Annotated in this window: 103 protein-coding genes, 1 tRNA gene and 1 pseudogene; 43 read left to right on the top strand and 62 right to left on the bottom strand. The window is 67.9% G+C overall.

Annotated features, from left to right (window positions below):
- The coding region (locus tag QQK83_RS03775; RefSeq protein WP_284261841.1) for an AsmA family protein at positions 1-737 on the bottom strand (737 nt) is incomplete at its 3' end.
- Between the two features lie 92 nt (positions 738-829).
- Between QQK83_RS03775 and rimO the strand changes: the two genes are divergently transcribed.
- Both rimO and cutA read left to right on the top strand, forming a co-directional pair.
- Positions 830-2,197, top strand: coding sequence for a 30S ribosomal protein S12 methylthiotransferase RimO (rimO, locus tag QQK83_RS03770; RefSeq protein ID WP_284261840.1), 1,368 nt, complete (start codon positions 830-832; stop codon positions 2,195-2,197).
- Positions 2,198-2,230: 33 nt separating this feature from the next.
- Entirely contained in the window at positions 2,231-2,536 is a 306-nt protein-coding gene (gene cutA, locus QQK83_RS03765) for a divalent-cation tolerance protein CutA (protein WP_284261839.1), read from the top strand.
- A 9-nt stretch (positions 2,537-2,545) separates the two neighbouring features.
- Here cutA and QQK83_RS03760 read toward each other — a convergent pair whose 3' ends face one another.
- The 3 genes from QQK83_RS03760 to QQK83_RS03750 all read right to left on the bottom strand — a co-directional run bounded on the left by QQK83_RS03760 (position 2,546) and on the right by QQK83_RS03750 (position 3,933).
- Positions 2,546-2,830 carry a DUF6455 family protein gene (locus tag QQK83_RS03760; protein ID WP_284261838.1) on the bottom strand — a complete coding sequence of 95 codons (285 nt, stop codon included), beginning with the start codon at positions 2,828-2,830 and terminating at the stop codon, positions 2,546-2,548.
- Positions 2,831-2,853: 23 nt separating this feature from the next.
- A complete protein-coding gene (locus tag QQK83_RS03755; RefSeq protein ID WP_284261837.1) occupies positions 2,854-3,108 on the bottom strand; it encodes a DUF6455 family protein in 255 nt (84 codons plus the stop codon).
- Positions 3,109-3,192: 84 nt separating this feature from the next.
- Positions 3,193-3,933, bottom strand: coding sequence for a M48 family metallopeptidase (locus QQK83_RS03750; RefSeq protein ID WP_284261836.1), 741 nt, complete (start codon positions 3,931-3,933; stop codon positions 3,193-3,195).
- A gap of 105 nt (positions 3,934-4,038) precedes the next feature.
- On the opposite strand from QQK83_RS03750, the gene QQK83_RS03745 reads away from it, so the two are divergent.
- From QQK83_RS03745 to QQK83_RS03710, 8 genes are all read left to right on the top strand, one after another.
- Positions 4,039-4,431, top strand: a complete 393-nt coding sequence (locus QQK83_RS03745; RefSeq protein ID WP_284261835.1) for a thiol-disulfide oxidoreductase DCC family protein — start codon at positions 4,039-4,041, stop codon at positions 4,429-4,431.
- A 9-nt stretch (positions 4,432-4,440) separates the two neighbouring features.
- Positions 4,441-4,683, top strand: coding sequence for a hypothetical protein (locus QQK83_RS03740; RefSeq protein WP_284261834.1), 243 nt, complete (start codon positions 4,441-4,443; stop codon positions 4,681-4,683).
- A gap of 164 nt (positions 4,684-4,847) precedes the next feature.
- Complete coding sequence (locus QQK83_RS03735; protein ID WP_284261832.1) at positions 4,848-5,954, top strand: class II histone deacetylase; 1,107 nt, start codon at positions 4,848-4,850, stop codon at positions 5,952-5,954.
- Positions 5,955-6,030: 76 nt separating this feature from the next.
- Positions 6,031-6,732: a CoA transferase subunit A gene (locus tag QQK83_RS03730; RefSeq protein ID WP_284261830.1), complete on the top strand. Its 702-nt coding sequence runs from the start codon at positions 6,031-6,033 to the stop codon at positions 6,730-6,732.
- Between the two features lie 9 nt (positions 6,733-6,741).
- Complete coding sequence (locus QQK83_RS03725) at positions 6,742-7,785, top strand: GSCFA domain-containing protein (RefSeq protein WP_284261828.1); 1,044 nt, start codon at positions 6,742-6,744, stop codon at positions 7,783-7,785.
- Positions 7,782-8,591 (top strand): hypothetical protein, encoded by an 810-nt coding sequence (locus tag QQK83_RS03720; protein ID WP_284261826.1) that lies wholly within the window; start codon positions 7,782-7,784, stop codon positions 8,589-8,591. The genes QQK83_RS03725 and QQK83_RS03720 overlap by 4 nt, the downstream gene beginning before the upstream one ends.
- 5 nt (positions 8,592-8,596) lie before the next feature.
- Entirely contained in the window at positions 8,597-9,220 is a 624-nt protein-coding gene (locus tag QQK83_RS03715) for a CoA transferase subunit B (RefSeq protein ID WP_284261824.1), read from the top strand.
- On the top strand, positions 9,213-9,602 hold the full coding sequence (locus tag QQK83_RS03710; RefSeq protein WP_284261822.1) for an acyl-CoA thioesterase: 390 nt from the start codon (positions 9,213-9,215) through the stop codon (positions 9,600-9,602). Before QQK83_RS03715 ends, QQK83_RS03710 begins: the two co-directional genes overlap by 8 nt.
- A gap of 48 nt (positions 9,603-9,650) precedes the next feature.
- On the opposite strand, the gene QQK83_RS03705 is transcribed toward QQK83_RS03710, so the two are convergent.
- Positions 9,651-10,511, bottom strand: a complete 861-nt coding sequence (locus tag QQK83_RS03705) for a lytic transglycosylase domain-containing protein (RefSeq protein ID WP_284261820.1) — start codon at positions 10,509-10,511, stop codon at positions 9,651-9,653.
- Positions 10,512-10,754: 243 nt separating this feature from the next.
- Between QQK83_RS03705 and QQK83_RS03700 the strand changes: the two genes are divergently transcribed.
- The 17 genes from QQK83_RS03700 to QQK83_RS03620 all read left to right on the top strand — a co-directional run bounded on the left by QQK83_RS03700 (position 10,755) and on the right by QQK83_RS03620 (position 27,569).
- Complete coding sequence (locus QQK83_RS03700) at positions 10,755-11,000, top strand: hypothetical protein (RefSeq protein WP_284261818.1); 246 nt, start codon at positions 10,755-10,757, stop codon at positions 10,998-11,000.
- Between the two features lie 269 nt (positions 11,001-11,269).
- Positions 11,270-11,515: a hypothetical protein gene (locus tag QQK83_RS03695; RefSeq protein ID WP_284261816.1), complete on the top strand. Its 246-nt coding sequence runs from the start codon at positions 11,270-11,272 to the stop codon at positions 11,513-11,515.
- Between the two features lie 223 nt (positions 11,516-11,738).
- The gene (locus QQK83_RS03690; RefSeq protein WP_284261814.1) at positions 11,739-12,014 is read left to right on the top strand and encodes a hypothetical protein; all 276 of its coding nucleotides are present in this window, start codon (positions 11,739-11,741) and stop codon (positions 12,012-12,014) included.
- A 170-nt stretch (positions 12,015-12,184) separates the two neighbouring features.
- The gene (gene cpaB, locus QQK83_RS03685; protein ID WP_284261812.1) at positions 12,185-13,015 is read left to right on the top strand and encodes a Flp pilus assembly protein CpaB; all 831 of its coding nucleotides are present in this window, start codon (positions 12,185-12,187) and stop codon (positions 13,013-13,015) included.
- Between the two features lie 246 nt (positions 13,016-13,261).
- Complete coding sequence (locus QQK83_RS03680) at positions 13,262-14,635, top strand: type II and III secretion system protein family protein (RefSeq protein ID WP_284261811.1); 1,374 nt, start codon at positions 13,262-13,264, stop codon at positions 14,633-14,635.
- Positions 14,636-14,672: 37 nt separating this feature from the next.
- Complete coding sequence (locus QQK83_RS03675) at positions 14,673-15,272, top strand: OmpA family protein (RefSeq protein ID WP_284261810.1); 600 nt, start codon at positions 14,673-14,675, stop codon at positions 15,270-15,272.
- Between the two features lie 248 nt (positions 15,273-15,520).
- Positions 15,521-16,837, top strand: a complete 1,317-nt coding sequence (locus QQK83_RS03670) for an AAA family ATPase (protein WP_284261808.1) — start codon at positions 15,521-15,523, stop codon at positions 16,835-16,837.
- A gap of 20 nt (positions 16,838-16,857) precedes the next feature.
- The gene (locus tag QQK83_RS03665) at positions 16,858-18,333 is read left to right on the top strand and encodes a CpaF family protein (RefSeq protein ID WP_284261805.1); all 1,476 of its coding nucleotides are present in this window, start codon (positions 16,858-16,860) and stop codon (positions 18,331-18,333) included.
- A gap of 6 nt (positions 18,334-18,339) precedes the next feature.
- Positions 18,340-19,308 carry a type II secretion system F family protein gene (locus tag QQK83_RS03660; RefSeq protein ID WP_284261803.1) on the top strand — a complete coding sequence of 323 codons (969 nt, stop codon included), beginning with the start codon at positions 18,340-18,342 and terminating at the stop codon, positions 19,306-19,308.
- Positions 19,309-19,323: 15 nt separating this feature from the next.
- Positions 19,324-20,310, top strand: coding sequence for a type II secretion system F family protein (locus tag QQK83_RS03655; protein ID WP_284261801.1), 987 nt, complete (start codon positions 19,324-19,326; stop codon positions 20,308-20,310).
- Between the two features lie 38 nt (positions 20,311-20,348).
- Positions 20,349-20,936: a tetratricopeptide repeat protein gene (locus QQK83_RS03650; RefSeq protein ID WP_284261799.1), complete on the top strand. Its 588-nt coding sequence runs from the start codon at positions 20,349-20,351 to the stop codon at positions 20,934-20,936.
- 41 nt (positions 20,937-20,977) lie between these two features.
- A complete protein-coding gene (locus QQK83_RS03645) occupies positions 20,978-21,838 on the top strand; it encodes a tetratricopeptide repeat protein (RefSeq protein WP_284261797.1) in 861 nt (286 codons plus the stop codon).
- On the top strand, positions 21,838-22,365 hold the full coding sequence (locus QQK83_RS03640) for a prepilin peptidase (RefSeq protein WP_284261794.1): 528 nt from the start codon (positions 21,838-21,840) through the stop codon (positions 22,363-22,365). Before QQK83_RS03645 ends, QQK83_RS03640 begins: the two co-directional genes overlap by 1 nt.
- 90 nt (positions 22,366-22,455) lie before the next feature.
- The gene (locus tag QQK83_RS03635) at positions 22,456-23,778 is read left to right on the top strand and encodes an ATPase (protein ID WP_284261792.1); all 1,323 of its coding nucleotides are present in this window, start codon (positions 22,456-22,458) and stop codon (positions 23,776-23,778) included.
- 115 nt (positions 23,779-23,893) lie between these two features.
- Positions 23,894-26,317, top strand: coding sequence for a ligase-associated DNA damage response DEXH box helicase (locus QQK83_RS03630; protein ID WP_284261790.1), 2,424 nt, complete (start codon positions 23,894-23,896; stop codon positions 26,315-26,317).
- A 76-nt stretch (positions 26,318-26,393) separates the two neighbouring features.
- Positions 26,394-27,065 (top strand): ligase-associated DNA damage response endonuclease PdeM, encoded by a 672-nt coding sequence (gene pdeM / locus QQK83_RS03625; RefSeq protein WP_284261788.1) that lies wholly within the window; start codon positions 26,394-26,396, stop codon positions 27,063-27,065.
- Positions 27,066-27,140: 75 nt separating this feature from the next.
- Positions 27,141-27,569 carry a PaaI family thioesterase gene (locus tag QQK83_RS03620; RefSeq protein WP_284261786.1) on the top strand — a complete coding sequence of 143 codons (429 nt, stop codon included), beginning with the start codon at positions 27,141-27,143 and terminating at the stop codon, positions 27,567-27,569.
- 24 nt (positions 27,570-27,593) lie between these two features.
- Here QQK83_RS03620 and folD read toward each other — a convergent pair whose 3' ends face one another.
- Positions 27,594-28,493 (bottom strand): bifunctional methylenetetrahydrofolate dehydrogenase/methenyltetrahydrofolate cyclohydrolase FolD, encoded by a 900-nt coding sequence (gene folD, locus QQK83_RS03615; RefSeq protein ID WP_284261784.1) that lies wholly within the window; start codon positions 28,491-28,493, stop codon positions 27,594-27,596.
- 142 nt (positions 28,494-28,635) lie between these two features.
- Complete coding sequence (locus QQK83_RS03610) at positions 28,636-30,312, bottom strand: formate--tetrahydrofolate ligase (RefSeq protein ID WP_284261783.1); 1,677 nt, start codon at positions 30,310-30,312, stop codon at positions 28,636-28,638.
- A 217-nt stretch (positions 30,313-30,529) separates the two neighbouring features.
- Here QQK83_RS03610 and QQK83_RS03605 point away from each other — a divergent pair, with 217 nt between their 5' ends.
- Both QQK83_RS03605 and QQK83_RS03600 read left to right on the top strand, forming a co-directional pair.
- Complete coding sequence (locus tag QQK83_RS03605) at positions 30,530-30,823, top strand: sll1863 family stress response protein (RefSeq protein WP_284261782.1); 294 nt, start codon at positions 30,530-30,532, stop codon at positions 30,821-30,823.
- Between the two features lie 126 nt (positions 30,824-30,949).
- On the top strand, positions 30,950-31,243 hold the full coding sequence (locus QQK83_RS03600; RefSeq protein WP_284261781.1) for a sll1863 family stress response protein: 294 nt from the start codon (positions 30,950-30,952) through the stop codon (positions 31,241-31,243).
- Between the two features lie 75 nt (positions 31,244-31,318).
- On the opposite strand, the gene ftsH is transcribed toward QQK83_RS03600, so the two are convergent.
- The 14 genes from ftsH to ruvC form a co-directional block, all read right to left on the bottom strand.
- Positions 31,319-33,241 carry an ATP-dependent zinc metalloprotease FtsH gene (gene ftsH, locus QQK83_RS03595; RefSeq protein ID WP_284261779.1) on the bottom strand — a complete coding sequence of 641 codons (1,923 nt, stop codon included), beginning with the start codon at positions 33,239-33,241 and terminating at the stop codon, positions 31,319-31,321.
- 88 nt (positions 33,242-33,329) lie between these two features.
- On the bottom strand, positions 33,330-34,598 hold the full coding sequence (gene tilS / locus QQK83_RS03590) for a tRNA lysidine(34) synthetase TilS (RefSeq protein ID WP_284261777.1): 1,269 nt from the start codon (positions 34,596-34,598) through the stop codon (positions 33,330-33,332).
- Positions 34,599-34,602: 4 nt separating this feature from the next.
- A complete protein-coding gene (ybgF, locus tag QQK83_RS03585) occupies positions 34,603-35,433 on the bottom strand; it encodes a tol-pal system protein YbgF (RefSeq protein WP_284261775.1) in 831 nt (276 codons plus the stop codon).
- A gap of 4 nt (positions 35,434-35,437) precedes the next feature.
- Positions 35,438-35,944: a peptidoglycan-associated lipoprotein Pal gene (gene pal, locus QQK83_RS03580; RefSeq protein ID WP_284261774.1), complete on the bottom strand. Its 507-nt coding sequence runs from the start codon at positions 35,942-35,944 to the stop codon at positions 35,438-35,440.
- Positions 35,945-36,017: 73 nt separating this feature from the next.
- The gene (gene tolB, locus QQK83_RS03575) at positions 36,018-37,358 is read right to left on the bottom strand and encodes a Tol-Pal system beta propeller repeat protein TolB (protein ID WP_284261772.1); all 1,341 of its coding nucleotides are present in this window, start codon (positions 37,356-37,358) and stop codon (positions 36,018-36,020) included.
- A gap of 64 nt (positions 37,359-37,422) precedes the next feature.
- On the bottom strand, positions 37,423-37,794 hold the full coding sequence (locus tag QQK83_RS03570; protein ID WP_284261771.1) for a hypothetical protein: 372 nt from the start codon (positions 37,792-37,794) through the stop codon (positions 37,423-37,425).
- Between the two features lie 26 nt (positions 37,795-37,820).
- Positions 37,821-38,927 (bottom strand): cell envelope biogenesis protein TolA, encoded by a 1,107-nt coding sequence (locus tag QQK83_RS03565; RefSeq protein WP_284261770.1) that lies wholly within the window; start codon positions 38,925-38,927, stop codon positions 37,821-37,823.
- A gap of 13 nt (positions 38,928-38,940) precedes the next feature.
- Positions 38,941-39,414: an ExbD/TolR family protein gene (locus QQK83_RS03560; protein WP_284261769.1), complete on the bottom strand. Its 474-nt coding sequence runs from the start codon at positions 39,412-39,414 to the stop codon at positions 38,941-38,943.
- Entirely contained in the window at positions 39,414-40,106 is a 693-nt protein-coding gene (gene tolQ, locus QQK83_RS03555; protein ID WP_284261768.1) for a protein TolQ, read from the bottom strand. Before tolQ ends, QQK83_RS03560 begins: the two co-directional genes overlap by 1 nt.
- Before the next feature lie 109 nt (positions 40,107-40,215).
- A complete protein-coding gene (ybgC, locus tag QQK83_RS03550) occupies positions 40,216-40,626 on the bottom strand; it encodes a tol-pal system-associated acyl-CoA thioesterase (protein WP_284261766.1) in 411 nt (136 codons plus the stop codon).
- Positions 40,623-41,276 (bottom strand): hypothetical protein, encoded by a 654-nt coding sequence (locus QQK83_RS03545; RefSeq protein ID WP_284261764.1) that lies wholly within the window; start codon positions 41,274-41,276, stop codon positions 40,623-40,625. Before QQK83_RS03545 ends, ybgC begins: the two co-directional genes overlap by 4 nt.
- A 49-nt stretch (positions 41,277-41,325) precedes the next feature.
- A complete protein-coding gene (gene ruvB / locus QQK83_RS03540) occupies positions 41,326-42,348 on the bottom strand; it encodes a Holliday junction branch migration DNA helicase RuvB (RefSeq protein ID WP_284261762.1) in 1,023 nt (340 codons plus the stop codon).
- A 62-nt stretch (positions 42,349-42,410) separates the two neighbouring features.
- Complete coding sequence (gene ruvA / locus QQK83_RS03535) at positions 42,411-43,088, bottom strand: Holliday junction branch migration protein RuvA (RefSeq protein ID WP_284261760.1); 678 nt, start codon at positions 43,086-43,088, stop codon at positions 42,411-42,413.
- Positions 43,085-43,588 carry a crossover junction endodeoxyribonuclease RuvC gene (ruvC, locus tag QQK83_RS03530; RefSeq protein WP_284261843.1) on the bottom strand — a complete coding sequence of 168 codons (504 nt, stop codon included), beginning with the start codon at positions 43,586-43,588 and terminating at the stop codon, positions 43,085-43,087. The genes ruvA and ruvC overlap by 4 nt, the downstream gene beginning before the upstream one ends.
- Positions 43,589-43,963: 375 nt before the next feature.
- On the opposite strand from ruvC, the gene QQK83_RS03525 reads away from it, so the two are divergent.
- A complete protein-coding gene (locus QQK83_RS03525) occupies positions 43,964-44,167 on the top strand; it encodes a DUF1127 domain-containing protein (RefSeq protein WP_284261759.1) in 204 nt (67 codons plus the stop codon).
- A gap of 92 nt (positions 44,168-44,259) precedes the next feature.
- Here QQK83_RS03525 and QQK83_RS03520 read toward each other — a convergent pair whose 3' ends face one another.
- The 16 genes from QQK83_RS03520 to QQK83_RS03445 form a co-directional block, all read right to left on the bottom strand.
- Positions 44,260-45,126, bottom strand: a complete 867-nt coding sequence (locus tag QQK83_RS03520) for a 50S ribosomal protein L11 methyltransferase (protein ID WP_284261757.1) — start codon at positions 45,124-45,126, stop codon at positions 44,260-44,262.
- Positions 45,127-45,191: 65 nt separating this feature from the next.
- Positions 45,192-46,439 carry an MFS transporter gene (locus QQK83_RS03515; protein ID WP_284261755.1) on the bottom strand — a complete coding sequence of 416 codons (1,248 nt, stop codon included), beginning with the start codon at positions 46,437-46,439 and terminating at the stop codon, positions 45,192-45,194.
- Between the two features lie 233 nt (positions 46,440-46,672).
- Entirely contained in the window at positions 46,673-48,094 is a 1,422-nt protein-coding gene (locus QQK83_RS03510; RefSeq protein WP_284261753.1) for a homospermidine synthase, read from the bottom strand.
- An 81-nt stretch (positions 48,095-48,175) separates the two neighbouring features.
- Positions 48,176-48,796 (bottom strand): 30S ribosomal protein S4, encoded by a 621-nt coding sequence (gene rpsD, locus QQK83_RS03505; RefSeq protein WP_284261751.1) that lies wholly within the window; start codon positions 48,794-48,796, stop codon positions 48,176-48,178.
- 210 nt (positions 48,797-49,006) lie between these two features.
- A complete protein-coding gene (locus QQK83_RS03500; RefSeq protein ID WP_284261749.1) occupies positions 49,007-49,990 on the bottom strand; it encodes a Hint domain-containing protein in 984 nt (327 codons plus the stop codon).
- A gap of 212 nt (positions 49,991-50,202) precedes the next feature.
- A complete protein-coding gene (locus tag QQK83_RS03495; protein WP_284261748.1) occupies positions 50,203-51,123 on the bottom strand; it encodes a lipid A-modifier LpxR family protein in 921 nt (306 codons plus the stop codon).
- A gap of 273 nt (positions 51,124-51,396) precedes the next feature.
- The gene (locus QQK83_RS03490) at positions 51,397-52,872 is read right to left on the bottom strand and encodes a sulfatase-like hydrolase/transferase (protein ID WP_284261746.1); all 1,476 of its coding nucleotides are present in this window, start codon (positions 52,870-52,872) and stop codon (positions 51,397-51,399) included.
- On the bottom strand, positions 52,869-53,648 hold the full coding sequence (gene phnX / locus QQK83_RS03485; RefSeq protein WP_284261744.1) for a phosphonoacetaldehyde hydrolase: 780 nt from the start codon (positions 53,646-53,648) through the stop codon (positions 52,869-52,871). The genes QQK83_RS03490 and phnX overlap by 4 nt, the downstream gene beginning before the upstream one ends.
- Positions 53,645-54,775, bottom strand: coding sequence for a TIGR03364 family FAD-dependent oxidoreductase (locus tag QQK83_RS03480; protein WP_284261742.1), 1,131 nt, complete (start codon positions 54,773-54,775; stop codon positions 53,645-53,647). Before QQK83_RS03480 ends, phnX begins: the two co-directional genes overlap by 4 nt.
- Positions 54,772-55,401, bottom strand: coding sequence for a class I SAM-dependent DNA methyltransferase (locus QQK83_RS03475; protein WP_284261740.1), 630 nt, complete (start codon positions 55,399-55,401; stop codon positions 54,772-54,774). The genes QQK83_RS03480 and QQK83_RS03475 overlap by 4 nt, the downstream gene beginning before the upstream one ends.
- Complete coding sequence (locus QQK83_RS03470) at positions 55,398-55,883, bottom strand: GNAT family N-acetyltransferase (protein WP_284261737.1); 486 nt, start codon at positions 55,881-55,883, stop codon at positions 55,398-55,400. Before QQK83_RS03470 ends, QQK83_RS03475 begins: the two co-directional genes overlap by 4 nt.
- Entirely contained in the window at positions 55,880-56,914 is a 1,035-nt protein-coding gene (locus QQK83_RS03465; RefSeq protein ID WP_284261735.1) for an ABC transporter ATP-binding protein, read from the bottom strand. Before QQK83_RS03465 ends, QQK83_RS03470 begins: the two co-directional genes overlap by 4 nt.
- On the bottom strand, positions 56,911-57,903 hold the full coding sequence (locus QQK83_RS03460) for an ABC transporter ATP-binding protein (RefSeq protein ID WP_284261732.1): 993 nt from the start codon (positions 57,901-57,903) through the stop codon (positions 56,911-56,913). Before QQK83_RS03460 ends, QQK83_RS03465 begins: the two co-directional genes overlap by 4 nt.
- A 1-nt stretch (position 57,904) precedes the next feature.
- A complete protein-coding gene (locus QQK83_RS03455; protein ID WP_284261730.1) occupies positions 57,905-59,053 on the bottom strand; it encodes an ABC transporter permease in 1,149 nt (382 codons plus the stop codon).
- On the bottom strand, positions 59,050-60,057 hold the full coding sequence (locus tag QQK83_RS03450; protein ID WP_284261727.1) for an ABC transporter permease: 1,008 nt from the start codon (positions 60,055-60,057) through the stop codon (positions 59,050-59,052). Before QQK83_RS03450 ends, QQK83_RS03455 begins: the two co-directional genes overlap by 4 nt.
- Positions 60,058-60,124: 67 nt before the next feature.
- Complete coding sequence (locus QQK83_RS03445) at positions 60,125-62,158, bottom strand: ABC transporter substrate-binding protein (RefSeq protein WP_284261725.1); 2,034 nt, start codon at positions 62,156-62,158, stop codon at positions 60,125-60,127.
- Positions 62,159-62,289: 131 nt separating this feature from the next.
- Here QQK83_RS03445 and QQK83_RS03440 point away from each other — a divergent pair, with 131 nt between their 5' ends.
- Positions 62,290-63,186 (top strand): LysR family transcriptional regulator, encoded by an 897-nt coding sequence (locus QQK83_RS03440; protein ID WP_284261723.1) that lies wholly within the window; start codon positions 62,290-62,292, stop codon positions 63,184-63,186.
- Positions 63,187-63,243: 57 nt separating this feature from the next.
- Here the strand turns inward: QQK83_RS03440 and QQK83_RS03435 are convergent.
- The 6 genes and pseudogenes from QQK83_RS03435 to urtA all read right to left on the bottom strand — a co-directional run.
- A pseudogene (locus QQK83_RS03435) lies at positions 63,244-63,504 on the bottom strand (flotillin family protein); the annotation flags it as partial.
- 248 nt (positions 63,505-63,752) lie between these two features.
- Positions 63,753-64,454 (bottom strand): urea ABC transporter ATP-binding subunit UrtE, encoded by a 702-nt coding sequence (gene urtE / locus QQK83_RS03430; protein WP_284261721.1) that lies wholly within the window; start codon positions 64,452-64,454, stop codon positions 63,753-63,755.
- A 1-nt stretch (position 64,455) separates the two neighbouring features.
- Positions 64,456-65,196: an urea ABC transporter ATP-binding protein UrtD gene (urtD, locus tag QQK83_RS03425; protein WP_284261719.1), complete on the bottom strand. Its 741-nt coding sequence runs from the start codon at positions 65,194-65,196 to the stop codon at positions 64,456-64,458.
- On the bottom strand, positions 65,193-66,362 hold the full coding sequence (gene urtC, locus QQK83_RS03420) for an urea ABC transporter permease subunit UrtC (RefSeq protein ID WP_284261717.1): 1,170 nt from the start codon (positions 66,360-66,362) through the stop codon (positions 65,193-65,195). Before urtC ends, urtD begins: the two co-directional genes overlap by 4 nt.
- 3 nt (positions 66,363-66,365) lie before the next feature.
- Positions 66,366-68,339 (bottom strand): urea ABC transporter permease subunit UrtB, encoded by a 1,974-nt coding sequence (urtB, locus tag QQK83_RS03415; RefSeq protein ID WP_284261715.1) that lies wholly within the window; start codon positions 68,337-68,339, stop codon positions 66,366-66,368.
- Positions 68,340-68,405: 66 nt separating this feature from the next.
- A complete protein-coding gene (gene urtA / locus QQK83_RS03410) occupies positions 68,406-69,671 on the bottom strand; it encodes an urea ABC transporter substrate-binding protein (protein WP_417750329.1) in 1,266 nt (421 codons plus the stop codon).
- A gap of 128 nt (positions 69,672-69,799) precedes the next feature.
- Here urtA and QQK83_RS03405 point away from each other — a divergent pair, with 128 nt between their 5' ends.
- Entirely contained in the window at positions 69,800-70,747 is a 948-nt protein-coding gene (locus QQK83_RS03405; protein WP_284261713.1) for a LysR family transcriptional regulator, read from the top strand.
- Positions 70,748-70,769: 22 nt separating this feature from the next.
- Here QQK83_RS03405 and QQK83_RS03400 read toward each other — a convergent pair whose 3' ends face one another.
- Entirely contained in the window at positions 70,770-72,545 is a 1,776-nt protein-coding gene (locus tag QQK83_RS03400; protein ID WP_284261711.1) for an ABC transporter ATP-binding protein, read from the bottom strand.
- A 259-nt stretch (positions 72,546-72,804) separates the two neighbouring features.
- On the opposite strand from QQK83_RS03400, the gene QQK83_RS03395 reads away from it, so the two are divergent.
- Positions 72,805-73,758 (top strand): glycosyltransferase family 2 protein, encoded by a 954-nt coding sequence (locus QQK83_RS03395; RefSeq protein WP_284261709.1) that lies wholly within the window; start codon positions 72,805-72,807, stop codon positions 73,756-73,758.
- On the top strand, positions 73,755-74,543 hold the full coding sequence (locus tag QQK83_RS03390; RefSeq protein WP_284261708.1) for a glycosyltransferase family 25 protein: 789 nt from the start codon (positions 73,755-73,757) through the stop codon (positions 74,541-74,543). The genes QQK83_RS03395 and QQK83_RS03390 overlap by 4 nt, the downstream gene beginning before the upstream one ends.
- Positions 74,544-74,878: 335 nt before the next feature.
- Here the strand turns inward: QQK83_RS03390 and fcl are convergent, their stop codons facing one another.
- The gene (gene fcl, locus QQK83_RS03385) at positions 74,879-75,835 is read right to left on the bottom strand and encodes a GDP-L-fucose synthase (RefSeq protein ID WP_284261706.1); all 957 of its coding nucleotides are present in this window, start codon (positions 75,833-75,835) and stop codon (positions 74,879-74,881) included.
- An 8-nt stretch (positions 75,836-75,843) separates the two neighbouring features.
- On the bottom strand, positions 75,844-76,965 hold the full coding sequence (gene gmd, locus QQK83_RS03380) for a GDP-mannose 4,6-dehydratase (protein ID WP_284261704.1): 1,122 nt from the start codon (positions 76,963-76,965) through the stop codon (positions 75,844-75,846).
- A gap of 276 nt (positions 76,966-77,241) precedes the next feature.
- Here gmd and QQK83_RS03375 point away from each other — a divergent pair, with 276 nt between their 5' ends.
- Positions 77,242-78,120: a glycosyltransferase family 10 domain-containing protein gene (locus QQK83_RS03375; RefSeq protein WP_284261701.1), complete on the top strand. Its 879-nt coding sequence runs from the start codon at positions 77,242-77,244 to the stop codon at positions 78,118-78,120.
- Here the strand turns inward: QQK83_RS03375 and QQK83_RS03370 are convergent.
- The 4 genes from QQK83_RS03370 to QQK83_RS03355 all read right to left on the bottom strand — a co-directional run bounded on the left by QQK83_RS03370 (position 78,117) and on the right by QQK83_RS03355 (position 81,400).
- Entirely contained in the window at positions 78,117-78,986 is an 870-nt protein-coding gene (locus QQK83_RS03370) for an alpha-1,2-fucosyltransferase (protein ID WP_284261698.1), read from the bottom strand. The two genes, QQK83_RS03375 and QQK83_RS03370, sit on opposite strands and share 4 nt — an antisense overlap.
- Before the next feature lie 180 nt (positions 78,987-79,166).
- Entirely contained in the window at positions 79,167-80,114 is a 948-nt protein-coding gene (locus QQK83_RS03365; RefSeq protein ID WP_284261696.1) for a DMT family transporter, read from the bottom strand.
- A gap of 195 nt (positions 80,115-80,309) precedes the next feature.
- Complete coding sequence (locus QQK83_RS03360) at positions 80,310-80,981, bottom strand: hypothetical protein (protein WP_284261694.1); 672 nt, start codon at positions 80,979-80,981, stop codon at positions 80,310-80,312.
- A 182-nt stretch (positions 80,982-81,163) separates the two neighbouring features.
- The gene (locus QQK83_RS03355; protein ID WP_284261693.1) at positions 81,164-81,400 is read right to left on the bottom strand and encodes a hypothetical protein; all 237 of its coding nucleotides are present in this window, start codon (positions 81,398-81,400) and stop codon (positions 81,164-81,166) included.
- Positions 81,401-81,566: 166 nt separating this feature from the next.
- On the opposite strand from QQK83_RS03355, the gene QQK83_RS03350 reads away from it, so the two are divergent.
- On the top strand, positions 81,567-81,695 hold the full coding sequence (locus QQK83_RS03350; protein ID WP_284261691.1) for a hypothetical protein: 129 nt from the start codon (positions 81,567-81,569) through the stop codon (positions 81,693-81,695).
- Positions 81,696-81,934: 239 nt separating this feature from the next.
- Here the strand turns inward: QQK83_RS03350 and QQK83_RS03340 are convergent, their stop codons facing one another.
- The 7 genes from QQK83_RS03340 to QQK83_RS03310 all read right to left on the bottom strand — a co-directional run bounded on the left by QQK83_RS03340 (position 81,935) and on the right by QQK83_RS03310 (position 89,173).
- The gene (locus tag QQK83_RS03340) at positions 81,935-83,557 is read right to left on the bottom strand and encodes a dihydroxyacetone kinase subunit DhaK (protein WP_284261689.1); all 1,623 of its coding nucleotides are present in this window, start codon (positions 83,555-83,557) and stop codon (positions 81,935-81,937) included.
- Positions 83,558-83,568: 11 nt separating this feature from the next.
- The gene (locus QQK83_RS03335; RefSeq protein ID WP_284261687.1) at positions 83,569-84,564 is read right to left on the bottom strand and encodes an ABC transporter ATP-binding protein; all 996 of its coding nucleotides are present in this window, start codon (positions 84,562-84,564) and stop codon (positions 83,569-83,571) included.
- Complete coding sequence (locus tag QQK83_RS03330; RefSeq protein ID WP_284261685.1) at positions 84,557-85,654, bottom strand: ABC transporter ATP-binding protein; 1,098 nt, start codon at positions 85,652-85,654, stop codon at positions 84,557-84,559. The genes QQK83_RS03335 and QQK83_RS03330 overlap by 8 nt, the downstream gene beginning before the upstream one ends.
- 3 nt (positions 85,655-85,657) lie before the next feature.
- Entirely contained in the window at positions 85,658-85,846 is a 189-nt protein-coding gene (locus QQK83_RS03325; protein ID WP_284261682.1) for a hypothetical protein, read from the bottom strand.
- On the bottom strand, positions 85,843-86,778 hold the full coding sequence (locus tag QQK83_RS03320; RefSeq protein WP_284261680.1) for a carbohydrate ABC transporter permease: 936 nt from the start codon (positions 86,776-86,778) through the stop codon (positions 85,843-85,845). Before QQK83_RS03320 ends, QQK83_RS03325 begins: the two co-directional genes overlap by 4 nt.
- A gap of 1 nt (position 86,779) precedes the next feature.
- The gene (locus QQK83_RS03315) at positions 86,780-87,727 is read right to left on the bottom strand and encodes a carbohydrate ABC transporter permease (RefSeq protein WP_284261678.1); all 948 of its coding nucleotides are present in this window, start codon (positions 87,725-87,727) and stop codon (positions 86,780-86,782) included.
- 123 nt (positions 87,728-87,850) lie between these two features.
- Positions 87,851-89,173, bottom strand: coding sequence for an ABC transporter substrate-binding protein (locus QQK83_RS03310; protein ID WP_284261676.1), 1,323 nt, complete (start codon positions 89,171-89,173; stop codon positions 87,851-87,853).
- 185 nt (positions 89,174-89,358) lie between these two features.
- Here QQK83_RS03310 and QQK83_RS03305 point away from each other — a divergent pair, with 185 nt between their 5' ends.
- Positions 89,359-90,372 carry a LacI family DNA-binding transcriptional regulator gene (locus QQK83_RS03305; RefSeq protein WP_284261674.1) on the top strand — a complete coding sequence of 338 codons (1,014 nt, stop codon included), beginning with the start codon at positions 89,359-89,361 and terminating at the stop codon, positions 90,370-90,372.
- Between the two features lie 117 nt (positions 90,373-90,489).
- Here the strand turns inward: QQK83_RS03305 and QQK83_RS03300 are convergent.
- From QQK83_RS03300 to QQK83_RS03285, 4 genes are all read right to left on the bottom strand, one after another.
- Positions 90,490-90,566 (bottom strand) — tRNA-Arg (locus tag QQK83_RS03300).
- Positions 90,567-90,622: 56 nt separating this feature from the next.
- Complete coding sequence (locus tag QQK83_RS03295) at positions 90,623-92,008, bottom strand: sensor histidine kinase (protein ID WP_284261672.1); 1,386 nt, start codon at positions 92,006-92,008, stop codon at positions 90,623-90,625.
- 22 nt (positions 92,009-92,030) lie between these two features.
- Positions 92,031-93,443 (bottom strand): dihydrolipoyl dehydrogenase family protein, encoded by a 1,413-nt coding sequence (locus QQK83_RS03290; protein WP_284261670.1) that lies wholly within the window; start codon positions 93,441-93,443, stop codon positions 92,031-92,033.
- Positions 93,443-94,177, bottom strand: a complete 735-nt coding sequence (locus tag QQK83_RS03285) for a TVP38/TMEM64 family protein (protein WP_284261669.1) — start codon at positions 94,175-94,177, stop codon at positions 93,443-93,445. The genes QQK83_RS03290 and QQK83_RS03285 overlap by 1 nt, the downstream gene beginning before the upstream one ends.
- Positions 94,178-94,346: 169 nt before the next feature.
- Between QQK83_RS03285 and QQK83_RS03280 the strand changes: the two genes are divergently transcribed.
- From QQK83_RS03280 to yidD, 4 genes are all read left to right on the top strand, one after another.
- On the top strand, positions 94,347-94,850 hold the full coding sequence (locus QQK83_RS03280) for a 2-thiouracil desulfurase family protein (protein WP_284261667.1): 504 nt from the start codon (positions 94,347-94,349) through the stop codon (positions 94,848-94,850).
- A gap of 121 nt (positions 94,851-94,971) precedes the next feature.
- Positions 94,972-95,109, top strand: a complete 138-nt coding sequence (rpmH, locus tag QQK83_RS03275; RefSeq protein WP_284261665.1) for a 50S ribosomal protein L34 — start codon at positions 94,972-94,974, stop codon at positions 95,107-95,109.
- A 14-nt stretch (positions 95,110-95,123) separates the two neighbouring features.
- The gene (gene rnpA / locus QQK83_RS03270; RefSeq protein ID WP_284261663.1) at positions 95,124-95,507 is read left to right on the top strand and encodes a ribonuclease P protein component; all 384 of its coding nucleotides are present in this window, start codon (positions 95,124-95,126) and stop codon (positions 95,505-95,507) included.
- Positions 95,504-95,734, top strand: coding sequence for a membrane protein insertion efficiency factor YidD (gene yidD, locus QQK83_RS03265; RefSeq protein ID WP_284261661.1), 231 nt, complete (start codon positions 95,504-95,506; stop codon positions 95,732-95,734). Before rnpA ends, yidD begins: the two co-directional genes overlap by 4 nt.
- Here yidD and QQK83_RS03260 read toward each other — a convergent pair.
- Positions 95,731-96,684 carry an alpha/beta hydrolase gene (locus tag QQK83_RS03260; RefSeq protein ID WP_284261659.1) on the bottom strand — a complete coding sequence of 318 codons (954 nt, stop codon included), beginning with the start codon at positions 96,682-96,684 and terminating at the stop codon, positions 95,731-95,733. The two genes, yidD and QQK83_RS03260, sit on opposite strands and share 4 nt — an antisense overlap.
- 146 nt (positions 96,685-96,830) lie before the next feature.
- Here QQK83_RS03260 and ttcA point away from each other — a divergent pair, with 146 nt between their 5' ends.
- Positions 96,831-97,727 (top strand): tRNA 2-thiocytidine(32) synthetase TtcA, encoded by an 897-nt coding sequence (gene ttcA / locus QQK83_RS03255; protein ID WP_284261657.1) that lies wholly within the window; start codon positions 96,831-96,833, stop codon positions 97,725-97,727.
- A gap of 99 nt (positions 97,728-97,826) precedes the next feature.
- Positions 97,827-99,223, top strand: a 1,397-nt coding sequence (locus tag QQK83_RS03250) for an EAL domain-containing protein (protein WP_284261654.1), incomplete at its 3' end; no start/stop codon positions are given.

Genomic DNA, 99,223 nt, shown 5'->3' with positions numbered 1-99,223 from the left:
CCCGACAGCGCGCCCTCGAGCGCCGGGGCCAGCGCGCCGCGACCGGCAAAGCGCAACTCGCCGCCGGACCAGTCCAGCGCAAGCTCCAGGTCGCTCAATCCGCCCTCCAGCAGCGCGGGCAGCCGCGCGGCCGTGGCGTCGAGCGTCACCTGCGTGCCGTTCACATTGGCCGCGCCCGCCACGCGGGCCGTGCCGTCGGCGGGCAAGGCCAGCCGGGCCTCCAGCCCGGTGATGCGCACATCCTGCCCGGCGGCTTCATCCCGCCAGGTCAGCGCGCCATCGCTGATTTCGGCCGCCGTGATGGTGAGCGGGCGGGCCGGGCCCGCCGAGTTCGTGCCGCTCGGCTCCGCGGCGTCGGAGAAGGCCCAGCTGACGCGGCCATCGGCGGCGCGGACCAGCGTGATCTCGGGGGCGACCAGCGTGATCTCGTCGATCTGCACCTCTCCGGCGAGGATCGCCGACCACGGCACCCGGACCGACAGCGCCTCGGCCGCGATCAGGGGCGCGTCTCCGGCCCAGTCGGGGTTGCCCACACGCAGACCCGCGGCGCGCACGCCCAGATGCGGCCAGAGGGTCGGGCGCACCTCGCCCGACAGCGTCACCTCGCGGCCGAGCGACTGGCCGAGCCGGTCGGCGGCGACCGCGGCGATCCGGTCCGTCGGGACGGCGAACACCACCCCCAACGCGAGAACGGCGACCAGCGCGACCGCGCCCAGCAAACGAATGATCCAGCGCATCGCACACCCCTTGCCTGTTTTGGGCAGAGTCTAGCGCGAAGCGGGGCGGCCTGTCTTCCCCTTCGCCGCGCAACGGGCTATCTGGCTCGGTCATGAGCCAGAACCCACCCGACCTGCGCCCGGACCTCGCGCGCGCCCGCTTTTCCGACGACGCCCGCCCCGGCCAGCCCCGGATCGGGATGGTCTCACTTGGGTGTCCCAAGGCGCTGGTCGACAGCGAACGCATCCTGACGCGGCTCCGGGCCGAGGGCTACGCCATCTCGCCCGATTACGCGGGGGCCGAGGCGGTGATCGTGAACACCTGCGGGTTCCTCGACAGCGCCAAGGCCGAAAGCCTGGATGCCATCGGCGAGGCGCTGCGCGAGAACGGGCGGGTGATCGTGACCGGCTGCCTGGGCGCCGAGCCCGAGTATATCACCGGCGCGCATCCCAAGGTTCTGGCGGTGACCGGCCCGCATCAATACGAACAGGTGCTCGACGCGGTCCATGCCGCGGTGCCGCCCAGCCCCGATCCCTTCGTCGACCTGCTGCCGCCCGCGGGCGTGAAGCTGACGCCGCGCCATTACAGCTATCTCAAGATCGCCGAGGGCTGCGACCACAAGTGCCGCTTCTGCATCATCCCCGACATGCGCGGGCGGCTGGTGTCGCGCCCCGCCAAGGCGGTGATGCGCGAGGCCGAGAAGCTGGTCGAGGCGGGGGTGAAGGAAATCCTCGTGATCTCGCAGGACACGTCGGCCTATGGCACCGACTGGAAAGGGCGCGAGGTCAAGTTTCCGATCCTCGATCTATCCAGAGACTTGTCCACACTCGGAGCCTGGGTTCGCTTGCACTATGTCTACCCCTACCCGCATGTGCGCGAGCTGATCCCGCTGATGGCGGATGCGTCGAACGGGCTGTTGCCCTATCTCGACATCCCGTTCCAGCATGCCCATCCCGACACGCTGAAGCGCATGGCGCGGCCCGCCGCGGCCTCGCGCACGCTGGACGAGATCGCGGCGTGGCGGCGCGACTGCCCCGAGATCACGCTGCGCTCGACTTTCATCGTGGGCTACCCCGGCGAGACCGAGGCGGAGTTCCAGACCCTGCTCGACTGGCTGGACGAGGCGCAGCTCGACCGGGTCGGCTGCTTCCAGTACGAGAACGTGGACGGCGCGCGGTCCAACGCCCTGCCCGACCATGTGCCCGCCGAGGTCAAACAGGAGCGGTGGGACCGCTTCATGGAAAAGGCGCAGGCGATTTCCGAGGCGAAACTCGCCGCCAAGGTCGGGCAGCGGATGACCGTTCTGGTCGACGCCGTGGACGACGAGGGCGCGACCTGCCGGACCATGTCGGATGCGCCCGAGATCGACGGCAACCTGTTCATCGACGAGGGGTTCGACGGGCTGGCCCCCGGCGACTTCGTCGAGGTCGAGGTGGACGAGGCCAGCGATTACGACCTCTGGGGCAGCCGCCTGACTTGAGCCGCGCGGCCCGTTGGCGCTACACTGCGGGCCATGATCCATGTCACCACCACCTGCCCCGACCGCGACAGCGCCGAGCGGCTGGCCCGCGCGGCGCTGGCCGAGCATGTCACCGCCTGCGCCAACATCCTCGAGGGGGTGCGCAGCCTCTATCACTGGCAGGGCGAGATTGCCGAGGACACCGAGGTGATGGTGATCTTCAAGACCTCTGACGCCGCGCGCGCGGCGCTGGTGGCCTTTCTCGAGGCCGAACACCCCTATGACGTGCCGGTGATCACGTGGGAAAGGCTGGAGACGACGCAAGACGCCGCTGACTGGCTGGCGCGCGAAACGCATTGAGGGGCGGGCTCAGGCCGGGTCGGGCGCCGCGACCGCGCGGGTGAAGAGCTGGGCGTTGGGACAGGCCGCGGGGACGGCGGCCTTGCCCGTCTCCTGCGCGGCCATCCAGCAGGCGCAGCCTTCGGCCCAGCCGCACCCGCGGCACCGCTGAACCGCCTGCGCCCAGTCGGCATGGGTGATCACCCCCGTCTCCAACGCGCGCTGAAGCTCTGCCCCGGTGGCCTGCGCCATGCCGAGCGCCAGCCAGTAATGGCGCTTCGCATCGCCCAACGGGCGGGGATTGGCCTGTCCCATCGGTGCCCCCCGGTCAGACCGTGTCACTCGGCGGCAAGCCGGGCCAGAAGATCGCCGTTGCGGCAATACCCCGGCGCGGCCTCGGCACGATCATGGGTGGCCAGCCAGTGCCCGCAAGCCGTCGGGTCGGAGCAGCCGGTGCAGGCCTGCAGCATGTCCTTGCGCATTTCGGGCGGCAACGCGCCGCGCAGTTCCGCGGCATCGAGATCCGCCCCGAGGGTTTCGGCCATGCGGGTCATAAGACCCTCGTGGCGGTCGCGTGTCAGTTTGCCCGGCATGGCATCACCCCTTTTCACGTGGCGCATGGGCCCGTTCCGATGGGCAAAGCCTATCGACGCGGGGCCGCGCCGCCTTGACGCAGATCAAGAGGGGCCGAGGGCAGCAAGCGTCCGCCGCACCACGCCGATGCGCGCGGCGTTGGTGGGATGGGTCGACAGGAAGGCGCGGGCGGGGTCGGGGAACCGCGTGAAGAAGGCGGCCCCCCTGAGCGGGTCATAGCCCGCACGGGCGGCGATGATCGTGCCGATGGCATCGGCCTCGAGTTCGGCCTGCTGGCCGAATTCGCGGCTGGCCACAAGCGCGCCGAGCTGCGCAGCCTCGTCGATCTGCGCGGCTCCGGCGCCGCGCGCCTGGGCGATGCGGGCGAAGGCCTCGGCCCCTTCGACGGCGCGGCGTTGCCCCAGCGGCAGGTGCCGCGCGATGTGATGGGCGGCCTCGTGACCCATGATGAAGGCCAGCTCGTCGGTGTTCCGGGCCTCGGCAATCAGGCCAAGGGTGAAGATGATCGCGGGCTGCCCCTGCGGGTCGAGCGTGTGGAAGGCGTTGACGCCGCTGTCGGGTGCCCGGTCGACATAGATCACGAAATCGCAAGGCTGGTCCGGCGTTTCCTCTCGGCAGACCTGTTCGGCCACGGGTTCGACGCGGGTCACGACCTCGTCGAAGTTCAGCACGGCCTGCCGGGCGCGGGCGGCAAGCTCGGCCTCGGTTTCGGCTGCGGCTGCGGCTTCGACCCCGCCGGGCGGCGGAGCGGTCGGCGCAACGCCCGACACACAGCCCGCCAGCGCAAGCACGGCGGCAAGGACCGGAAGGAGGGGGCGCAACATCGGCATGGTGGTCGAAAGCCTAGCCGCCCCGCCCGCACCGTCCAGAGGCATCACGGCCTTGTGCCCCCGCTTGACCCCTGGACGCGCTGCGATAGGTCCGAGGGCATGAGCCAGACGCGCATTCTCTACAACGACCGCTGCCCGATCTGCCGGGCCGAGATCGCCCATTACCGCAAGCGGGCCGAGACCGCGGGCGCGCCGCTGGTCTTCGAAGACCTGAACCGCGCCGATCTGGGTGGCTGGCAACTGACGCCGGACCAGGCGAAGCGGCGGATGCACGCGGCCCTTCCCGACGGGCGCATCGTCAGCGGGGTGCCCGCCTTCGCCGCGATCTGGGAAGCGCTGCCCGGCATGGGGTGGATGGCAAGGCTGGCGATGATGCCGGGGCTGCGGCAGTTGGCCGATCTGCTCTACAACCGGATGGCCGCCCCGTGGCTCTACCGCAAGCAGATGCGGCGCGAAGCGCGCGGGCTTGCGGGGCCGGACGGGCGGGCCTAGGCTGGGGCCATGTTCACCATCGAGCACGATTTCGACGCCACCGTGATCACCCTTGTCGATGACGGCGAGGCGGGGGTCCGCTTGCAGGAAGACGTCATCATCTCGGCCTTCGACGAATGCGTGACCGTGGTGCAATACGATCCACGGACCGACCGCGAACAGACGGTGACCCTGTCCATGACGCAGCTGCGCGACCTCGCCGCGGCGCTGGACCTGCCGGAAGGGGCCTACAAGCTCGAACCGGGGCGCTGACGGCTTTTCGCAATTCTGCATTCCGGGCCCGGTTTCCCGCTTTGACGGGCCGCGACCATGCCGTTTCGCATCCTCCTCACAGGGTCATCCACAGCCCCCGCATCGCGGTTTACACCCCCCGCGCACGGCCACATACTGCGCCCGAACGGAAGGGGACGGGCACCATGTCGACAGGATTTTTCGTCAACGAACGCTGTTTCTGGCATTCGGGCGGCAACTACAGTTTCCTCGTTCCGGTGGGCGGGCTGATGCAACCCCCGACGGCGGGCGGACTGCCGGAAAACCCCGAGACGAAGCGCCGCTTCAAGAACCTTGTCGAGGTCACGGGCCTGATGGCCGAGCTGGCCACCCCCTCGGCCCAACCCGCGACCGAGGAGGACCTGCTGCGCATCCATCCGCGCGACTACGTCGAGACCTTCCGCCGCAAGTCGGCCGAAGGCGGCGGCGAGCTGGGCCTGCGCACGCCCTTCGGGCCGGATGGCTATGACATCGCCTGCCTCTCGGCGGGGCTGACCAAGGCTGCGCTCTTCGACGTGCTGCAGGGGCGGCTCGACAACGCCTATGCGCTCTCGCGCCCGCCGGGGCACCATTGCCTGCCGGATTTCCCCAACGGCTTTTGCCTGCTGAACAACATCGCCATCGCCTGCGAGGCGGCGCGGGCCGCGGGGCTTGCCGAGCGGATCGCGGTGATCGACTGGGACGTCCACCACGGCAACGGGACGGAAGCGATCTATTACGAGCGGGCGGACACGCTGGCCGTTTCGATCCACCAGGAGCGGAACTATCCCCGCGACTCGGGCGATTTCGAGGATCGCGGCGCGGGTGCCGGTGCGGGGCTGAACCTCAACGTGCCCCTGCCGCCGGGCGGCGGGCATGCCACCTATCTCGAGGCGATGGAACGGCTGGTGATCCCGCAACTGCACGCCTTCCGGCCGGACGTGATCGTCGTGGCCTGCGGCTTCGACGCCTCGGGCGTGGACCCGCTGGGCCGGATGATGGCCGGCTCGGACACGTTCCGCGCGCTGACCGAGATGGTGATGGAGGCGGCGAGCGAGTTGTGCGAGGGCAAGCTCGTCCTCACCCACGAGGGCGGCTATTCCGAGGCGCATGTCCCCTTCTGCGGCCATGCGGTGCTCGAGGCGTTGTCGGGCAGCGACATCACCGCGCCCGACCCCTTGGCCGAGCGCATCACCTCGCAACAGCCGGGGCCACGGTTCGAGGCCTATTGCTCGACCTTGCTGGCCGAGATGGAGGCCGCGCTGGAGGCTTGAGCGCCCGCCCACGTTGACTTCGCCGCGGCGCGGCGGCAGGGTGCGCGGCGACCACCAGATCAGGGGAAGACAGGCGATGAAAAAGGTCTATGGCTCGGCGGCTGAGGCGCTGGACGGGGTTCTCTTCGACGGCATGCTGATCGCATCGGGGGGCTTCGGCCTGTGTGGTATCCCCGAGCTTCTGATCGACGGCATCGTCGAGGCGGGCGTGAAGGACCTGACCGTCGCGTCGAACAACGCAGGGATCGACGATTTCGGCCTCGGCAAGCTCTTGGCGACCCGGCAGGTGAAGAAGATGATGTCCTCCTACGTCGGCGAGAACGCCGAGTTCATGCGCCAGTATCTGAGCGGCGAGCTGGAGCTGGAGTTCAACCCTCAAGGAACCCTCGCCGAGCGGATGCGGGCGGGCGGCGCGGGCATTCCGGGCTTCTACACCAAGACCGGCGTCGGCACCGTGATCGCCGAAGGCAAGGAAGTGAAGGTCTTCGACGGGCAGGAGTATATCCTCGAGCGCGGCATCTTCGCGGACCTTTCCATCGTCAAGGCGTGGAAGGCGGACGAGACGGGCAATGCGATCTTCCGCAAGACCGCCCGCAACTTCAATCCGCCCGCCGCCATTTGCGGGAAGGTCTGCATCATGGAGGTGGAGGAGATCGTGCCGACAGGCAGCCTCGACCCAGACGCGATCCACCTGCCGGGCATCTACGTCCACCGCCTGATCCAGGGGCAGCACGAGAAGCGGATCGAGCAGCGCACCACGCGGCCGCGCGCGGCCTGAGGGACGCGCATGGCGCGCTCCCCCTACAGCGGCAAGCCGCAACGCGCCTTCTGGCGTGGCGGCGTCGCGGGGGTGGGGGCGCTGGAGCTGGTCGACCTCTATCGCCCGCGCTTTCCCCTGACGCCCGAGACGCGGGTCTTCACCGCCGGGTCCTGCTTTGCGCAGCATGTGGGCGCGGCGATGACGCGCGCGGGCCTGTCGGTGATCGACGCGGAACCGGCCCTGCGCGGCATGCCGCCCGAGACCGCGCGGCGCTTCGGCTACGGCACTTATTCGGCGCGGACCGGCAACATCTACACCGTTCGCCAGTTCCGGCAGCTGGTCGAGGAGATGCTGGGCCTCTTCACCCCCGCCCTGCCCGCATGGGAGAAGGATGGCCGCTACTGGGACGCGCTGCGCCCCGGCGTGGAGCCGGAGGGGCTGACCAGCCCCGCACAGGTGGCCGAGATGCGGGCGCAGCACCTCGTGGCGCTTGGCCGCGCGCTGGAAGGGGCGGACCTCCTGGTCTTCACCCTGGGCCTGACCGAGGGGTGGGAGCACCGCGAGACCGGCACCGTCTACCCCACCGCGCCCGGCACCATCGCCGGGGACCATGACGCCGACATCTTCGTCTTCCGCAACTACGGCGTGGCCGAGATCCTCGAGGATTTCACCGCGCTCGAGGAGATGCTGGCCGAGCTGAACCCCGGTCTGCGCTGGCTTCTGACGGTCTCGCCCGTGCCGCTGGCGGCGACCGCGAGCGGGGATCACGTGCTTACGGCGACGATGCGCTCCAAGGCGGTGTTGCGCGTGGTCTGCGACATGGCCTGCGACAGCTCGGACCGGATCGACTATTTCCCCTCCTACGAGCTGGTGATGTCGCCCGCCCATGCGGGGGGTGCCTTTGGCCCCGACCTGCGCAGCGTGAGGCCCGAGGTGGTCGAGGGCGTCATGGCGCTGTTCCTCGCGTCGCACGGGCTGGCCCCCGCCCCCGAGGGCGTGGCGGAGGATGTCGGCGACATGTCCGACGACGCCCTGTGCGAAGAGGCGCTGCTGGACGCCTTCCGCCCATGACGCGGGCGGTCGCGGTCGTGGGAACCTCCAACATCGGCGCGGTGAAATATGCCGAGGCCGAGATCGCGGCCGAGCATCCGGACCTGTCCGTCACGTTCTACGGCCTGCCCGGCGGCAAGTTCGCAGAGGCCGGTGTCGACGCGGCGGGCCTGTTCCAGCCCGCGGAGGGCGACGCGGGGGCGCGCAAGCTGGCCGAGCGGGTGAACGGCACGGCGGCGCTGGACCTGACCCGCTTCGACGCGGTTCTCGCCATCGGTGACACGCTGGGAATGCCGCAAACGCTGTTCATGGCGGCGCAATACGACGTGGCCGACTGGCCCACACGCCGCGACAGGCCGCTGATCTCGACGCCCGCTTTCCTTTCGGCGATGGAGGAGGCGATCGCGGGGCGCGCCGACCACCTCGCCCGGCAGTTCCGGGGTATCGCGCCGGTCTTCGCGGCACTCGCCCCCTACCCCACCATCGCCGTCACCCGGCGCGGCCCCCACCGGCAGGAACCCTATGCCTCGGTCGCCGATCACCCCGAATTGCCGCGCCTCCATGCGCTCTACCGCGACGCGCTGGCCCGCGCGCTGGCGGCCCGCGGCATGACCTTCGTGCCGCAACCGGCCGAGACGATGGCAGGCCCGTTCCTGACCAAGCCCGCCTACGCCATGGGCGCGATGGATTTCCGCACCGAGGGAAAGGTGCTGAACGATCATCGCCACATGAACGCGGCGTTTGGCGCTTCGCTTTTCCGCGCCTTTGCGCTAGCCCTTGGCGCGACCTCCGCCGGGGCAGACCCGACAGCACAGATCAAGGAGTGACCGATATGTGGGACCGCAACCAGATGGCCGCGCGCGCAGCACGGGAGCTGCAGGACGGGATGTACGTGAACCTCGGGATCGGCATCCCGACGCTGGTGTCGAACCACATCCCCGAGGGGATGACCGTGACGCTGCAATCCGAGAACGGGATGCTCGGGATGGGACCGTTCCCGGTCGAGGGCGAGGAAGACCCCGACCTGATCAACGCCGGCAAGCAGACCATCACCGAGCTGCCCCACACCGCCTATTTCGACAGCGCGCAAAGCTTCGGCATGATCCGCGGCGGCAAGATCGCCATGGCGATCCTCGGCGCGATGGAGGTGGCCGAGAACGGCGATCTGGCCAACTGGATGATCCCCGGCAAGCTGGTCAAGGGCATGGGCGGCGCAATGGACCTGGTGGCGGGCGTGGGCCGGGTGATCGTGGTCATGGACCACACCAACAAGCACGGTGAATCGAAGGTGCTGAAGGAATGCACCCTGCCGCTGACGGGCAAGGGCGTGGTGGACCTGATCATCACCAACCTCGGCGTGATGGAGGTCGTCCCCGGCGGGCTGAAGCTGCTCGAGCTGGCCGATGGCGTCACCGAAGAGGACTTCCGCGCGGCGACCGAGGCGACGCTTGTCTGACGCGCGCGAACCCGAGGGCGCGCTGACGCTGCAGACCGTGCCGATGCCGGGCGACACGAACTCAGGCGGCGATGTGTTTGGCGGCTGGGTCGTGAGCCAGATGGACATCGCCGCGGGGATCACCGCGATCGACCGTGCGCAGGGGCGCTGCGCCACCGTGGCGATCGAGGCGCTGAGGTTCCACGCGCCGGTTCTGGTGGGTGACCTGTTCTCGGTCTTTACCGCGATCACGCGAACCGGGCGCACCTCGATCACCATGCATGTCGAGGCCTGGGTTCGCCGCCAGCGCACCGGCGAGCGGATGCTGGTGACCGAGGGGGATTTCACCTTTGTCGCCATCGCGGAATCGGGCGTGACGCGCCCCTTGCCGGATGCGGTCTGACTTGGTCTGACTTGGTCTGACTCTGCCTGACGCGCCCGGCCGGACGGCTCAGTTCACCGCGATGGGCAGGAAGACGCAGCCGTCCGAGACCAGCTCGGGCGGGGTGCGGCAGAGGCTGCGCGCCATCATCCAGGTCGCCAGCACCTTGGGCACGTAATCGCGGGTTTCCGCGAAGGGGGGCACGCCGCCGTTGCGCCGCACGGCCCCCTCGCCCGCGTTGTAGCCTGCAAGCGCCAGAAGCGGATCGCCCTCGAACTCGGCCAGCAGCCAGTCGAGATAGGCCACACCGCCCGCGATGTTCTGCTCCGGGGCGAAGGGATCGGCCACGCCGAACCGCTCGGCGGTCGCGGGGATCAGCTGCATCAGCCCCTGCGCGCCCGCGGCACTGACGGCATCGGGCCGACCGGCGGATTCCACGGCAATCACGGCCAGCACCATGGCGGGCGACACGCCGGTGCCGACGCTGGCCATGAGGATATCGGTGCCATGCGCCGTGATGATCGCGTGCAGGGTCGCAAGCCGCGGCAGGCTGAGGTCGGCGGCCTCGGGGGCGGCGGCGATATGCTCCTGCGCGCTGAAGAAGCGCGCGGGATCGGCAGGCAGGCCCGGCGGCACGCCGGCCCAGAACCAGGCGGCAGCCTCGGCCTGCGGGGCCGCCGGATCGGCCGGGACCGGGGCGGCCTCGACCGGGCGCGTGATGGCGAGATCCTCTGGGCGGGTGGTGTTGCGCGCGTGTTCCTCGGCGGTGATCCGGATCGTGATGCGCGGCCCGCTGTGCCCCGGAGGGGGCGCGGCCACACGCCGGATGCTGCCTTGCTCTGGCGGGGGCGCGATGTCCTGCGCCGCCACGAGGCCGGGGATCACCCCGGCAAGGAGAACCGCGCCGAAGCGCAGGAATAACTGTCGCATGCTCTGCCCGCCGCTCGATCCTGCCGGGCCCCGCAAGGTCAGGGGGCCGGTCTCGTTTTGCGCGAGCATAGCACGGGCGGCCCCGGCGATCTGCCCTGAAAGAACCCGACAGAGAGCGAAAAATCATCTCGGGAGTGTCCAATTCCCGCCGCGATCCGGGGGCACAACACCCTCAACCGAGCCGGACAGGACCAAGAGACCCCGGCGCGGTGAATGCAGAAAGCAAACCTGGAGAGCTGAACAATGACCAACCTCATCAAGAATTTCGCCCAGTCCGAATCCGGTGCCGTGACCGTCGACTGGGTCGTTCTGACCGCCGCCCTCGTGGGCCTTGGCCTTGCCGTGATGGCCGTCGTCTCGGGCGGTATCCAGGATCTCTCGGGCGAGATCCAGGCCAGCCTGCTGGAAGCCGACCCGTCGAACGCGACCTTCGGCGCCTTCACCGCAGGCAACGCCGCGGCAGGCGACGCGATCGAGAACGCCGAATAATCCCCGCCGCGGCGCTACGCGCCGCACAGGGCAGACCCGATGGCGGGCCGCGTGACACACACGCGGCCCACAATTCTTTTGCCGGGCAAGTTCCCGGATGCGCCGCCCGCACGCGGGGCAGGCGACCCGGAACATACCGTAGAAATGCCCTGACAACTTCCCGCGATGGCCCGATTTCCGCCCGGTTCCGCGGTCAAACCACACTCATCCCACCGAGACACACCCACGGGATGCCTCGATCACCTCGTTCCCACTCTGGAGACTACACAATGACCAACCTCATCAAGAACTTCGCCCAGTCCGAATCCGGTGCCGTGACCGTCGACTGGGTCGTCCTGACCGCCGCCCTCGTGGGCCTTGGCCTTGCCGTGATGGCCGTCGTCTCGGGCGGCATCCAGGATCTCTCGGGCGAGATCCAGGCCAGCCTGCTGGAAGCCGACCCGTCGAACGCGACCTTCGGCGCCTTCGTGGCCGGCAACGCCGCAGCAGGCGACGCGATCGAGAACGCCGAATAATACCCGCCGCGGCGCCGCGCGCCGCACAGGGCAGACCCGATGGCGGGCCGCGTGACACACACGCGGCCCGTTGTCGTTCATGTCCCCCGGGCGCGCCCGGAAAACCTGCCGGTTGCGACCCCCAAATTCCCGCGAACGGCCCTTTTCCGGCCATGATCCGCGGTCAGGCTCGCCCCCAGCCGCCGGATTTCACCGCAGCGGCCCCTCATAGGGAACCATTGACATGCTGGAATTGATCAGAAATTTCGCGGCCGCCGAAGACGGCATCGTCACGGTGGACTGGGTCTGGATGACCGCCGCCTGTGTCGCGCTCGGCCTTTCGGCCACGCTTGTCCTGTCGGGCGGGATGAACGACCTGTCGGGCGAATTGCAGGGGTCGCTCCTGGCCTCGAACCCGGACACCGAAGGCTTCGCCACCTTCGTCGGCCGCACCCCCGACACGCCCGATACACCCGAAACACCTGCAGAGCCGGAAACGCCCGAAACACCCGAGGGGTGACCGTGCCGGGCCCACGAGGACGCGCCAAGACGGCAGGGGCGTGAAGGCACAGGTTTTTCCGCAACCGGACCACGGAAAAGCCAAAGTCTTCCCCCAGCCTATCCGGTGAGCAGTCACCTGCCGACGTGCGGCGCGCCGCGCCCGGCAGCAACAAGAGAAAGGGATGAACCTTGAGACTCGTTTTCGGATTGGTGCTGATCCTCGGCATCGGCATTGCCGGCTTCGCCGTCAAGATCGCCATGGAACGCTTCGAGCAGTACCAGACTGCGCTGGCCCGCCAGGAACAGGCGATTTTGCCGACCACCACGGTCTTCGTCGTCAGCCGCCCGATGCGCTACGGCGAGACGATCTCGCTCCGGGACGTGCAGGCGGTGCGTTGGCCCGCGGAATTCGTGCCCTTCGGCGCGTTCAGCACGCTCGAGGCCATCTTTCCCGCCGGCGATGAAGAGCCGCGGATGGTGCTGCGCGCGATGGAACGCCACGAGCCGCTTCTTTCCACCAAGGTGACCGCGCCGGGCGAAGACGCCGGCGTCGCGTCGCGGCTGGGCCAGGGCATGCGGGCCTTCTCGATGAGCATCGACCTGGTGGGCGGGGTCTCGGGCTTTCTGCGGCCGGGCGACCGGGTGGATGTCTACTGGACGGGATCGGGCCGCAACGGCGAAAGCATCACGCGCCTGATCCGTTCGAACGTGCAGATCATCGCCATCGACCAGATCGCCGACACCGACCGCAACAACCCGATCATCGCCCGCACGATCACCATCGAGGCCCCGCCGCAGGAAATCGCCGCGTTGACGCAGGCGCAATCCACCGGCCGCCTGACCCTCGCGCTGGTCGGCATCAACGACGAAAGCGAGACGGAGACCGTCGAGTTTTCGCGCGATGCCCTTTTCGGGGAACGCGAAGAGGTGGCCGAAGGCCCGGTCGGCCCGCGGATCTGCACCGTGCGCAACCGTCGCGGCGCCGAGGTCGTGATCACGCCGGTGCCCTGCACCGACTGACCGCTGACCTTGACGGGCCCACCCTACGGTTCCGACGGCGAACGGCCGTCGGGACGCCCCCGTTCGGGATCGCGGCACCCCACCTGCATCTCCGGGGCCGATTTCGCGCAGCGTGCCGGAAAAACAACATTCACGGCGCGACGCAATCTATTGATTCTTGCTCCATTTCTCTTTTTCCGGCAAGGTGCCGCAAAAGTTGGTGCAAAAGACACCACGACGAGCAGTAGAGATAGAGGCAGGAACACCATGCAGATGTCGGGCTTTTTGCGCGCAGCCCTGATCGGTTGCGCGGTCGTGTTCGGTGCAACCACCGACACGACGGCCCAGTCGCTCAGGGTCGTGGAAGGGCAGACAACCGCGACCCTTTCGGTTGCCCTGAACCGGGCCGTGGTGGTGGAAAGCGACACTCTGTTCGCCGAGATCAGCATCGCCAACCCGGCCATTGCCGACATTGCCACCCTGTCCGAACGCACGATCTACGTACTTGGCCGCTTGCCGGGGCGCACCACGATGACGCTTTTGGGGGCGGATGGCAGCCTGATCGCCAATATCGACGTTCAGGTCGCCCCCGACGTGGCCGAGCTGCGCGAACGCCTGCGCGAGATCCTGCGCGGCGAGCATATCGAGGTGCGCACCGCGAATGACGGGATCGTGCTGTCGGGCACCGTCAGTTCGGGTCGCGTCGTCGACCGCGCGATGGAACTGGCGGAACGCTATGCGCCGGGCCGGGTGTCGAACCTGATGCTCGTGGGCGGCAGCCAGCAGGTCATGCTGCAGGTCCGCTTCGCCGAGATGAGCCGCACCGTTCGGCAGGAACTGGGTCTCAGCCTGACCGGAGCGGGCGGCAGCAACGGCAACCTGTTCGGGGCGAACTCGGGCGAGTTCGTGGATTTCCCCGTTCCCGTGAACGCGCCAGGCGGGGTCATCGGCCTTGGCCTGAACGGGGCGGGCTTCGAATTCAACATCCTTCTCGAGGCCCTCGAGACCGAGGGGCTGGTGCGCACGCTGGCCGAGCCGAACCTGACGGCCCTGTCCGGGCAGACCGCCGATTTCCTTGCGGGTGGCGAATTTCCCGTGCCGGTCAGCGACGAGAACGGCAATGTCTCGGTGCAGTTCCAGCCCTTCGGCATCGAGCTGTCCTTCACACCCACGGTGGTTGCGGATGACGTGATCAACCTCGACCTGTCGACGACCGTCAGCGCCATCGACTCGGGTATCGCGGGGGCAGACGGCACGCCGGGCCTGCGGACGCGAGAGGCCTCGACCGTGGTCGAGATGCGCGACGGCGAGAGCTTCGCCATCGCGGGGCTGTTGCAGGACGACTTCCGCGACCAGATCGGCAAGGTTCCATGGCTGGGCGATCTGCCGATCCTCGGTGCGCTGTTCCGTTCGACCAGCTACCAGCGCGAGCAGTCCGAGCTGATGATCATCGTCACGGCCCACCTGGTGACACCCGTCCGCGGCGAGGCGCTGGCGCTTCCGACAGACCGCGTGACGATCCCCACCGAGAACGAGCTGTTCTGGCAGGGCCGCACGGCGGGTGCCCCCCGTGCCGGCACGCCCGCGGCCGATGTCGCGGCGCAGGATTTCTCGGGCTCCTATGGCTACGTGATGGATTGAGACGATGCACAGCAGCGCAACGACACACCCCTTTCGCATGCCCCCCCCCGCCCGCAGGGCCCGCGCGCTTGCGCTGACGCTTGCCGCGACCCTGGCCGTTGCGGGCTGCGACCGCGAAGCCGGAAGCCGCATCGACGAGGGCGGCTTCGGTGCGCCGACGATGAACAACATCCTCTACCAGACCGGCCAGCTGGACTACACGGTCGTTCTGGCCGAACGCTTTGCGCGCGAGGTGCCAACCACCATCACCTTCGCGTTCAACTCGGCCACGCTGGATGCGGACGCGCGGGCGGTGCTGGGTCTGCAGGCGGCGTTCATCCGGCATTTCCCCGAAGTGCGCTTCTCGGTTTACGGTCACACCGACCTTGTCGGAAGCCGCGCCTACAACCACCGGCTCGGCCTGCGCCGGGCGCGGGCGGCGGTGGATTACCTGGTGAGCCTCGGCATCGACCGGTCGCGCCTCGATGCGCTCGTGTCCTTCGGGGAAACCCAGCCTCTCGTGGCGACCGACGCGCAGGATCGGCGGAACCGGCGCACGGTGACGGAAGTCTCCGGCTTCGTGCAGGACAACCCGCTGGTCGTGGACGGGCGCTTTGCGCAGATCATCTACCGCAACTACGCGGGCTCGGGCGGCTGACGCGGTGAACGCGCCCGTCGGCCTGTCGCGGGCGCGCGTGCGACGTTCCTGACAACATCCTTTACTGCAACGGAATTCTCCGTTTCATTCCCCTGTTTCGTCCTATTCCTGCCGCTTTTCCCGGCGACGGTCTGTTTCCAGAGCCCCACCCCTCCGCGCCTTTCGGAGGGAGGGGCAGGCTGGGCGGAGGCCCTTCGCCGGAGCAGAATGATGACCCGGAAAATCCGGGCGGAACAGGACTTGAGGACATGAACAGCGGTCTCGCCTTGAAATCAGAACCGGCCCGCATCCAGGCCTGCACGGTGTCGGAGGACGTGCATCGCTTCGACCTTCTGATCGAGGACATGGAAGCCGAGCTGGGGGAGGCCTGGGGCGATCTGGGCTTCGCCGAAGCGCGCGCCTTCCTCGATCAGCCCGAGGCCACGGAGCTGCAGTTCCTTGCCATCGCGGTCACACCCGAGCACGAGATGGACCTCGGCATGATCGGAGAGTTGATCGTCGCGTCCAAGGCGCGCGGGGTGAAATGCATCCTGGTCGCCCATGACGTCGGCCCGGCGGCGCTGCGCGAGCTGTTGCGGCTCGGCGCCGACGACTTCGTGCCCTACCCGCTGGCCGAGGGCGCGCTGCATGACGCCATCGAACGCATGCGCGACGCGCCGCCGATGCGCATCGCCGCCGTTCCGGCCGTGCCATCCGTGCCATCCGTGCCGGAGGAGGACGCGTCCGCCCCCGCCCCGACCGCCCCGCTCGCCCCCCCCGCGCCTGTCGAGATCGGGCCGCGCATCGGCGGCGAAGCCGCGGTCTTCGCCGTGCAGGGAATCGCGGGCGGCACCGGTGCCTCGACGCTGGCGGTGAACCTGGCCTGGGAACTGGCCAACATCGACAAGCAGAAATCCCCCTCGGTCTGCCTGCTCGATCTCGACCTGCAGGCCGGAACGGTGTCCACCTTCCTCGACCTGCCGCGGCGCGACATGGTGATCGAGCTGTTGCAGGACGCGCGCTCGATGGACGTGGATGCCTTCAAGCAGGCGCTTCTGGGCTACGAGGGCAAGCTGTCGGTCTTCCCCGCCCCGCCCGACCTTCTGCCGCTCGACCTGATTGGCCCGGAAGAGGTGGAGGCGCTGATCGGCTTTGCCACGCAGTGTTTCGATATCGTCGTGATCGACATGCCGCATACGCTGGTGATGTGGACGGAAACGGTCCTGACCCTGTCGGATGTCTATTTCACCACGATGGAACTGGACATGCGCTCGGCGCAGAACGCGATGCGGTTCCTCAGGGCGCTCAGGGCCGAGACCCTGCCGGTCGAGAAGCTGAACTTCGTTCTCAACCGTGCGCCGGGCCTGACCGATCTGAGCGGCAAGGCGCGGGTGAAGAAGCTGGGGGAAAGCCTTGGCATCAAGGTTTCGACGCAGTTGCCCGATGGTGGGCGGCCGGTGCTGCAGGCCGGGGACAATGGCCAGACGCTGATGGAAAGCGCGCGGAAAAATCCCCTGCGCAAGGAAATCCGCAAACTCGCCGAAGGCTTGCACAAGGCCATGCTGGCCGAAGCGGCCGCGAAGTGACGCGAACAGGGGGCTAAGAGATGTTCGGAAAATACAAGAAAGCGGCCCGCCCCGAAGCGGTGGCCCTGCCCGAGGCGACGGCACATGCCGCGGTGGCGACCGTGGCCAATGACACCGCGCCGGCGACGGCGGCACCCACGCGCGTCCAGCGCAAGCCGGCCGTCGTGACCGAGGTGCCACGCCCGGCCGCGCAGGTTGCGGACGGCGACAAGGATCTCAAGCGGCGCCAGCGTCTCGACGAGATCAAGACCGAGATGCATTCCCGGCTGCTCGACAACCTGAACCTTGCCGCGCTCGAAAGCGCCAAGGAATCCGAGCTGCGCAGCGAGATCACGGCCATCGTGTCCGAGCAGCTCAACGAGCTGGGCATCGTGCTGAACCGCGAGGACCGGCAGACCCTCAACATCGAGCTGTTCGACGAGGTCACGGGCCTTGGCCCGCTCGAGCCGCTGCTGAAGGACGAGACCGTCAACGACATCCTCGTGAACGGGCCCAACCGGGTCTTCGTGGAACGCGCCGGGCGTCTCGAGCTGAGCGACGTGCGCTTCAAGGACGAGCGCCACCTTCTGCGCATCATCGACAAGATCGTGTCGGCCGTCGGCCGCCGGGTGGACGAGTCGAACCCCTATGTCGACGCCCGCCTCAAGGACGGCTCGCGCTTCAACGCGATGGTGCCGCCGGTGGCGGTGGACGGCTCGCTCGTGTCGATCCGCAAGTTCAAGAAGGAAAAGCTGGGCATCGACGACCTGGTGCGCTTCGGTGCCTTCTCCGAGGAGATGGCCGTCTACCTGCAGGCGGCGGTGTCCACGCGGCTCAACGTCATCGTGTCGGGCGGCACCGGCTCGGGCAAGACCACCACGCTCAACGCGCTGTCCTCCTTCATCGACAACAAGGAACGCGTCCTGACGATCGAGGACACCGCGGAACTGCAGCTGCAGCAGGTGCATGTCGGCCGGATGGAAAGCCGCCCCCCCAACGTCGAAGGCAAGGGCGCGGTCACGCAGCGCGATTGTCTCAGGAACGCGCTGCGGATGCGGCCCGACCGGATCATCGTCGGCGAAACCCGCGGCGAGGAAGTGATCGACATGCTGCAGGCCATGAACACCGGCCATGACGGGTCGATGACCACGATCCACGCCAACAACGCCCGCGACGCCTGTTCGCGCCTCGAAAACATGGTGGCCATGGCCGGCATCGAGATGCCGCTCAAGGCCGTGCGGTCTCAGATCTCGAGCGCGGTGAACCTGATCGTGCAGGCCAGCCGCCTGCAGGACGGCTCGCGGCGGATGGTCTCGATCACCGAGGTGACCGGCATGGAAGGCGAGGTGATCTCGATGCAGGAGGTGTTCCGCTACCAGCGCACCGGCCTTGCGCCCGACGGCAAGATCATCGGCCATTTCACCGCCTGCGGGGTGCGGTCGCATTATTCCGAACGGTTCCGGCAATGGGGCTACGACCTGCCGGCGTCCATCTACGAACCTGTCATGGCGGAGTGAGCCCCGATGCAACTGTCCATCGAACCGCTGATCTATATCGGGATCTTCGTCGGCATCATCATGCTGGTCGAAGGAATCTACCTGGCCGTTTTCGGCAAGTCCATCAGCCTGAACGCCCGCGTCAACCGGCGGCTGTCGATGCTGCGGAACGGGAACTCGCGCGAGGATGTCCTGGCCAAGCTCCGCAAGGAGATGGAACAGCACACCGGCCCTGTGCGGCTGCCGTTCTACGCGCTGATCGCCGACAAGGCGCAGAAGGCGAACATCGCCTTCACGCCCGGCCAGCTGATGCTGGTCATGCTGGGGCTTGCGGTGGCGGCGTTCCTCGGCCTCAGCATCCTGACCTCGGCCTCGCTGCCGCTGCGGCTGCTGGTCTCGATCGCCATGGGCGCGGGGGGGATCTACTACTGGATCAACTCCAAGGCGAAGAAACGGATCGCCATGATCAACGAGCAGCTTCCCGACGCCGTCGAGCTGATGGTCCGCTCCTTGCGCGTGGGGCATCCGTTCGTGTCCGCCATCAACACCGTGTCCAAGGAAATCGCGGACCCGCTCGCCTCGGAACTTGGCGTGATCGCCGACGAAGCGGCCTATGGCCGTGACGTCGCCGAATCGATCCGCGCCATGGCCGAACGGCTGGACAGCCAGGACCTTCGCTTTCTCGCGGTGGCCGTCGGCATCCAGCAGACCTCGGGCGGCAACCTCGCCGAGATCCTGCAAGGGCTGGCCAGCGTGATCCGCGCGCGCTTCAAGCTGTTCCGCAAGGTCAAGGCGATCACCGGCGAAGCCAAGTGGTCGGGCATGTTCCTGTCGGTCTTCCCGCTGCTGGCGCTGATCGGCATCAACGTGATGCAGCCGGACTATTACGACGACATCATCGGAACGCCCGTCTTCATCCCGGCCTGCGCGGTCGTCGGGGTCATGCTCGTGATGAACATGGTCTTCATGAAGATGCTCGTGAACATCAAGGTCTGAGAACGGAGACCCCCCATGAACGCCCTGTCGGACCTCTACACCCGCGCCAACGACGCCATCGTCGCCCAGCTGGGCGAGATGGGCCCGCTCATCGTCGTCGGTGCGCTCGGGTTGCTGCTGATCATCGTGGCGCTGCCGTCGATCCTGTTCCCGAAAAAGGATCCGCTGGACAAGATCCGGACCGCGCGGCTGGGCAATGATGCGCTGGACCCTGCACCGGGGCTGCGGCGGGGCCGCAAGGACGAGCGGCTCGAACGGTTCGCCCAGTATCTCGAACCCCAGGACCAGGCCGAGTTCAGCGCGGTGCAGCTGCAACTCGTCCGCGCCGGCTACCGCTCTCAAAGCGCGGTGCAGGCCTTTCACTTCGCCCAGTTCGCGCTGGGGATCGGGGCGCTGCTGATCGGGGTGGTCTACGTCCTTGTGGCCGGTGGCATGTCGGCCCAGAACACGATCCTCGCCGTGCTGGTGCCGGGCTGCGCAGGCTATTACGCTCCGAAATACTGGGTGCAGCGCCGCGTGCAGAACCGCACCGACGAGATCGTCAGCGGGTTTCCCGATGCGCTCGACCTCATGCTGGTCTGTATCGAGGCCGGGCAATCGCTGGACCAGGCGATCATTCGCGTCGCCAAGGAAATCCGCACGGGCTACCCCGCGCTTGCCGAGGAATTCGAGATCGTCGCCTACGAGATGAAGGCCGGCAAGGACAAGATCCGCGTGCTGCGCGACCTGAGCGACCGTGTCGGCATCCAGGACGTGAACAGCTTCGTCACCATGCTGATCCAGTCCGCCACCTTCGGCACGTCCATGGCCGAGGCGCTGCGCGTCTATTCCGAGGAAATGCGCGACAAGCGCGTGATGCGGGCCGAGGAAAAGGCGAACAAGCTTCCCAGCAAGCTGACACTTGGTACGATGATGTTCTGCCTGCCGCCGCTGCTGATCATCCTGATCGGCCCCTCGGTCTACGGCATCGCAACGAACCTGCAAGGGGGCTTCGCGCCCTGATCGACCCGCGCGGACATCGCGCAGAACACCGGGAGGGCATGATGAGGGGGCTCGTCATCCTGACGATTTGCGGCACGGGCCTTGCGGCCTGTGTCGGCGCGCCGGGGACCGAGGCACGTCTCGATCCGCTGGCGCGCGATCTGGAAGTCGCGGCACCAACGGGCACCGTGGTGCTGGAAGAGGGCGTGGACCAGGTTCTGGTCGGCGACCGGCTGATGGATGCGGGGCAATACGAGCTTGCCTTGCGCGCCTATTACCGCGCCGCGGCCGAGCGCGGCCTCGATGCCGACCTGATGACGGCCATCGGCTCGGCGAACCTGCGGCTGGGCCGGATCGGACAGGCCGAACAGCAGTTCCGCGACGCGCTCGACCTCGACGACAGGTTCGTGCCGGCCTGGAACAACCTCGGCGTGGCGCTGATGGAACGCTCCGAATGGGGCGAGGCACGGCGCGTCTTCGAACGCGCATTCGCGCTCGATAGTGGCCGTTCGGACGCGATTCGGGACAACCTTCGACTGGCTATCGCCCGAATGGAAAATTCGGTCTATAGTGAGGACAACAACCAGAATGGTCCCGGGCTGATCCGGCGCGGCGGGGGTGTCTTCGTGCTTCTCGCCAACCCGTGAACAGCATCGGGACCGCGACATCGAGCAGTAAGAGGTCTCACATGACTCTCAGCCCCCGGACCCTTTCGGTGGTCTGTCTTTCATTGGCCGTGACGGCAGGGTGTGACGCCGTGAGGTCACCCGATGTCGGGCGGGCCCTCGACCCGATCAACGTGATCGACGAGACCAACCTCAGCGACATCATGCTGACCGCCGCCGCCCCGGACGAGGCCGTCGCCTATTTCCAGCGTTCCCTGCGCGAGCAACCCGACCGCATCGACCTGCGCCGCGGCCTTGCCGCGAGCCTTGTGCGCGCCGGTCGCTCGGACGAAGCCGTGCCGCTCTGGCGCGACATCGTGGACAGCGCCGAAACGATCGAACAGGACCGCATAGATTACGCGGGCGCGCTGATCCGCACCGGCGACTGGGACGAGGCCGAGGCCCAGCTCGACCGCGTGCCGCCCACCTTCGAGACCTACGAACGCTACCGCCTCGAGGCGATGGTCGCCGACAGCAACCAGGAATGGGATCGCGCCGATCATTTCTACGAAACCGCCGTCGGCCTCACGACGCGGCCTGCCAACGTGCTGAACAACTGGGGTTATTCCCGCCTGAGCCGCGGTGACTTCGACGGCGCCGAGCAGCTGTTTCTCGAAGCCGTGCGCTATGACCCCGACCTGTTCACCGCCAAGAACAACCTTGTGCTGGCCCGCGCCGCGCAGGGCAATTACCAGTTGCCGCTCGTGCGCATGACCGAGGCCGAGCGGGCGCAGCTGCTGCACACCGCGGCCCTGTCTGCGATCCGGCAGGGGCAGACCGACCTGGGCCGCGGCCTTCTGGCCGAGGCGATCGACACCCACCCGCAACATTTCGAGGCCGCCGTGCGCGCCCTCAACGCGCTCGAGACGGAGATCCGCGGCTGATGTTCCTCTCCCTGTCCCTGACCAGTATCGAGGCGCTCTGGTTCCTGCCTCTCGTCCTGCCGATCTGCATCTGGGTCGCGTTCAGCGACCTGCGCGAGATGCGCATCCCCAACACGGCCGTGCTGGCCTTGACGGGGGTCTTCCTTGTCGTGGGGCTGGTGCTTGTGCTCGGGCTCGGGGCCTGGAGCTTCGAAACCTATCTCTGGCGGCTTGCCGCGCTCGGCATCGTGCTGGTGATCGGCTTCGTGATCACCTCGCTCGGCATGGTCGGCGCGGGCGACGCGAAATTTGCAGCCGCCATGGCGCCCTTCGTGGCACCGGGGGACGGGATGTTCTTCCTCCTGCTCTTCGCTCTGGTGCTGATCGGCTCGTGGCTGACCCACCGCACCGCGGGACGCATCCCCGCGCTGCGCCGCGCGACGGCCGACTGGGCGTCCTGGGACCAGGGCAAACTGTTCCCGATGGGCGTGGCGCTGGCGGGGGCGCTGGCGATCTACCTGGCGCTCGGGGTCGCGGCGGGCCTCTGACCGAGGGCCGCGTCCCGGCCCACGACCCGCCCAGATACGGCCGCATTCGCCCGTCATCACGACCCCGTCCGAGCAAGATGGGGTCGCCCGATGAACATGCAGGTTCCGCAATCCGAACTCTCCGCACCGCCGCCGCTGCGCAAGCTGTCGGACACCGGCCTGACGCCGGTGATGATGCGCGACATTCTTCTCAAGACGGTCTTCCGCAAGAACGTCGAGAAGACATCGGACATCGCGCAGGCCATCGCCCTGCCCATTCCCCTGACCCAGGAATTGATCGACAGCCTGCGTGAGCTGGGCCTGATGCAGGCCACCGGCACGCTGCACGCAACCTCGTCCTCCGAGATGGGCTTCCAGCTGACCGACGGCGGCAAGGCGCGTGCCCTGGATGCCCTGTCGCAGTCCGAATACTACGGGCCGATGCCCGTTCCCCTCGAAGACTACAAGGCACAGGTCAAGCGCCAGTCGATCCGCGACATCAAGCTGACCCGCCCCATGCTCGAGGCCTCGATGGGCCACCTGATCCTGCCCGACGGGCTGATCGACCAGCTGGGACCGGCTGTCGGCTCGGGGCGGTCGGTGCTGATGTATGGCCCGCCGGGCAACGGCAAATCCTCGATCGCCGAGGGCATCCGCGCAGCGATGGGCGACAACATCTACGTGCCCCACGCGCTGTGCTACGCGGGGCAGGTCATCACGCTCTTCGACCCCATCGTCCACACGCCCGTCAAACCCGACGAGGCCGCCGGCGCGGCCAGCCCGCTGCGCAAGGCCTCGGCCCGGTTCGACACGCGCTACATCCTCTGCACCCGTCCAACGGTGATGACGGGGGGCGAGTTGACGCTGTCGATGCTCGACCTCAACTACAACGCGGTCAGCCGCACCTACCAGGCCTCGCTGCAGCTGAAGTCGACCGGCGGCGTCTTCATCGTCGACGACCTCGGCCGCCAGGAAGAGCCGCCGCAGGCGCTGATCAACCGCTGGATCGTGCCGATGGAGATGGGCTACGACATCCTTGCGCTGCAATCGGGCGAGAAGTTCGAAGTGCCCTTCGACACGCTGGTGGTCTTCTCGACCAATTACCACCCCAACGAGATCTTCGACCAGGCCGCGTTGCGCCGGATCTTCTTCAAGGTGAAGATCGACGGCCCGAACCAGCAGCAGTTCCTGAAGATCTTCGCGCTGGTCGCCCGGAAAAAGGGCGTGCCGCTGGACGAGGCGTCGCTGATCCACCTGCTCAAGACGAAATACCCGACGATCGGGCACAACTACGCCAATTATCACCCGGTCTTCCTGTGCGACCAGATCAAGGCGATCTGCGAGTTCGAGGGCATCCCCTACCAGATGCGCCCCGAGTTCATCGACCGGGCGTGGGAGAACCTTTTCGTCAAGGACGAAAAGATCGTCCACTGAGGGGCGCGCGAAACTGCAGTTTCGCGGTTGCGGAAAACTGCAGTTTTCCGTGCCGTTTTGCGCAAGCAAAACGCCCCCCATGGCCAACCGGCCGGGGCCGGTTATCTATGGGCGCATGACGCGCACCCTTCCCCCCCGGATCACCGGCTGGTTCACCGCCCGTGGATGGTCCATCCACCCGCATCAGCACGCCATGCTGGAGCGCGCCGACGCGCCCTGCCAACTCCTGATCGCGCCCACGGGCGGCGGCAAGACCATGGCAGGCTTCCTGCCGACGCTGGCCGAGCTGGCCGACGGCACCCACAAGGGGCTGCATACGCTCTATGTCTCGCCGCTCAAGGCGCTGGCCGCCGACATCAAGCGCAACCTGACCGGCCCGGTCGAGGAGATGGGCCTGCCCATCCGCATCGAGGACCGCACCGGCGACACCTCTTCGCATACCAAGCGCCGCCAGCGCGCGGACCCGCCGCATATCCTGCTGACGACGCCGGAAAGCCTCGCGCTCCTGATCTCCTACGAGGACGCAGGCCGCACCTTTGCAGGCCTCAAGCGGATCATCGTGGACGAGATCCACGCGCTCGCCGAGTCCAAGCGCGGCGACCAGCTGATGCTGGCGCTCTCGCGCCTCTCCACGCTCGCCCCCGGCCTGCGCCGTGTGGGCCTGTCGGCCACCGTCGAGGACCCCGCCGCCATCGCCGGCATCCTCGCCCGCCATCCTGACCCCTGCGAGATCCTGCAGGCCGATCCCGGCCCGGATCCCGACATCGCCATGCTGACGACGGACGCGCCGCCCCCCTGGTCCGGCGGCGGCGGCAAATATGCCATCCCCGCCGTGCTGGAGCAGGTCCGCAAGCATCGCACGACGCTGATCTTCCACAACACCCGCGCGCAGGCCGAGCTGTTCTTTCACCACCTCTGGCTTGCCAACGAAGACCAGCTTCCCATCGGCATCCACCACGGCGCACTGGCCCGCGAACAGCGGGAGAAGGTCGAACAGGCGATGGTCGACGGGCGGCTCAAGGCCATCGTCTGCACCGGCTCGCTCGATCTGGGGATCGACTGGGGCGACGTGGATCTCGTGATCCAAGTCGGCGCGCCGAAGAACGTGAAGCGGCTCGTGCAGCGGATCGGCCGCGCCAACCACCGCTACAACGCGCCGTCAAAGGCGCTGATCGTGCCCGCCAACCGCTTCGAGGTGATCGAATGCACCGCCGCGCTGGAGGCCGTGCGCGCCCGGCAGCTTGACGGTGACACCGACCACACCGGCCCGCTCGACGTGCTGTGCCAGCACATCCTGATCCGGGCCGCCGCCGGGCCGTTCCATGCCGACGAGCTGTTTGCAGAAATCCGCACCGCGGGCGCCTATGCCGACCTGCCGCGGGACAGCTTCGACCGCTGCCTCGATTTCGCGGCCACCGGTGGCTATGCGCTGCGCGCCTATGACCAGTGGCAAAGGCTGGTGCAGCGCCCGGACGGGCAATGGCAGCTGCGCGACCCGCGCGCGACCACGCGCATCCGCATGAACATCGGCACGATCGTGGATGCCGACAAGATGCAGGTCCGTTACCAGAAGACCCGCGGCGGCGCGCCCCTGGGGGAGGTCGAGGAATATTTCGCCTCGATGCTCCGCAAGGGCGACACCTTCCTCATCGGGGGACAGATCGTGCGCTTCGAGGGCATGCGCGAGATGGTGGTCGAGGTCAGCCGCACCCCCACCCTCAAGCCCAAGATCGCCACCTTCATGGGCACGAAATTCGCCACCTCCACCCAGCTGTCGGACCGTATCCTGTCGATGTTCCGCGCCGAGGATTGGCCCGATCTGCCCGGCCACACCCGCGAGTGGCTGCAGCTTCAACGCCGCGTCAGCCGCCTGCCCGAACGCGACCGGCTGCTGGTGGAAAGCTTCCCCCATGACGGGCGCGAGCATGTGGTGGCCTATGGTTTCGCGGGCCGCAACGCGCAGCAGACCCTCGGCCTTCTGATCACGCAACGGATGGAGGGGATGGGACTGAACCCGATGGGCTTCGTCGCCACCGATTACGCCACGCTGATCTGGGGGCTCGACCCGCTGGACGACCCCAGGCCGCTCTTCTCGCGCGAGAACCTGGTCGAGACGATGGAGGCCTGGCTGGCCGACAACGCGGTGATGAAGCGCACCTTCAAGGGCAGCGCGATCATCGCGGGGCTGATCGACCGCAACCAGCCCGGCGGCAAACGCAAGACCGGGCGGCAGGCGACCTTCTCGACCGACATCCTGTATGACACGCTCCGCAAATACGACCCCGACCATGTCATGCTCCGGATCACGCGGGCCGAGGCGATGCGCGGCCTTGTCGATTTCGGCCGCATCGAAGAGATGCTCACGCGCATCGGCGACCGCATCGACCACGCGCGTCTTGCGCGCGTCAGCCCACTGGCCGCGCCCCTGTTCCTTGAACCGGGGCGGGTGCCGATCGCGGGTGCCGCCGACCAGCGCATGCTCGAGGACGAGGCCGCGCGGCTGATGACCGCCGCGGGTCTGCCCGCCGATCACATCTGACCTTTCATGGACACCTCCATCATGATGGCTGCAAACCGGCTTGCCCCCGACACTGACGCCGGACTATGAACAAATCATGAACTCCTTGCCCTTCGATTTCCGCGGTGCATCGCTCCACGCCCTGCCCTCCGGCGCGCTCTGGTGGCCCGAGCGGGCGCTTCTCTGCGTCTCCGACCTGCACCTGGGCAAATCCGACCGCATGGCGCGGAGGGGCGGGCCGATGCTGCCGCCCTATGAGACGCAGGAAACGCTCGACCGCCTCGCCGCGGATCTCGCGGCGACCGAGCCGCGCGAGGTGATCTGCCTCGGCGACAGTTTCGACGATCTCGCCGCAAGCCGGGACATGGCCACACCGCTCAGGGAGCGGCTGCTCGGGCTGATGGCCGGGCGGCGCTGGGTCTGGATCCTCGGCAACCACGACCCCGGCCCGGTCGACCTGGGGGGCACGCATCTTGCCGACTACGCGCTTGGTCCGCTGACCTTCCGCCACATCGCCGAGCCAGGCGCGGCGGGCGAAGTGTCGGGCCACTACCACCCAAAGGCGCGCGTCCCGCTGCGCGGGCGGTCCCTCTCGCGGCGCTGCTTCCTGCTGGACGAGGCGCGGCTGATCCTGCCCGCTTACGGGGCCTATACCGGCGGGCTCGACTGCGCCCGGCCCGAACTGGCATCGCTCATGGGCGCGCGGGCCGAGGCGATCCTGCTCGGCCCCCGACCGGTCCGCTTGCCGATGCCGCGCCAGCCGGGCTAGAGCAGCCCGTAGGCTGGCCCAGCCTCTGCATCCGGACTAGCCTGCGCGCCGGGACGGGAAACGGGGGACGCTTCCATGAACACATCGCTCGACCAGGGCATCGAACAGGCGATCCGCGGCAGTTTCGACCGGCAGGGGCTGATGAGCACGCTCGGCGCGCGGATCGACGCCATCGCGCCGGGGCGCGTGACGCTGAGCCTGCCCATCGGGCCTGCCGTCTCGCAACAGCATGGCTTCGCCCATGCCGGGGCCAGCTTCGCGCTCGGCGACAGCGCGGCGGGCTATGCCGCCCTGTCGCTGATGCCACCGGGCAGCGAGGTGTTGACGGTGGAGATGAAGGTCAACCTCATCGCCCCCGCAGCCGGTGTCCGGCTCATCGCCTTGGGCGAGGTGATGAAGCCCGGACGCCGCCTCAGCGTGGTCCGGGCGACCCTGTGGGCCGAGGATGCCGAGGGCAGCCGACGCGAAACCGCGCTCTTGCAGGGCACGATGATCCCGGCCTGATCGCGCCGCCCGCCGCCCGCCGGCTCAGGCGGTCAGCCCCTCGGGCTCGGGCAACCCGTTGGCCCGGCAACAGGCCGTCAGCGTATTGGCCAACAGGCAGGCGATGGTCATCGGCCCCACGCCACCCGGCACCGGCGTGATGGCACCCGCCACCTCGGCGCAGCTGTCGTAGTGGCAATCGCCCACCAGCCGCGTCCTGGCCGGATCCTCGGGATGCGGCACCCGGTTGATGCCCACGTCGATCACCGTCGCGCCGGGCTTGACCCAGTCGCCCCGGATCATCTCGGGCCGGCCCACCGCGGCAACAAGGATATCGGCCCGGCGACAGACCTCGCCCAGGTCCTTGGTGCGCGAATGCGCGATCGTCACTGTGCAGCTGTCGCCCAGAAGCAGTTGCGCCATCGGCTTGCCGACGATGTTCGACCGCCCCACGACGACGGCCTCGAGCCCCGAGAGGCTCCCGTGATGGTCGCGCAGCATCATCAGGCAGCCCAAGGGGGTGCAGGGCACCAGCGCCTTCTGCCCCGTGCCCAGAAGCCCCACGTTCGAGATATGGAACCCGTCCACGTCCTTGGCCGGGTCGATCGTGTTGATCACCTTGGCCGCGTCGCAATGATCGGGCAGCGGCAGCTGCACAAGGATGCCATGCACCGCCGGATCGGCATTGAGCCGCGCGACCAGCGCAAGGATCTCCGCCTCGGGCGTCGCCGCGTCGAGCTTGTGCTCGAAGCTTGCCATGCCGACCTCGACGGTCTGCTTGCCCTTGTTGCGCACGTAGACCTGGCTCGCGGGGTCTTCCCCCACCAGCACCACCGCGAGCCCCGGCACGATCCCGTGGTCCGCCTTCAGCGCGGCCACCTTCTCGGCCACCTGCCCCCGCACCTTCGCGGCAAAGGCCTTTCCGTCGATGATCGTTGCAGCCATGCCCCAGCCCTTCATCTTTCCAAAAATACGCATATCCGACGCCTGCCACCGGGGCACAACCCCGCAAGGCCGGGCGCCCGGAGCCGCAGCGCGGCGACCGCGTCGGCGGGGGCTCGATGCCCCCGACGACGCGCCCCCGTCCTCAGAACAGGCCTTCGATCAGGCCCGCCTCGTTCAACCGGATCGTCTCCGAGGCCGGCACCCGCGGCAGGCCCGGCATGGTCATGATCTCGCCGCAGATCACCACGACGAACCCCGCCCCCGCCGAGAGCCGCACCTCCCGGATCGGCAGCGTGTGCCCCTCGGGCGCACCGCGCAGGTTCGGGTCTGTCGAGAAGGAATACTGCGTCTTGGCCATGCAGACCGGCAGGGTGCCATAGCCCTGCGCTTCCCATTCCTTCAGCTGGTCGCGCACCTTCTTGTCCGCGATCACCTCCGAGGCGTGATAGATCGACTTGGCGATGGTCTCGATCTTGCCGAACAGGCTCATGCCATCCTCGTAGAGCGGCGCGAAATTCGCGGTGCCGCTCTCGGCCATCTCGACGACCTTGTGCGCCAGCGGCTCGATGCCCGCGCCACCCTCGGCCCAGTGCTTGCACAGGATCGCCTCGGTTCCGAGGCTTGCGACATAGGCCTGGACGGCCGCGATCTCGGCTTCGGTGTCGCCCGCGAAATGGTTGATGCCGACCACGACCGGCACGCCGAATTTCTTCACGTTCTGGACGTGACGGCCGAGGTTCGCGCAGCCCTTATTGACCGCGTCCACGTTCTCGGCTCCGAGGTCGGCCTTGGCGACACCGCCGTTCATCTTCATCGCGCGCACGGTCGCCACGATCACCACCGCGTCGGGCGCAAGACCCGCCTTGCGGCACTTGATGTTCATGAACTTCTCGGCACCCAGGTCCGCGCCGAAGCCCGCCTCGGTCACGACGTAATCGGCCAGCTTCAGCGCGGTCTTCGTGGCGATGACCGAGTTGCAGCCATGGGCGATATTGGCGAAGGGCCCGCCATGGACGAAAGCGGGGTTGTTCTCCAGCGTCTGCACAAGGTTCGGCTGCATCGCGTCCTTCAGGAGGACGGTCATCGCCCCGTCCGCCTTGATGTCGCGGCAGTAGATCGGCGTCTTGTCACGGCGATAGGCCACGATCATGTCGCCCAGACGCTGCTCGAGATCGGCCAGGTCGGAAGCGAGACAAAGGATCGCCATGACCTCGGAGGCGACCGTGATGTCGAAGCCTGTCTGCCGCGGGAAACCGTTGGCGACGCCACCCAGCGAGGTCACGACATCGCGCAGCGCGCGGTCGTTCATGTCGAGCACGCGGCGCCAGGTGACGCGGCGCTCGTCGATCTCCAGCTCGTTGCCCCAGTAGATGTGGTTGTCGATCATCGCCGACAGCAGGTTGTGCGCCGCCGTGATCGCGTGGAAATCGCCGGTGAAATGAAGGTTCATGTCCTCCATCGGCACGACCTGCGCGTAGCCGCCACCCGCGGCCCCGCCCTTCATCCCGAAGTTCGGGCCAAGGCTCGCCTCGCGGATGCAGATCGCGGCCTTCTTGCCGATGCGGTTCAGGCCGTCGCCAAGGCCCACGGTGGTCGTCGTCTTGCCCTCGCCCGCGGGCGTGGGGTTGATCGCGGTCACGAGGATCAGCTTGCCGTTCGCACGCCCCTCGAGCGAGTTGATGAAGTCCTGCCCCACCTTGGCCTTGTCATGGCCGTAGGGCAGCAGCGCCTCGGTCGGAATGTCGAGTTTCGCACCGATCTCCTGGATCGGTTTCTTCTGCGCCTCGCGGGCGATTTCGATGTCGGTCTTGAAGGCCATCTCGGGCGGGCTCCCTTTCCCTGTCGGGCATGTCGTCGGACTCGCCTATAACGGGCGCAGCGCGGTTTGCGAGGATCGTTTCCGACACATTCGCAAGCGCACCCGTCAAGAACCGTTTCCGATGCGAAACACGCGGGCGCAACTGCGCGCCGGGGGCGATTATCGGCGCGATCCATGATAGTCTCGTGCGGCAAACCCCCGAGCGGAGACCGGACAGATGGCGGAAAAGACCGATTTCATGGCGCAGGCCAAGGCCCAGATGGACCAGTGGACGGCCGAGATGAAGAAGATGCAGGACAAGATGATGGAAGCCGGGGCCCAAGGCCAGCACCAGATGATGAAGCAATGGGACGACATGAACGCCCAGCGCAAGAAGATCGAGGCCCAGATGGAAGACATGGGCCGCGCGAACATGGAGGCCGCGAAAGAGGTGCAGAAATCCATGGAGAGCGCCTGGAAGGAGATGGAGAAAACCATGGAGGCCGCCCGCAAGAAGATGATGGGCGGCTGAAAACCCACCGGCAAATGTAAGTGCTTGATCAGGGGGTTGGCGGGCATCGCCGGGCCGACCCCTTTTTGCGTCGCCACCGCGCCCTTACGTCGAAGGCATGTCCAACGCGGAAACAAGGAGGACACCATGACGACGCAAGACGTGTATGTCGAACGGGCGAAGGCCCAGCTCGACAAGTGGAACGCGGAGATCCGCAAGATGCGCGCTGACCTCAAGGAGGCCCAGGGCAAGGGCGAGGCCGAGCTCGAGCGCCAGCTCGATGAGCTGAAAGAGCGCCGCGACGAGGCCGAAGGCCGCCTGCAGGAGATCGGCCGCGCCAGCGGGGCCGCCTGGCAGGACATGATCGACGGGTTCGAAAAGGCGTGGCACGCGCTGGAAAACGGGATGCAGAAGGCGCGCGACCGCTACGCGGGCAGCTGATGCAGCCCTTGCCCCGCCCAACGAAAAACGCCCCGGCCATCTGGCCGGGGCGTTTCCATGTCTGCCGCGTTCCGCTCAGGCGGAGGGTTCGGGCTCCATCCCGCCCTCGTCGCCAGAGGGCTTGGACTTGGGCTTGAGCTTGGGGATCGCCGTGACCGAGGGCGTTCCGCCCGAGGCCGAGCTGGTGTCGTCGTCGTCGCCACGGTTCAGTGGCTCGCCGTTGATCACCTTGCGGATCTCGGGGCCGGTCAGCGTTTCGTATTCCAGAAGCCCCTGCGCCAGGCGCTCGAGGTCCTCGCGCTTTTCGGTCAGGATGCGCTTGGCGGTCTCGTAGCCTTCGTCCACCAGCGCCTTCACCTTGTCGTCGATGATCTTCTGCGTGGCCGCCGAGTGGTTGGTGCCCCCGCCGTACGAGCCAAGGTAGCTTTGCTGCTCGTTGGCGTAATCGACATAGCCCAGCTCTTCGGCATAGCCGAACTGCGTGACCATGGCCCGCGCGATCTTGGACACCTGCTGAATGTCCGAGGCCGCGCCCGAGGTGACCATCTCCTTGCCGAACACCAGCTCTTCGGCCACGCGCCCGCCCATCGCCATGGCGATCTTGGAGGTATACTTGCGGTAGCTCACCGACAGCTGGTCGCGTTCGGGCAGCGACAGCACAAGCCCAAGCGCCCGGCCGCGCGGGATGATCGTGGCCTTGTGGATCGGGTCGTGGTCGGGGACGTTCAGGCCGACGATGGCGTGACCGGCCTCGTGATAGGCGGTCAGCTTCTTCTCGTCCTCGGACATGACCATCGAGCGGCGCTCGGCCCCCATCATGACCTTGTCCTTGGCGTTCTCGAAATCCTCCATCGTGACGAAGCGCCGGTTGACGCGGGCAGCCATCAGGGCCGCCTCGTTCACGAGATTGGCAAGATCCGCGCCCGAAAAGCCCGGCGTGCCGCGCGCGATGATGCGCAGATCGACGTTCGGCCCCAACGGCACCTTGCGCGCGTGAACGCCCAGGATGCGCTCGCGGCCCTTGATGTCTGGGTTGGGCACCTGCACCTGCCGGTCGAAGCGGCCGGGACGCAGCAGCGCGGGGTCCAGCACGTCGGGGCGGTTGGTGGCGGCGATGATGATGATCCCCTCGTTCGCCTCGAACCCGTCCATCTCGACAAGAAGCTGATTCAGCGTCTGCTCGCGCTCGTCGTTGCCGCCGCCGTAGCCCACGCCACGCGACCGGCCCACGGCGTCGATCTCGTCGATGAAGACGATGCAGGGCGCGTTCTTCTTCGCCTGCTCGAACATGTCGCGGACACGCGATGCCCCCACGCCGACGAACATCTCGACGAAGTCGGAGCCCGAGATGGTGAAGAAGGGCACGCCCGCCTCGCCCGCGATGGCGCGCGCAAGCAGCGTTTTACCGGTGCCGGGCGGGCCGACCAGCAGCGCGCCCTTGGGGATCTTGCCGCCGAGGCGGCTGAACTTCTGCGGGTTGCGCAGGAACTCGACGATCTCTTCCAGCTCTTCCTTGGCCTCGTCGATGCCCGCGACATCGTCGAAGGTCACGCGGCCGTGCTTCTCGGTGAGAAGCTTCGCCTTGGACTTGCCGAAGCCCATCGCGCCGCCGCGCCCGCCGCCCTGCATCCGGTTCATGAAGAAGATCCAGATGCCGATCAGCACCAGCACCGGCAGCCAGAGCGACAGCACCGACAGGAAGCCCGACTGTTCCTGCGGGGTCGCCTCGATCCGCACACCGTTCTGCAACAGCGTCTCGGTGGTGTTGGCGTCACCCGGCGCGACGGTGCCGAAGGTGCCTTCGCCGGTCGTGAACTGCACGTTCTCGCCATCGAGCGTCGCGGACAGGACCTGCCCGCCTTCGACCTGGCTGATGAAATCGGAATAGGCCACGCCGCGCTGCGCCATCTGGCTCTGCCCACCCGAGAACAGGTTGAAGAGCGCCAGGATCAACAGGAACAGGATGACCCAGAATGCGACGTTTCTCGCGTTTCCCAAGGGAGTTCTCCTTACACTCGGGGCGGGAATGTCACCGCCCCCGGTTGCCTTGAAAGATAGACATGCGGCCCCGGACTTCAATGCGTATTCAGGGATGCGGCAGAATGGGGCGGCCCGCCTGCTCGAGCCGGATCGCCGCCGCGGGGCCGACACCCAGCGGGGCGCAGGCGACAAGCCGGTCACCTTCGAACAGGGCGGGCCAGGACCAGGCCGCGCGGACGGGCACGCCGAACGCCTTGTTTTCAGGGCGTTGCGCCCATCCCTCGGGCCCGAGCGCGCGCAGCGTCAGCCCCTCGCCCACCGCGTCGCCCAGACGCCAGCGCCCGTCCCACAGCAGGCCGGGCCGCGCTTCGGCCTCCTGCCCAGCAAGGGCGGCAAATTCGCGCGCCAGCCGGATATGCCCCGCCTTGACGGTCAGATCGACGCCATGCAGCGTCCCCCCCGCCCCGCCGAGCGCACGGTCAAGCAGCGCCTCGAGCGCCTGCGCGCGCGGGCGGTAGGGGGCGCTGGCCACGCGTTGCAGCGCCGCGGCCAGCAGCCGCATCTGCGTGTCGCGCTCCACCATGGCCAGCCCGTCGCGGTCGACCAGCAGATCGCCGGTCGGCGTGCCGTTCACGACCTCCCGCGTGACGATGCGGGCCGAGACCTCTGCCGCGCGGGCCTCCAGAGCCTCGGCGGCGCGGGCCATGCGCCCGGCGGTCTGCGCCAGCGCCGCACGGTCCAGCCCGAGCGCCGCCATCGCCTGACGCATCCGCACCCGGTCGAAGCGCGCATCCTCGTTCGACGGATCATCGACACAGGGCAGCCGCAGCGTATCGGCGTAATGGCGCAGTTCGGCCCGGTTTTCGTCCAGCAGGGGCCGGACCAGCCACCAGCCGCCGCGGTCGTCGGGAACGTGGCGCCGGGCCGCCATCGCGGCCAGCCCCTCCACCCCCGAGCCGCGCAGAAGGCGCATCAGCACCGTCTCGGCCTGGTCATCCTGCGTATGCGCGAAGAGAACGTGGCGCAGCTCGCCGCGCCAATCGCCGATCAGCGCCCGCCGCGCCCGGCGCGCCCCGTCCTGCAGGTTGCCGGTTCCGTCCCATTGCCAGCGCAGAGTGTCATGCGCGTGGCCAAGCGCGCGGCATTCCGCGGCCACCATCGCGGCCTCGGTGGCCGCCTCGGGGCGAAGCCCGTGATCGACCGTCACGACGTGCAGCCCAACGCCCATCACCCGCGCCCAGCCATGGGCCAGCGCCAACATCGCCATGCTGTCGCCGCCACCCGAGACGGCAAGCCCGAGCGCCGGGGGGAAATCGGGGCCGAGAAGCGCGCCCATCCGCGCGGCGAAGCGCGCCTCGAGGCTGTCCTCGTTCACCGGATCAGAAGCACCCGAGACGCAGGCGCGCAGCCTCGGCCTCGGCCACGGCGGGATCGCCGGGATAGCGCAGACCGACCTCGCCCAGCGTCACGCACGCCTCGTCGGTCTGGCCCAGCTCACCCAGCGACGTGCCGAGATTGAGAAGCGATGCCGCCGCGCGGCCGCCCTGCGTGTCGGCGGTGAAGGCGTCGAGATAGGCGCGTGCGGCGCGGCTCCACTGGCCCTGCTGCGCCTCGGACTGGCCGCGCAGGAAATGCGCCTCGGCCGAGAGGGGGCCACCGGGATAGGTCAGCGTGAAGCTTTCGAAAAGCTGCGCCGCCTGCGCGTAATCGCCCCCTTCGTAGGCCGCGCGGGCGCGGTCGAAATCGCTCTGCTCGGCCACGGCGAGGTTCGCACCGCCGCCTGCGTTCGGCGCGACCGGCGCGACGATGCCCGCACCCTGCCGCACCTCGACCCCGCCAAGGTTCGGCGTTTCGCCCAGGTCGCCGATGTCGCAATCGGCCTCGAGCTCGCACAGGCGGAACTCCAGGTCGCCCACCCGGTTCGTGCCATCGGTCACGACCCGGTCGATGCGGATCTGCAACTGTTCGGTCTGGGCCGTGAGGCGGCGCAACTCGGCCTCGATCGCGTCGACACGGCTCAGGACGGTGCCGCCCCCGCCCGAGCCCATTGCACCGCCGGAGGTGTTCAGCTCACCCCGCAGACGCTGCAGCTCGACGAAGAGCACCGACAGCTCCTGCCGGATGTCGGCCAGCGTCTGCGCCCGATCCTGCGCGACCGCCGCAGGCGCTGCAAGGCCGAGGCAGAGGGCCAGGACGAGAGCGCGGCGCATCGCGTCAGACCCCGGTGCCGAAGGACAGGACCGTCACCGCGCGGCGGTTCTGGCGGTAGCAGCTTTCCTCGGAACAGATCTCGATCGGGCGCTCCTTGCCGTAGCTGATCGTGGTCAACCGGTTCGCGGGCACACCGCGCGACACGAGGTAGTCGCGCACGGCAGCCGCCCGGCGGGCCCCCAGCGCGATGTTGTATTCGCGCGTGCCCTGCTCGTCGGCATGGCCTTCGATCTGGACCCTGTATTCGGCATTGCTCAGGAGCCACTGCGCCTGCCCGTCGAGCGTCGCCTGCGCCTGTGCGTCCAGCGTCGACTGGTCGACGGCGAAGAGCACGCGGTCGCCGACCACCTGGTTGAAATAGGCCACGCTGGTCGGGTCCGAGGCCGCGCCCAGCCCGCCCTGCGCGTTGAGGTTGACGGTGTCATCGCCACGAAGCCCCCCCTGGGCACAGGCCGAAAGCGCCAGGGCGGCAGTGAGGATGAGCGCGGAAGCACGGAAACGAAGGGTCATGGGGGATCGGGTCCTTGGTGTTCAAATCAATCTAGCATGGGCGCGCCGCAGCCGTCCATGCGGGGTGAAAGGCTCAGGTCAGGCGCGGCGACCAAGACGGGTCGGAGGCCATGCCGGGCGTCGCCACCCGCTGCAGGTTGCGCCCCGAGATATCGACCGAGTAGACCGCCGGCGCGCCATCGGCGCCCGCCGTCTCGCGGGTGAACATCAGCACGCGCCCGTTCGGCGCCCAGGTCGGCCCCTCGTCGAGGAAGGACGCGGTCAAGAGCCGCTCCTCGCTGCCGTTGGTGCGCATCACGCCGATGTGGAAGCGCCCGGCCTCCTGCTTGGTGAAGGCGATGTAATCGCCCCGCGGGCTCCAGACCGGGGTGCCGTAGCGCCCGGTGCCGCGGCTGATGCGCTGCGGCTCGCCGCCGCCTGCGGGCATGACGTAGATCTGCTGCCCGCCGGTGCGGTCGCTCTCGAAGACCATCTGGCTGCCGTCGGGCGAGAAGGAGGGCGCGGTCTCGATCGACGGCGCGCTGGTCAGCTGCGTGCGTGCCCCGCCCCCCACGCTGACGCGGAAGATGTCGGTGTTGCCGCCCTGCGCCATCGAGAAGACGACACTGCCGCCATCCGGCGTGAAGCGCGGCGAAAAGCTCATGTCGCCCGCCGAGATCGCCTCGAGCGGGCGGCGCGTGACGGTGGCCACGTCCATCAGGTAGACACGCGGCTGGCCGCTTTCGTAGCTGGTGTAGATGATGCGGTCACCGGTCGGACTGAACCGCGGCGCGAGCACGAGCGAGCGGGAATCGGTCAGGAACTGAACGTTGGCCCCGTCGTAATCCATGATCGCCAGCCGCTTGAGCCGGGCGTTCTTCGGCCCCTCCTCGTGGATGAAGACGACACGGGTGTCGAAATAGCCGCCCTCGCCCGTGATCCGCTCGTAGACCTGGTCGGCGACGTTATGCGCCATGCGCCGCCAGCCCTCGCGCGGGCCGACGAATTGCAGCCCCTCGCCCAGCGGCTGCTGGCTGAACACGTCGAACAGGCGGAAGCGCACGATCAGGCGGCCGCCGCTTTCCTCGACCTCGCCCACGATCAGGGCCTGCGCGTTGATTGCCTGCCAGTCGTTGTATTGCACCGGCGCGTCGAAGGCGGTCACGCTGGAGATATGCGCGCTTTCGGGGATCTGCCGGAACAGGCCGGTGCCCCGCAGGTCGGCGGCGATCACGCGGGTGATGTCGGCGGCCGCATCCGCGGCCCCGCCATTGCGCGCGATGAAGCGCGGGACCGCAAAGGGCAAGGGCTCGATCACGCCCTCGGTGATCTCGAGGCGCAGCGGCCCGGTCTGGGCACGGGCGGGGACCAGCGGCAAGCTCGAGGCCAGCGTCAGCGCGGCAGTCGAGCGGATCAGGGAACGACGGGTCAGCATGGAAACACCTCCTGCCGCGACGGGCGGCGTCTGGTCCTTGGTATGGCGGGACGGATCGGTAACATCACATCACATGCGCGTTGGCGTCGAAGGTCATCTCCACCTCGCGCCAATGGGGGTGAAGATCGGCGGGCAGGTCGTAACCCGCCCCGGCGCAGCGCAGGACCGCCCGGCGCGCGGCCGCGAAGGCCTGCGCCACATCGGCGGGGTAGCGGTCGCCGCGGGCGCGGAGCAGCCGGATCGTCTCGGCGCGCGGCTGGCCCTCGGGCGTCATCTCGACGGCGAGCGTGACGACCGTGGCGCGGGCCGAGGGGGACAGGCCCTCCACCGCCCAGCAGGGCGCGACCATCTCGGTCAGGCGGGCGCGCAACAGGTCTTGCGGCGTCACCTCGACGGTGCCGGTCGCCCCGGACGGGGCCGGTGTCGACAGGGCCATCAAAGCGGCAAGGGCTAAGGCACGCATCATCTCAGGCGCATCCCTTCCGGGTTGAAGACCAACTCCACCTGCCGCCAATGGTCGTAGCTTTCGGCAGGCAGCCCGTAGCCATTGGCACCACAACGCAGGATCGCCCGGCGGGCGGCCTCGAAGGCCTGCTGCGCCGCGGATTGGCTGCCGCCTTCGTAGGACACAAGGCGCAGCGTGCCATCCACGGGCCGCCCCTCGCGGCTCATGTCGAAGCCCACCACGACGGTGGTGCGCTGCGCCTCGTTGCTGAGCGACCCGACGTTCCAGCACGCGGATACGGCGACGCGGAACCCCTCGCGCGCGGCGGAGGTCAGCGGCGGGCCGGAGGGTTGCGCGGGCGGGGCGGGGTCGGTCACGGCATCGGCGACCGCGCTGGCGATGGCGGCGGCCAGAGGGTCGGGTTCGGGCGCAGGCTCCGGTTCGGGTTCCGGCGCGGGCGCGGGATCGGGCTGGGGCGCGGGGGCCGCGGTTTCGACCGGCTCGGGGCGCGCAGGCCGGGTCGGCGGACGGATCGAGGCGATGGGGCCGAGCGGCCCGCCCGAGGGCGTTTCGGCCTCGGTGACGATCTCGGTCGTGGCTTCCTCGGGCGCGGCCACCTCCTCCTGCTCGACGGGGGTTTCGGCAGGCTGGGGATCGGCGGTTTCGGGGGTCGCCTCGGGGGCGACAGCGACATCCTCCTCGGGGGCGGGGGTCGGCACCGGGGCGATACGGTCAGCGGCGCGCGGCGTGGGCGTCGTGTCGGGCGGCAGGTCGGGTGCCCCCGAGAGCGGCGCAGGCGGCGCGATGGTGTCGGTCACCTCGCCGGGCGGCATCGGCTCGGGCTGCGGTGCAGGCTCGGGCTCGGGCTCGGGCGGTGGCGCAGGCTCGGGGTCCGGTTCGGGCGTGGGAGCAGGCCGCGGCGCGGGAGCCGGAGAGGTCTGCACGGCGACGGGCGTCGGCTCGACCGCAGTGGTCAGCGCCTCGAATTCCGCCGTCGACAGGAGGGTCACGCCCGTGACCTCGAACTCCGGCTCGGGGCTGTCGCGCAGCACGGCATCTCCGAACGCGACCCAGACAAGGGCCACGGCATGCAGGGCGGTGGACGCGTAGAGGGACCGGCGCATCCGTCAGCCCCCCTCACTCTCCACTGCCGTCGAGGCGCGGCCCGCCGCTGTCGGTCACCAGACCGATCTCGCGGAACCCGCCCGCGTTCAGCGCCCCCATGATCCGCATCACGTCATTGTAGGGGATGCCCCCGTCCGCGCGCAGGAAGATGCGCGTCGTGTCCCGCTCGGCGGCAATCGCCTGAAGCCGGGTGATCAGGTCGCCCTCGGGCACGGGCGTGGTCTGGATCAGCACCTCGCCCTCGGGCGTCAGCGTGACGGTCAGCGGCTCTTCGTCCTCCGAGGGCAAAGCCTCGGCCGAGGTGTCGGGCAGGTCGATGGGGACGCCCACGGTCATCAGGGGTGCCGAGACCATGAAGATGATCAACAGGCACAGGATCACGTCGACGAAGGGCGTCACGTTGATCTCGGACATCGGGCGCAGGTTCCCGCGCCGTCCCCGGCCCCTGCGGCGCGAGCCGCTGTTGGTGGCGACAGAGACCCCCATCAGTCGAGCTGCCGCGACAGAAGCGTCGAGAACTCGTCCGCGAACCCCTCGAGGCCCGACACCAGCCGGTCGGCGTCTCCGCTGAGTTTGTTGTAGAGGATCACCGCCGGGATGGCGGCCAGCAGGCCGAGGCCGGTGGCAAGCAGCGCCTCGGCGATGCCGGGGGCCACCACGGCGAGCGAGGTGTTGCCCGAGACCGCGATTTCCTGGAACGACCGCATGATCCCCCAGACCGTGCCGAACAGGCCCACGAAGGGCGCGGCCGACCCCGTGGTCGCAAGGAAGTTCAGCCCCTGCGTCCAACGCTCGCTTTCGCGCGCGATGGCCACGTCCATCGACCGGTCGACGCGCTGCTGCACGCCGGGGATCAGCCCGCCATCGTCACGCAGGCTGCGGCGCCATTCCGTCATGCCCGCGACGAAGACACGCTCATAGGCGCTGCCCGGCGCTTCGGCGACCTGCTCATACAGCTCGTCGAGCGGCTCGCCCGACCAGAAGGCCGCATCGAAGGCCGCGGCGTTGGCGCGCGCGCGGCGATACATGCCGAGCTTGGTGAAGGTTACGGCCCAGACCCAGACCGAGGCGACGATCAGCGCGATCATGACCAGCTGAACCGTCAGCGAGGCCCGGAAGAAAAGCGCAATGATGGTGTAATCCGCCTGTTGCGCGGCAGCGAGTGCTTCGGTTTCCATGACTGGTAAAGGGTTCCTTTGCCCGACCTCAATGCTCCACGGGCGTGTTTTCACGCCTCATTAAGGCTGCACATTACCAGTTTACAGGGGGTTTGCGAACACTTCTCTGTCAGGGGCTGACATCTGCCGTGAAGGGCTCGAGTTTTGCGCGAATATCCGCCGGAAGCCGCGCCGCGCGCCCCTCGGCATTCAGCACCACGACAGTGACGGTCGCCCGGAACAGCAGCGTGTCGTCGCGCCAGACCTCTTGCGGCATGACGAAGCTTGCGCCCTTCACATCGGTCAGGCGGGTCCGCACCTCGATCTGGTCGTCGTAGCGCGCGGGGCTGAGGTAATCGGCCTCGACCCTGCGCACGGCAAAGACCAGGCCCGCGGCCTTCATCGCGGTCTGATCGACGCCCGCCTCGCGCACCATCTCGGAGCGCGCGCGCTCGATGAAGCGCAGGTAGTTGGCGTAATAGACGATCCCCGCAAGGTCGGTGTCCTCGTAATAGACGCGGATCGGCCAGAGGTGGATCATTGGAGCCTCGGCAGTCGGGCGGCAAGGCGCAGGGCATGGGACGGGTCGGTCGCATGGGCCGGCATGACCGGGTCATAGGCCGCGCGGATCAGGTCGCCGATCTGCGGCTTGAGGATCGCGGGGCCACCCTCGCGCAGCACGGCGAGGGGCGATTGGCCTAGGAACGCGGTGTCGGACCACAGAAGGATCGTCTGCACGACCTGGGACAGCGCGATGGTCTCGGCGGGGGCCGCGGACATGGCGGCATCCATGCGAACGAAGACGAAAGCCGCCTTGATCGCGCCGGTCTCGTCGAAGCGAAAGGCGCGATACTGGTTGGCGTCCGCACCCTCCAGCCGGGCGACCGTCTGGGCCAGATCGGGGAGCAGCCGGTCGAGGTTGGGGGTCGCCGTCAGCTCGGACCAGTCGCGCAGGAAGAACACCATCAGGTTCGCGCCCAACTCGGGGTCGGTCTCGGCCATCTTGTGACCGGCAAGGGCCACCACAGCCTCGATCGCGCCCTTCAGGACGGAGACGGTCGCATCTTCGACCCCGAAGACCACGGGCACGATGGGCCGCCCCCAGCGCGCGAACAGGTATTGCCCGTCGGCACGGGTGAAGAGCGCGGCGACCTCGTCGGGGGTGAGTGGGGCAAGCGTGGTGTCGGTCATGGGCGCGGACCCTAAGACCGCACCGGGCGAAGGTCCATCCCGACGCGCCTCAGAACAAATCCCCCTGCCCCGGCAGGCTCGGCGCGGGCAGGCCGAGGTGCGTCCACCCCTTCTGCGCCAGCATCCGGCCACGCGGCGTGCGCGCGATCAGGCCCTGTTGCAGCAGGTAGGGCTCGATCACCTCCTCGATCGAATCCCGGCTTTCCGACAGCGCCGCCGAGAGCGTCTCCACCCCCACGGGTCCGCCACCGTAATTCTCGGCCATGAGGCCGAGGTAGCGCCGGTCGGCCCCGTCGAGGCCAAGGTGATCCACCCCCAGCCGCGTCAGCGCGCTGTCGGCGATGGCGCGCGTCAGCCGCCCGTCGCCCTCGACCAGCGCAAAGTCGATCACCCGCCGCAAGAGCCGCCCCGCGATGCGCGGCGTGCCGCGGGCGCGGGCGGCGATCTCGTGAACGCCCTCGGGGTCCGAGGGCACGCCGGAAAGCCGCGCGCCGCGCTCGACGATGCGGGTCAGCTCTTCGGTGGTGTAGAACTGCAGGCGCGTGGGGATGCCGAACCGGTCGCGCAGCGGCGTCGTGAGCAGCCCCATCCGCGTGGTGGCCCCGACCAGCGTGAAAGGCTGCAACTCGATCCGCACGGTGCGCGCGGCGGGGCCTTCGCCGATGACGAGGTCGAGCTCGAAATCCTCGAGCGCAGGGTAAAGCACCTCTTCGACGGCGGGGTTCAGACGGTGGATCTCGTCGATGAACAGAACGTCGCGCGCCTCGAGATTGGTCAGGATCGCGGCAAGGTCGCCGGCCTTGGCCAGCACCGGGCCGCTCGTCATGCGGAAATTCACGCCCAGCTCGCGCGCCATGATCTGCGCCAGCGTCGTCTTGCCCAAGCCCGGGGGACCGTGGAACAGGACATGGTCCATCGCCTCGCCCCGGCGGCGGGCGCTTTCGATGAAGACCGACAGGTTCGCCCGCGCCTCGGCCTGGCCGATGAACTCGGACAGGGTCTGCGGACGCATTGCGCGGTCGGCATCCTCGGGCAACGGCGCGGGGCGCAGGGTGGGGTCGGGTTCGCTCATCGGGGTCCTCTATGCCGCAGGGGGGGCGGTTCCGCCATAGGCGGGTTCGCCCACCACCCCCTTCAGTCCTTCGGCGCCAGAAGGCGCAGCGCCGCCCGGATCAGCGCGGTCGCCTCGGCCTCCGGATCGCTGCCCGAGGCCTCGGCCACCGCGCGCGCGGCATCCGAGGGGCCGTAACCGAGGTTCGTCAGCGCCGAGAGCGCATCGGCCTGTGCCGCGCCGGATGGCGCGCGGGCGGGGCCGGGCGCGGGTGCCACGGGGGCTGCCCCCGTGTCGATCAGCGCGTCGGCGGCCAGCGTGCCCGCCGCCTGCCCCATCGTGCCGCCCAGCGCCATGACGCCGGGGGCCTTGTCCTTCAGCTCGTTCACCACGCGCTGCGCCAGCTTCGGCCCGACCCCCTGCGCCGCCTTGACCGCGGCCCAGTCGCCGATGGCGATGGCGCGCGCCACGCCCTCGGGGCCGAGCGTGCCGAGAATCGCCATGGAGGCCTTGGACCCCACCCCCTGCACCGAGATCAGCAGCCGGTGCCATTCGCGTTCGTAGGGCGTCGGAAAGCCGAAAAGCTGCAAAAGGTCCTCGCGGACCAGCAGTTCGGTGTAAAGCGCGGCCGCCTGCCCCGGCCCCGGCAAGCTGGCCAGCGTGCGGTCCGAGCAATGCACCGTGTAGCCCACGCCGCCCACGTCGAGCAGCACGTGGTCGGCGGCCTTGTAGTCGACCCGCCCCGTCAGCTTGCCGATCATGACGCCGCCCCGATCGCCTGCGCCAAACGGCGGGAGCTTTGCGCATGGAAGGCATGGCAGATCGCAATGGCCAGCGCATCGGCGGCATCCGGGCCGACCGGGTCGCAGCCGGGCAGTTGCAGCCGCACCATGTGTTCGACCTGGTGCTTCTCGGCATGGCCGACACCGACCACCGCCTTCTTCACTGCGTTGGGCGCGTATTCCGCCACCGGCAGCCCCGCCTGCGCGGGCACCAGCATGGCGATGCCGCGCGCCTGCCCCAGCTTCAGCGTGCCCGCCCCGTCGCGGTTGACGAAGGTCTGTTCGACCGCGGCCGTGTCGGGCGCGTGACGCGCCACCACGTCGCTCAACTGGTCATGCAGCGCCAGAAGCCGCGCGGCCAGCGCGCCGGTGCCGCTCAGGCAATGGCCGTTGGCGACATGCCTGAGTCGCGACCCATCGGCCTCGATCACCCCCCATCCGAGGCACCTGAGCCCCGGGTCGATCCCGATGATCCGCATCCGCCTGTCCATGCCCCGCGACTTCGCCGCTTTCTGCGACCTTTCTGCATCACTAGCACGAAAGGCGAACATTGCCTAGCGCGCTCTGGTCCGCCTGTCTGTTTTTCGGCCCGGAAAGTCGCTTTCGGACCACGTCGAAAACGCGACATCCAAAATCGTCATCACAGTGTCGAAAAACGACACGGGCAGGTGGATTTTTGCCTTGTTTTAAAGGGGTCTGAGCGGATTTTTCTGCCATGCAGAAACTGCATGAGACCCATGCGAAAATCCGAGCTTGCGAGACGCTTTCGTGACTTCTAGATGCGCTCTGTTCGCGGGATCGCCGACAGGCAGCCCCGCGCATTCGGAAACCGACGATCGGAAAGGACACGACCGATGGCCATCATGACGAACCGCCCCCTCGGCGCCGGCTTCGGCGCGACCGGTGTGCTTGCCGATATCGTCGGCAAGATCGCCGCCTGGAACGACGCCCGCGTGACCCGCAAGGGTCTCTCGGCACTCAGCGACCGCGAACTCGACGACCTCGGGCTCGTGCGCGGCGACATCGACGATATCGCGAACGGCACCTTCAAGCGCTGATCGCCCCGCAAGACAGCCACAGGCACCACGAACAGGGCGCCCTCGCCGCAAGGCCGGGGCGCCTTTTTCTTGCCCGCTCTGCCCCTGCCGCCTCAGCGGCGCAGGGTCAGCGTGGTCCAGTCGCCGATCTCGCGCCGGTCCTGCAGCGACAGCCCCTCGGCCGCGTAGGCGGCGATGACATCCTCGGCCTGCGGGGTCAGCAACCCCGAGAGGATCACATGTCCCCCCGGCGCAACATGGGCCGCGACCGATGGCGCAAGCTCGATCAGGGGCCCCTTGAGGATATTGGCGAAGACAAGGTCATAGGGCGCGCGCGCGGCAAGCTCGGCATGGTCGAAGCCCGCCGCCTCGACACAGGCGACCTTGGCCGCCACCCCGTTGGCCGCCGCGTTCACCACGGCGACTTCCACCGCAACCGGGTCGATGTCGGAGGCGATGAAGGACCCGTCCAGCACCTTGGCCGCCGCGATCGCCAGCACCGCCGTGCCGCATCCGATATCGGCCACCGCCTCGGGGCGCAGGCCCGCGTCCAGCAGCCGGTCGAACGCCTCGAGGCAGCCTTGCGTCGTGCCGTGATGCCCGGTTCCGAAGGCCATCGCGGCCTCGATCAAAAGGCCCACCCGCCCCTCGGGCAGGCTGTCCGCAACATGCGACCCGTAGACGAAGAAGCGCCCCGCCTCGACCGGGTGCAACTCGCGGCGCACATGGGCGACCCAGTCGGTCTCGGGCACTTCCGAGACGGTGAAGGGCCTGGCCCCATGGGCGACGGCAAGGATCGTCAGCGCGATATCGTCGGGGGCCTCGGTGAAATAGGCGCCCACCTCCCACAGGCCCGAGCCGTCTTCCATCTCGAAGACGCCGACGCCGGTGGGCTCAGGCTCGAGATCCTCGAGCGCAAGGCCAAGATCCTCGGCGCGGTCCTTGTCGGTCAGGGTGGTCAGGACGGTCCATGTGGGCATGTCAGGCGCTCCGTATCGCGGGATGCCGCGGGCCTACGCCCTTCGCGCGCCCTTGGCAACGCCGCCTATTCGGCAGGCGCGGGCGCGGGGCGCACCAGCACCGTCTCGTTGCCCGGTTCGGGGTGACGCGGCACGAGAAGCGACAGGGCCAGCGACACCGCCGCCATGCCCGCTGCAAGGAAGAAGACCGAGGTGGGCGAGGTCAGCCACAGGTAGCCAAGTGCGGCCGGAAGGAACACCGCCGCGATATGGTTGATGGTGAAGGCCACGGCAGCGGTGGGCGCGATGTCGCCGGGATCGGCGATCTTCTGGAAATAGGTCTTGATGGCCAGCGCCAGCGCGAAGAACAGGTGGTTCAGCACGTAGAGCGCCCCGGCCATCCACGGGCCCCAGTCGTAGATGTAAAGCCCCGCGTAAAGCAGGAAGATCGCGCCGAGACCCGCGTATTCCACCACCAGCGCCAGCCGCTCGCCGAAGCGCGAGACAACCGCGCCCAGAAGCGGCGCCGCCACCATGTTGGCCAGCAGCGTTCCCATGAAGAGCGCCGTGATCTCGTGAACGTCGAACCCGTAGCGCTCGACCATCATGAAGGCGGCGAAGACCACGAAGATCTGCCGCCGCGCGCCCGACATGAACTGCAACGCATAGTAAAGCCAATAGCGCCGGCGCAGGACCATCTTCTTGGTCTGGGGGTTGGGGCTTTCGAATTGCGGGAAGGCGAGGAAAGCGATCAGCGCGATCAGCGCGGTGGTCCCGCCCGCCACCCAGTAGACGAGGTCATAACTCAGGTCATAGGCGCGCCATGTCACCACGATCAGCCCATAGGCCAGAAGCGTCGCCCCCGACCCGATGGACAGAAGCCAACCCAGCGTCTGCGGGGCCTTCTTCTTGTCGATCCACTGAAGCTGCAGGGACTGGTTGACAGTCTCGTAATAGTGAAACCCGATCGAGCTGAGCAGCGTGACGAACAACAGCCCGCCCAGCGTGGGGAACTGCGCGGTCAGCGCGGTCGCAACCCCCAGCATCACCAGCGAGATCAGCGCCAGCACCTGTTCGCGGACGAAGAGGATGATGGCGATGACCCCGATGGCGAGAAAACCGGGGATCTCGCGCACCGTGTGCAGCCAGCCGATATCGGCCCCGTCGAAACCCGCCATCTCGATGACGAAATTGTTCAGAAGCGCCGACCACGTGGCAAAGGCGATGGGCATGCCGAAGGCCATCAGCGCCAGAAGCGCGACGGGCCGCCGCCACAGGGGCAACCGCTCCGCTTCGGCGAGCGGCAGGGTTCTGAGGGTGTCTCCGAGTGCCATCGCCATGGCTTTACGCCCGAAACCCGCCCTCGTCCATCACGATACCCGTGCAGCCCCGCACATCCGCCCCTGCATCTTCATCCCCCAAATATGGCGGGGGGAGGCCGAAGGCCGGGGGGCAGAGCCCCCCCGAATTTTCGTACGAAAATTCGCATCCGCGCCGCGCAAGCGGCGCGCCGGGTCGCCCGCGCCAGCGGGCGAAACGGCTTGCGGCAGGCGCAAAGGCGACCCTGTCAACTCGCCAGCACGTTGCGGAAGGCCCAGGGCTCATTGGGGTCGATATCCTCGGGAAAGAGCTCCCAGCGGTCCTGCAGCGGCGTCCAGTCGGTGTAATGCGCCTCGACCGGGCCGAGATAGGGGCGCTGCACCTCGAGACACCGGGCGTGGTCCATCTCGTCGGCCTCGACGATCCCCGCGCCGGGGTTCTCCAGCGCCCAGACCATCCCGGCCAGCACCGCCGAGGTCACCTGCAACCCGGTCGCGTTCTGGTAGGGGGCAAGATCCCGCGTCTCCTCGTTCGACAGGCGCGAGCCGAACCAGAGCGCGTTCCTCTCGTGGCCGTAGAGCAGCACGCCAAGCTCGTCGATCCCCTCGACGATCTCGTCCTCGGTCAGGATGTGGTGCTTGTCCTGCGTCCGGCCCGAGCCGAACATCTCGTGCAGGGACAAGACCGCGTCGTCGCAAGGGTGGTAGGCATAGTGGCAGGTCGGCCGATACTCGGGCGCACCCGCCTCTCCCACCGTGTAATAGTCGGAGATCGAGATCGCCTCGTTATGCGTGACGAGGAAGCCGAACTGCGGACCCGGCGTCGGGCACCACGTATGCACGCGCGTGATCGCGCCCGGACGTTCCAGCCAGATCGCGGACTGGCACCCGGTCTCGTGGCGGTGGCCGTTCTCGGGGAACCACGGCTCATGCGTGCCCCAGCCAAGCTCGGCGGGCTGGAAGCCCTCGGCGATGAACCCCTCGACCGACCAGGTGTTCACGAAAACCCCGCGCGGGCGCGGCACGCGGCGGGCCTGGGTGTCGCGCTCGGCGATATGGACACCCTGCACGCCCAGCGACTGCATCAGCGTCGCCCAACCCGCGCGCGTGGCGGGCGGCGTCGCGTCGCGGCCGAGGTCGCGGGCGAGCGTCATCAGCCCCTCCTTGACGAACCAGGACACCATGCCGGGATTGGCCCCGCAGCAGGAGACCGCCGTCGTCCCGCCGGGGTTGGCGGCCTTCTCGTCGCGCACGGCCTGCCGCAGGGCGTAGTTGGTGCGCGCGGCATTGTCGGTGGTGTTGAAGTAGTAGCCCGCCCAGGGCTCCACGACCGTGTCGATATAGGGCACGCCGATCTCGCGGCAGAAGCGCATCAGGTCGAGCGACGAGGTATCGACGCTCAGGTTCACGCAAAAGCCCTTGCCCGGTTCCAGCAGCCCGCCCAGAACCTCGCGGTAGTTGTCGGGCGTCAACGCGACCTGCACATGGTTCAGCTTGTGCTGGCGCAGGAAATTCGCCTGTCCCTCGTCCGGTTCGATCACGGTGAAGCGGTCGGCGTCATAGTCGAAATGCCGTTCGATCAGGGGCCAGGTGCCCTTGCCGATCGAGCCGAAGCCGATCATCACGATGGGCCCGTCGATGCGGGCGTAAACGGGGTGGGGTCGGGTCATGGCGGCCTCCGGGGACAGGTCCAGAAACGAAAGGGGCCGCGCCAGAACGGCACGGCCCCAAGACGTCGCGTGCAGAGACTATCAGTTCTGCGCGTAATATTCGATGACGAGGTTCGGTTCCATCATCACCGGGTAAGGCACATCGCCCAGGCCCGGCGTCCGCACGAAGGTGGCGGTCATCTTGGAATGGTCGGCCTCGATGTAATCGGGCACGTCACGCTCGGCGAGCTGGACGGCCTCGAGCAGGACGACCATCTGCTTGGACTTCTGGCGCACTTCGATCACGTCACCCTCTTTCACGCGGTAGGAGGGGATGTTCACGCGCTTGCCGTTCACGAGGACGTGGCCGTGGTTCACGAACTGGCGCGCGGCAAAGATCGTCGGCACGAACTTGGCGCGGTAGACGACGGCGTCGAGACGGCGCTCGAGCAGGCCGATCAGCAGCTCGCCGGTATCACCGCGCTGGCGCTCGGCGTCGGCATAGATGCGGCGGAACTGCTTTTCGGTCAGGTCGCCGTAATAGCCCTTGAGCTTCTGCTTGGCGCGCAGCTGCAGACCGAAGTCCGACATCTTGCCCTTGCGGCGCTGGCCGTGCTGGCCGGGGCCGTATTCGCGCTTGTTCACCGGGGACTTCGGACGGCCCCAGATGTTTTCGCCCATGCGGCGGTCGATCTTGTACTTGGCAGAGGTGCGTTTGGTCACCGTCTGATCTCCTTCAATATGTGTCCCCGCATCCGGATCGGGAAACCTGTGCCCGGCCCCGAAGATGCGGGTGTCGTCGAAGGGCGTTGTCCTTTCCCCGGTTGTGGCCGGGGTGACAGGCATCCCCTTGCGGGGGCCACCAACACCAATGTGAAACCCCGGCCTTCGCAGACCGGGGATGGCGGGCTTCTACAGGAAACGCAGAGGCTGTCAATGCCGCGCGGTCACCGATTTCGCGGGTCGACCGCCCGTCAGGATCGCGGCCTCGGCCCGGCTGGCCATGCGCCGCGCCGGTGGCCCGTAAAGGCCGACGTTGCGCGCAAGCTCGGGCCGCAGGTCGAACAGCAGCTCGCGCTGCCCGCGGTTGAGGTGCTCGAGTCCCATGAAGCCGGGGTGGAAGGTCTCGACCTCGAGCCCGTTGGCCCAGACCACCTCGTGCCGTTCCAGCATCAGGTGAATGTACCAGGTCTCGCGCAGGGAATGATCCACGGTGATGTAGCGGTCGCTCACCAGGTCGGCGGCGCGCACCAGCACCTCGGGTTCGCCCCAGAGCTCGCGCGCGGCGGCCCCGGTGACCAGCACGCGATGTTCCGGGCTGACGACAAGATCGTCCTCGGGCCGGTCGAGGCCGAGCGCCCCCTTGCGCAGGCGGATGGGGCGCTGGTCCGGCATTGCGAAGAGCCGCGCGCCCGACATCCGGCGATGGCCGGTCCACAGCACCTCTTGCGGGCCGCTGTCGCGGGTCAGAAGACGGTCGCCCGGTCCGAGATCCTCGATCGCCTTGTCGCCCGTTTCGGTCCGCATCCGCGTGCCCGGCGTGAAACAGATGACCGACGGACGTTCGGACGGGGTCGCGCGCAGCGTCCGTTCCGAGCAATGCACGATGGTCAGGTCGCGGTCGGGGGGCGGCATGTCGCCGGCAAACAGCAGGATCGGCTCTGCCGCATCCTCGATCCTGATGGGAACCACGGTGAAGAACCGCTTGCCGTCCGAGACGACGAAGGCCCCGCGAAAGATCGGATCGGCCTCGTCGGCGGCAATGTCGGCGGGGCCGGGCGCCGGGCGCTGCAACAGTTTGCGCACCACCCGCGCCGCGCGGGAACGAAGCTCCTGATGGTCCCGGCTGGTGGTCAGGATGAGGGCGGCACCGTCGCCTTCGAGGGGAAGCGCGCGGCCATGCCAGCTCCACCCCATGCCTTCCACCAGGTCTTTTTGATCTTCTGCCGGATATCCATCTATCCAGATTTGCGCCCATGAGATCACGAACGCGCCCCGAAAGCCCGTGCCCATTGCCCCGCCTCGTCAGGTTATGTGTAAGCCGGGCGTTGATCGCCCGTGCATTGACATCACCATATCAGACGCGAATCACCATGTATAGCGTCTGATTCGGCTGCGGCTACAATTCCTCAGAACTGGAAGCCCAGGCTGAGCGAGCCGACCACCTGCCCTTCGGACTGCCCGACGAATTCCTCGGACAGGTAGGTCACGCCGTAAAAGATGTTCCGGTTTCCGAACCCGTAGTTCACTCCGGCCCGCAGCCGGTGACGCAAGGGCTCGGCCCGATAGCCGCGATCCTCGGGCAGGAAGACGGAGCCTTCCACCGCCGCGACATCGCCCCCCAGCAGGAAGGACCAGCCGCCGGCACCACCGCCCACGACCGCCTCGGGCCGCTGGCCGGTGATCGGGTCGCGCAGGCGCAGGCCGCCCTCGCCAAGGGTGCCGAGGGTCACGTCGACGCCGACGCGGGCCATGGTCTCGACGCCCGCCTGCAGCTCGAGAAAGGGGCGAACCTCGCCCCGGTTCCAGCGCAGGCTGCGCGCGATCTCGGCCGTCCCATGCAGGTAGACGCCATCCTCGACCTGGTGATCGCCGATGTTCATGCGCGGCATGGACAGCTGTTCGTGGATCGCCCCCTGCAGTCGGCGGATGCCCGACTGTTCGCCCGTGACCGCAAGGTCGACCCCGCCCGTCACCTCGAAACCCCGCCACGCGAAATGCGTATGCGCCCCCAGCCACCAGGTTCCGGCGTAAAGCCGATCCGCGGGATCGGGGTTGTTGAGGTTGTCGGGCGCGATCGCCTCGCCGCGCAGGCGGTATTCCATCACCGCGAAAGGCCGCGACGGCAGCTCCCCGTCCCAGCTTTCGCCGCGGACCATGCTCACGCCGTAGCCACCCGACCGCCAGCGGTCCTGACGGTCGGCAATCGTGTCATTGCTGAAAAGCCGCAGGGTGCCGAGGGGCTGACGCCCGTCCTCGGCACGCAGCTCGGGGGCAAGGCCCAACAGGGAAACCAGGGATGCCCCGACCAGGGGAAGAAATCGTACCATGACACTGCCTCGGGATGCGCGGCGGTGGTCCCGCCGACCTGTTGGGAGGAGCCTAGCACCACGAATACGGCATCGCCATGGCATCGCCGCCATATCGGTCCGCGCCCTGTTGCACCCGTGCCGAACCGTCCACAGGTCAAGGGAACCGGAACCGACGTGGAGGCGCGCGAGATGGTCACAGCGACACGGGCCGTGAATGTCCTGCTCGTGCCTTCGGGCGTCGGCATCCCGATCCATCTCATGCGGCTGCGTGCCCGCCGCCGATACCGGGCATCACGCCCCGGCCAGCGGGCGCCCGGCCAGTGTGTCATCCCGCAGCCGCGTCAGGCGCCGCAAGAGCGCCTCGGCCATGTCCCGGCGCAGATCGCAGGCTTGCCCGGCCAGATCGACCGACCCCGAGGGGTCGCGCTCAAGGTCGAAGACCAGCGGCGGAAAGGCAGGGGAATGGACATATTGCGCATCGCGCCGGCGCAACACGCTCAGGTGACAGTCGCGCGGATCGAGGCCCATCTGGTTGCGCATCGCGTCAGGCAGGGCGTGGCGGAAGTCATACTCCCACAGCGCCCAGTCGCGCTCCGCCCCGCCCGCGCCGCTCAGGGCCGGCAGCAGTGTCTCGCCATCGGGGGCATGACCCGGCGCGATGCCCCAGAGATCCAGCAGCGAGGGAAAGACGTCGGCAGCCGAGGTGAAACCCTGCGTCAGCCCCGCCACGCCGCCCGGCAGGCGGATGATCAGGGGGATATGCTGCCCCCCGGCATGGAAGCCGCCCTTGCCCAGAAGCCCGTGATCACCCAGCATCTCGCCATGATCCGAGGTGAAGATCACGAGGGTCTCCTCCCAGTCGCCGCGCGCCTTCAGGGTCTCGAACAGACGGCCAAGCTGCGCGTCCACCTCGGCGATCATGCCATAGTAAAGCGCGCGGATGCGCAGGATGTCATCGGGAGAAAGCTGGGCGATGGTGCCGGAGAGGCCGGGCTGGAAATTCGCCGCCGCCGCACGATCACGGGTCAGCCGCACCAGCGGATGCGGGTCCGCGGCCAACGGGATCGGGGCGGGCACATCGGCCGGCGAGACCATCGAGGCAAAGGGTTCGGGGACGACGAAAGGCGGATGCGGCCGCAGGAAAGAGACATGCGCGAACCATGGGTGCCCCGCCTCTTGCTCGGCATGCCAGTCGAGCAGCTTTTCCACGAGGAAAGCGGTCTGCGTCTCCTGGGGCCCGTAACCGGGCGGGGCAAGCGACACGCCGCCATCGGGCGCGGGCGCGACGGCATGGGGATCGGCCAGCAGCGTTTCGGAATGACCGCGCTGGCGCAGCCAGATGATCCAGGTCCTGTCATCCTCGCGCAGTGGCTGGCGGCAGGTGAAGCCGGGCAGGACCTCTTCGTAGCTGTGCAGCTCGGGGTCGTCCGGCGCGCGCCCGCGAGGGTCGAGCGTGGTGTCGGTGTATCCGAACAGCGTGGGCCGGTAGCCCGCCCGCCGCGCGGCCAGCGCGATGGTGTCGAACCGCGCATCAAGCGGCGTGCCATTGGCCACGACGCGGTGGTTCATCTGGTATAGCCCGGTATAGAGCGACGCCCGCGCGGGCGAGCAGGGCGCGCAGGGGGCGAAGTGATTGGCAAAGACCATCGCTTCGGTGGCAAGGGCGTCCAGCGCCGGTGTCCGCACGCAAGGGTGCCCCATCAACCCGAGGCTGTCGCCACGCCACTGGTCCGCGGTGATCAGCAGGATGTTCGGCCGGCGGATCATGCGAAATGCCCTTCGATCAGCGCGGGCAGGTCGGCCACGGTGTCGATGACATGGGTGGCGCCCGCGTCCTTCAGGATCGCCGTCGCCTCGGCCCGGATCGCGGCGACCTCGGCCTCGGGGAGGGCCGCCAGTTCCTCGGGCGTCTTGCCCGCGATATTCCCCGAAAGCGCGACACCCACGGTCGGGCAACCGGCCGCGACCCCTTCGGCGATGCCGGGCGGCGTGTCATCGACCTTGAGCACGGCAGCGGGCGGATGGACGGCCAGATCGACGAAGCATCGATACATGCCCAAGGGCCCCGGCCGCCCCTCGGGCAGGTCATCGGCGCAGACCATGTTGAGCGGCGCATAGCCCTGCGCCGCCGCCACCGGCGCGACCCGCTCCATGATCGAGCGGGTATAGCCCGTGGTCGAGCCGACCTTGATGCCGCGAGCAGCCAGCCAATCCAGCGTGTCCTTCGCCCCCGGCACGAGGGTGGCATAGTCGGCCACGACCTCTTCGTTCATCGGCACGAAGACCTCGTAGACCCGGTCGACATCGGCCGCGTTCGGGGCCGCGCCATGGACCCGCGCCCATTCGGCGGACAGGCGGGGCGCCTTCAGCATCGCGTCGATATGGTCCCGTTTCGGCAGGCCCATGGGCGCACGGGCCTCCGTGATCGTGGCCTCGACGTCGAAACGGCGGAAGGCTTCGACGAAGACGCCCATCGGCGCGAAGGAGCCGAAATCGATCATCGTTCCGGCCCAGTCGAAGATCACGGCCTTGAGGGTGGTCATGGGTCTGCCTTTCCGTAGAGCGATGCGATGGTCTCCTCGGCGATGGCGAAGCCGGTCGAGGCCCCGGTGCCCGAGGTGACGATGACCAGTTTCTCGGCGTCCGAGACATGGTCGATCCAGGCCAGACGGTCGGGCGCGCTGGCATAGGTGCCGGTCCAGCGTTCCGTCACGCGGCGGCCGGGCAGGTCCAGCACGGCGTCCAGTTCCGTCAGGATCAGGTCGTCGACATCCGCGCCCGCGAAAGGATGGGGCGTCGCGGCATAACGGTGGCTGTCGCCCACCACGAGGCTGCCATCGGCGGATTGCACGGCGATCAGGTGGATCCCCTCGGCCAGCGCCTGCGCCTTCTCGGCATCGAGCCGGGCCTTGAGCGGCGCGGCCTCGGGCAGGTCGGCATAGCCGAGGTAGCGCGCAAGCCCGAGGTCGGACATCACCGGCGTCGGCAGCGGCACGGGGGATGCGGGAGCCACGCGCAGCATGTGGAGCAAGCAGCGGGTGAAGCCCATCGCGGCGATCCGGTCGGCGTGAAGCCCGGTGAACTCGTCGCCGGGGCAGATCACCGCGGCCTCGGCCATCACCGGCCCGGCCGAGGTCTCGATCCGCGGCAGGGCAATCGCCGTGACGCGGCGCTGCCAGAGGAAGGTGACCCCCATCTCGGCCTGAAGCCAAGCGGCAAGCCGCGGAATGGCGGTGCGGCTTTCGACGCGCAGCTCATGCGGGCTGCGCAGGCCCGCCGTGACGCTGGGGGTGATGGGCAGATCGGCGGCCAGCTCGTTGCGGGACATCAGGCGACAGCCCGCGCCCATGTCGGTGGCGGCAAAAGCCTCCAGCACCGCGACCGCCTCCGGGCGTTCGACCAGCACGGTCAGCCCGCGCTGCAGGATGTCGATACCGGCCCTGGGCGCGACCTCGGCCCAGACCTCGCGGGAGCGCCGCGCGCGGGTCCAGCATTCGCCGGCCTGCTGGCCCGTCACGGTGACAAAGCCGAAATTGCGGATCGAGGCCCCGTTGGCCTGCGCGTCGCGGTCGATCACCACGACCCGCTTGCCGCGCCGGGCAGCGGCCAGCGCATGGGCCAGCCCGAGGATGCCCGCGCCGACGACGGCGAGATCGTAACCCGCGCTCATGATGCCTTGCGGAACAGCATGACGAGGCCGGTGTCGGCGGCGTGGTCGTGGCTGGCCCCCTCGTAGATGTCGATCTCGAAGAAGCGGGGCGGCGTGATCTGCCCGCGCGCCGCCGCCAGCGCGAGGGCCGAGCCGAAGCCCATCGCGTCATAGACGGCGGGCCGGGTGCCGCAGCAGAACAGCGCGCCGGGGGCCGCGACGCGCAGCAGCTCGGGCAAACAGTCCGCGCCGACATGGCCATGGGTGAAGGTCCCGCAAGAGACGAACCCGCCATAGGCGGCATCGGCCAGCGGCAGGGCGGCGGTCAGGTCGGCCTCGATCCGGGTGCGATACAGCCCCTTGGCGGCGGCGCGGGCCAGCATCTCGGGCGAGATGTCGATCCCGTCGATCATCAGACCCGGCAGCGCCTCGGCCATCAGGCCGGTGCCGGCACCGATGTCGAGGACCGGGCCGCCCGCCGGCCCGCCCTCGGCCAGGAAGATATCAGCGATCCGCCGGGGCGCGACATAGCCCCAGTCGCGCGCGAAACTGTCGTCATAGGTGGCGGCCCAATCGTCATATACGCGCCGCGCATCGGCGGGGCCTTCGATCCGGTAGGCGCTGTCGAGGTCGTAATCGGCACTCATGCCGGGGTCTCCTGTTCATCGAGCCGTTTGCGCAGGAAGGCGCGGGGGTGGCCGTCATCCCCCTTGGGCCGCGGTCCTGTGTGGGTGACGCGAAAGCCCGCCCCTTCGTAAAGCCGGACAAGGCGGTCGTATTTCGCCACGGTGTGCAGATGCATCGCCCGCGCCCCTGCCGTGCGGGCCAGCGCCTCGGCATGGGCCAGAAGCGCATGGCCGATGCCCTGCCCCTGCGCCGCGGGGGCCACGGCCAGAAGATCGACGGTCAGCGTCCGCGCGCCCGTGTCCTGCGACAGGGCGGCCATTCCCAGAAGCGGGCCGCCGATGCTTTCGGCGACCCAGACCTCGCCCTTGGCAAGGCGTTCGGCCAGCCAGTCGTAGGGGCCGGGCCAGTCGCGGCCGATGCCCCGGACGTAATCGAGGAAAGCGGCGGCCACCAAGGTTTCGAGCGCCGCGCCCTCGGCAGGCTGTCCTTGCCTGATCCTCATGCCGGCACCCGCACCGGGCTGTCGGCGCGCCTGCGTGCCAGCGCCAGGTCATCCGAGAAATGGCAGGCCGCGCTGTGCCCATCCGCCACCTGCCGCAGGGCCGGGGCCTCGACGCGGCAGCGGTCGCGCACCATCGGGCAACGGGTGTGAAAGGCGCAGCCCGGCGGCGGTGACTTGGGCGAGGGGATCTCGCCCGTCAGCCGCTCGGCCCGGCCGCGGTCGTCGGGATCGAGCGACGGGATCGCCGAGATCAGCGCGCGTGTATAGGGGTGGCGCGGCGCGGCGAACAGGCGACGCGGCGGCGCCACCTCGACGATGCGGCCCAGATACATCACCGCGACATGGTCGCAGGTGTGGGCCACGACGCTCAGATCATGGCTGATGAACAGGAAGGTCAGCGACAGGTCACGTTGCAGCTGTTTCAGCAGGTTCAGGATATCGGCCTGGATCGAGACATCGAGGGCCGCCACGCTTTCATCGGCGACGATGTAGTCGGGGTTCGTGACAAGCGCGCGGGCGATCGAGATGCGCTGCCTCTGCCCGCCGGAAAACGCATGGGGAAAGCGGCGCAGGTGTTCGACATTCAACCGGCATTGCGCGGCGATGGCGCGGACCCGGTCGTTCACCTCGTCGCGCGTCCTGCACAGCCGCATCACCTCGAGCGGTTCGGCGATGATGTCGCGCACCGTCATGCGGGGCGACAGCGCGGCGTAGGGGTCCTGAAAGATCAGCTGCGCCCGGCGGCGGAAGCGTGTCTCGGCGGCCCGGTCAAGGCGTGCCATGTCGAAGACCTCGCCCTCGCGGTCGGTCACGGTGACCTGCCCCGCCGAGACGGGGGCCGCGGCCAGCGTGGCGCGCCCCAGCGTGGTCTTGCCCGAGCCGCTTTCGCCCACCAGCCCGAAGAAGGACCCGCGCGGGATGTCCAGCGTCACCCCCGCCACGGCCTTGAGGACCGGTGGTTTGCCCAGCAGGCTGCGACCCAGCGGGAAATGCACCTCCAGATCGCGGATCGAGACGGCGGTATCGGTCATGATGCACTCTCGGGGGCAAGGTGGCAGGCGGCGCTGTGCCGGGGCCGGACCAGCCGGGTTTCGGGCGGCGCGATCCGGCAACGCGCCTCGGCCAGCGCGCAACGGGTGTGAAAGACGCAGCCGCCCGGCCGCTCCAGCGGCGAGGGGATGTCGCCCGGCACCGGGGTCAGGGCCGCATCCAGGTCGGTGAGCTTGGGCAGGGCGTCGATCAACCCGCGGGTGTAGGGATGCGCCGGGCGGCGGATCACGTCGCGCACAGGCCCCTCCTCGACGATGCGGCCCAGATACATGACCGCGACGCGGTCGGCGGTCTGGGCGATCACGCCAAGGTCATGGGTGATGAACAGGATGCCCATGCCGAATTCGCCCACCAGTTCCTTCATCAGGTCGAGCACCTGCGCCTGGATGGTGACATCCAGCGCGGTGGTCGGCTCGTCCGCGATCAGAAGCCGGGGCCTGGTCGACAGCGCCATGGCGATCATCGCGCGCTGGCGCATGCCGCCCGACAGTTCGAAGGCGTATTGATCGAAGCGCGCCCCGGGCTCGGAGATGCCGACCCGCTCGAGCATCTCGATGGAAAGCATCCGCGCATCGCCGCGCGACAGGCCGCGGTGAAGCTGCAGCTGCTCGACCATCTGCTTGCCGATCGTGATCGCAGGGGCGAAGCTGGCCATGGGTTCCTGGAAGATCATCGAGATCTTGTCGCCGCGCACCTGCCGCAGCGCCTTGGCGCCCTTGAGCGAGAGGATGTCGATCTCCTGCCCCGCATCCGTCAGGGTCATCCGGCTGCCCGCGCCGTAGCGCGCATTGGCGGGGTTCAGCCGCATCAGCGCCTTGGCCGTGACCGACTTGCCCGAGCCGCTTTCGCCCACCAGCCCCAGCACCTCGCCCGGTTCGATGTCGAGGGTCACACCGTCCACCGCCGTCACCGGTCCCTCGTCCGTGCCGAAGGTCAGCGTCAGGTCGCGCACCGTCAGAAGCCCGCCCATCCTAGCGCTTCTCCGCATAGGGGTCGGCGGCATCGCGCAGACCATCGCCCACGAAGACGAAGGCCAGCACGATGGCGACGAAGATCGGAACGGGGATGAAATACCAATGGTAATTCAGCAGCACGTCCACCCGCGTCACGTTCTGCAGCATCACGCCCAGCGAATTCACCGGGTCCTTCAGGCCCAGCCCGATGAAGGAGAGCGAGGTTTCGGCCAGCACCATGTATGGGAACGAGATCACCAGATCGACGATGATGTAGCTGGTGAAACTGGGCAGAAGGTGGCGGCGGATCACATGGCCGGGGCCCGCCCCCGACATGCGCGCGGCCAGCACGTAATCGGCCGTGCGCTCGGCCAGAACATGCGTGCGGATGCGCCGCGCCAGCGTGCCCCAGCCCAGCAGGCCAAGCACCAGCGAGATGAAGAAGAAGCGCTGTTCCGCGGTCCAGGTGTCGGGGATGAAGGCCGCCACCGCCATGAAGAGCGGGATGGTCGGCACCGTCTTGACCGTGTCCATCAGCGCCTGCAGCACCGTGTCGATCCAGCCGCCGAAATAGCCCGCGACGCCCCCGATCACCAGCGCCAGCCCGAAGGAGATCAGCACCCCCGCGGACCCCACGGCAAGGCTGACGCCGATGGCGTGCATCGTGCGGCTGAAGATGTCCTTGCCCTGCGCATCGGTGCCGAAGATGTGGATGAAGCCGGTCTCGACGCCGAACAGGTGCCGGTCCATCGGGATCACGCCCAACAGGCGATACTCGTATCCGCGCGGCAGGAAGGTCACGTAATTCCGCTCATCGGTGGCCCGTGTCACCCAGCGGAAATTGGTGTCGGCACCCCGATGGCGTTCGACCCCATGGATGAAGGGGCGCAGCGAACAGCCCGTGGCATCGCAGAACTGCGGGATCTGCGGCGCGCCGTTGGTGTAATCGGCGTTGCGCCCGGCGGCGGTCGGGTCATGGGGCGACAGGAAGGGCGCGAAGATCCCGCACAGGACGAAGAACACCAGCACGTAAAGCGCCGCACGCGCGGTGCGGTTGGCGCGGAACCTTTGCCACACCAGTTGCCCCTGCGAGGCGGTGTAGTAGTCTTCGCGCGATCGACCGGTGCGGTCGCGGCGGTGCGGGCGGATGCGGTCGATCAGGCTCATGCGAAGAACCCCTTGCGGATGCGCGGGTCGATCACGGCAAGGATCACGTCGGTCACGAAATTCAGCGCCACGATGGCCAGCGTCATCGACAGGATGATCGCGCCCGCGAGCTGCTGGTCGTTCGAGCGCGCCAGTGCCTCCAGCAGGAGCGCGCCCGCCTCGGTCAGGATCAGCACGGCGGCGACGATGGGCAGGTCGTTGAAGATGCGGTTGAGGTCGAAGCCCACGGAATTCACCACCGGCCCCAGCGCGTGCCGCGCGGGATAGCGCATCAACAGACGCCAGCCCGACAGTCCGCGCGCCCGCGCTGCGGTGACGTAAAGCTTGCCCTGCTCGTCCGACATCAGCGCACGCACGGTCTGGATCTGGATCGCCATGGCCGACCAGCCCAGGATCAGGATCGGCAGCCATGCGTTCGACAGGAAATCGGCGAACCGCGCCCAGGACCACGGCGCATTGCGGAATTCCTCGGAAAACAGGCCCGTCAGCGTGTCGCCGAACCAGATCGTCGAGGCCAGCATGATCGCCAGCGCCAGAAGGAAATTCGGCAGCGCAAGGCCGAGATAGGACAGGATGCGCAAGCCGCCGTCGAGCCAGCCGCCCCTGAGTGCCGCCGAGGCGATGCCGACGGGCACGGACACGAGATAGGTCAGCACCAGCGCGCCGCCGGCAAGCGCCAGCGAGATCAGAAGCTTGTCGCCGATCAGCTGGCCCACATCGACGCGCCACAGGCAGCTTTCGCCCAGCTCGAAGCGGAAGAAGACGCCGGTGATCCAGTCGATCCAGCGCACGAGATAGGGCCGGTCGAGGCCCATCCGCACCTCCTCGGCGCGGATGTCGGCGTCGGTCACCACGAAGCCTTGGGTCGCCTTGTAGGCGATGTAGCGTTCCGCGCAATTGCCCGGCACCAGCTCCATCAGGCTGAAGACGATCAGGCTGACCAGAAGCATCGTCGCCATGGCGGCGGCGAAACGAAGCGCGAGGAAACGGGCGAAGGCGGCCATCGGAAGCGTCCGGAAAAGGGGTGGGCAGCCCCGGTCATGGGGCCGCCCCTTGGTCACGCGGACGGGATCACTCGTTCAGCCACCACTGCTGCGGGCGATACGGATACATGCGGTAGTATTCGTAGCTCCAGGTCTGCGGCGGCATGAAGTTTTCCAGCGCATTCGCGTGGTAGACCGGGTTCGGGGCCTGCACCGTGCCGATGAACAGGAAGGCCTCGAGGATCTGGCTCACGAGGTCCTGGCCCAGCTCGTTCGACATCTCGGTGCCCGGCTGGTGCTGCTGCCATGCGGCGACGGTCTCGGCCAGCTCGGCGGTCCATGCCGGCGGCTCGATGCCCTCGGCGCCATTGGTCTCGATCCAGCGCGCCCAGAGCATGCCGGTGCGGGCGTCGAAGAACCCGCCGAAGGGCGGCAGAAGCTGCTCGGCCGAGCCCAGCACGATCGGGATCGGCTGACCCTTGCTCCAGTTGATCACGTCGAGCTCGTTGGCGGCCTGCGCCGCGCGATACTCGTCCGAGGTCACTTCGCGGATCGTCGTGGGGATGCCCACGTCGGTCCAGTGCTGGGCGACCAGTTCGGCGACAGCCGTCGGCAAACCCTGCGTCGAGAATTGCATGGTCAGCGTGAAGGGCTCGCCGTTCAACTCGCGCACACCGTCGCCGTCGCTGTCCACAAGGCCCACACCGTCCAGCAGGCTGGCCGCCGTTTCGGGATCGAAGGCCGTGCCATAGGTCGCCTGCTCTTCGGTGGCGAAGGGCGGAACCGGGTCGAAATGCAGGTAGGCGCGCGGCTCGCCCAGGTCGAAATAGGCGACCGAGTTGATCTCGGGGCGGTTGATCGCGTGGCTCATCGCCAGGCGGAAATCGCGGTCGAGAAACACCTCGCGGCGCGCCTCATCGGCGGCGGTGACGTTGAAGCCGAAGACCGGCATCCCGATCTGCGGGCGAAGGTCGATGGTGTAGCCGCCCGCCTCGGCCCCATCCAGAAGCGTGGGCGCGTCGGGCAGGGTCACGGATTGCGACTTGTAGTCGATCTCGCCGTTGACCATGCGCAGCACGCGGACCTCGTTGTCCGAGACATAACGCTCGTCCATTTCCGAGATGTAGGGCAGCTGGTTGCCCGCCGTGTCGACCATGTGGAAGAACGGGTTGGCGACGTAGCGGCGACCCTCGGTCGTGTCTTCCACCGTGATGAAGGCCTCGAGCGTCGGCACCACGGCGGCCGGAAGGCTTTCCACGGTCGAGGGATCGCGCAGCAGCGGCGAGGGCACGTCTTTCCAGTCCGACCCGCCGTAGTAATGCGCGATGGCGGCATAGCCGTTCTCGAAGCCGAGCGCCTGCGCGTTGGCATCGGCATTCTCGTCGATGGCCGGGTGGAACTGACCGAGGAAATGGCGCGGCTGGAAGGGCTGCGCGAAATCGGCGGCGAAGCTGGCCAGAAGCCCCGGCAGCGGGCTGGGCAGGCGGAAGACGACGGTGGTGTCGTCCAGCGCCTCGACCTCGAAGGGCTGGCCATCGGCCATCCACAGCGCGCGCGGGCTTTCGATGACATTCGTGTCCATGACCATGTGGTTGTACCAGAAGGTCACGTCATGCGCGGTGAAGGGCGCGCCGTCCGACCAGCGGTGCCCTTCGCGCAGGGTGAAGGTCAGCTGGGTGAAATCCTCGTTCCACTCGAAATCGCGGGCGACGTTCGGCACGATGGTGACGAGGTCATCGGCGAAGCGCACGAGGTTGACGTGGCGCACCGACAGAAGGTCCGAGGTGCCGGCCTCGGTCGCGTTCGACATCCCGTCGAGGCGGCCGCCATACTGGCCGATCATCTCGTAGGGCAGCACGACCAGCGGTTCGGCGGGCAGGCGCTCGGCCACCGGCGGCAGCGTGTCGGGGTTGCCCTGGATGCGCGCGTTCAGCGCGGCCATCTCGGGGTTTTCCCGAAAGCTCATCTCGCAGCCTGCGGCGCTCTGGAACTCCGACAGGTCGAATTGCTGGGGATAGGCCCCGGCCGCCACGCCCATCGGGTCTGCGATGGTGGCCTCGGGGCAATTGGCCCAGGCCGCGCTGCCAAGCGCGATCAGGCTGACGGAAAGGAGGTATTTCATGGGTCCGGCTCGCTTGTTGCTCCGGCGCCGATTCGGGATGCGCCGGGGCTTGGGTAGCGGCCTCCTGCGAAGGGAAGATGTCTGTCATTATCGTTGCGCAGATTTCATAAACCGAAGTTATGGATCGGCCGATGACCACGCCGATCCCCCATGCCCCCCGCCCCGAGGATGACGCCACCCTCCGCCGCCTTCGGGTGTTCCTGACCGTGGTCGAAGCCGGGGGTGTGGGCGATGCCTCGCGCCTGCTGGGGGTCAGCCAACCGGCGGTCTCGACGCAGATCCGGCGGCTGGAGGCCGAACTGGGCGTGTCGCTGTTCCGGCGCAGCGGGCGGCGGCTTGCGGTCAGCGAACAGGGGGCGGATATCGCGGCCGTGGTGCGCCGCGGGTTGGGGGAACTGGCGCTGACGCTGAACGCGGTGCGCGACATCTCTCGCTCGCACAGCGCACCGCTGCGCTTCGGCTTCTCTGCGCCGCAGATCGCGCTGGATGCGGCCGACGTGTTCCGCCGCGCCGATCCGCGCACCGTGCTGGAGCTGCGCGCGGCCAATTCCACCGAGCTTTTCGCGGCGCTAGACGATTACGATCTCGACGTGATCATGATCGGGCTGCGCGCGCCGAAACCACCCTATCACTGCCAGTTCTTCCGCCGCCAGAGCATCTCCATCATCGTTCCCAAGAGCCATCCCGCAACCACGCTGTCGCTGCGCGACCTCGCGGCAGAGCCCATCGTGCTGCGCGAACGCGGCAGTTTCACCCGCTCCCTCCTGATGGAGGCTTTCGAAGCCGCCGGACTGATTCCGCGCATCGCCTTCGAGATCGCCACGCGCGAAGCCGTGGCCGAGGCGGTGCGGCGCGGCTTCGGTCTAGGCCCGGTCCTCGACCACGAAGCACCAAGAGCCGATGATTTTCGCACCGTCCCGCTCGAGGGCGGGCGGATCGTGGGCGACGACTACCTCGTCAGCCACGCCAGCGCCCTGCAATACGGGCCGGTGCGCCGTTTCTTCGCCGTCAACCGGCCCGCGGCCTGACGACCCGGGAAACCGGCGCGCGCCCTGCCCCGCTCACTCCGCCGGGCCGGAGGCGGGTCGGTCCCCGAGCGTCTGGGCGGCGCGCGCGATGCCTTCGTCGGTCGGCATGACCGAAACATAGAACTCCACCCCGACATCGACGCGCATCCGGTCCTGGGTGACCAGCGCGGCCTCGCCGGTGCGGCGCACCTCGAGGCGCAGGGTCTTCATGTTGACCGGGCTCACCTCGTGCGTGGCGCGCCGGTAGAGCCGTCCGAAGACAAGACCGAAAAGGATGATGAAGCCGATGACGGGGATGACGAAGGTTCCAAGTTCCATGGGAGGGGGCTTGCAACGCGTGACACTACTGAAATCGTGAGGGGGCGGGATCAGCGTGGGAACAGGCGGAACCCCTCGGTCGGTGCCCCACAGCGCCGCACCCGCCGAAGGGACCGCGGCCGCGATTGCCGGCAGCGGCTGGCCGAGGACAGACGCGGCCAGCCAATGCAACACCAGCCTGCTCATACCGAAGGACAGGAAGAGCGCGGCAGGCCCGACCGGCTCGGAGAGCGGCGCGCAAGCCGCCCTCAACTGTTCAGATCGAACGCCTTCTGCACCTCGGCCTTGTCGGTCTCGGCGCGATCCTTCGACAATACGACCGAGCCGCGGCTCAGGACATAGAACCGGTCCGCGAGGTCGAAGGCGAAATCGAAATACTGCTCCACCAGGATGATCGCCATCTCGCCCTCGTCCCGCAACTGGCGGATCACGCGCCCGATCAGCTGGATGATGTTGGGCTGGATGCCCTCGGTCGGCTCGTCCATCAGCAATACGCGCGGGCGGGCGATCAGGGCGCGGGCGATGGCAAGCTGTTGCTGCTGCCCGCCCGACAGGTCGCCGCCGCGGCGGTTCTCCATGTCCTTAAGGACCGGGAAATACTCGAAGATGCGGTCGGGAACCCCTCGATCCCCCGTCGGCAGGCAGGCAAAGCCCGTCTCGAGGTTCTCGCGCACCGTCAGAAGCGGGAAGATCATGCGCCCCTGCGGGACGTAGCCGATGCCCATCTGGGCCAGCCTGTGCGCGGGCAGGACCGGCAGCTCCTCGCCGCCCAGCGAAAGCGCGCCGCCCGACCGCGCATGCGTGCCGGAAATCGCCTTCATGAGCGAGGTCTTTCCCACCCCGTTCGTGCCCATCACGCATGTCACCTGCCCGCGCTCGGCGCGCATCGAGATGCCGTTGAGGATCTGGCTGCCGCCGTAGTGAAGCGTAAGGTCGCGGGTTTCCAGCATGTCAGCGCCCCAGGTAGACTTCGATGACGCGCTCGATGCCCATCACATGCTCGAGCGACCCTTCGGCGATGACCGATCCTTCGTGCAACACCGTCACCCGGCAATCGAGCCTGCGCACGAATTCCATGTCATGCTCCACGACCACGACCGCATGCGACCGCGCCAGCCGCTTCAGAAGGTCGGCGGTATGGTTGCGCTCGTCCGTGGTCATGCCGGCGGCCGGTTCGTCCACGAGCAGAAGCCGCGGATCCTGCGCCAGCAACATCCCGATCTCCAGCCATTGCTTCTGGCCGTGGCTGAGGATGCCCGACTTGCGGTCCAACTGATCCGACAGGCCGATCTCGGCGGCGATCTCCTCGATCCGGGCGTGGTCCGCCTCGGTCACGCGGTCGAACATGGCGCTGAACGGGCCGCGCGGTTTCTTGAGCGACACGCGCAGATTGTCGCGCACGCTCTGGTCCTCGAAGACCGTGGGGCGCTGGAACTTGCGCCCGATCCCCTCGCGCGCGATCTGCGCCTCGGATTTGGTGAGCAGCGAATGCCCCATCTCGCCCCAGCGCACGGTGCCTACGTCGGGCCGCGTCTTGCCGGTGACGATATCCATGAAGGTGGTCTTGCCCGCCCCGTTCGGGCCGATCACCGCGCGCAGCTCGGGCAGGCCGATGGCAAAACTCAGGTTGTTGATCGCCTTGAACCCGTCGAAGGAAACCGAGACGCCGTTGACCTCGAGAAGCGTGCTCATGGGTCCTGCCTCCGCACCACGTAGTCGAACAGCCCCGCCAGCCCCCGCGGCGCGAAGAGCGTCACGAGGACGAAGCCGAGGCCCAGCAGCACCGGCCACCAGTCGATCCAGCTGATCTCGTAGAAGCCGAGGTCGACATCGGGCGCGCGCCCCGAGGTGAAATACGTCGACAGCAGCGAGACGACGGCGGCCCCGATGACCGCGCCGTAAAGCCGCCCGCGCCCGCCGATGGCGACCCAGACGGCAAGGTAGATGGACGCGATGGGGGCGATCTCGTCGGGGTTGATGATGCCCGCCTGCGGGTAATAGAGCGCGCCCGCGACACCGCAGATCATCGCCGACAGAGTGAAGACGACCAGCTTGTAGACCTCGACCGGGTAGCCGAGGAAGCGCACGCGCAATTCGTCGTCACGGATGCCGCGCAGGATGTTGCCGAACTTGCCCGACACGAGCCAGGCCGCCCCGATGTAGCCAAGCCCCAGCGCCAGCGCCGAGGCCCAGAAGAACCAGACCGACAGGCGCTCTTGCCCGATGGCCTCGGCACCGGGGATGTTCTGCAGGCCCGACAGCCCGTTGTTGCCGCGCAACCCGGTGTCGTTCTGGAACAGGTAAAGCGACAGCGCCAGCGTCATCGCCTGCGTCAGGATCGAGAGATAGACCCCCGTCACCCGGCTGCGGAAGGCGAGCCAGCCGAAGACGAGCGCCAGCAGGCCGGGCACCAGAACCACCATCACGAGGCTCAGGACCAGACTGTCCGAGACCGCCCACATCCACGGCCAATCCTCGGCCCCCACGACCGAGAAGATCTGCAGCGCGGTCGCCTGGCTGACCTCGGCTTCGGTCGGAGGGATCGGGCTTTCCGCAAGGTTCGCGCGGATCACCGCCTCGGTCCGGGCGGTCATCAGCCACATGCCGATCATGTAGCCGCCCAGCCCGAAAAAGGCGAAATGTCCGAGGCTCAGGATGCCGCAATAGCCCCAGACAAGATCCATGGCGAGCGCGGCAAGGCACAGGCAAAGCGTCATGCCCAGCACCTTGGTGAAACTGACCGACAGCGCGCCCGTGCCATAGGCGGGCGACAGGAAGGTCACGCAAAGCGCGACAAGCGCCAAGACCGCGATGAAGATCGGGACGGACCGGTTGCGGACGAAGATCGAGTTGCCCATCCCTCAATCCCCCGCCGCACGGCCGCGCAGCGCGATGATGCCGCGCGGACGGAACTGGATGAACAGGATCACGAAGAGGATCATGTAGGTCTGCGCCGCCAGCGTGTTCGTGGGGTTCAGCCACTCGATCGCCTTTTGCAGGCCGCCGATCATCGAGGCCCCCACCAGCGTGCCGAAGATGTTGCCGACGCCGCCGACAACGACGGTCATGAAGCTTTGCACGATGTAGTTCGTGCCCATGTCCGGCACGACTTGCGCGAAAAGCCCGATGGCGACGCCCGCGATCCCGGCGATGCCGGAGCCGAGGCCGAAGGTCAGCATGTTGATCCGGTCGGGGTTGATCCCCATCGAGGCCGCCATGGCGGGGTTTTGCGTGACCGCCCGCACCTCGAGGCCCAGCCGGGTGCGGTTCAGGATGAGCCAGAGCACCACGAAGAACAGGGCGGCGAGGATGAAGATCGCCACGCGCACGGAACTGATCGACACCACGTCGTTCAGCGTGACCGATCCCGCCAGCCAGTCGGGCGGCGTCAGCGGCTGGGTCAGCGCGCCGAAGACCAGCCGCACGATCTGCTGCAGCGCGATGGAGATGCCGAAGGTCGCAAGCAGCGTTTCCAATGGGCGATGGTAAAGCCAGCGGATGACAAGCCGCTCCATCGCCACACCCGCCATGAAGGTCACGACGAAGGCGAGCGGAATGGCGATGGCAAGCGAGGCGGTCTCGTTCGGCACAAGGCTTTGCACTACAAAGCCGGTATAGGCCCCGATCATGATGAACTCGCCATGGGCCATGTTGATCACGCCCATCACGCCGAAGGTGATGGCAAGCCCGATGGCCGCAAGGAAATAGATCGAGGCCAGCGAGATCCCGTCGAGCGACAAGTCGAGGAAGCGGTAGAAGCCGACCCGCGTCTCGATCCCGTCCAGCGTCTCGCGCGCGGCGGTGGTCACGGCGGCGCTGTCCTCGAGGTAGCGTTCGAAGAAGACGACCGAGCCAAGGCTTGCGGTCACGTCCGCCTCGCTCGGCGCGGGCGGGGCGAGGTCTGCGGCCACCAGCGCCGCATAGGCGCGGTCGCGGGCTTCCTCGGTGTTCAGCTCGGCCACCGGGATGCCGCCCACCGTGCCGTCCACGATGTTCGCGGTCAGGACCGACAGGATGTCGGACCGGCTGACGCGGGGGGGCGCGAGCCCCTCCTCGACCAGCATCTCGTAGGCGTCTTCGCGGCTCAGCGCGTCCGAGCCCGGCTCCAGCTCCCGCGCGATGTTGGCGCCGTCGGGCAGGGCCTCGGCCAGCTCCAGCCGCGTGGCGAGCAGCGGGTTCAACGTCGCGCGCGCCGACAGGCTGATGTTGCCCGAAAGGCTTTCGATCGCCGCGACGCGGGGGGCGTCCTCGTCCGAGAAGGCGATGACGAGCGCAGGCAGGATCACCTCGATCCGGGCGCGCAGATCCGGGTCGGTCTCGGTATCGAGAAGCCCCTGCAGAAGCGCGAGGTGGCTTTCCTCGGGGTCGCTTTCGATGGAGTCGAGCGCGGCCATGCGGCGCGCAGGATCGTCCGAGGCAAGCTGGAACTGCACGCGCGTCGCGGCGATCACGCCCTGCACGCCGCGGTTGGGCCTGAGCTGCGTCACGTCGCGGCTGCCCGCGGTGCCCAGAACCTCGCCGGTCGAAATGTCGATCAGCGTCAGCGGGTCTGCGTCGCCGTCTTCGACATAGACGAACAGCCCGTCGCTGTTGCGCTGATAAAGCTCGCGGTCCTGCCAGGTGGCAAGGAACTGCGGCACCTCGGGAAGCTGGCTGTCGACAAGGATGTCGAGGATGTCCTGCACTGTTCTACGCGACGCATCCGCGACCAGCTCGGCATTGTCCTGGAGAAGGGTCTGCAGGTCGGCTGCCGGTTGCGACTGCGCCGGCGCCTGCAGCGGCGCGGCAAGCGCCAGGAATACGCCGACAAGGGCGGCGAGTGCGGTGCGTGTCATGCTCTGTTCTGCCTTGGGGGGTGGCGACAGGCGGGTATCGGCCCGCCCGTCGCGCCGGTCGTGTGTTCAGTAGTTCGATTGCAGCTGAACGCAGGTCTCGGTCTCGGTGTTGTACATGCCGCAACCAAGGCCGGGCCAATTCGAGACCAGCACCGAGGATTCGGGCAGGAAGTCGGTCCAGGCATCACCCGGCACCGGGTCGGTCTGGCTGATGATGTCGAACTGCCCGTCGGCGCGGATCTCGCCGATCAGCACCGGCTTGGTCAGGTGGTGGTTCGGCAGCATCTCGGCCATTCCGCCGGTCAGGTTCGGCACCTGCAGACCATACATCGCGGCGCGCACGGCGTCCGGCTCGGTGGTGCCCGCGGCCTCGACCGCTGCGACCCACATCTGGAAGCCGATGTAATGCGCTTCCATCGGGTCATTGGTCACGCGGGTGTCGTCGCCGGTGAACTCGTGCCAGGCGGCGATGAAGGCCTCGTTCTCGGGCGTATCGGCCGACATGAAGTAGTTCCACGCCGCAAGGTGCCCCACGAGCGGTTCGGTATCGAGGCCCGACAGCTCTTCCTCGCCGACCGAGAAGGCGACGACGGGAATGTCGTCGGCGGTCACGCCCTGCGCGATCAGCTCGTTGTAGAAGCCCACGTTGGCATCGCCGTTGATCGTCGAGATCACGCCGACCTGCGCGCCCGTTTCACCCAGCGCCACCACGTCGGCGACGATCGAGGACCAGTCGGAATGACCGAAGGGCGTGTAGTTGACGAAGATGTTCTCCTGCGGGATGCCTGCGTCGAGCAGGTATTGCTCGAGGATGCGGTTGGTCGTGCGCGGGTAGACATAGTCGGTGCCGAGCAGCGCGAAGCTTTCGACGCCCAGTTCCTCGAGGAAGTAATCCACCGCCGGGATCGCCTGCTGGTTGGGCGCGGCGCCGGTGTAGAAGACGTTGAGCGAGCTTTCCTCGCCCTCGTACTGGACCGGGTAGAAGACGATGCCGCCCAGTTCCTCGACCACCGGCAGGATCGCCTTGCGGCTGGTGGAGGTCCAGCAGCAGAAGATCACGTCCACCTCTTCGACGGTCAGAAGCTCGCGGGTGCGCTCGGCGAAGGTCGGCCAGTCCGACGCGCCGTCGACGACGACCGGCACAAGCTGTTCGCCAAGCAGCCCGCCGGCGGCGTTCTGTTGTTCGATCAGCATCAGCATCACGTCGCGCAGCGTGGTCTCGGAAATCGCCATCGTGCCCGTGGTCGAGTGCAGCACGCCAACCTTGATATCAGCCTGCGCAGCCGTCACCGACATCGCGGCACAGGCGCTGGCGAGAAGCAGTTTTTTCATGAGAAACCTCTTTGAAGTCGTGGTGCATTTTGCACCTGCAGCATAGACAAATCCGATTGACGTGCTGTTGTCTGCCGCTAGTTTCACGCCACCGTGGTGCAGTTTTTGCACCACCTTCGGGGTGGCGGATGAGGCATCTGAAAATCTACCACGCGATCAAGATGATCCGCCGACACGGGTCGATCCGGAAGGCAGCGGACCTGCTCTCGGTGTCGCCCTCCGCGCTCAACAGATCGATCCAGGGCTTCGAGGAATCGCTCGGGGCCCGCATCTTCGACCGGGTCCCCGCCGGGGTCCGGCTGACCTCGGCCGGGGAGCTGCTGGTCGATGTCGTCGAGCGGCACCTGGTCGAATTCGAGGATCTGCAGCGTCAGCTGGGCTTCCTGCGCGACGGGCACATGGGGCAGCTGCGCATCGGGATCGGCGCGGATATCGCGGCCGGTCTGCCCCTTTTCGCCATCCGCGACCTCGAGGAGGAGATGCCGGGCATCTCCGCCGATGTCGTGACCGGCGACATCCCGAACCTGCTGCTGCGCCGCGAACTGGACCTTGCCATCCTCACCAACCCCGAGACCGATCGCGCGGTCGAGGTGCTGGCCTCGCAGACCGTGCCGCTCATGGCGCTTGCCACGCCGGGCTGGGCGTCACGCGTCGGCGTGGACGGGGCCGCAAACGGGGGCGCAAACGGGGGCGCAAACGGGGGCGCGCGGGTCGGACTGTGGGACATGGTCCGCTCGCGGATCGTCGTGCCGCCCGAAGGGACCGGGTCGCGGGCGGTGATCAGCCACGCGCTGCGCCGCCACGCCCTCGAGGAGGGGGCCACGACCAGCGTCGCCGCCTCGCAACTGCCCCTCGCCATGGCGACCGGCGCACGCAGTTGCATCTTTCCCGCCACCGTCTTCGCGGGCGCGGGGACGGGCGCGGGTGGCATCGACACGGCGGCCGGGCTCATGCCGCTGACGGTCGATGTCGGAACCGTGCAGGTCAGCGTCCTGCGCCACGCCGGCATCCCGCTGACGCGGCCGGGCCAGATCCTGTTGCGGCAGATCGAACGGCGGTTGAACGCCCTCGCCTGACTGCGGACGCGAAAGTCGAAGGTCAGAGCTGCGGGGTGAGCCCGGCCGATTGCAGCGCCTCGAGACGGGCATAGGCCCCATCGGCGGCCATCAGCTCGGCGTGGCTGCCCGCCTCGAGCAGGCGGCCACGGTCCAGCACGAGGATGCGGTCCGCATCGCGGATGGTGGACAGCCGATGCGCGATCACCAGCGTGGTGCGCCCCTCCGACAGCCGCTCGAGCGCGGCTTGCACCAACTGTTCGGACCGCGCGTCCAGCGCCGATGTCGGCTCGTCCAGCAGCAGGATCGGCGCCGCCTTGAGCATCGCCCGCGCGATCGCCACCCGCTGCCTCTGCCCGCCAGACAGCGCCGAGCCGCGCGGGCCGACCCCCGTCTCGAGGCCAAGCGGCAGCGCGTCGGCGAACTCGGTCACCGAGGCGGCCTCGGCCGCGGCGCGCACCTCATCGGGGGTGGCGTCAAGGCGACCCAGCCGGATGTTCTCGGCGATGGTCGTGTCGAACAGCGCCGTTTCCTGCCCGACCACCGCGATGGCATCGCGCAGCCCCTCGAGCGACAGGGCGGTGACCGGCACGCCGCCGATGCTCACATGCCCCGCCTCGGCGTCGATCAGCCGGGTGAGCAGGCCGAAGACCGTGGTCTTGCCCGCCCCCGAGGGGCCGACGATGGCCGTGGTGCGCCCCGCCTCGGCGGTGAAGCTCAACCCCTGCAACACCGGCGTGCCGCCATAGCCGAAACGCACATCCTCGAAGCGGATGTCGCCGGGCGTCACCGGCTGCGGCCGGGCCGGCGGCAGGATGGTCGGCTTCGCCTCCAGCACCGCGTAGAGCCGGTCGAGCGAGGCGACGCCCGCCTGCACCTGCCCGGCCACCGCCGACAGGCGGCGCAAGGGATCGAAGATCAGCGCCAGCGCGGTGAAGAAGGACATGAACTCGCCCACGGTCTTGCCGCCCGTGGCGATCTGCGACCCGCCATGATACAGCACCGCGGCAAAGCCCAGCGCCGCGACCACGTCGATCATCGCCGGGTTGGCGGCAAGCCCGCGCTGCGACCGGATCGCGTGACGCAGGAAACCCGCGACCTCCTGCCCGAAGCGCGCGGTCTCGTGCGGTTCCAACCGGTTCAGCTTGACCGACTGGATGCCGTGAAAGATCTCGTCCAGCTGCGTCGACAGCCGCGCCGCGGCCTCGCGGCTGGCGGTCGTGGTCCTGCGGATGAAGCGTTGCAGCGCCACGATGGGCAGCACCAGCAGCGGCAGCCCGACAAGCGCCAGAAGCGTCCAGAACCAGTCGTTGAAGAACATCACCGCAAGGAGCGACAGGAAGGTGATGGTGTCGCGCCCCAGCGACATCACCACGTTCGAGGCCAGCCCCTGAAGCGCCAGCGTGTCGCCGCGCACCCGTTCGATCAGCGCACCGGGAGAGTTGTCGCGGAAATAGCCCATGTCGAGCGACAACAGATGCGTGACCAGCCGCTTCTGCAATGCGGTCGTCACCTCCAGCCCGATGGTCACCATGATGAGCCGTTGCCAGAACCCGGCAATCGCCTTGAGAATGAAGACCAGCGCCATGGCGACCGCGACCCAGGCCACCCCGCCCACATCGCCTGCGGCGAAGAGATCGTCGAACAGCGGCCGCACGAGGTAGGCCACCCCCCCGAGCGCAGCGCCCTCGATGGTCATCAGCACGCCGGCCAGCAGCAGCTTGGCCCAGTAGCCGCGCACATGCTCGCGCCAGAGCCGCATCAGCAGCCACCGCGCGGGCACGCCGCTTTCCGGCAGCGGATCGGAACTGTGGGACAACTGGGACAGGGGCACCGCTCCGGCGGTTGAACTGGCGTGGCGGATCGCGGCAGGCTTACGACATGCGCGCCGGGCGGGCAAGCCATGGGCCCGAGGGACGCGACGGCAGAGAGCGGTTTCGCTCTCGCCGCAAACTGTCTATCACCGCGGGCAAGGTGCCGCGCCCGGGGCAGAGCCCGAACCGGCCCTGCCTGCCGCGTCGCGGCGCATCTTTTCCACCCAGCGTTGCCGGTGCAACGCGATCCACCGCGGCGCGCCCATGATCGAACGCATCGAGACCTACGAGTTCCATCCCGTCCTGCTTGCGCCGGGCGCACGGCGGCCGGGGGTCTCGGCCTTCATGCGGATCAGGAACGGCGCGGATTTCCTCGAGGCGACGATCCGCACCCATGTCGACCAGTTCGACGAGATCGTCGCGGTCTTCAACCAATGCACCGACGCCACGCCCGACATCCTTGCACGGCTCGCCGCCGAGTTCGGCCCGAAACTGCGCGTCTACCACTACGCGCCGCGCGTTCACCCGGTGGGCAGCGACGGTCACAGGCTCACACCGGGCGGCGATCCGTCCTCGATCGTGACCTATTACAACTTCGCCCTTGCCATGACCCGGCACCAATGGGCGGTGAAGCTCGACGATGACCACCTCGCCATCCCCGCCGCGCTCGAGGCGATGACCGGCGCGATCCGCGCAGGGCGCGCCGATGACGCGGCGCTGCACTGTTTCTCGGGCCCGAACCTGCTGCGCGACGCGGGCGGGCGGCTTGCGATCCCCGCGGCCGATCCGGTGTCGGGCGGGGGGGACATCGGCTTTTTCCGCGTGCGCGAAGACACGCATTTCGTGCACGATCCCCGCTTCGAACGCTTCGCCCGCGGGGGGCTGCAACGGCGCTTTGCCGGCTGGTTCTACTGGCACCTGAAATTCCTGAAGACGGGCGGCGGCTTTGCGAATTACGAACTCGCGGCCAATCCCGGCTCTCGCTACCTGCGCAAGCAGGAGCGCCTTGCGGCCAGCGCGGCCTGGTCCCTGCCCGAGGCCCGCGCAGCCCTGACGCCGGGACTGCTGCGCCGCCTCAAGGCGCGGCTGGACGAAAAACAGGGGCTGACACTGGCGCGCGACGCGAGCTTCGCCGACAGCTTCCCGCACGATGATGTCGAGACCGCGCTCGACGCGACCGCGCCGGGTTGGCGCAGATGGCTGGAGGGCGACGGATGACGGGCTGGCCGGTCTACGTGATCAACATGGACGAGAACCCGGACCGCATGGCGCGCGCCCGCGCCGAACTGGACCGGCTCGGCATTGCCTTCACGCGCTTCTCCGCCGTGAACGGCCGCGCGATCCCCGAGGACGAGGTGCCGCGCGTCTATGACGCGGATGCGAATGCACGGCGGTTCCGGCATCCGATGATCGGTGCCGAGATCGGCTGTTACCTCAGCCATGTCGCCCTGTGGGAGAGGATCGCTGCAGGCGATGCGCCGGGCGGCATCGTGCTGGAGGATGATTTCGCCGCGCGCGACAGCCTGCCGGCCGTGCTCGACGCGCTGGCCCGTGACGGCGACGCATGGGATATCGTGAAGCTCTTTTCACTGGACAAGCCCCAGCGCCTGCTCGACCGCCGCCCGCTTGTCGTCGGGGCTGCCGGGGGCGACGGGGCCGCGGGCGGGGCCGAGATCGTCATCCCCTACAAGGTGCCGACGACAATGCTGGGCTACGCGATCCGCAAGGATACGGCCGCGCGCCTTGCCGCCGGGGCCCTACCCGTGTCGCGCCCGGTCGACGAGGATCACAAGCATTTCTGGGAGCTTGGCCTGCGGATCGCCTCGGTTCTGCCGCCACCGCTGCAATTCGGCGAAACCTCCTTCGAGGAGGGCAGCATCCAGAAGACGCGCCGCCGGTCGCGCGGGGTCGCCGGGCTGGCGCAGGCCGGGCGCAATCTGCGGTATCGGCTGCGCTACGTCGCCGGGTTGCACTGGCACCGGTTGGTGAGACGGGCCCGCTAGGACGGGTCGGGCGGGCTGCCGACCGTGCCGGCCCGGATGTGACCGGAGGTCTCGATGATCGGACAACGGGGGCTTTGCATGAGCCACGGGGACACAGGCCACGCGCCGCATCCCGTTGTCCGATCATTGCGGGATGCCCGTGATGGCCATGGCCGCGGCAACACCCCGGCGCAAGGACGTTCAAGCCAGACGAACGTCATAGCGCCGCTGTCACCAGATACCATGACCTGCGCGACACGCCGCCAGCGCATTGGCGCGCCGCGGGGTCAAATCGCTCGAAACCGCCACTTAAGACGGCGCCGAGCACCTTTCGCCAATGTCAGCACACCCGAGAGTCAGAGCCGCGCGTCCTCGGCGTGATCGAGGAACCAGCGATAGGTCTCTTCGATCCCGTCGCGCAGGTCGATGCGGGCCTGCCAGCCCATGTCGCGCAGGCGCGAGACATCCATCAGCTTGCGCGGCGTGCCGTCGGGTTTTGTCGTATCGCAGCGGATCGCGCCGCGAAAGCCCGTGACCTCGGCCACCATCCGCGCCAGCTCGAGGATGCTGACATCCGTGCCGGTGCCCACGTTGATATGACTCAGCATCGGCCGGGTGTTGGCCTCGTAGCTCGCGCGGTCGAGATCCATCACGAAGAGCGAGGCCGCGGCCATGTCGTCAACATGCAGGAACTCGCGCCGGGGCGTGCCGCTGCCCCAGATCACCACCTCCGCGCGGCCGTCCCGCGCCGCCTCGTGAAAGCGGCGGATCAGGGCGGGCAGGACGTGGCTGTTCTCGGGGTGGAAGTTGTCGCCGGGCCCATAGAGGTTCGTGGGCATCACGCTGCGGTAATCGGTGCCGTATTGCCGGTTGTAGCTTTCGCAGATCTTGATGCCCGCGATCTTGGCGATGGCATAGGGCTCGTTCGTTGGCTCCAGCGTGCCGGTCAGCAGCGCATCCTCGCGCATGGGCTGGGCGGCCTCGCGCGGGTAGATGCAGGAAGACCCGAGAAACAGCAGCCGCCGCACCCCTGCCGCCCAGGCCTCGTGGATCACGTTCAACTCGATGGCGAGGTTGTCGCGGATGAACTCGGCCGGGTAGCTGTTGTTGGCGTGGATGCCGCCGACTTTGGCCGCGGCGAGGATCACCGCCTCGGGGCGTTCCTCGGCCATGAAGGCGCGCACGGCCGCCTGGTCGGTCAGGTCCAGGTCGGCACGGCTTCGGGTGACGGTCCCGACGCCCCGCGCCTGCAACTGCCGCAGGATCGCACCCCCCACCATGCCGCGGTGACCTGCGACGAAGATCTTGCCCATGATGCCCCCTACCCTTCCAGCGCGACGGGCATGTCGAAGCCATGCGCCTTGAGCAGCGCATGGCGTTGCGCGGCCTTCAGATCCTCGGCGACCATCTCGGCGCACATCTCGCGCGCGGTGATCTCGGGCTCCCAGCCGAGCTTGGCCTTGGCCTTGGACGGATCGCCCAGAAGCGTCTCGACCTCGGCGGGGCGGAAATACTTCGGGTCGATCCGCAGGATCACGTCGCCCGGCGTCACCGCGGGCGCCCTGTCGCCGCTGACCGAGACGACGCGGGCGATCTCTTCCACCCCCTCGCCCTCGAAGGCCAGCGCGATCCCGAGATCCTCGGCCGCCCATGTGATGAACTCGCGCACGGAATACTGCTTGCCGGTGGCGATCACGAAATCCTCCGCCGCCTCCTGTTGCAGCATCATCCACTGCATCCGCACGTAATCCTTCGCATGGCCCCAATCGCGCAGCGCGTCGATGTTGCCCATGTAGAGGCAAGGCTCGAGGCCCTGGGCGATATTGGCCAGCCCGCGGGTGATCTTGCGGGTCACGAAGGTCTCGCCGCGCCGCGGGCTCTCGTGGTTGAACAGGATGCCGTTGCAGGCATAAAGCCCGTAGGCCTCGCGGTAATTCACCGTGATCCAGTAGGCATACATCTTCGCCACCGCGTAGGGGCTGCGCGGATGGAAGGGCGTGGTCTCGGTCTGGGGGGTTTCCTGCACGAGGCCATACAGCTCCGAGGTCGAGGCCTGGTAGAAGCGCGTCGTCTTGTCGAGGCCGAGGAAGCGGATCGCCTCGAGCAGGCGCAGCGTGCCGATGGCATCGACATCGGCGGTGTATTCCGGGGCCTCGAAGCTGACGGCGACATGGGATTGCGCGCCGAGGTTGTAGACCTCGTCGGGGCGCACCTCGGCCAGGATGCGGGTCAGGTTCGAGGTGTCGGTCAGGTCGCCGTAATGCAGGCGCAGCTTGGGGTCGGGCTGGTGCGGATCCTCGTAGATGTGGTCGATCCGCTGGGTGTTGAACAGCGACGCGCGGCGCTTGATGCCATGGACCTCGTAGCCCTTTTCCAGCAGGAACTCCGCGAGATAGGAGCCGTCCTGCCCGGTGATCCCGGTGATGAGCGCGCGCTTGGTCATGTCTTCGTCTCGTCCTTCCCGCTGCGCCGCGATGCTAGCGCCACTAAAATGTTAAAGGTTACCTAACCAATATCGTCGGATGACGCGATAGCGGAGGCGCAGCTTGTCCGAGATCCCCACATGACATGACGTAGTCCCGCGATCCGCTCCCTTGTGCAAGAGCGGCTCTTGATAACCTCGCCCCGTTTCCGTAGTGGCGAAAATGAATCTCTCGCGCGGGCCTCTGGAGGCGCGTAGGCTTCGAAGGACATTGCAAGACCATGGATAGGCATACCGGTGACTAAGCCACCCGCCATCGCCTTCGTGCCAACCAACACAAGGCCGCCGCGCAACCTGTCACAAATGCCGCTGAACGCGTTGGAATGGCCGCTTGGCCGACCCGAACGCCTTGAGAACGCCACCGTGGCGGACATGGGGGCGCAGGATCACTTGGTCGTCTACCCGCGCACGAGTGTCTGGAGATTGAACAGCGACCAGATACCACCGAAGCTTTCAATCGCAATAATGGAACCCAGAGCATACCACTGGCGGCACATGCGGTTGGCGGAATGGCTGAACCACCGGTTCAGCGCTGTGCTTACGTCTGATGAACGGCTCCTCACCCGGCTACCCAACGCACTATTCGTGCCATATGGAACAACTTGGGTGCCCGGCTGGCAATCCTCGGTTGTCTCGAAGACACGCAACGTTTCCCTGATCGCTTCGGATAAGCGGTCCCTGTCGGGACACAAGCTGCGGCACCGCTGCGTCAACTGGATCAGGAGCGAGGGGCTAGCCGTCGACATCATGGGCCGCGGCTATGACGCGTTCGCGCAAAAATCAGATGGGTTGGCGTCCTATCGCTTTTCCGTCGTCATCGAAAACAGCCGCGAAAGGAACTATTTCACTGAAAAGCTCCTTGATGCCGTGCTATGCCAAACTGTCCCTATCTATTGGGGCTGCCCCAACATAGGCGATTTCATGGATACGAGAGGAATGATCTTGTGCGAAAGTGAGGAGGACATAAAAGCGGCGATACTCGCATCGGGACAAGAACTCTACGACGAAAAACTGGTGGGACTCAAAGCTGCCGTACCTGCGGCAGCTCACTTCGCCGACTATTATGGGCGTGCAGCCCAAGCTCTACTCAATGCCGACGGCAAGAAACCCGGCTAACCGGCGATACGCGCCCAGCCCTCCGGCCAGATGTCGGGGTTCACCGCCGAGGGGTCGGCGAACCAGGTGTCGGGTGTCGCCACCACCTTGGCGGGGTCGGGGTTCAGCCACGCCCCCCACCACGAAAACGAGGAATTGGCCGTGATGTGGTGGCGGCAGGCACTCATCAGCCGCAGATCCTCGAAATTGCGATCCGGTCCGTTGTGACCCACCACCCGGATTTCGGCGGGCAGCTCGAGGTGCTCGGCGACCCAGGCCGGATCGTCGGAAAAGGCGAAGATCACGGGCTCCGCCCCCATGCGCGTGGCGACATGATCGAGCGCGGCGGCGTAATAGGCCGGGGTGCAACTGCCGTGGTAGGCTGCGAATTTCGGATTGCGCACGTAATCGCCACGCCGGATGTGCAGCGAGACCGCGCGCGGCTCGTCCCGGATCTCGGCAAGCCAGCGCGCGTTCTCGGGGTCGGGTTCGCGTCCGGGCGTCAACTCGGCCCGGATCGCATCGGCGTGGCGGACGAAATACCGCTCTGACTGGAAATACCCCTCCAGCCAGACCGGCCCGGTCACCTGCGCGACGCGCGGGTCATAGGCAAGGCTTGCCTCGCGCATGTAGGCAGGGCCCTTGCCGCGCAGCGACCAGAGCAGATGCGCCAGCGGCCGGTCCTTGCGATAGGGCGGCAGCTCGGCCTCGGGCATGGGCCGGTCGGCGAGCGCGAAGACATCCAGCCCGTAGCCATGTTCGCGCGCCCGCCCGTAGTGACGCTTGTCGAGCACGAGATCCTGACCGGTCTCGAGCGCCAGCGCCCGCCCGGCCGCGTATTGGAACATCTGGTTTCCCAGCCCGCCGGCGAGGCGCATGATGATCATCGACAACTCCACGCGTCAGGCACTGACATGCCATCCGAAGGTCTGCAGCCCGGCCGGTGCCCGCGTCATCCGGTGACGACCAGCAGACCCCCCTGCATGGCCCGACCGCCGCACTGCGGCGGCGACGATAGACAAGATCCGACCGGGCGACCAGCCCGACTGTCCGGGCCAGCGGGCCGCTCAGATCGGCGGGGCGGCGCGCTCGGTCATCAGCTGCCGCGCGGTCACGCGTTCCCGGTGGATCATGTAAAGCCCCGCGCCGATGATCACCGCGATCCCTGTCAGCGTGAGCGCGTTCGGGAAATCCCCGAACACGAGGAACCCCAGCAAGGTCGCCACCGGCAACTCGAGGTATTGCAGCGGTGCCAGCGTGGCCGAGGGCGCCATGGACAGCGCGTAGGTCATCATCATGTGGCTCAACGCGGCGAAGAACCCCACGCCAAACAGCCACAGCCAATCCACACCCGCAGGCCAGACCGGGTCGAAGACTGCGGAGCCGGACCCCTCGGCCAGCACCAGCACGGGAAGGCACAGCAGGCTGGCAATGGCCCCGGTGTGGAACTGCAAGGCGACGGGATGCATCTGCCGCGACAGGCCACGGGTCACGAGGATGTAGGAGGCGAAACAGACCGCGGTGCCGAGCGGGAACAGCGCCACGGGTCCGAAGACGGCGAAACTCGGCTGGATCACGAAGAGCACACCCACGAACCCCACCAGCGCCGCCCCCACCCTGCGCGGCCCGACCTCTTCGCCGAGGTGGAACTTGCCCACCAGCAGCACGATGAAGGGTGCCACGAAGACGATGGCCAGCGCATCGGCAAGCGGCATGACGCTGATCGCCGCGATGAAGCAGAAGGTGGCGACCAGCAGGAACACCGCCCGGAACGACAGCGCAAGCCACTGCCCGCGCGCCACGCGCAGGGACAGGCCCATGATCGCCACGACCGGTGCCATGAGGGCGCTTTGCACGACGAAGCGCGCGGCCGTGATCTGCCCGACGGGCACGGTGTCGGAGGCGAGCTTGGCCGCCACGTCCAGCAACGGCGCGGTCAGGCAGAAGCCCAGCATCAGGGCGACCCCGGCAAGGATGCGGTCGGTCGGTGCGGATGTGGCGCTCGCGTGGGTCATGCACTTTCGTAGGCGCATCGCCCGTGTGCGTCCATCCGGATCATGGTGCCGCGCGATGGCGGGGCAGCTTTGCCGCAGGCTGCAGGCCGCGACACCCGGCGCCTCGCGGCGGTGGTGACGATGGCGCGCGCGTGCGTCGCCTGCGGACACGAGGCTCCAGGCAAGGCACCCCGGCCCCCGTCATGGTTTTCGTGGCTACGGCCCGACAATCCGGTTCAGCAACGCGGAAAGGCGGGCTTGTATCTCTTCCGTGTTTTCGGGTGGAAGAACACTGTCTGCCACTTGGTTGACCGTCGACAACACATGATCGCTGTAGCTTTCCGCCCAGGTCCGGACATCGGACCGGTTGGTCGGAAAATTCGCAGCTCCCGCAGGAGGTGACATCGCCTCCACCTGGGCATTCGACGCGATCGAACGACTTGTGGTTCCTGGCGTGAATTGACTTTGGTCGCTCGCCCCGATGACGGATTGCGCGGTGTTGGAGAGGTCGAGTTGATCCAGAATGTCCAAGTCAACAGGTTGATAGGCCGAGCCGAACGCCAGGCCTTCGTCAGCACCAACGGGCTGCGTCGTGATTTGGGACGGGTCGGACAGGGAACGCCAGTATTGAGCGGGCTCCAACATGCCCGGAACCTGATCGTTCATTCCCTGGTTCATGCTGGGTGTGGTGATGTCTTGCCGTGGCATGGGCGTGTCTTGAAGGCCCACGCTCATTTCGACATCGAGCTCGCCGCGATATGCGTCGATGACGTTGTCCAGCATTGTCTGGGACACCAGTTCGCCCGGAACCGCAATGGCGAACGGTATCAAGGCAAGGGCCTTTGCAGGGCCGCGTCGACGCGGCGCATCTTGTGGAAATTCGGTCATTGTTAGCGCCCCTTGCCTGACATGCGAAGCGTGTAGTGTAGCTGGTTTCAGCTTTTTTATGATATAAAACAGTTACTTAAGCGGAGCCTCGTTTTGCCCGGTTCCACTTGGGACCTTGGTACTTGACAAAGCATACAAAAAATTTATGCGCGTCGCCAGAACAATTCTGCGCGCGCGATGTGTCACCACGCTTCGTTGAGACCGCGGCGCAATGGGCCATGGCGCTTGCGGGTGTCGAAAGTGCCGTCGGGGGTGACGGTGCTGTTCTCATGGTTGCGCACGATCTGGTCGAGACGCATGCGGCCAGTGCCCGACTGCCAGTCGAGCCCCAGATCAACCTGGCCGCGGAGCCGGGCCAGATCGGCCTCTCCGCCCCTCGGCGCTGAGTAGAGCGCCGCAAGGCCACTTTTCAGCTGCATCTCGCCCCTCGACACAGTCCAGGGCACAGGGAAATCGAGCCTCCCGGTGACCCGGTTCAGGCTGACCTTTCGCGCGCCGCCGTTGTGACCGTGGCCGTCGGTTCAGGCCTGCTGCGTATCGGCCGTATGCGTCAGCCTGTTGCGGATCGAACAGGACAGCGTCCTGATGCTTCTTGACGAGGTCCCGGTCCTGCGCCACCGGCTCCTGCGCGATCTGGTCGCCCGGAACAGGTCGCTCACCCGGAAGAGCATCACGCTGACCACGTTGACTGCCAAGCAGCGGGTCAACGGATGATGGCTCAACCCTTCGGCCATCAGGTCGCAGACCTCCGGGGTCGAGTCGCCATGCCGACCGGCACCACAGCCCTCGGCATACCCGTGAGGGTAGCCGAGGGTCAGGTCTCATCCGGGAACGGCGACGTTCGGTCGGCAGCCGATGCGCGTGTCGGAGTCGAGCCCCGGTCGAAACATTCATCCATGTTTCACCCGGCTGCTCGAGAAACCCGCCCTTGCCCGCCGGCCGGACGCAGGGCGTCAGGACGCCAGCTGCTCGAACAGACGCGCGACCGCCTCGGCGCCGGGATCGGTGTTGCCATAGAGTTGTTCGGCGTTGATGTATGCCGCCCGCCCGGCCTTGGCCTTCCGGATATGGGCAGTCTGTGTCGCCCCCTCGCGTGCCGCGACAGCCGCCTGGGCCAGGCCACTCGCCTCCAACTGGTCGAGCGCCGGTTTCAGGGCATCGACCATGGTGCGGTCCCCCAATTCCGCGCCGCCGATCTTCTGCATGCGGGCCAGCCCCTCCTTGAGGGCGGCGACCATGCTCAGGCCGCTCGAGGCCGCATCGCCCGCGGCGGTGAAGAAGATCGCCAGAAGCACGCCCGAGGAGCCGCCCATGGTCTGGGACAGTTCCTGCCCGATGGCCCGGAACAGTTGGGTATGGTCCGCAAGCGGCAGCCGGTCGAGCGCCCCGATCAGGGCCCGCGCCGCCCCTGCGAGAGTCGAGCCGGTATCCCCATCCCCTGATTTCGCATCAAGGGCGTTCAGATCGGCCTCCGCCTTGATCAGGATCTGACAGCACCTGGTGATGAACTCCGCCGTCGGTTTGTGCTCGGACGGGATCGGCTGGATCGGGCGCAGGCCGTCGGGCAGCTCGATCACGCGCACGGGCTTGATCGCCTTGCACCCGGGCCAGGCCGAAGGGCCGCAGGGCGCGCTGAGCCAGGCGTGATCCTCGGCACTCAGGCGGTAGACCGAAACCGAGAAGCCGCGCATGTCGAGCGAGGTCATCATCGCCGCCGGACCCACGATCAACTGCAGCTGATGGCCGATCGCCGATTTCGCCAGGTCATTGGCAAGGGTGGACATTTCCAGCTCGGTCGCCCCGCCCAGGTTGTTCAGAAGCACCACATGCGATCCGGGTTCCATGACGGCGGCCAGCTTGGACGTGACGGCGGCCATGGCCTGTTCGGCATTGTGGTAATCGATCTGCTGCACGCCCGCTTCGCCATGGATGCCAAGGCCCAGTTCCGCCTTTCCCGGCCCCACGCGGTGTTCCTTGGGGGAGCCGGGCACCGTGCAGGTGTCGAGCGACATGCCGATGGAGCTGGTCCCCCGGATCACCCGCTCCGCCGCTGCCGTGATATCCTCGAGCGAGGCACCGCTTTCGGCCATGGCGCCCGCGATCTTGTGAACGAAGAGCGTGCCCGCCACCCCGCGCGACTGCGGCAGGTCGGGCAGCGCGATATCGTCATCGACGATCACCATGTTGACCTTGAGGCCAAAGGCCCGCGCGCGCTCGGCGGCCAGTCCGAAATTCAACCGGTCGCCGGTGTAGTTCTTCACGATCAGAAGACAGCCCGCCGGGCCCGTCACGGCAAGGATGCCCGCCAGCACCGCATCGACCGACGGCGAGGCGAAGACATCGCCACAGACCGCTGCCGTCAGCATTCCCTGCCCCACGAAACCCGCATGGGCCGGTTCGTGGCCTGACCCGCCGCCCGAGACCAGCGCCACGCGCGACTTGTCCCAGTCGGTGCGCAGCACGACACGGATATGCGGGTAGCCGTCGAGCCGCGCGAGGGTTCCGCCCGAGGTCTTGATCAACCCGTCGATCGCCTCGATGACGGTCGCATCCTTGTCGTTGATGAATTGGGCCATGGTGTCCTCCCTCAGGCCAGTCGCGCGCCAGAGGCGTCGAAATAAAACGGGTTGTGCGGGCGAATGCGCAGGATATCGCCCGATTTCAACTCGGTATGGGCATCCGTCACGGTGACGATGTCGTGGGACCGGAACCGCAGATGCAGGCGCGTCTGGTCGCCCAGATGCTCGACCCGCTGGACGAAGCTTTCCTCGCCCTCGCCCTGCACGATCATTTCGGGCCTGAGGCCGATGCTCACGGCCCGCGCAGGCGCGCCGCCGAAGACATCGGCGGGCAGCACGTTGATGCGCGGCTGGCCGAGGCGGCTGGCGGCATAGATGCTGACCGGGTTCTCGTAGATTTCGCGCGGGCTGCCGAACTGCACAAGCTTGCCCCTGTCCAGAACACCCACATGGGTGGCCATGGTCATCGCCTCGATCTGGTCGTGGGTGACGTAAAGCAGCGTCGCGCCCCGTTCGGCCTGGATCGATTTCAGCTCGATCCGCAGATCGGCGCGCAGCTTGGCGTCGAGGGAGCTGAGCGGTTCATCCATCAGGAAGACCGCCGGATTGCGCACAAGGGCGCGCCCGATCGACACGCGCTGCATCTCGCCCCCCGACAAGGCCGTCGCCTTGTTGTCGAGCTTGTGCGAGATCTGCAGAACCTCGGCGATCTGCCCGACCTTGCGGTCGATCTCGGGCTGGGGGGTCTTCAGGATCGGGGATTTCAGCGGAAACTCGAGGTTCTGGCGCACCGTCAGATGCGGGTAGAGCGAGTATTGCTGGAACACCATCGCCACGTTGCGCTGCGCAGGCGTCAGCCCCGCCATGTCGCGCCCGTCGATCTGCACACCACCCCGGTCCGGCGTGTCGAGGCCCGAGACCATGCGCAACAGGGTCGTCTTGCCGGCCCCGGTCGGCCCCAGAAGCACGACGAAGGACCCGTCGGGCACCGTCATCGTGACATCGTCCAGTGCCACGGTCGCGCCGAAGGTCTTGGTGATGCCGGTCAGTCGAACCTCAGCCATGGGCAAGCACCCCCGCATTGGCATGGCTGCGCAGGGCATGGCCATGGGTGTTCTCGAACAGGGTGAGGGTGCGGGCATCGAAGGACAGGCCGGTGGTCTGCCCGACCACCACGGCCTCGCTGCTGGGAATGCGCGCCTTGAGCACCCCGCCCGGCGTGTCCAGCGTCACGATCCGCGTCGTGCCGAGGTATTCGCTGGCCACGATCCGCCCGCGATAGGGGGCGGCATCGTCAAGCTTCACATGCTCGGGCCGAACGCCCAGCGTCAGTTTTCCGCTCGCGCCGTCGATGGCTTCGGGAACCTTCACCGCGACGCCGTTCAGCCGCACCTCGTCATGGCCCGCGCCGATCATGCCGTCGAATTCGAGGAAGTTCATCGGCGGCGATCCGATGAACTGCGCCACGAACTTGGTCGCGGGCCAATCGTAGATGTCCTGCGGCACGCCGAATTGCTCGACGACGCCGTGGTTCATCACCGCGATCTTGTCGCCCATCTGCATCGCCTCGAGCTGGTCATGGGTGACGTAGACGGTCGTCGCCTCCATCCGGTCGTGGAGCGCGCGCAATTCCTCGGCCATGTGCTCGCGGAATTCAGCGTCCAGCGCGCCCAGTGGCTCGTCCATGAAAAAGGCCTTGGGCTGGCGGACGATGGCGCGCCCCAGCGCCACGCGCTGACGGTCGCCGCCCGACAGGCCGCCCACCGGCCGGTCGAGGATGTCGGTGATCCCCAGGATCTCGGCCACCTCGCCCACCTTTTCGCGGACCCGCGCCTTGGGCATCCCCTGGCTTTTCAGCGGATAGCTGATGTTCCCGCGCACCGTCATGTGCGGGTAGAGCGCGAACATCTGGAAGACGAAGGCGATGTCGCGCTGGCTGGCGCGTTTCTGGCTCACCTCCTCGCCGTCGATGTAGATGCGGCCCGACGTGGGCAGCTCCAACCCCGCCATCATGCGCAGCGTCGTGGTCTTGCCGCAGCCCGATGGCCCCAGCAGCATGAAGAACTCGCCATCCTCGATGGTGAAGGTCGAATTCTGCACCGCCGTGAAGGCCCCGAATTCCTTGCGAAGGTTCTCGATACGGATCTGGGCCATGAGCTACTCCGGGAAATGGCTGACGATGATGAACATCACCGTGCCCGTCAGCGTGACGATGAAGGAATAGCTGTAGGCGATCAGCAGCCAGGGCTGCATCAGCATCACCACGCCCAGTGCGATCAGGATCGAGGCCAGCATCTCCCACGGCCCCCGGCGCAGGCGGAGCAATCCGGTCAGGAAGGTTCTCATTTGCGCACCGCCCCGAATGTGATCCCGCGCAGCAGGTGCTTGCGCAGAAGGATGGTGAAGACCATGACCGGCACGAGGAAGATCGTGGCACCGGCCGCGACGGCGGGCCAGTCCTGCCCGGTCACGCCGATGATCGTGGGAATGAAGGGCGGTGCCGTCTGGGCATTGCCCGAGGTAAGCAGCACCGCGAAAGCGTATTCGTTCCACGCGAAGATCAGGCAGAAGATCGCGGTCGAGGCGATGCCGGTCGCCGCTTGCGGCAGCACGACCTTGTAGAAGGCCTGGAACCGCGTGTAGCCGTCGATCAGCGCCGCTTCCTCGTATTCGCGGGGGATTTCGTCGATGAAGCCCTTGAGCAGCCAGACCGAGAGCGACAGGTTCACCGCCGTGTAGAGCAGGATCATGCCGGCATGGGTATCGCTCAGGCCTAGACCGCGGAACATCAGGAAGATCGGGATCGCCACGGCGATGGGCGGCATCATCCGCGTCGACAGGATGAAGAACAGCAGGTCATCCTTGAGCGGGATGCGGAAGCGGCTGAAGGCATAGGCCGCGAGCGTGCCTAGGAACACCGACAGGAATGTCGAGCCGAAGCCGATGATCACCGAGTTCATGAACCGCTCGCCGAAGCGCGACGGCCCGACGATGGCCATGCCGCGCTCATGGACGATCTCGTCATACCATGTTTCGGGCGGATTGGCCTCCAGCGCCTCGGCGCTCTGGCGCGTCTGGGTGGTGAACAGGTTGACATACCCCCCCAGCGTGAATTCCGAAAACACCTCGGGCGGATAGGCGATGGCGTCGTTCTGCGACTTGAAGCTGGTCGAGATGATCCACAACAGCGGCAGGATCGTGATGATCCCGTAGGCCGCGACCAGCAGGCCCGCGATCCATTTCTGGGGCTTCGACGGTTCGGTGACGGAATAGCTCATCTCAGCGTTCCTTCACCTTGTTGAGCGCCTTGACGTAGATCGAGGCGAGGCCGAAGACCGTGACGAACAGGATCACCGCATAGGCCGAGGCATAGCCGGTGCGCCACCGCTCGAACGCCTCGCGCTTGAGGTCGATGGCGGTGAGCGTGGTGGTATTGCCGGGCCCGCCGCCGGTCAGCTGCACGACAAGGTCGAACATCTTGAAATTCTCGATGCCGCGGAACAGGACCGCCAGCATCAGGAAGGGCAGCACCATCGGCACGGTGATCGTCCAGAACTGCCGCCACGCGCTGGCGCGGTCGCATTCGGCAGCCTCGTAGATGCTGTCAGGGATCGACCGCAGCCCGGCCAGGCAGATCAGCATCACAAAGGGGGTCCACATCCAGGTGTCCACGATGACGATGGACCACGGCGCCAGCGCCACATCCCCGATCATCGAGAAACTGTCGGGCGCGGCCCCCGTGAGGTAGCCCACCACCGTGTTGAACAGGCCGATCTGCGGCTGGTAGAGAAAGGTCCAGAAATTGCCGACCACGGCGGGGCTCAGCATCATCGGCAGCACGATGATCGTGGTCCACAGGTCGTTGCCCTTGAACTTGCGGTTGATCAACCAGGCCAGCGCGAAGCCGATCAACACCTGCAACACGATGGTCCAGATCAGGAAATGCGCCGTCGCCTGCATCGTGGCCCAAACATCGGGATCGTTCAGGATACGCTGGTAATTCTGCAGCCCGACCCATTCGACATCGGCATTGGGCCGGTTCACGCGGTAGTTGGTGAAGCTCAGCCGGATCGTCCAGATCAGCGGAAAGATGTTGATCGCCAGCAGCAGGAAGATAGTCGGCGCGACGAAGATCCAGGCGATCGTGCGATCCGAAAGGCCGCGGATGGTGCGGGCCACCCCGGAAGGCGTCGCCGTCGCAAGGCGATCTGATGGGCTGTCGGGCATCGGTAGGGTCCAGTTCGGATGGTCGCATGGGCCCGCCGGTCCACGGCCATGGGCCGCGATCACGGCGGGAGATCTGGCCGGGATGCGACGCCCATGGCACCGCACCCCGCCCATCCGTGAGTGTCAGCGGAGACCTTCGTCCTCGAAGATCTCTTCCCAGTCGGCGACAAGACCGTCCAGGGCTTCCTGCGCGGTGCCGCTGCCCGCGATGACGTAGTTGTGGACGCGGTCCTGCATCGCCAGCAGCAGGTCGGCATAGGCCGGTTCCGCCCAGAAATCCTTCACGATGGCCTTGCTGTCGAGGAAGGTCTGAGCGTAAGGCTGGCTGGAGGCAAAGCCCGGATCCTCGACCACCGCGCGCAGCGCCGAATAGCCACCCATTTCCCACCAGCGCGACTGCACCTCGGGCTGGGCGAACCAGGCGATGTATTCCAGCGCCGCATCGACGTTGTCCGAATAGGACACGACCGAGATCCCCTGCCCGCCAAGCTGGGCGAACTGGCCTGCGGGGCCTGCGGGGTTCGGGAAATAGCCCGACCGGTCACCGCCAACATTCGGGTCCGCGTTCACGCCGGGCCAGATGAAGGCGAAGTTCATCTGCATCGCCACCTGCCCCGAGCGGTAGGCGTCGATGTTCTCGGACATGTACCAGTTCGACGATCCCGGCGGCGTGCAGCACTCGTAGAGCGACCGGTAGAACTCGAGGCCCGCGACCGCGCCTTCGGAGTTCACGAAGCCGTCGAGGTCATAGGGACTCTCGGGATTGCCGTATTCGAAACCGTAGTTGTAGAGCGCATTGGTAACGCCCATCGTGATGCCTTCGGACCCGCGCTCGGTGTAGATCGCGGCGCCGTAGACCGTGGTGCCGTCGATCTCGCGGCCCTGGAAGAACTCGGCGATGTCGCGCAACTCCTCCAGCGTGTTCGGCACGTCGAGCGCGCGGCCATAGGTGGCCTGGAATTCCTCCTGCAGCTCGGGACGCTCGAACCAGTCGCGGCGGTAGGTCCAGCCGACCACGTCGCCGAAGGCGGGCAGCGCCCAGTAGTTCGGCGTTCCCTTGGGCCATTCCGAATAGCCGGTCACGGTCGCGGGGATGAAATCATCCATCGTGATGCCCTGGGCATCGAAGAAATCGTTGAGCTGGATGTAATGACCCGCCTCGGCCGAGCCGCCGATCCACTGGCTGTCGCCGATCATCAGGTCGCAGAGCTGACCGCCCGAGTTCAGCTCGTTCAGCATCCGGTCCGCGAAATTCGGCCATGGAACGAACTCGAAGGCCATCGTGTAGCCGGACTCGGCTTCGAAATCGCGCGACAGTTCCACCAGCGCGTTCGCCGGGTCCCACGCGGCCCAGCACAGGGTCAGGTCTTGGGCCGCCGCAGACGTTGCCACGGAGCCCGCGATCAGCGCCGATGCGGCCGCTGTCACCAGATATTTCGTCTTCATTCTGACATCCTCCCAGAACGCAGCCACGGCCCTCCTGCCGCGCCTCGTCTGGCAACAATCGTTAAATGAGGTGCGCACCTCATTTCAACAAATTTCTGAGGCACGCACCTCAAAATCCTTGCCCATTCACGGGGAACGGGTCATAAACTGTCGGAATTTCAGCCAAAACCCGGACAGACCCCGCGATGAGGCCGACCACCAGAGATCTTGCCAAGGCCGCAGGCGTCAGCCTTGCGACGGTGGATCGCGTGCTCAATGGTCGGGCGGGCGTGCGCAAGAAGACCGTAGATGCGGTCAATGACGCGATCCGGCGAATCGGATTCGAGCGCAACCAGATCGCCGCGACACTGGCCCGCCAGCGCGGCTATCGCTTCGGCTTTGCCCTTCCCCGCTCGGGCGGCGAATTCATGGAAGAGATCCTCGATCGCATCCGCGAATTCGACAAGGCCGGGCGCGCCGAGATGGTCGAAGCCAGGGTGATACACCTCGACGACCAGAACCCCCATCGCGCGGCCCGAACCCTGTCGCGCCTCTCGGCCGAAGACCTCGACGGATTGGCCATCATGGCCCCCGAGACCCCGCAAATCCGCGATGCCATACAACGGATGCGCGAGCGCGGTATCCAGACCGTCCCCTTTGTCTCCAACCAACAGGAAGACGGCTTCGTCGGGATCGACAACCGCGCGGCGGGTGCGACCGCAGGGCGCCTCATGGGGCGGTTCCTGGGATCGGTTCAGGGGGCAATCGTGGCCCTGACGGAAACGACGCAGTCCCGCGACAGCCTCGAGCGCCGGCTCGGCTTCGACAGCGTGATCAACCACGAGTATCCGGGTCTGCGGATACTTCCCACCCTTGAAACCCATGGCGACCCCGGCCGGACCGAACTTGTCCTGCGCAATGTGCTTGCCGCGCATGACGACATCGTCGGACTTTACCTCATGGGGGCAGAAGCCCACACGCCCATCGACATCGCGCGTCATCTTCAGGCGACCGAGAACCGCGTCACCATCGCCCACGAGCGCACACCCTCGACCGAAGCGGCCCTTCGCCAGGGCGACATCGCGGCGGTGATCCACCAGGACCCCGGACATCTCGTTCGGAGCGCGGTGCGCATTCTGCGGGCGAAATGCGAGAACCGCGCGATCCTCGCGTCACAGGAGCGGATCAGGATCGAGATATTGATCGCCGAGAACCTGTGATCGGCAAGATCGCGGCCCCGCGCAGGATGATGATGGGAGCGGCGCGCGTCGAGTGACCCACATCGAACGCGGCTCAGGCTCAGTCAGCCTGAAGGGCGGTAGCGCTGAAAGGGGAAGTGGCGCACCGGGGAGGATTCGAACCCCCGACCCCTTGATTCGTAGTCAAGTACTCTATCCAACTGAGCTACCGGTGCGTAGGGGCGGGGTTTAGCGTCGGCGTCGGGGGCTTGCAAGCGGAAAACCTGCGCGATCAGGCAGCAATTCCATCGGGCAGCGTGATCCGGAAGATCGTGCCCTCCGCACCGGTGCCCGCCAGCTCAAGCCGCCCGCCGTGACCGCGCACAAGCTCCGCGCAGATCGCAAGGCCAAGCCCCGTGCCGCCCTTGCGCGCGCCGCCGTGAAACGGCTTGAACAGATGGTCGAGCGCCTTTTTCGGAAGGCCCGGCCCGCTGTCGCACACCTCGATGGTCCAGCCCTCGGCGGCGTCGCGCCCCGCGATGCGGATGCGGCCCGCCCCGCCCGAGGACATGATCGCCTGCCGGGCATTGCGCACGAGGTTGGACAGCACCCTGTGCAGCTGCTCGGGATCGGCGCGCAGGATGATGTCGGCGGGCACGTCGCACAGGTAGTCGATCCGGGCCTCTTCGCCCGCCAGCCGGTCGTTCTCGATCACGTCCTCGACCAGCGCCCGCAACCCGATCCTGGCGAGCTTGGGCGCCGGCTCCTCGGCCCGGCCAAAGGCCAGCGTCGCCTCGGTCAGGTTGATCGCCCGGTTGAGCGAGGCCAGCAGCTTGGGCGCGATGCGCTTGACGGTCGGGTCCTCCGAGGCCTCGAGCCGGTCGGCGACCAGCGTCGCCACCGACAACATGTTGCGCAGGTCATGGCTGATCTTGGCCACCGCCTCGCCCAGCTTGGCCAGGCGTTCGCGCTGCTTCAGCGCGCCGGTCAGCTCGGTCTGCAGACCGTGCAGCGCGTCCTCGGCCGCGCGCAGCTCCTTCACCCGGCCCTGCGGCGTGATGATTCGCGCCGCATCCTGCGGGGCTTCGGCGTAATCGGTCATGCTGCGCACGACGCGCTGGATCGGCTGCACCATCAACCGCCGGACCGCCACGAACAGCAGGATCGCGGTGGAGATCGAGATCACCGCCGACAGCGCGAGGATGCGCAGGCCGTAGTCGATCATCGCCATGCGCAACGGCTCGGTCGGCATGGTGACCTCGATCAGCAACCCCGCCTCGCGCACCGGTTCGCCGATCACGCGGATCACCTGCGGCTCGGGGTTTGCCAGCCGCGCCAGCGCATCCCCCATCAGGCCCAGCGCGGTCGCGTCGCGCAGGTCGAAACTTGCGGCGACCCTCGGCATCTCCTCGGTCGACAGGATCAGTTGCCGCACTGCGTCGCGCCGGAGCACGACGTTCAGAACCTCGGCGTTTTCCAGCAGTTCCGCCTCGAGCGCGTCGTCGATCATCCCCTCGGTCGCCAGAAGCGCGAGCGAGGCGATCTGCGCCCGCTCGAGACGCGCCAGCAGGTAATCCTCTCGGAAGCGCGCGATGGACGGCAGGAAGATGAACACCTCGGCCAGCATCACGAAGATGACGGTGAGGATCAGAAAGCGCCCTGAAAGTGTGTTGGCCACGCGGTCCCTGCCTGCCCCATCGTTACGGCAACCGCTGCACGAGACGCACGATCCGCTTCACCAGCGGGCTTTCGAACAGCTTGGGAGAGAAATAGGCCCCCGCGGCGCGTTTGTTAATCTCTCCCAGCGTGGGATACGGCGAAATCATGCCGGCGACAGCCGACATCTTGAGCCCGTTGGCGATGGCCAGCGCCCAGACCTGGATCAACTCGCCCGCCTGCGGGCCGACGATGGTGGCCCCCACGGGCCGCCCCTTGACCACCATCACCTTGGCGAAACCGCGGTCCTGCCCGGTGGCGATGGCGCGGTCGTTGTGGTCGAAGCCCGCGCGCGCCACGAAGAGCTTGTCACCGTGAGCCTTGCGCGCCTCCGCCTCGGTCAGGCCGACCTGCGCCAGCTCCGGGTCGGTAAAGGTCACCCATGGCACATGATCGGTGCGCACCTTCATGGGCAGCCCGAAGAGCATGGGGCGGATGATCTGCCCGGCATGATAGCCCGCGACATGGGTGAACTGCAGCCCGCCCGCGACATCGCCAATGGCATAGACACGCCGGTTGGTGGTGCGCATGCCCCGATCGACCGTGACGCCCTTGCGGTCGTAGCCGACATGGGCCGCCTTCAGGTTCAGTGTGTCGACGTTCGGCTGCCGCCCCACGGCGACCAGCAGATGCGTGCCCTCGAAGGATGCGCCGTCCCCGGTCTCGACACGGATCGCGCCCTCGGTCCCCGACACGGCGGCGACCTGCGCGCCCTCGACGATCTCGATCCCCTCGCCCCTCAACCGGTCCAGCACCAGCGCCGCGGCCTCGGGGTCGTCGCGGCCCAGCGCTTTGACCCCCTCCAGCACGGTGACGCGACAGCCGAGGCGGCGATGCGCCTGCGCCATCTCCATGCCGATGGGCCCGCCGCCGATGATCAACAGGTGCCCGGGCCGGTCGCGCAGGTCGAAGATCGTCTCGTTGGTGTGATGCGGCACGTCCTGCAGCCCCGGAATGGGCGGCACGAAGGGGCGCGAGCCGGTGGCGATGACGAAGCGGCGCGCGGTGATGCGATGCGCACCGGCCTCGACCTCGGTCTCCGAGACGAAGCGCGCGGTCTCGCGGATGACATGCACGCCCAGCCCCTCGAACCGCTCCTGGCTGTCGACGGGGGCGATATGATCGATGACGGCGCGGACATGGTCCTTGGCTGCGGCGAAATCGGGGGCGGGGTCATGCCCCGCGGTGCCGAAGGCGCCCTGCCCCGTCGCATGCGCCTTGTGCCCCGCGGCCAGCAGCGCCTTGGACGGAACGCAGCCGTAATTCAGGCAATCGCCGCCCATCTCGTGGCCCTCGATCAACACCACGCGCGCGCCCATCTGCACCGCGCCCGCGGCGACCGACAGCCCCGCCGAGCCTGCGCCGATCACGCAGATATCCGTCTTGATCCGCTCCATCACAGGCCCCTTTTTCCGCGCAGCACCCGCAGGATCACCGGCAACAGCGCCAGCGCGCAAAGCCCGAGGATGGGCAGCAGCACCTGCGGGGTGAAGATGATGCCGAGGTCCGGTGTCTCGCCGCGGGCAAAGACCTCGCCCAGCCCCGCCCCGACCGAAGTGTAGACCACCGCGCCGGGCATGATGCCGAAGAAGGTCGAAACGACGAAGCGGCGCACCGGCACCTCGAGGAAGGCGGGCACGAGATTGGCGACGAAGAAGGGGACCACCGGGATCAGCCGGATCAGGAACAGCATCGACCACTGGTTCTCGTCGATGCCGTCCTTGATCCGTTTCACCACCCCCTCGGACCCTTCCAGCCGCGCCCCCAGCCGCGCGCCGATGCTGGTCTGCGCCGCAAGGAAGATCGCGGTCGCGCCCAGCGTGGCCGCCGTGATGTTGAAGAGCGCGCCGGGGAAGGTGGCGAACAGGAACCCACCCGTCAGCGTGGCGATGGTCGCGCCCGGCAGCGAGAAGGTGACGATCAGCGTGTAGGCGGCGATGAAACCGGCGACGGTGGCGACGTAGTTGGCATCGCGGAACGCCAGCAGCGCCTCGCGGTTCTCGGCGAGCGCGGCAAAGGTCAGCCGGTCGCCGAACAGCCACCAGCCCAGACCGGCACCCAGCGCGATCACGAACAGGGGGGCATAGCGGCCCACGGGAGAGGATCTGGTCTCGGTCACGCTGTCGGTCATCGCTTCTGTCCCTCGTGTCGCACGCCGTCGTTACATGCGCCAGAGTGGCGGGATTGGACATCCCGTCTCACGGGTGCGTGATGCCGCGTGACGCGACGGGCGGGTTTCGTGACAGACCGACCCCTCGGCTGTAACACTCGGCCCCGGACTGTTGCAAAGGCCCCGCGACATGATGCGCATTCTCGTCAGTGCCTGCCTGCTGGGCCGACCCGTCCGCTACGACGGTCGGGCGAAAGACCCCGGAACCGATCTGCTCGACCGCTGGCAGGCCGAAGGGCGGTTGGTGCCGCTCTGCCCCGAGATGGCGGGCGGCCTGCCCGTGCCGCGCCAGCCGGCCGAGATCGAACCGGGCGCGACGGCCAACGGGGTGCTGACGGGCCGGGGCAGCATCCGCGCGGCCACGGGCGAGGACGTGACCGCCGCCTTCCTTGCCGGGGCCGCGGCCGCGGTGCGGCTGGCGCGGGCGACCGGCTGCCGCCACGCGCTCCTGACCGAAGGCAGCCCGTCCTGCGGGGTGCGGCGGGTTCACGCGGGCCGCTTCGACGGGCGGACGATCCCCGGTCAAGGCGTGGTCGCCGCAGCCTTGCGCGCCGAGGGTATCGCCGTCTACAGCCAGTCCGAGGCGGCGGATCTGGCCCATATGCTCGCCCTGGCCGAGAAACCCGGTTTCTGACCGCGGGATTTGTTGACAGCCCGCCCGGCTTTCCGTATCTGCCGGGCTTCATCGGAGATTCCTCGGTCCGACGAGACGCGTGAGACACGCGACCGGCCCGACAGAGTGACGGAGAAGACAGATGTCGAAGCGGACCTTTCAGCCCTCGAACCTCGTGCGCAAACGGCGCCACGGGTTCCGCGCACGCATGGCCACCAAGGGCGGCCGCAAGATCCTCAACGCCCGCCGCGCGCGCGGCCGGAAGTCGCTGAGCGCCTGATCACAGGCCCCGCGATGACCACGGATGCGCCTCCGTCGGGCAAGACCCCGTCGGGGGCTTTTTCCGTTCTGTCCCAACGCGCCGATTTCCTGCGCGCCGCGCGCGCCCGGCGCGTGCCCATGCCCGCCTTCCTGTTGCAGGCGCGCAAGCGCGCGGTGGATGAACCCGCGCAAACCGCCATCCGGGTTGGCTACACCTGCTCGAAGAAGGTCGGCAACGCCGTGGCCCGCAACCGCGCCAAGCGCCGCCTGCGCGAGATCGCGCGCGCCGTCGTGCCGCTCGAGGGGCAGCCCGGCTGGGATTACGTGCTGATCGGACGGGCCGGCGAGACCGCCACCCGCGATTTCGCCGCCCTCAAGGACGACCTCGCCCGCGCGCTCCGAAAGGCCCATCGGTGAGCCCGCTCGCCTATCTCGTCTCCTTGCCCGTCCGGGCCTACCGGCTGGTGTTCTCGCCCTGGGTCGGCCACGCCTGCCGCTACCAGCCCACCTGCTCGGCCTACGCGATGGAGGCGCTGGAAAAACACGGCGCGCTCAAGGGCGGCTGGCTCGCCGCCCGTCGCATCGCACGCTGCCACCCCTGGGGCGGCTCGGGGATAGACAACGTGCCCGAACGCGGGGATTAGACCACCGCCCGACGCAGCGTCAGCGCCCCACCCACCGCCGCGCGGGTGACGATCTCGTGCCGGTCCACGTCGCCGCGCATCGTGTGCAGCACATCCTCGAGAAAGACCGGGTCGTCGAAATACCAGGTGTGGGCCGGGAATTGCAGATGGTCATAGGCCGCCCGGTTCGCGTCAAAATGCGGGCCGCAATTCACGTCCACCGCCTTGCCCGGCGCATCCGGCGGCAGGCCGATCCGCCCCGCCCGCGGCGAGACGCCGACGCGCTTGACGTTGGACAGCGACAGAACGCTGTCGAACGGGTTGTGGTAATTGGTCAACCGGATGCAATGCCGGTAGAGCGACGATGATTTCGCGCTGTCCCCGGCCAGCGACCCACGGCTGACATCGGCCGAGATCAGCATCACCTGGCTTACCGACCAGCTGCTCGCCGCGACGCCGGGCCGGTCATCGGCATCGTCGAAGGCCTCGCGCACGACGAAGGCCCCGGTGGAATGCGCAAGGATATGGAGGTTCACGAAACAATCGGGCCGCTGCATCCGGGCGAAATTGGCGATCCCCTCGGTCACCAGCCGGAAGGCGGTGAATTTCGCGTCGAGCCGGTCCTCGAGATAGTTCAGCGCCATGCTGGCCGCGGGCCAGTCGAAGCCGACGACCACCCCCTCGAACCCCTGCGCCGCAAGGCCGCGGCGGATCAGCCGCAAACGGTCCAGCATCGTCTCCTGTGCGGTGTTGTAGCCATGGACGTAGAACAGGACATCGCCCCGCGGCGCGTCATCCTGCGGCCCGTGACGGGCGGCGTTGAAGACGGCGTCATACCACAGGGTCTTGCGGATCGCGTGGTCGGGCGTGGGGGTCGTGACACCTTCGGGCACGGCCAGGAAATGCGAAGCCCCCGGCTCGTTGGCAAAGGCCCCACGGCGGACGGAGCGGACGGAAAAGATGTAATCCAAGGGACACCTCCGGAAGTGGCGGAACCGCCTTGAGCCGCATCATGCCCGCCACCGGCCCGCGCCGCATAGTCTGGGATTCCCGCCCCCACGCTTGACGGCGGCCCGCGGCGCGCCCCATACCCACGCCTGCGAGACAGGAGACCCCCATGCTCGACCGCGACGAGGCCGACGGCGCCGAAACACCGGACACCGGCGACGACATCCACGCGCTGTTTAACGGCGCGCCCAAGACGACCGAGTTCCGCAAGCTGCGCAAGCGGATCATCCGCGAGACCCGCGAGGCGATCGACCGCTATGGCATGGTCGACCGCGCCCCCGGCGCGCCGCGGCAGAAATGGCTGGTGTGCCTGTCGGGCGGCAAGGACAGCTACACGCTATTGGCCGCGCTGACGGAACTGCAGTGGCGCGGGCTGCTGCCGGTAGACATCCTCGCCTGCAACCTCGACCAGGGGCAGCCTGGCTTTCCGGCCACCGTCCTGCCCGAGTTCCTGCAGCGGATGGGTGTGCCCCACCGCATCGAATACGCCGACACCTATTCCATCGTCGTGGACAAGGTTCCACAGGGGCGGACCTATTGCGCGCTCTGCTCGCGGCTCCGGCGCGGCAACCTCTACCGCATCGCCCGCGAGGAGGGGTGTTCGGCGGTCGTGCTCGGCCATCACCGCGACGACATTCTCGAGACCTTCTTCCTCAACCTCTTCCACGGCGGCAAGCTGGCCACCATGCCGCCCAAGCTTCTGAACGACGAAGGCGACCTGATGGTGCTGCGCCCGCTCGCCCATGTCGCCGAGGAGGATTGCGAGGCCTTCTCGCGCGCCATGTCCTACCCGATCATCCCCTGCGACCTCTGCGGCAGCCAGGACGGGCTGCAGCGGCAGGTGATCAAGCGCATGCTCGACGAGTGGGAGGCCAAGGCGCCGGGGCGTCGCGGCAAGATGTTCTCGGCGCTGATGAACGCGCGGCCCTCGCACCTGCTGGACCCGGCGCTGTTCGACTTCGCGGGGCTTGCGGCAACCTCGGCTGCGGACGGCTCCGGCGCCTGATCCCGGCGGCGTTAACGCCTTGTCAGCGTTTCGCCCCTAAGGATCGGATGCGACAGGCCCCGCGCCACCCTGGCACCGGGCCGACTGGCGGAGCAGCCGATGCCGAGTGCGAGACAGGGACTGCCGGGACAGCTGGCCGCGCGGGCGGGCCGCGCGCTGTCGCGGCTCGACGTGCTTGCCCTGTTCCCGCTGGCCGCCCTGTCGGGCCTGTGGCTCGATCTTGCCGATCTGGTGACGCTGACGGCCTTTGTTCTGCCTGGGCTGCTGGCGCTCAGGGCCATCGGGCAGGCCGCGCCGGGCGCGCAGGTCGTCCCGGTGGCGCTGACGGGCGATGCCCCGCCGTCCCGTGATCGCGGCGCGGTGCCGGGGCGGGCGGCGCTTTTGTCCGCGCTGGGGCGGGCGGCGGCGGTGCCCGGCCATGACAGCGCCTGCATCCTGCTGCATCTCGACGGCTGGGATCGGCTGCTCGACCGGATCGGAAGCGACGCGGCCGAGCGGGTGGCGCACCGCTGCGCCGAACGGCTGGCCATGGCCCTGCGCGGCGACGATCTTGTCGCCCGGCTGGGCGATGCGCGCTTCGGCATCGTCCTGCACCCGGCCCGCGGCACCCTTCCCGCCACGCGGGAGGCGATCACGACCCGGCTGCGCGCGACGCTGGCCGAGCCGATTGCCCTCGACGGCATCACCCTGCGCCTGACCGCCTGCGGCGGGCAGTCCGGCCTCTGGCGCGACCATTCCGACGTCGCGGCGGCAAGCTTCGCCGCCGCCGAGGCCGCCTTGACCGAAGCGCGGCGCAGCGGCCCGAACACGCAGCGCGCCTATGCGCCGGGGCTACTGCAGCGACATGCCGCTCGGGCCAGGCTGACCGCCGGGCTGGCCGATGCCCTCTCCGCCGGGCAAGTCGAACCCTGGTTCCAACCACAATTCGCGGCGCAGGGCGGGGCCCTGTCGGGCCTTGCCGCGCTTGCACTCTGGCCCCAGTCCGACCGTGACCCCCTGTCGCTCGCTGACCTGTCCGTCGAAGACCGGGCACAGATGATGCAAGACCCCGGCGGTCTGCACGGGCTAGCAAACGTCCTGCTCGCCCCGGCCCTCGACACGCTGCGCGCGCTCGACGCAGCGGGGCTGGCGCTGCCCAGTGTCTCGGTCGCTGCCGGCATGACCGACCTGCGCAGCCCCGCCTTCGCCGACCGCGTGCTGCAGGAGCTGCAGCGCACCGGGCTTGCCCCCGCCCGGCTGATGCTCACCCTGCCCGAACCCGTGGCCGCCCCGGAAAGAGACGCCGGGATCGAGGCGACGCTCGACGCGCTCGGGCGCGCGGGCGTCGGCCTCGAGATCACGGGCGGTGACCCGGGCCCGGTCCGGCTGGCCGCACTGCGGCGGCTCGGGGTCGGCCGCCTTCGGATCGGCGGCGGCCTGACCCGGCACATCGTCAGCGACACCGACCGGCAGGCCGAGGTCTCGGCCCTTGTCGCCATGGCGCGAACGCTCGGCCT

The sequence above is a fragment of the Roseicyclus amphidinii genome, assembly GCF_030163755.1.
GTDB lineage: Bacteria > Pseudomonadota > Alphaproteobacteria > Rhodobacterales > Rhodobacteraceae > Roseicyclus > Roseicyclus amphidinii.
This window is presented reverse-complemented; position numbering and strand designations above follow the sequence as displayed.

Coding starts and splice junctions, on each gene's coding strand:
- QQK83_RS03720 (WP_284261826.1), top strand. CDS start 7,782: ATGACGCGGGCGGTCGCGGTCGTGGGAACCTCCAACATCGGCGCGGTG.
- pal (WP_284261774.1), bottom strand. CDS start 35,944: ATGACCCTTCGTTTCCGTGCTTCCGCGCTCATCCTCACTGCCGCCCTG.
- QQK83_RS03760 (WP_284261838.1), bottom strand. CDS start 2,830: ATGGGACAGGCCAATCCCCGCCCGTTGGGCGATGCGAAGCGCCATTAC.
- QQK83_RS03570 (WP_284261771.1), bottom strand. CDS start 37,794: ATGGCCCTGTCGACACCGGCCCCGTCCGGGGCGACCGGCACCGTCGAG.
- rpmH (WP_284261665.1), top strand. CDS start 94,972: ATGTCGAAGCGGACCTTTCAGCCCTCGAACCTCGTGCGCAAACGGCGC.
- QQK83_RS03465 (WP_284261735.1), bottom strand. CDS start 56,914: ATGACCGATACCGCCGTCTCGATCCGCGATCTGGAGGTGCATTTCCCG.
- QQK83_RS03365 (WP_284261696.1), bottom strand. CDS start 80,114: ATGACCCACGCGAGCGCCACATCCGCACCGACCGACCGCATCCTTGCC.
- QQK83_RS03500 (WP_284261749.1), bottom strand. CDS start 49,990: ATGGGGTGGAGCTGGCATGGCCGCGCGCTTCCCCTCGAAGGCGACGGT.
- QQK83_RS03350 (WP_284261691.1), top strand. CDS start 81,567: ATGCTTCTTGACGAGGTCCCGGTCCTGCGCCACCGGCTCCTGCGCGAT.
- QQK83_RS03360 (WP_284261694.1), bottom strand. CDS start 80,981: ATGACCGAATTTCCACAAGATGCGCCGCGTCGACGCGGCCCTGCAAAG.
- ybgF (WP_284261775.1), bottom strand. CDS start 35,433: ATGCGCCGCGCTCTCGTCCTGGCCCTCTGCCTCGGCCTTGCAGCGCCT.
- QQK83_RS03630 (WP_284261790.1), top strand. CDS start 23,894: ATGACGCGCACCCTTCCCCCCCGGATCACCGGCTGGTTCACCGCCCGT.
- QQK83_RS03520 (WP_284261757.1), bottom strand. CDS start 45,126: ATGCCCACATGGACCGTCCTGACCACCCTGACCGACAAGGACCGCGCC.
- QQK83_RS03445 (WP_284261725.1), bottom strand. CDS start 62,158: ATGAAATACCTCCTTTCCGTCAGCCTGATCGCGCTTGGCAGCGCGGCC.
- QQK83_RS03725 (WP_284261828.1), top strand. CDS start 6,742: ATGGCGCGCTCCCCCTACAGCGGCAAGCCGCAACGCGCCTTCTGGCGT.
- QQK83_RS03680 (WP_284261811.1), top strand. CDS start 13,262: ATGCAGATGTCGGGCTTTTTGCGCGCAGCCCTGATCGGTTGCGCGGTC.
- QQK83_RS03750 (WP_284261836.1), bottom strand. CDS start 3,933: ATGTTGCGCCCCCTCCTTCCGGTCCTTGCCGCCGTGCTTGCGCTGGCG.
- QQK83_RS03645 (WP_284261797.1), top strand. CDS start 20,978: ATGACTCTCAGCCCCCGGACCCTTTCGGTGGTCTGTCTTTCATTGGCC.
- QQK83_RS03305 (WP_284261674.1), top strand. CDS start 89,359: ATGAGGCCGACCACCAGAGATCTTGCCAAGGCCGCAGGCGTCAGCCTT.
- QQK83_RS03705 (WP_284261820.1), bottom strand. CDS start 10,511: ATGCGACAGTTATTCCTGCGCTTCGGCGCGGTTCTCCTTGCCGGGGTG.
- QQK83_RS03315 (WP_284261678.1), bottom strand. CDS start 87,727: ATGCCCGACAGCCCATCAGATCGCCTTGCGACGGCGACGCCTTCCGGG.
- QQK83_RS03285 (WP_284261669.1), bottom strand. CDS start 94,177: ATGACCGACAGCGTGACCGAGACCAGATCCTCTCCCGTGGGCCGCTAT.
- QQK83_RS03455 (WP_284261730.1), bottom strand. CDS start 59,053: ATGAGCCTGATCGACCGCATCCGCCCGCACCGCCGCGACCGCACCGGT.
- QQK83_RS03655 (WP_284261801.1), top strand. CDS start 19,324: ATGAACGCCCTGTCGGACCTCTACACCCGCGCCAACGACGCCATCGTC.
- pdeM (WP_284261788.1), top strand. CDS start 26,394: ATGAACTCCTTGCCCTTCGATTTCCGCGGTGCATCGCTCCACGCCCTG.
- QQK83_RS03740 (WP_284261834.1), top strand. CDS start 4,441: ATGTTCACCATCGAGCACGATTTCGACGCCACCGTGATCACCCTTGTC.
- QQK83_RS03565 (WP_284261770.1), bottom strand. CDS start 38,927: ATGCGCCGGTCCCTCTACGCGTCCACCGCCCTGCATGCCGTGGCCCTT.
- fcl (WP_284261706.1), bottom strand. CDS start 75,835: ATGGGCAAGATCTTCGTCGCAGGTCACCGCGGCATGGTGGGGGGTGCG.
- QQK83_RS03355 (WP_284261693.1), bottom strand. CDS start 81,400: ATGCAGCTGAAAAGTGGCCTTGCGGCGCTCTACTCAGCGCCGAGGGGC.
- QQK83_RS03370 (WP_284261698.1), bottom strand. CDS start 78,986: ATGATCATCATGCGCCTCGCCGGCGGGCTGGGAAACCAGATGTTCCAA.
- QQK83_RS03330 (WP_284261685.1), bottom strand. CDS start 85,654: ATGGCCCAGATCCGTATCGAGAACCTTCGCAAGGAATTCGGGGCCTTC.
- rnpA (WP_284261663.1), top strand. CDS start 95,124: ATGACCACGGATGCGCCTCCGTCGGGCAAGACCCCGTCGGGGGCTTTT.
- QQK83_RS03310 (WP_284261676.1), bottom strand. CDS start 89,173: ATGAAGACGAAATATCTGGTGACAGCGGCCGCATCGGCGCTGATCGCG.
- QQK83_RS03495 (WP_284261748.1), bottom strand. CDS start 51,123: ATGGTACGATTTCTTCCCCTGGTCGGGGCATCCCTGGTTTCCCTGTTG.
- QQK83_RS03515 (WP_284261755.1), bottom strand. CDS start 46,439: ATGGCACTCGGAGACACCCTCAGAACCCTGCCGCTCGCCGAAGCGGAG.
- tolB (WP_284261772.1), bottom strand. CDS start 37,358: ATGCTGACCCGTCGTTCCCTGATCCGCTCGACTGCCGCGCTGACGCTG.
- QQK83_RS03510 (WP_284261753.1), bottom strand. CDS start 48,094: ATGACCCGACCCCACCCCGTTTACGCCCGCATCGACGGGCCCATCGTG.
- QQK83_RS03475 (WP_284261740.1), bottom strand. CDS start 55,401: ATGAGTGCCGATTACGACCTCGACAGCGCCTACCGGATCGAAGGCCCC.
- QQK83_RS03490 (WP_284261746.1), bottom strand. CDS start 52,872: ATGATCCGCCGGCCGAACATCCTGCTGATCACCGCGGACCAGTGGCGT.
- QQK83_RS03675 (WP_284261810.1), top strand. CDS start 14,673: ATGCCCCCCCCCGCCCGCAGGGCCCGCGCGCTTGCGCTGACGCTTGCC.
- gmd (WP_284261704.1), bottom strand. CDS start 76,965: ATGACCAAGCGCGCGCTCATCACCGGGATCACCGGGCAGGACGGCTCC.
- urtD (WP_284261719.1), bottom strand. CDS start 65,196: ATGAGCACGCTTCTCGAGGTCAACGGCGTCTCGGTTTCCTTCGACGGG.
- QQK83_RS03650 (WP_284261799.1), top strand. CDS start 20,349: ATGATGAGGGGGCTCGTCATCCTGACGATTTGCGGCACGGGCCTTGCG.
- QQK83_RS03660 (WP_284261803.1), top strand. CDS start 18,340: ATGCAACTGTCCATCGAACCGCTGATCTATATCGGGATCTTCGTCGGC.
- QQK83_RS03755 (WP_284261837.1), bottom strand. CDS start 3,108: ATGCCGGGCAAACTGACACGCGACCGCCACGAGGGTCTTATGACCCGC.
- QQK83_RS03450 (WP_284261727.1), bottom strand. CDS start 60,057: ATGGCCGCCTTCGCCCGTTTCCTCGCGCTTCGTTTCGCCGCCGCCATG.
- QQK83_RS03665 (WP_284261805.1), top strand. CDS start 16,858: ATGTTCGGAAAATACAAGAAAGCGGCCCGCCCCGAAGCGGTGGCCCTG.
- QQK83_RS03290 (WP_284261670.1), bottom strand. CDS start 93,443: ATGGAGCGGATCAAGACGGATATCTGCGTGATCGGCGCAGGCTCGGCG.
- QQK83_RS03715 (WP_284261824.1), top strand. CDS start 8,597: ATGTGGGACCGCAACCAGATGGCCGCGCGCGCAGCACGGGAGCTGCAG.
- urtE (WP_284261721.1), bottom strand. CDS start 64,454: ATGCTGGAAACCCGCGACCTTACGCTTCACTACGGCGGCAGCCAGATC.
- QQK83_RS03395 (WP_284261709.1), top strand. CDS start 72,805: ATGATCGAACGCATCGAGACCTACGAGTTCCATCCCGTCCTGCTTGCG.
- ruvC (WP_284261843.1), bottom strand. CDS start 43,588: ATGCGGATCATCGGGATCGACCCGGGGCTCAGGTGCCTCGGATGGGGG.
- QQK83_RS03640 (WP_284261794.1), top strand. CDS start 21,838: ATGTTCCTCTCCCTGTCCCTGACCAGTATCGAGGCGCTCTGGTTCCTG.
- ruvB (WP_284261762.1), bottom strand. CDS start 42,348: ATGAGCGAACCCGACCCCACCCTGCGCCCCGCGCCGTTGCCCGAGGAT.
- QQK83_RS03690 (WP_284261814.1), top strand. CDS start 11,739: ATGCTGGAATTGATCAGAAATTTCGCGGCCGCCGAAGACGGCATCGTC.
- QQK83_RS03440 (WP_284261723.1), top strand. CDS start 62,290: ATGACCACGCCGATCCCCCATGCCCCCCGCCCCGAGGATGACGCCACC.
- QQK83_RS03700 (WP_284261818.1), top strand. CDS start 10,755: ATGACCAACCTCATCAAGAATTTCGCCCAGTCCGAATCCGGTGCCGTG.
- QQK83_RS03600 (WP_284261781.1), top strand. CDS start 30,950: ATGACGACGCAAGACGTGTATGTCGAACGGGCGAAGGCCCAGCTCGAC.
- urtB (WP_284261715.1), bottom strand. CDS start 68,339: ATGACACGCACCGCACTCGCCGCCCTTGTCGGCGTATTCCTGGCGCTT.
- QQK83_RS03405 (WP_284261713.1), top strand. CDS start 69,800: ATGAGGCATCTGAAAATCTACCACGCGATCAAGATGATCCGCCGACAC.
- QQK83_RS03635 (WP_284261792.1), top strand. CDS start 22,456: ATGAACATGCAGGTTCCGCAATCCGAACTCTCCGCACCGCCGCCGCTG.
- QQK83_RS03525 (WP_284261759.1), top strand. CDS start 43,964: ATGGCCATCATGACGAACCGCCCCCTCGGCGCCGGCTTCGGCGCGACC.
- QQK83_RS03730 (WP_284261830.1), top strand. CDS start 6,031: ATGAAAAAGGTCTATGGCTCGGCGGCTGAGGCGCTGGACGGGGTTCTC.
- QQK83_RS03470 (WP_284261737.1), bottom strand. CDS start 55,883: ATGAGGATCAGGCAAGGACAGCCTGCCGAGGGCGCGGCGCTCGAAACC.
- QQK83_RS03545 (WP_284261764.1), bottom strand. CDS start 41,276: ATGACCGACACCACGCTTGCCCCACTCACCCCCGACGAGGTCGCCGCG.
- QQK83_RS03460 (WP_284261732.1), bottom strand. CDS start 57,903: ATGGGCGGGCTTCTGACGGTGCGCGACCTGACGCTGACCTTCGGCACG.
- rimO (WP_284261840.1), top strand. CDS start 830: ATGAGCCAGAACCCACCCGACCTGCGCCCGGACCTCGCGCGCGCCCGC.
- QQK83_RS03620 (WP_284261786.1), top strand. CDS start 27,141: ATGAACACATCGCTCGACCAGGGCATCGAACAGGCGATCCGCGGCAGT.
- folD (WP_284261784.1), bottom strand. CDS start 28,493: ATGGCTGCAACGATCATCGACGGAAAGGCCTTTGCCGCGAAGGTGCGG.
- QQK83_RS03480 (WP_284261742.1), bottom strand. CDS start 54,775: ATGAGCGCGGGTTACGATCTCGCCGTCGTCGGCGCGGGCATCCTCGGG.
- QQK83_RS03735 (WP_284261832.1), top strand. CDS start 4,848: ATGTCGACAGGATTTTTCGTCAACGAACGCTGTTTCTGGCATTCGGGC.
- QQK83_RS03335 (WP_284261687.1), bottom strand. CDS start 84,564: ATGGCTGAGGTTCGACTGACCGGCATCACCAAGACCTTCGGCGCGACC.
- QQK83_RS03670 (WP_284261808.1), top strand. CDS start 15,521: ATGAACAGCGGTCTCGCCTTGAAATCAGAACCGGCCCGCATCCAGGCC.
- phnX (WP_284261744.1), bottom strand. CDS start 53,648: ATGACCACCCTCAAGGCCGTGATCTTCGACTGGGCCGGAACGATGATC.
- tolQ (WP_284261768.1), bottom strand. CDS start 40,106: ATGGAAACCGAAGCACTCGCTGCCGCGCAACAGGCGGATTACACCATC.
- QQK83_RS03325 (WP_284261682.1), bottom strand. CDS start 85,846: ATGAGAACCTTCCTGACCGGATTGCTCCGCCTGCGCCGGGGGCCGTGG.
- QQK83_RS03560 (WP_284261769.1), bottom strand. CDS start 39,414: ATGGGGGTCTCTGTCGCCACCAACAGCGGCTCGCGCCGCAGGGGCCGG.
- QQK83_RS03605 (WP_284261782.1), top strand. CDS start 30,530: ATGGCGGAAAAGACCGATTTCATGGCGCAGGCCAAGGCCCAGATGGAC.
- QQK83_RS03390 (WP_284261708.1), top strand. CDS start 73,755: ATGACGGGCTGGCCGGTCTACGTGATCAACATGGACGAGAACCCGGAC.
- ybgC (WP_284261766.1), bottom strand. CDS start 40,626: ATGATCCACCTCTGGCCGATCCGCGTCTATTACGAGGACACCGACCTT.
- urtC (WP_284261717.1), bottom strand. CDS start 66,362: ATGGGCAACTCGATCTTCGTCCGCAACCGGTCCGTCCCGATCTTCATC.
- QQK83_RS03320 (WP_284261680.1), bottom strand. CDS start 86,778: ATGAGCTATTCCGTCACCGAACCGTCGAAGCCCCAGAAATGGATCGCG.
- urtA (WP_417750329.1), bottom strand. CDS start 69,671: ATGAAAAAACTGCTTCTCGCCAGCGCCTGTGCCGCGATGTCGGTGACG.
- QQK83_RS03695 (WP_284261816.1), top strand. CDS start 11,270: ATGACCAACCTCATCAAGAACTTCGCCCAGTCCGAATCCGGTGCCGTG.
- QQK83_RS03610 (WP_284261783.1), bottom strand. CDS start 30,312: ATGGCCTTCAAGACCGACATCGAAATCGCCCGCGAGGCGCAGAAGAAA.
- QQK83_RS03280 (WP_284261667.1), top strand. CDS start 94,347: ATGATGCGCATTCTCGTCAGTGCCTGCCTGCTGGGCCGACCCGTCCGC.
- ttcA (WP_284261657.1), top strand. CDS start 96,831: ATGCTCGACCGCGACGAGGCCGACGGCGCCGAAACACCGGACACCGGC.
- ruvA (WP_284261760.1), bottom strand. CDS start 43,088: ATGATCGGCAAGCTGACGGGGCGGGTCGACTACAAGGCCGCCGACCAC.
- QQK83_RS03745 (WP_284261835.1), top strand. CDS start 4,039: ATGAGCCAGACGCGCATTCTCTACAACGACCGCTGCCCGATCTGCCGG.
- QQK83_RS03340 (WP_284261689.1), bottom strand. CDS start 83,557: ATGGCCCAATTCATCAACGACAAGGATGCGACCGTCATCGAGGCGATC.
- cutA (WP_284261839.1), top strand. CDS start 2,231: ATGATCCATGTCACCACCACCTGCCCCGACCGCGACAGCGCCGAGCGG.